Origin of the sequence: Bradyrhizobium sp. SZCCHNS1022 (assembly GCF_032484835.1) — a bacterium.
Lineage (GTDB): Bacteria > Pseudomonadota > Alphaproteobacteria > Rhizobiales > Xanthobacteraceae > Bradyrhizobium.
The window spans coordinates 461,079-573,211 of record NZ_JAUETT010000004.1; the positions used below are offsets into that span (position 1 = coordinate 461,079).

Consider the following 112,133-nt stretch of genomic DNA (forward strand, 5'->3'; position numbering starts at 1 on the left):
TGCAGAACAGGCGCGTCGCCGCACCGAGCAGGCGACCGTGCGCCGATTCATCGTCGATCCCCGCGCTCGCTTTTGCAGCGATGCGCTTCTTTGATGGCTGTTTGCCCGCAACCGATCTGCCCATGCGCGGCAGCTTAAACAGAGCAAGCGCACCTCATCAAGCTGCATCTTCGATGATCAACCCTGCTGCGCTCAATTTGATCGCGGCGTGCAACAGACTGCACCCGGTTTGAGCAGAAGGCCTCGGTCAGTTTCGCGGCATCCTCTCTAAGCGACGAGAAATGCTTCGGCTTTTGTTTTCCAGCTTGCTGGCACGCTTCGTGCAGGAAACAGACCGTTCGGTATCCTCGATCCCAGGGAGAAAAGACGAGATGACCGCTGTTGTTCAGAAGACGGTGCTCACGGGCTGCCTTGCCCCCATCGACAAGAACGGGCTGGAGCAGCTCATTGCCACTGGCAAGGCCAATCCCAAGGTCATCAAGACCCTGAAGTGCAAGACGGTGGCCGAGGGCAAATTCCGCCACGCCAACTACATCCGCAACCTGCCGCCTTATATCGTCGACGAGCCGCCGGGACTGCTCGGCGACGACACCGCTCCCAATCCGTCGGAGGCTTCGCTCGCGGCGCTCGGCTCCTGCCTCGCCGTCGGCCTGCATGCCAACGCCGTGCACCGCGGCTGGATCGTCAACAAGCTCGAGCTGGAGCTCGAAGGCGATCTCAACATCACGGCCGTGTGGGGCACCGGCGACGTCAGCGACAAGCCGGTCGGCTTCACCGACGTCCGCGTCAAGGTCGACATGGAGTGCGAGGGCGTCGCGCCGGAGGAGATTCAGGCGCTGGTCGCACATGTGAAGAAGTGGTCGCCGGTGGCCAATACCTTCACCCGCCCCGTCAATCTCGAAGTCGGCATCTGAGCGGGCCGGTAGCCGCCAGCAACGGAGGGCGTCATGGGTTCACTCGGATCGAATCTCGCGACCGATGACACGGGCGTCGTGCCCGTGCCCTCGATGATCGAGCAGGTCACGGCGATCGTGCGCAAGGAGCTCGCGCCGATCGCCCCTGCCATCGATGCCGGCACGGTGTATCCGGCGGAACTGCTGCGCCATCTCGGTGATGCCGGTGCCTGGGGCAGTCATGTCCCCGAGAATGGTGCCGCCGATCTGAACGCTGCGATCCAGTCGATCGCGGCGATGGGCGAGATCTGTGGCGCCACCGCCTTCATGGCGTGGTGCCAGAATACGCTGGTCTGGTACATCGCCAACTCAGCTAACAAGGCGTTGGTCGATCGTCTGCTCGATGACACCGCGAGCGGACGGTTGCTCGGCGGTACCGGCCTTTCCAACCCGATGAAGAGCTTCTTCGGCATCGAGAAGCTCAAGCTCAAGGGGCGGAAGGTCGAGGGCGGCTATGTCGTGCGCGGCGTGCTGCCCTGGGTTTCCAATCTCGGCCCCGACCACATGTTCGGCACGATCTTCGAGCGAGAGGATGCGCCCGGCGAGATCGTGATGTTCATCGCCGATTGTGCCGATCCGGCGGTGACGCTGCAGCCATGCCAGCCGTTCCTGGCGATGGACGGCACCGGGACCTATGGTGTGCAGTTTCGCGACCTGTTCGTGCCGGATGAACTGATCCTTGCCGACCCGGCTGGGCCTTTCGTCAAGAAGATCCGCGCCGGCTTCATCCTGCTGCAGGCCGGCATGGCGCTCGGCCTGATCAAGGATTGCATCAAGGTGATGCAGGAGGTCGAGGCGCCGCTCGGCCACGTCAACCGCTATCTGCCGCAACAGCCGGTCAATTTTTCCGAGCTTGCCGCCGAGCTCGCGCATGAAACGGCTGCGCTCGCCCGCGATCCCTTCAACCCGGACGAGACCTATTGGCGCCAGGTCGTCGCGCTGCGCCTGCGGGCCGGCGAGGCCAGCGTGGCGGCCGCGCACGCCGCGATGCTCCATTGCGGAGCCCGCGGCTACATCAAAGGCAATCGCGCCGAGCGGCGACTGCGCGAGGCCTATTTCGTCGCGATCGTGACCCCCGCGACCAAGCAACTCCGCAAGATGCTCGCCGACGGCTGACGCCGGCGAGAAGAGGGACCATCGAATTCCATAACAGGAGAGGCCTGCCATGACGGACGTTCTGATTTCTGCCGGCGAACTCGCTGACCTCATCACCAAAGAACCGTGTGTCCTGATCGACACCCGCAATCCCGACGCTTACGGCGCAGGGCACATTCCCAATGCGGTGAATGTGCATGAGATCTTCACCTATCTCGCCACCTCGACTCCCGAAGGCATCGAAGAGCTGAAAACCAAGTTCGCGGACGCCTTCGGCGCCGCCGGCTTGTCCGGCAACGAGACGGCTGTCGTCTACGAGCAGTCGATGAATTCCGGCTTTGGCCAGTCCTGCCGCGGCTATTTCCTGCTCAGCATGCTCGGCTATCCCAAGGTGAAGGTGCTGCATGGCGGCTTTGAGGCCTGGGTCGCAGCCGGCCTGCCTGTCACGACCGACGCACCGTCGCCGGTGAAGGCGTCGTTCTCCATCGTGCCGGAAGCGGGCAGCATCCTGATCGACGCCAAGGCGATGCTGGCAGCGGTCGGCAATCCGTCCATCGCCATTCTCGACGTGCGCGACGTCGATGAGTGGATCGGCGACTCATCCTCGCCCTACGGCAAGGACTTCTGCCCGCGCAAGGGACGCATTCCCGGCGCCGTGTGGCTGGAATGGTATCGCATGATGAAGCCCACGGCCGAAGGCCCGCGCTTCAAGTCGAAGGACGAGATCCTCGCCGAATGCGCCACCGTCGGCATCACCACGGAAACGCCGGTGTATTTGTACTGCTTCAAGGGAGCCCGAGCCTCGAACACCTTCCTCGCGCTGAAGAATGCCGGTGTGAAGGACGTGCGGATGTATTTCGGCTCCTGGAACGAGTGGTCGCGCGATCCGTCGCTGCCGATCGAGGAGGGCTTGCCGCTTCCTCCGGCAATGGCCAGCAAGGCGGCATAGAAGCTGCATGTTTTGCATCATCCGGCGGCTGAAGGTGTCGCCGGATGATCAGTTAGAGGGCGCGCCGCAACGTTGCTGCGCGCGGGTGCGACAAAGGGGCGCAGCACATGTCGATTTTCGATGATCCGTTCGATGCCGATAGCAGCGCGAATGCGGGCTGCGTGTGCGGCCAGCACCGTTCTGCAGCCGAACACGACCACGCCATGCTGGCGCTGCGTTGTGCGCCGGTCGCCGACACCGATGAGAAGCGGTATGAAAACGTGGTCGCCTCGGCAGTGCTGCGCGCCGTGTTTCCGCAGTCCGCAACACGCCGCGCCTTTTTGAAGTCTGTCGGCGCAGCGACCGCGCTCGCCGCGGTCTCGCAGTTCTTCCCGCTGAAGACGGCGACCGAAGCCTTCGCCGAGGCCGGCGCACCCGAGAAGAAGGACCTCAAGGTCGGCTTCATCCCGATCACCTGCGCGACGCCGATCATCATGGCGGCGCCGCTGGGCTTCTATGCCAAGGCGGGGCTGAACGTCGAAGTGGTCAAGACTGCCGGCTGGGCTGTGATCCGCGACAAGACCATCAACAAGGAATATGACGCCGCCCACATGCTGGCGCCGATGCCGATCGCGATTTCGCTGGGGCTCGGCGCACAGCCGATCCCGTTTACCGTGCCTGCGATCGAGAACATCAACGGGCAGGGCATCGTGCTGGCCATGAAGCACAAGGACAAGCGCGATCCCAAGGATTGGAAAGGCATGAAATTCGCCATTCCGTTCGACTATTCAATGCACAACTACCTGCTGCGCTACTATCTCGCCGAGCACGGCATCGATCCCGATACCGACGTGCAGCTCCGCTCGGTGCCGCCGCCGGAAATGGTCGCGAACTTGCGCGCCGACAACATCGACGGCTTCCTGGCGCCCGACAACATCTGCCAGCGCGCGATCTATGACGGCGTCGGCTACCTGCATATTCTGTCCAAGGAGATCTGGGACGGCCATCCCTGCTGCAGCTTCGCCGCCAGCCGCGAGTTCATCACGGCGGCGCCGAACAGCTTTGCGGCGCTGACGCGCGCCATCGTCGACGCGACCGCCTATGCCTCCAAGGCGGAAAATCGCAAGCAGATCGCCGAGGCGATCGCGCCCGCCAACTACATCAACGCGCCGGTCACGGTGCTGGAGCAGGTCTTGACCGGCACCTATGCCGACGGGCTCGGCGGCGTGAAGACCGACCCGAAGCGGGTCGATTTCGATCCGTTCCCGTGGCAATCCTTTGCGGTGTGGATGCTCACCCAGATGAAGCGCTGGGGCCAGATCAAGGGCGACGTCGACTACAAGGCCGTGGCCGAGCAGATCTATCTGGCGACCGACACGCGCAAGGTGATGACCGAGATGGGCCTCGCTCCGCCGAAGGACTCCTACAAGTCGTTTGCGGTGATGGGGAAGACCTTCGATCCGAGCAAGCCTGACGACTACGTCGCGAGCTTCAAGATCAGGAAGGCGTCGTGATGGGGGAGACAAGCGCGACGCCGCCGACCACGCCAATGCTGTCGTCCCGGCGCACGCCGGGACCCATAGGCCGTGACCTTTCTTTGGGCACCTGCGGCGATGACCTTTTCTACCAGCTGAGGACGGTGATTATGGGTCCCGGCGTGCGCCGGGACGACGGCGGGGAGGGGGCATCGGCATGACCGCATCCCTCCGCCTCCGCGCTGCCGTCGTCTCGATCGGATTGCTCGTCGTCTTTCTCGGCGCCTGGCACATCGCCACGCGCAGCGCCGGCCCTGCGGCCAATATGAGCCCGGAATATGCCAAGCTGATGGGGATGACCGCGACCCAGGGCAAGTCGGCCATGCCGGGTCCGCTCGACGTCGGGGCTACGCTGTGGGAGCATCTGAAGCGGCCGTTCTATGACAATGGTCCGAACGACAAGGGGCTCGGCATCCAGCTCGGCTATTCGATCGCGCGCGTGATGCTGGGTTATCTGGTTGCGGTTGCGGTCGCGATCCCGCTCGGCTTCCTGATCGGCATGTCGCCGTTAATGAGCCGTGCGCTCGATCCGTTCATTCAGATCCTGAAGCCGATCTCGCCGCTTGCCTGGATGCCGCTGGCGCTCTACACGATCAAGGACTCCAGCCTGTCGGCGATCTTCGTCATCTTCATCTGCTCGGTGTGGCCGATGCTGATCAACACGGCCTTTGGTGTCGCCAGCGTGCGCAAGGAATGGATCAATGTGGCGCGGACGCTGGAGGTCGGCAATCTCCGCCGCGCCTTCACCGTGATCCTGCCGGCAGCGGCGCCGACCATCCTCACGGGCATGCGGATCTCGATCGGCATTGCCTGGCTCGTGATCGTCGCGGCCGAGATGCTCGTCGGTGGCACCGGCATCGGCTACTTCGTCTGGAACGAGTGGAATAACCTCTCGATCACCAATGTGATCATCGCGATTTTGTTGATCGGCGTCGTCGGCATGCTGCTCGATCAGATCCTGGCGCGCTTTGCGCGGCTCGTGACGTTTCCGGAGTAGGGGCCGCATGATCGGGCAAGCTCTTACAACGGGCGCAACTCTGTTCCCCTCCCACTTGCGGGAAGGCGGCAGGGGTGGGGGTGCCTCAGGCGCGAGTCTTTGTGGGGGACCCCCCTCCCTGACCTCGAGAGCGAGCTTCGCTCGCCTCGGACCCCGCAAGGGGGGAGGGAACGGTGAGGCCTGCCATGACTGACAAATTCATCTCCATCGAGGGCATCGCCAAGCGCTACGATGGCGCGCGCAGCACGACGATCTTCGAGAACCTGTGGCTTGCGGTGGCGCGCGGCGAGTTCGTCTGCGTGATCGGTCATTCCGGCTGCGGCAAGACCACGGTGCTCAACATCCTCGCCGGTCTCGACAGTCCGAGCGAAGGCGCCGTGATCGTCGACGGCCAGGCCATCGAGGGGCCGAGCCTCGATCGCGCCGTGATCTTCCAGAGCCATGCGCTCTTGCCTTGGCGCAGCGTGCTCGGCAACGTTGCCTATGCCGTCAGCTCGAAATGGCGCAAATGGGATCGCGCCAAGGTCAAGGCCCATGCGCAAGGCTTCATCGATCTCGTCGGCCTGTCCGGCTCCGAGCACAAGCGCCCATCAGAGCTGTCGGGCGGCATGAAGCAGCGCGTCGGCATCGCGCGGGCGCTGTCGATCACGCCGAAGATCATGCTGATGGACGAGCCGTTCTCGGCGCTGGATGCGCTGACCCGCGGCACATTGCAGGACGAGGTCCGCCGCATCTGTCTGGAGACCGGACAGACCGTGTTCATGATCACCCATGACGTGGATGAAGCGATCTATCTCGCCGACAAGATCGTGCTGATGACCAACGGTCCGGGGGCGGTGCTGGCGGAGATCGTCGAGAACCCGCTGCCGAAAGAGCGCTTGCGCGGGGATCTGCATCGCCATCCGCTTTACTACGGCGTGCGCAACCACATCATCGATTTCCTGGTGAGCCGCAGCAAGACGTTCACCGCCGATACACCCGACCATGACCCGCGCAAGGTGCCGCTGGTGCGGATCGGCCGCACCGAGCCGACGATCGTGAGTGCGCCAAAGTCAGTCGAGACCGGCTCGGCACAGGCCAGAGCCGGCTAGCCTTCAAGCCAGGGAGACTAAACATGAAACGATCCGACCTCACCGAGAAGCTGCTCGACATCAAGCGCGAGAAGGGATGGAGCTGGAAATATATCTGCGAAAAGATCGGCGGTTATTCCGAGGTGCTGATCGTCGGCGCCATTCTCGGCCAGATGAAGCTGACCAAGCCGCAAGCGGCCAATGCCGGCGAGCTGTTCGGCCTCTCGAAAAGCGAGATCGCGATGCTGAACGAGACGCCGATGCGCGGCGAGGGCGTGCAGATGCCGCCGACCGATCCCTTGATCTATCGCTTCTACGAGCTCGTGATGATCAACGGCCCGGCCTGGAAGGAGCTGATCCAGGAGGAGTTCGGTGACGGCATCATGTCGGCGATCGACTTCGACATGGTGATGGAGCGGCTGCCGAATCCGAAAGGCGATCGCGTCAAGATCTCGATGTCGGGCAAGTTCCTGCCGTACAAATATTACGGCGCCAGCGGCAACGTGCCGGAATACGGTTTCAAGGAAGAGTAGAGTAGTGAATGGCGAGTAGCGAGTAGGACAGAAGGCCGATTTGCCGCTCGCCAGTCACCCGCTTCAGCTATATGTCTAAGCTTTGATATGACATGGCGGGAGCGGGCGTGACAGTCGCGAAGGAAGTATTCCTGTTCTCTTATGGCACGCTGCAACTGGAGAGTGTCCAATTAGCGTCTTTCGGTAGGCTTCTTGTCGGACGCCCCGATACAATGCCGGGCTTCAGTAAGAGCATGGTTGAGATCACAGATCCTGATGTGATCGCCAAGAGTGGTGAGCGATTTCATCCGATCGTTGTTCCGACGGGCAATCCGAACGACGAGGTGGATGGGACCGTGTTCGAAATCACCCCATCCGAATTGCTCGCGGCGGACCAGTACGAGGTCGCCGATTACAAGCGCGTGACGGTGGGGCTGCGCTCAGGTCTTCAAGCCTGGGTGTACATCAAGGCTTAGGCGATCGGTGCGGAGTGAGTGGCAAATAGTGAATTGCCCTGTTCGCCACTCACGATTCGCTATTCGCCCTTCACTGTCCCGCCTTCACCTGCGCGACCGCCTCGGCCAAGAGTTCGCTCATCTTGGCGCGGATGTCGGTCTCGGTCACCGCAGCGCCCTTGGCGGTGAGGTCCCCCAGCACCTTGCGCAGCACGTCGGTATCGCCGGCTTCCTCGAAATCGGCGGCCACGACCTCCTTGGCATAGGCCTCGGCGTCGGCGCCGTTCTTGCCGAGCTTTTCGGCCGCCCATAGCCCGAGCAGCTTGTTGCGGCGGGCCTCAGCCTTGAATTTGAGTTCTTCGTCGTGGGCGAACTGCCTTTCGAAGGCTTCTTCGCGCTTGTCGAATGTGGTCATAGCCGGAAGTTCCAGTGTTGCCGAAAAGGAGCCGGAGCGGCGGTTGCGGGCAGGTGTCCGCGTGCCTAAATAATTGGAACACCTTGCCAACACAATGCCAAGGCGAAGCCATCTCAACCGGCAAGACGCCGCAGGGAAGAATGGTAAAACTCCGTCCCGCCGGCCCGGATCGATTGTGCTCGGGGAGCCAATCAGATAGGTTTCCCCCAGGCCCGGTTCTTGTTCTGTTTCCATCAGGTCCAGGCCTTCGCGGCAGCTCCGTCGTGGTCCTGTCCAAAATCGTCCGGAGCCCACCTGTTCATGGATTTTAACAAAACACGGTACATCCCAATGAGCCGCCGGCGTCGCATTTATGAAGGTAAGGCGAAGGTCCTGTACGAAGGTCCGGAGCCGGGTACCCTGATCCAGCACTTCAAGGACGATGCGACCGCCTTCAATGCCAAGAAACATCAGGTGATCGAGGGGAAGGGCGTCCTCAACAACCGGATTTCGGAGTACCTGTTTCAGCACCTCAACGACATCGGGGTGCCGACCCACTTCATCCGCCGTCTCAACATGCGCGAGCAGCTGATTCGGGAAGTCGAGATCGTGCCGCTCGAAGTCGTCGTGCGCAACGTGGCGGCGGGCTCGCTGTCGCAGCGCCTCGGCATCGAAGAGGGCACCCAGCTGCCGCGCTCGATCATCGAGTTCTATTACAAGAACGACCAGCTCAACGATCCCATGGTCTCCGAGGAGCACATCACGGCGTTCGGCTGGGCGACCCCGCAGGAGATCGACGACATCATGGCGCTCGCCATCAGGGTCAACGATTTCTTAACCGGGCTTTTCCTCGGCATCGGCATTCGGCTGGTCGACTTCAAGATGGAATGCGGCCGCCTGTTCGAGAACGAGATGATGCGCATCATCGTCGCCGACGAGATCTCCCCGGATTCGTGCCGGCTGTGGGACATCAAGTCGAACGAGAAGCTCGACAAGGATCGCTTCCGTCGCGATCTCGGCGGGTTATTGGAGGCCTATACCGAAGTCGCCAAGCGGCTGGGCATCCTGATCGAAAACGAGCGGCCGGCCGGCTCCGGCCCGGTACTGGTGAAGAGCTGAAGGTGAGTGACGTGAAAGCGCGTGTCACGGTGACGTTGAAATCCGGCATCCTCGATCCGCAAGGAAAGGCGATCGAGGGGGCCTTGAAGTCGCTCGGCGTCGATGGCGTTGCCAGCGTCCGGCAGGGCAAGGTGTTCGACATCGAGCTCGCCGGTGCCGACAAGGCCAAGGCAGAAGCTGCGCTGAAGGCCGCGGCCGACAAGCTGCTCGCCAACACGGTGATCGAGAATTACCGGGTGGAGCTGTTGGGGTAGGCGTCCTCCGCCCTCTCCCGAGCGACATTTGGACCACGCTCTCCCACAAGGAGAGAGGCTAAGCACACAGGGCCAGTTGAGGCTATGAAATCCGCCGTCCTCGTCTTCCCCGGCATCAATCGCGAGCGCGACATGGCGCGCACGCTGCGCCTGATCTCCGGCCATGAGCCGGCGATGGTCTGGCACGCGGAGAGTTCGCTGCCGAAGGGCACCGACCTCGTGGTGGTGCCAGGCGGCTTCTCCTATGGCGATTATCTGCGCTGTGGCGCGATCGCGGCCCGCGCGCCTGTCATGGATGCGGTGCGCGACTTCGCCGCCAAGGGCGGGCTCGTGCTCGGCGTCTGCAACGGCTTCCAGATCCTCTGCGAGTCCGGCCTGTTGCCGGGCGTGCTGATGCGCAATGAGAAGCTTAAGTTCATCTGCAAGGACGTGCATCTGCGCGTCGAGCGCTCGGATTCGCCGTTCACGCGCGGCTACAACGCCGGGCAAGTGATCCGTGTCCCGGTCGCTCATGGCGAGGGCAACTACGAAGCGGATGAAGAGACGTTGAAGCGTCTCGAAGGCGATGGCCGCATTCTCTATCGCTACTGCTCGCCGGAAGGCGCGGTCGATGCGGATGCCAACATCAATGGCGCGGCACATTCGATCGCCGGCATCGTCAACGAGAACGGGAATGTGCTCGGCATGATGCCGCATCCCGAGAATCACGTCGAAGACATCATGGGCTGCACCGACGGCCGTGGTCTCTTCGCGGGCCTCGTGGCCCATCTCGACCGCGCGGCGTAACGCGTCCGGCGAAATCGTTCCTTAAATTTTTGCAGCGGTCGCGCGCAACGGCGTGCGGCCCGTGGCGTTGTATGCCCGTTCCACGGGGCAGGGGAACCCCAGGAGGAGGTTCACCCATGACGACGACATCGAAATATTGGCTTGGCACTGCGGCCATCGCGCTGGCGCTGGCGACCGGCTCGGGCGTAGCTCTCGCCCAGAGCCAACCTGACATGAAGCACGAGGGCGCACGCACCGAGCAGCCCTCGACATCTCACGAGGCGAGCCGTCCGGGCAGCGAAGCCAAGGGTTCTGCTGCCGGCGAACGCTCGGGCGCCGCCGAGCGCGCCGGCTCTGAGATGAAGCAGAGCGCGCAGGACCAGCGGCGCGGGGAAGGCGGCGCATCGTCCGGCCGTGAGCAGGCTGAAGAGCGACACTCCCGCGACAGCAAGCAGACCGTCGGCCAAGGCGCGGCGCAGTCCGATAAGGCCGGATCGAATGCGGCGCAGTCTGAAAAGAGCGAGCGTTCGCCATCCTCCAGCGCTCAGCGCGACCAGCACGAAGGCCGCGACGCCAAGGAGGCGACGGAGACCAAGCGGCAGCAGGGCCAGAGGGACGAGCGCAAGGGCGAGAACCGTGCCGCCGAAACCGGCAAATCCAGCCAGCCGAACCAGCCGCAGGACCGTGAGGCCGATCGTCACGACCGCAATGCCACCGGCGCCGCGCAGCAGAGCCAGGAGCAGCGCAAGGCTCCCGATCGCGCCGCGGAGAAGCAGGGCACCGAGCGCAACAACCAGGCGACGACCCAGTCGAATCGCCCGGACAACAACGCCGCCGCGCAGCAGCCAATGCCTCGCGGCAGCTCGACGGCGCAGCAGAATGCGCAGCCTGGACAGGCGACCGGCCAGGCTCAGAACCAAAACCAGAACCAGCCCGACCGCAACGGCTCGCGCATGTCGGCCTCGGTGAATGACCAGCAGCGCACGCAGGTGGTCGACCGGCTGCGCCGCGACCGCGATCTCGACCAGGCGCGGACCGATATCAACATCAACGTCAATGTCGGTGAGCGCCTGCCGGAGCGGGTGCGGCCGCGTCCGCTGCCGGCTGATATCGTGTCCATCGTGCCCGAATATCGCGATTACGAGTACACCGTGGTTCACGACGAGATCGCAATCGTCGATCCGCGCAGCCGCGAGATCGTCGATGTCATTCCGGAGCGCGGCGTCAGCGCCGACAGCGGCTATGGCTACGCGTACAGCGGCGGCCGCTCGCGGATCGTGCTCTCGGACGAGCAGCGCCAGATCCTGCGCCGCGCTTCAGGCGAGTCGACCACGGTGGGCACGGCCTCATCATCGTCCTCCGGGTCGAACTGCTTGACCTTGCGGCGTGTGCCGGACGAGCTCGCCCAAAGCAACCCGGAGCTGGCTTCCTATCAGTACGTCGCGATCGGTGATCAGTTCGTGCTGGTCGACCCGCAAAATCAGAAGGTCGTTCAGGTGATCGATCCGCAGCAGCAACAGCAGTAAGCGGTCGCAGGCTACGACCGGAAGCGCGGCTTGATCGCGCTTCCGGTAGATTCGTGCTCAAGCCCCCCAGACAGGGCGAGGAAGCTCGTCGGTATCTCCGTACTAAGGCGAACTGACCGTCTCCGGCGTCCGGCGCTTGACCCGCTTGATGGTGCCGGAGAACGAGAACAGCGGCCGCGTGCCGGACTTCAGCATGCCGCGCAAAAAGATCAGCGAGGCGCCGGCGCGGGTGACCTCGCCGGTCGCCTCGACCAGCTCGCCCTCGCGGGCGGCATCGAGGAATTCGGAAGCAAATGAGACGGTTACGCCCGGACCTTGCAGGATCGGTGCAGCGAAAGCGAACAGGCAATAGTCCGCGAATGTCATCAAGCAGCCGCCGTGGACGTTGCCGGCGCCGTTGAGGTGCTTCCTCTCGACCCGGAACGCACAGCGAATCGAGCCGTCGTCCTCCATCCGGTGCCAGAACGGCCCGGTATGGCTCTCATAGCTGTCGCGCAGCCAAGTGCGCCAGCCGGCGAATTCGCCTTCGGTGGCGACATGGAGGCCGGGACGGTTGTCGAAGGCGGATCGGGCGAGGTCGTGCACGGGCAAGGGCCTTTAACTGCTGGTTTGCCGTCTTAAATCCGATTGACCGCCGATCTGCAAATCGGTGGACCGGTCGGCGGGGTAAAGCTCTGGACAGGGCGGAATAGGGCCGTAAAAGGCCTTTTCCGGCCCGGCCGATGTTTCTATGAACGCAACTGACGCCCCCGATCCCGGTGGGATGGTCAAGGCGCGGTTTCCGCGAGAATCCGACACGATGCACAGCAACGAACCGCAGATCACCCCCGAGATCGTCGCCGCCCACGGCCTGAAGCAGGACGAATATGAGCGCATCCTGCAGCTGATCGGGCGGGTCCCGACCTTCACCGAGCTCGGCATCTTCTCGGCGATGTGGAACGAGCACTGCTCGTACAAGTCATCGCGCATCCATCTGCGCGGGCTGCCGACCAAGGCGCCCTGGGTGATCCAGGGCCCGGGCGAGAACGCCGGCGTGATCGACATCGGCGACGGCCAGGCGGTCGTGTTCAAGATGGAGAGCCACAACCATCCGAGCTACATCGAGCCCTACCAGGGCGCGACCACCGGGGTCGGCGGCATCCTGCGCGACGTCTTCACGATGGGCGCCCGCCCGATCGCTTGTCTCAATGCGCTGTCTTTCGGCGCGCCGGAGCATCCCAAGACGCGGCACCTCGTGTCCGGTGTGGTCGCGGGCATCGGTGGCTACGGCAATTCCTTCGGCGTGCCGACGGTCGGCGGCCAGATGCGCTTCCACACCCGCTACGACGGCAACATCCTGGTCAACGCGATGGCGGTCGGCCTCGCCGAGGCCGACAAGATCTTCTATGCGGCGGCCTCCGGCGTGAACATGCCGATCGTCTATCTCGGCTCCAAGACCGGCCGCGACGGCATCCACGGCGCCTCGATGGCCTCGGCCGAGTTTGACGATGCCTCGGAAGAGAAGCGGCCGACCGTGCAGGTCGGCGATCCCTTTGCCGAGAAGCTCCTGCTGGAGGCTTGCCTGGAGATCATGGCGGCCGATTGCGTGATCGCGATCCAGGACATGGGCGCGGCGGGCCTGACCTGCTCGGCGGTGGAGATGGGCGCCAAGGGCGATCTCGGCGTCGACCTCGACCTCGATGCGGTGCCGACCCGCGAGATCGGCATGAGCGCCTATGAGATGATGCTCTCGGAAAGCCAGGAGCGCATGCTCATGGTGCTGAAGCCGGAGAAAGAAAAGGAGGCGGAAGCGATCTTCCGCAAATGGGGGCTCGACTTCGCCGTGGTCGGCTATACCACGCCGAGCAAGCGCTTCATCGTCAAGCATGGCGGCGACGTGATGGCCGACCTGCCGATCAAGGAGCTGGGCGACGAGGCGCCGCTCTATGATCGGCCGCATGTCGCTTCGCCGGCGCTGCCGGTGATTCATGCCCGCGACGTCAAGGCGCCGATGGACATCATTCCGGCGCTGGAGAAGCTGCTCGCAACGCCTGACCTGTGCTCCAAGCGCTGGGTGTGGGAGCAGTATGACCACGTCATCCTCGGCAACACGGTGCAGCGGCCGGGCGGCGATGCCGCCGTGGTCCGCGTGCAGGAGGGGCCGAAGGGCTTGGCGCTGACCGTCGACGTCACGCCGCGCTATTGCGAGGCCGACCCGTTCGAGGGCGGCAAGCAGGCGGTGGCGGAAGCCTGGCGCAACATCACCGCGGTCGGCGGCCGGCCGCTCGCCATCACCGACAACCTCAATTTCGGCAATCCGGAACGGCCTGAGATCATGGGGCAGTTCGTCGGCTGCCTGAAGGGCATTTCGGAGGCCTGCCGCACGCTCGACTTCCCGGTCGTGTCCGGCAACGTGTCGCTCTACAACGAGACCAACGGCAGGGCGATCCTGCCGACGCCTTCGATCGGCGGCGTCGGCCTCCTCGACGACTTCACCAAATCGGCGACGCTTGCGTTCAAAACGGAAGGCGAGGCGATCCTGCTGGTGGGCGAGACCCATGGCTGGCTCGGCCAATCGGTCTACTTGCGCGAGCTCTGTGGTCGCGAGGAGGGCGCGCCGCCGCCGGTCGATCTCGACGCCGAGAAACGTAATGGCGATGTGGTTCGCGGCATGATCCATGCGGGCACTGCGACTGCTGTGCATGATCTGTCCGATGGCGGACTTCTCGTTGCGATTGCCGAGATGGCGATGGCATCGGGCATCGGCGCGCGGCTGTTGGCTGCATCCGGCGCGATCGTGCCGCACGCCTATTGGTTCGGCGAGGACCAGGCTCGCTACCTCGTCACGGTGCCGGAGAGTGAGGCGGGCCGGGTGCTTGCGAAGATGCGCGGCTGCGGCATTCCCTGCGTCAGGATCGGCACCACCGGCGGCGACGCCATCGCGATCGCCGGCGAGGCCTCGGTCGCGGTCGAAGCGTTGAAGACGCGGTTCGAGAACTGGTTGCCGGCCTACATGAGCGGCGAGCTGTAGGGGGCATTGCCTGCTCGTCGTCCCGGCCAAGCGAAGCGCGAGCCGGGAGCCAACTCCCAGGCCGGAGTTGGCTTACGCGCTGGTCGAAGATCGCGGGGACGACAGCGGTATTTGTTCGTCGTGCGCAATCTCGCTCTTGTGATTGCGGATCGCTCTACAACACGCTGTTTGCACCGGGAATCTGCCGCAGCGCCCGCGTCGCGCCCCAGCTCAGCAGCAGCGTGCCGACAAAGGCGATCGTAGCCTTGACGATCGCTGGCAGGTGGAAGTCGAACAGCCAGTATTGGATCCACAATACGAACGGATAATGCACCAGGAAGATGCCGTAGGCGTCGGCCTGCATGCGATCGAGCACGGAGAATTCCGAGCGCCGATTGTTCAGGAAGTAGGCGAGAATGCAGAACATCATGCCGGCGCTGAACACCGCAAAGAACAGGCCGTAGCTTGCTTCATACCAGTCGGGCTGGTCCGGAGGATTGCCCAGCACCTCGCGCTTGATCGCGATCAGGCCCCATAGCAGGCAATACGGGATCAGCGTGGCGATGATCCAGCGCGGCAGCCCGTCTTGCGAGAGCTGGCCATCGGCGCCCAGCACGCCGCGCTCGAAATTGGCCGCTCCAATGCCGGCTCCAACGTAGAAATAGGCCGCATAGAGCAGTACACGGCTCGTCTGCACCGAAAAAGGGCCGAATTCGAACCATTCGTTTGGACCGAAATAGACCCGCGAGGGGACATAGACGATTGCGGTGAGGGCGACCAGGAACAGGAAGACGGTGCGCGGCCGGTCGAAGCCGCGCAGCGATAGCCGGTTGATCGGATCGAGCAGGTTCGGCGACAGCTGATGGAGCAAGCAAGCCGAGAGATCGAAGGCGAGCAGCACCCAGACGAACCAGACCGGGCCGCTTGGCCATGGGCCAATCGTGACGGTGGTCCACCAGAAGGCGGAAAAGCTTGTGCCGGGATTGGCGCGCAATTCGATCGCATAATAGGCGAGCGGGATGATGGTCAGGGTGGCGATGGCGAAAGGCAGGCCGAGCCGCAACAGGCGATCGCGCAAGAAGACATGCGGCGCCTTGTGCTTCAGTCCCGGCCACACGAACAGCCCCGACAGGAAGAAGAACATCGCCATGAAGAAACTGTCTGTGGCGAGCACGATGCAGTCGAACCCTATGAACGAGCTCGGGTCCGTGTGTCCGAAATAGGTGTAGGGGATGACACTGTGGTGCAGCACGACCACGATGGTCAGGAACGTGCGCGCGTGGTCGAGCGCGGCATTGCGCGCCCTGGTGTGCGGCAGCGTTTGGAGTTCCACCTTTCCAGCCGCAGCGGATTGCGAAACCGAGATGACCATGCGAGCCCGCCCCCCTGATGCCCTGATTCCGCAACCTGCAAATGAGCTTGCCGAGCGAACTTCGGAATCGAAGCACTCGATCCATGTTGTCGGTTGCACTGCAAATGGCAAGGGCAGCGCACCATGTTGCTCAGTCTGTCTTGCGGAAACACCCCCGTTCCGGCGGCGGCTGGCGCTCGCTCTCCGCGCATTCGCTGGAACTGTCTCCAACCCTCCTCGTTAATCACGTGGACTGCGCCGCTGCGGCGCACAATTCACTACTGGGAGGATTGGACCGTGACACTTCTGAGATGGGCGCTGCTCTTCTTCGTGATCTCGGTGGTCGCCGGCATTCTCGGCTTCACCGGAATCTCGGCGGCTTCCGCCGACATCGCGCGCATTCTGTTCTACATCTTCCTCGTGATCTTCCTGGTGCTCTTGGTCCTCGGACTTACGGTCTTCAGGGTATAGCGTTGTGTGCCGATACCGTTGGCCCTCCGGCGTCCGGTGCCTTCGCGCCAGACGCTGGAGGCTGAACGATGGAGTCAGCCGGCCACTTCCTCGATCCTGACCCTGTCCGGGTAGAACGCCAGATAGCCCGAGATCTCGGCCATGGCCGGGAACGGCGTCTCATACGTCCAGATCGCATTATCCAGCGTCTTGCCGTCTGCGGCGACGCTGAAATAACTGGCGTCGCCCTTGTACGGACAATGCGTTACACGCTCGGTGCGCTGAAGCAGCTCCATCTTGGTGTCCGCGCGTGGCACATACTGGACGGCGGGATAGCTTGCCTCCTTCAAGGTCAGCGCCTTCGTGGTGTCGGCGATCACCACGCCGTCGGCTATGACGCGCACCCGGTTCGGATTCGCGGTAATCGTGATCGGATGATCTGGTCCCGGGAGTTTCATGACGGGTTGGCCTCCAAATCGCCGCAGGCAAGCAAGTCGCCGCAGGCAAAATAAGTCGCTCCGGAGAAAATCCGCCGCAGATCATGCGGTCTGCTCGTCCCCGGCGCTGTGGTGGTTATATAGGCACTTGAGAGGTGACGCTGGAAGCGGTTCGGGCTAAATTTCCGCATCACGGTCGCGCGAGAGGGCCTTGATTCGCGCCGCTCAATCGGCACGAATGAGCGCGACGATCGATTGGCTCAACTGAAGGAGACAAACTGGGATGCCGATGGATGCCCGCGATATCGAAGCGATGATCAAGGCTGCGATCCCTGATGCCGAGGTGACGATCCGCGATCTCGCCGGCGATGGCGACCATTATGCGGCGACCGTCATTTCCGAATCCTTCCGGGGCAAGTCCCGTGTCCAGCAACACCAGGTCGTCTATCAGTCCCTGCGCGGGCAGATGGGCGGTGTTCTGCACGCGCTGGCGCTCCAGACCGGCGTGCCGGAGCGCTGAAACCGGCCGCTTTCTTTACGGCTCCGCGACCAGCGCGTGAACCGAGAACATCTTCGCGTCATCGGTCCAGGTCGTCCTGACTCTCCAGCTCGAGGCGTGGGCGAGGGCGTCAAAGCGCTCGATACTGTATTTGTAGCTGTTTTCGGTGTGGATGCTTTCGCCTGCCCGAAAGTGGAAGCCCGCGCCGAGCAGGCGCACCGTCTGCGGCTTCTTGGCGATCAGGTGCATCTCGACCCGGTGCTGCTCCCGATTGTAGATCGCATCGTGAGCAAAGGCGGATACGTCAAAATTGCCGCCCAGTTCGCGGTTGATCCGGACCAGGAGATTGAGGTTGAAGCGCGCCGTCACGCCGGCTGCATCATTATAGGCCGCGTGCAGGATCCGCTCATCCTTCTCCAGGTCGACGCCGACGATCATCAGCGCGCCCGGGCCGAGGATCTCACGTGCCGAGCGGAGAAAGCGGCAGGCTTCGTGCGGCTCGAAATTGCCGATCGTCGAGCCCGGGAAGAAGCCGACCTTGGGCAGGTCCTCGATGACATCAGGCAATCTGAATGCTGTCGTGAAATCTGCCGTGACCGGATGCACCGCCAATGCTGGAAAATCGTGGCGCAGAGCGTCGGCTTGCGCATTCAGGAATTCCCCGGAAATATCGACGGGTACATAGGCGGCGAAGTTGCAGCTTTTCAGCAGAAGCCGAACCTTGGTCGTAGCGCCGGCGCCGAACTCGACCAGCGCCGCGCCCTCGGGAATGATCGCCGCAATATCTGGCCCGCGATCGCGAAGAATGCCGAGTTCGGTCCGGGTCGGATAGTATTCCGGCAGGCGCGCGATCTGCTCGAACAACTCAGAGCCAGTGCCGTCATAAAAGTATTTGGGTGACAGCTGCTTGCGGCTTTCCGAGAGGCCCGCGACGACATCTTTCGCAAATGCCGAGGTCTGTTCATCGGGCAGATGCGCATTGGCCAAGGCAGACATGTGCATACTCATGAGACTCTCCTCAACACGCAATCCCGCGCGCTGCGATCGAAAACTGGAGACGGGTCGAAGACGGCGGTAGTCAGGCGTAATCGGCGAGCCGCAGCCCCGTGAACTGCCAGCGGTGGTGCGGGTAGAAGAAATTGCGATAGCTGATACGGCTATGACCGGCCGGCGTTGCGAGCGACGAGCCGCGCAGCACGAGTTGATTGACCATGAACTTCCCGTTGTATTCGCCGAGCGCGCCTTCTGTGGCGCGATAGCCGGGATAGGGAGCATAGGCGCTGCGGGTCCATTGCCAGACGATGCCAAAGGCGTCGTGAAGTTCGTTGCTGCGCGCGGCAACCTCCCATTCCATTTCGGTGGGCAGGTGTTTGCCGCTCCAGCGTGCGAAAGCATCTGCCTCGTAATAGCTGACGTGACAGACCGGCGCATCGGGATCGATTGGCCTGAGTCCACCGAGCGTCATGATCTTCCATTCATCACCGACCCTGTACCAATGACCGGGGGCTTGCCAGCCATCCTTGGCGGCGGTTGCGAAGCCGTCCATCAGCCAAAGGGTCGCTGTTTCGTAGCCGCCGTCCTTCATGAAGGCGAGCCACTCGGCGTTGGTGACAAGATTGCGTGCAAGCTTCACCGGGCCGACCAGCGCGCGATGCGCGGGTTTTTCATTGTCGAAATGGAAGCTGGTGCCGGAATGACCGATGGTATGGATGCCTTCCGGCAGCGTCACCCACGCGTCGCCGCCTCGGTTTGACGACGGAAAGCGCCAATTGACGTCGTAGGCTGGAGCGACCGGATTTTGCGCGAAAGCATGCAGGATGTCGGTAAGCATCAATTCCTGATGCTGCTGCTCGTGGTTCAGCCCCACCTCGATCAGTGGGGCGACGGCGGACAACATCGATGCATCCGCCGCACCCAGGAATTCGACCATGGCCGCATCGACATGATGGCGATAGGCGCCGATCTCCTCGACGCCGGGGCGCGTGATGAGACCGCGCGCGCCACGGGTATGGCGCGGGCCGGCGCTGACATAATAGGAGTTGAACAGGAAGGCGTAGTCAGGGTGAAAGGGCTGGTAGCCTTTACAATGGTCCGTCAGCAGAAACTGCTCGAAGAACCATGTCGTGTGCGCGCGGTGCCATTTGGCCGGGCTTGCATCCGGCATCGACTGCACGACCTGGTCCTCGGGGCTCAGGGGGGCCGCGCGGCGCTCGGTTTCGCCGCGCACCGCCAGATAGGCCTCGATCAGATTCCGGGCGAGCGGCTCGGAGCCGAGGGGGGGCGCTGGGGCGATCGGGGACAGCGTGGCCGCGGCGGAGGCTTGACTGGTCACGAGGAGCTCCGTGTGGATGGGGAAAACGTTGCTCAGGGAAACAGGTTCCAGACAGTCCGTCCTAGATAGGGGCTCGGTTGCAGGATAAAACCCTCGACCGGCCATTATATTGTTCCCATCAGCCCATCGATTCCGGCCCGTCCTTTGCATGCCAGCTCTTCGGCATTTTACTTTGGCGAAACAAGCATTTGCGCTACATATAGATTCAGTGAAGGTTTGCCGGGGACCGAGCCGGTCCGACCACCCGGCGGCAGGGGGCTTCAATCGCCCCAGAGGAAGCGAAAATGAGCATCGAGCAATTCATTGAAAATGAAGTGAAGTCGAACGACGTCGTGTTGTTCATGAAGGGCACGCCGCAGTTTCCGCAGTGCGGCTTCTCTGGCCAGGTGGTGCAAATCCTCGATCATGTTGGCATCGGATATAAGGGCCTGAACGTGCTGGAGTCTGCCGAACTCCGCAACGGCATCAAGGTCTATTCGAACTGGCCGACCATCCCCCAGCTCTACGTCAAGGGTGAGTTCGTCGGCGGTTGCGATATCGTGCGCGAGATGTTCCAGAGCGGCGAGCTGCAGCAGTTGTTCGCGGACAAGGGCATCCCGGCCGGCACGGCAGCCTCCGCCTGAGCTCCCCGGCCCGCAAGATCGGCGCGACGGCGTTCGAGGTCGTCATTGCCGACATTGCGGGCGGATGGGCTTCCCGCGATCTCAACCGGCCTCTAGCGCCCTCTGGCCGAACGCGCCGCGCCCATCGCGGTCGGCGTGACGATCGAGGCTACGCGGGAGGAAACCTACCTCAGTCAGATTGTTTTCTGCTGCTTCTCGGACAAAAGCGCGCAATGGCATGAGCAAGCCCTGAGCGACATCATCGCCCAGGGCAGTTGTTGAGGTTCGTCCGTGGCTATTGGGCCGCTTTCCCGGCGTCAGATACTTGGCGGTCTTGCCGCAGCTGCGATCGTAGGGCTCGCGCACGCCGAACCGCCAGCGACGTCCGCCCGTCATTTCAATTCTCAGGCGCTGCAAAGGGTGGACGACTATTTCCGCCACGAGGTCGCCACCGCCAAGATTCCGGGTGCCGTCGTCCTGATCCAGCAGCACGGCCAGCCTGTCTTTCTTAAGAGCTTCGGCATGCGCAATGCGGCCAGCGCCGCGCCGATGACGCTGGACACGATCTTCCGCCTCTATTCGATGTCGAAGCCGATCACATCCGTGGCAGCGATGATGCTGGTCGATGACGGGCGGCTCAGGCTCGACGATCCCGTATCCAAATACATCCCGGCGTTCGCGGATGTGAAAGTCGCGCTGGCGGCACGCGACGGCAAAACTGTGCAATCGCTACAACCCCCGGCACGCTCGATCACAATCGAGGATCTGCTGCGCCACACCTCCGGCATTACCTACGGCTTCTATGGCGAAACCGCTGTGCGCAAGCTCTATGGGAGCTCGGATCTGTTCGAGGGAGACATCGATAACGCCACCTTCGCGAATCGTCTGGCGAAGCTGCCGCTGGCGGAGCAGCCGGGCACCGTGTGGGACTACGGCCATTCCGTGGATGTGCTGGGCCGCGTCATCGAGGTGGTCTCGGGGCAGACGCTCTATCAGTTCGAGAAGGAAAAGCTGCTCGATCCGCTCGGCATGCTCGATACAGCATTCTCGCTCACCGATCCGGAGAAGCGTGGCCGCGTTGTCGAGCCGCTGCCGCAGGATCGTTTCGACGGGCCGATCGCCGGGCTGGACGATCCCGTCCGTCCGAGGAGATGGGAATCCGGCGGCGCCGGGATGACCGGTACGATTGGCGATTATGCGCGGTTCGTGCAAATGCTGTTGAACGGCGGCACGTTCGACGGCCGCCGCTATCTGAAGGCCGAGACGGTGGCCTCGATGACGCGCGACCATCTCGGCCGGGAGATCGCGCACGATGATTTCTATCATCCCGGACCGGACAGCGGCTTCGGGCTTGGCTTTGCGGTGCGGGTATCCGCCGCACCGCCGTTCACGGCCGGCGAATATCGCTGGGACGGTGTCGGCGGCACCTTCTTCTTCGTCGATCCCAAGGACGACATGTTCGCGGTGGTGATGATGCAATCGCCGTTGCAGCGCGGCCGGATCGAGACCGAGGTGCGGCGCCTGATCTATCAGGCGCTCGCGCCGTAAAGCCGCAGTCTTACGCCGCGCGCACGATCTCCCGGACGTGGCCAATGGTTTCTTCAATCATCGCCGATGTCACGTCGAGATGGGTACAGGCGCGGATGCGGCCGTCCATCATGGCGAGCAGCACGCCGCGCTTGCGCAATTCGCCGACCATCTTCGCACCGGAGACGCCGGCTCCGTCAGGGGTGAAGAACACGAGATTAGTCTCGGGCTCCTGCACCGTTACGCCCTCGATCTGCGATAGCCCCCGCGCGAGCGCTCGCGCATTGGCATGATCATCGGCCAGACGCTCCACATGATGATCGAGCGCATAGAGACACGCCGCGGCGCACACACCGGCCTGGCGCATGGCGCCGCCGAGCCGCTGCTTCCAGCGCCAGACCTCGTCGATGAAGGCGGCACTGCCGGCGAGTACGCCGCCGATCGGCGCCCCCAGTCCCTTGGAGAAATCGATCCAGGCAGAATCCCAGCCTGCGGCCATTTCCGCGGGAGCAATGCCTGTCGCCACCGTCGCATTGAGCAGCCGCGCGCCGTCCATATGGGTTGCCATGCCGTTCGCCTTGGCAATGGCGGCGATCTCGTCGAGCGCGGCTTTCGTCCAGATCGTGCCGCCGCCGATATTGGCGGTCTGCTCCACGCTCACCACCGTCTGCGGCGGCTGGTAGCGGCTGCGCGGGTGCAGCGCGGCGCGCAGTGTGTCCGGCGTGAACTGGCCGTTATCACCCTTGAGCGGCATGATCTGGAAGCCGCCGAGTGCCGCGTGCGCGCCGCCCTCGCGGGAGATGATATGCGCGGTCTCGTGCGCCAGGATCTCATCGCCCGGCCGGCAGTGCACGAGGGTTGCCGCGACATTGCACATCGTGCCTGACGGCATGAATACCGCCGCTTCCTTGCCAAGAAGGCTGGCGACGCGCTCGCATAGCAGGTTGACGGTCGGATCATCGCCGATCTGCTCGTCGCCGACCTCCGCGCGGGCCATCGCCTCGCGCATCGCCGCTGTCGGGCGCGTCTGCGTATCCGATAGAAGATTGATCCGCACGGGCGGGGCGTTCGGATCTCGCGGAGGGGGGGTATAGAACATTGGCTGTGGTCCGCTTCAGGTCTTCAGGCTGCAAGCGGCGGATGTAGCCAGATATCCGGCCGGCGGGAAGGGGCCGTTTCGAACGGCACGGCAACCAGGGACGGCGCCTCGGCATAGTCGAACAGCCAAGGGTCCAACCGGCTCTGCCGCGACGGCGACAGGTAGAACGCGCTGTTCAATCCCGGCGGGCGCTGTCGCCGGACATTCCAACCGACATTCAAGGCAGCCCAGCCGATCAGCATGCTCCGCCACTCATCGGCGACCTCGCGCGCATCTTCGAAACAGTGCAAAAGCTCGAGCGCGTGCGGATCGTAAAGAAGCCGGGGGTCCGTAAACGTCAGCCCGCTCTCCAGATGCCGGATGACGTGGGCGGTGGGATCGGATTGAACGTGCCAGTCGGACCGTTCGAGAATGTCAAAGACCGTCGAAGGAAACGTGCCGTCGTTGAACCGGTAGCGAATTCCGGAGGGACGGCCGCGTAACGGGGGCGAGGCCCGCAGCGGCGGCAAGGGGGACGCAGTGACCGCCTCGGTCATCACCGCGCCAAAACCGATACTGCGCCTGTTGAACTCCATGGCGAACGCCCCGCTACTTTACGAACGCAAACATTGAATCACGGGACGGATTCGCTGTCAGCGGGGGGTAAGGCGATTTCGTGGCACCTGTTGCATTCGGGAATCGGTTGCCGATTCACGACAAAAGGCCCCGGCAACGCCGAGGCCTTTGACGACTGCAATTGGTGGCGGGCAAGCCGCCGGTCAAGATCAGCGCGAATAGAACTCGACGATCAGATGCGGCTCCATCTGCACCGCGAACGGCACGTCCGACAGGGCGGGGACGCGCACGAATTTCGCGGTCATCTTGGAGTGGTCGGCCTCGATGTAATCAGGCACGTCACGCTCGGCGAGCTGGGTCGCCTCGAGCACGAAGGCGAGCTGCTTGGAGGCTTCCTTGACCTCGATCACATCGCCCGGCTTGAGCATGTAGCTGGCGATGTTGACCTTGCGGCCGTTCACCTTGATGTGACCGTGATTGATGAACTGGCGCGCGGCGAAGATGGTCGACACGAACTTGGCGCGGAACACCGCCGCATCGAGCCGGCGCTCCAACAGGCCGATCAGGTTCTCGCCGGTGTCACCTTTCAGGCGGCCGGCCTCGACATAGATGCCGTGGAACTGGCGCTCGGAAATGTTGCCGTAATAACCCTTCAGCTTCTGCTTGGCGCGCAGCTGCACGCCGAAGTCGGAGAGCTTGCCCTTGCGGCGCTGGCCATGCTGGCCGGGGCCGTATTCGCGGCGGTTCACGGGGCTCTTCGGGCGGCCCCAGATATTCTGGCCCATGCGGCGATCGATCTTGTACTTCGCCTCACTGCGCTTAGTCATCGCGTCCTCTTTTCAAGTCGGAAGTCGTGGGTTGAGGAAACGCGCCCTCCTGTGTGGCCCGAGAGTGTCAGGCCACCGACAGGTCCGGCCCCAAAGCTTGCAAAGGGACGGACCACGGGTCGCGAAACGCTTCGCGGGCCGAAACGGCCCGCGAGCAGGGCGGGTTCTAGGCGAGAAACCGGTGGTTTGTCAAACCCTTCAGCTCCCATTTTGAGCCAGAATCCGACGAAAACCGGCCGCATCCGCCGGGATCAGAGGCCCAAATGGCTGCTGCCCCGCGCCCCGGCCACCCGCACCGGCTCTCGAAGGGCCTTGAGCTCGACCGCACGCAGCCCACGCAGCTCGGTTGCGATCTCGGTATTGAGCACCTGCTCCAGCTGGCTGAAAACCCGGGCGATCAGGGCCGCATCGGTCACCCGGTGGTCCCAGCGAATCATCACGGCGATGCTGCCGTCCGGCTTGGCCACGTCGAAGCTGAGGATATACGGCCCCGGGCTCAGCGCCTGCAGCTCGCCCCCGCCGTAGGCAGCAACGCCGGTGACGGCGAAAGTGCCGAACCAGTTGCCGCGCTGGCGTGCGAAATTCAGCCCGATCCGCCAGGCCAGCCGCCGCAGCGGCCAGGGCAGGTGCGTCGCCCGCATGATCTTGCGGAACATCGGCACCTCAGCGATCGGCGCCTCCTTGGCATGGCGGATCAGCCGGTCGACCTCGGTGAGCGCAAGCCGGTCCGGTCCACAAACGCACTGCGGCAGAACGCAAGGTTCCCCATCCTCGACGCGGGCGATTGCGACCATCGCCATGCTGCGCGGCAGCTCGTAGAAGCAGGGCCAGGGCCATTTGGCGTAGACGGTGCGCAGCGTCGGTTCGTCACGCGCGACGATCGCGAAGGCCTTGGCGAAAATCGCCGCGAAACCCGGCGGCTGGGCGAGCAGGCCGCGCGCCTCCAGCGGCGCACGGATGTTCAGCGACCGCGCCAGTGACACAAACGGCACGTCGCGTGACGCGTGCATCAGGTCGATGATGAGGCGGCGCGGCGGCGATATTTTCTTGCTCGTTCCGCGCATTCCTGTCCCGGACTCCCGAAAGGCTCGTTATGGTCTGGCCGGCCTCCCGCCAGCGACGTAGGGCTTGGCTAGCTACCGTTTATGGTGCCTGCGTGGCAAGCGGCTTCGTCTTGCAGGACAAATCGCCACGGGTCCTCAATCGCTTACTGTGCTGGGCTGGTCCCATCGGGAACTTCCGCCGCGCTGCAGGTAATCGGGGTAAGACCAAGACCAGCTCATCGGCGCTTGATTCCCTCAAAACTCGCCGCGATGCCGCGCTGAAACAGCGACCAGTCGAAGCCGAGCGCCAGCGCTACATAACCGCGTGCGATCATCGCATTCGCCTGCTCGGCGGTGCGCGCGACCCCGCCGATCGGCACGCCGCTTCGCAAGATGCCTTGCTCGGCGCGGGCCATCAGCTCCTGCACCTGCGGATCGTCGATCAGGCCGCGCTTGTCGATGGAGGTGGCGAGATCGCCGGGGCCGATCACGGCGATGTCGATGCCGGGCGTGGCCATGATCTCGTCGATGCGTTCGACTGCCTCGACATGCTCGATCGTGATCATGCAGATCATGTCGTCGTCGGCGCTCGCCATGTAGTCGGCCATCGAGACGTTCCAGCGGAACGGGGCATGGAACGGCCCCCACAGCCGCTCGCCGCGGGGTGGGTAGCGCAGGCTGCGCACCGCCTTCTCGGCGTCGGCCCGGCTCGAGATCATCGGAAAATTGATGCCGAGCGCACCGATGTCCATCGGCGCCTTCGCCAGATGCGGCTCGTTGGCGGCGACGCGCGCGAGCGGCACGCAAGGCGTGCCCGCCGTCGCCATGATCATGCCGTGGGCGGTCGAGAGGTCGATCGGCCCGTGCTCCAGATCGACGATGATCCAGTCCAGCGCCTGCGCCATGATCCGCACGGTCTGGATGCTCGGGATGGTGGCAATGGCGCCGAAGGTCGGGCGTCCCTCGCGCCAGGCCTGCTTGAGACGATTGAGCGGCGGCGCTGACATCGGCGTCACAACTCCAGGCGATCAGGCCGGCACGCGGCCGCCAAAGAATGGCGTGAAGGCCTCGCTCAGCCGATGTGATCTGTTCGAGGTGAAAACCATGGTGGCCCCGGCCGGGTCGGCCGTCGGGCCGGAAGGCCTCAGCAGATCCGAGACGCGGCGGGCGATCGCCGGCGCCGGGTCGATCCAGACGACCGGCCAGGGCGCGAGCCGCGTGAGACGGTCGAGCAGCAGCGGGAAATGGGTGCAGGCGAGCACGACGGTGTCGGTGCGATCAGCGGCGTCGGCGGCGTTGCCGACGAAGCAGGGCGCGATCTCGGCGGCAATGGCGCTGTCGGCCACGCTGCCCCCGCTCAGTGCGGCCTCGGCAAGCGCGGCAAGCTCCGGCGCGCCGACCAGCGTGACCTCGCAGCCGCCGGCGAAATCGCGGATCAGCGCGCGGGTATATTCGCGCTGTACCGTGGCCTTGGTGCCGAGCACGGAGACGCGCCTGGTCTTCGACTGCGCGCAGGCCGGCTTGATCGCCGGCACCGTGCCGACGAAGGGCACGCTATAGGCGGCGCGCAGCGGCGCCAGCACCTGCACCGAGGCAGTGTTGCAGGCGATCACGATCAGGTCTGGCCGATGCGCGGCGATCAGGTCCCCCATCAGCGGGACCACGCGGGCGATCAGCGCTTCCTGGGTGTGATGGCCGTAAGGGAAGAAGGCATCGTCGGCGACATAGACGTAATGCGCGTCGGGCCGCGCGCGGACTACCTCGCGCAGCACCGAGAGGCCTCCAAGGCCGGAATCGAAGACGAGAATCGTTGGGCGGATTGTCACGGGACGAGTGTAGCTGATTTGGTTCGCGGATTCAGGCGGTAATTGTGCGGGTTTTAGGGCGTCGCCGATGTCCAAGAACTCGCTGTCCTCCCGGCCTTGCGCCGGGACCTATAAGTCCTGGCGCAAGGCGGTTCGACTCGACGTTCGATGAGCGTGCGCCACAAGACTCCGTCCTGGAGCGGATACAATCCCGCGTCGGTGGACAACGGAGAGATGCAGGGCCGCCCTCTCGTTTTGGCGCGCTATCCACGATCTCACCGTCGTCCTGGCGAAAGCCAGGACCCATAATCCCAGGGAAATGTCGTTGTGGTTCGATGTTTCGACCAGCGTGCGGCAACGACTTCATCCTGTGGCTATGGGGCCCGGCTCAAGGCCGGGACGACACCGAATAGGCTGATCAGCCATTCGCGCATGACCTCACCGTCCCGCGGCACGAGGTGCCCGGGTTTTGCTGCGTCTCGCTCACCCCCTGAAACGAAGAGGGTGCAGGGAATGCCGGGTGAAGGCCTCACCCATGGCCCGCCTGCAACAAAGAAAGCAGGCGGCAGTCACCACAGGATCAGCCGGATCATCCGGCATTCCCTGCGCGACGGTTTTAACGGCTGCTTCGCGTTCTCCCCGGTGCGCCGGGCTTTTTGGCCACCGTCGTCCGCGCGAGGCGAAGCCTCGTCGCGAACTTGATACTAGCGTCGGAGTATCAGGACCGCGCGACTTGACCGTGCGCATCGACGCTGTTCGTCGGCGAGATGAACCCGCTGCAGCCTCGACACGCCCACCGCATCCCGCGCTCAACGTCCGTGACGATCGCGATACGTCCCCTCATATCGAGGCGGGATGGAGCGAAGCATACACGATTTCCGAAAAAGCGAAAGATCAAAATTCTGAAATATAGAAATTTGCAGCGCTTGTGGGTCGTGCGCCCGCATCGATCCGGCGCGACAACTAATCGCATTCCAGCGCGCGCTGCGCCGCCGCCACGGCGCGGTCGACGTCGGAGGTGCTGGTCTGCCAGTTGCAGACGGAGACGCGCATGCAGCGTTGGCCGCGCCAGGTGGTGCCGCCGAAGAAGGCTTCGCCTGACGCGGTGATGCGTGCGGTGATCGCGTCGGTGCGGCGATCATGGTCCTCATCGGTTGCGCCTGGCTGCGGATCGAAGAAGCGGACGAGGCCCTGGTTGATCACGGGCTCCCACATCACCTGCGCGCCGGGCAGGCCGCCGATCCGCATCACCAGCGCATGGGCCTGCGCGCAGCAGCGATCGATCAGGTCGGCGACGCCGGTCCGGCCGAGCTGGCGCAGTGCCGCGTAGGTCGGAACGCCGCGGCCGCGCCGCGACCATTCTGGATTCCATTCGATCTGGTCGCGCGCATCGTCGACGAACTGGGTATAGCTGGTCCGGTGCGAGAAGGCGCTGCGATGAGCGTCCGGATCGGCGACGAAAGCATAGCCGCAGTCGAACGGCGTGTTCAGCCATTTGTGGCCGTCATTGGTCCAGGAGTCTGCGTCTTCCACGCCGCGCACGAGGTGGCGATGCTTTGGGCTCGCCGCGGCCCACAGGCCGAACGCGCCGTCGATGTGCACCCAGGCCCCTTGGTGGTGGGCGAGCGGGATCAGTTCGGCAAACGGATCGAAGGCTCCGATGTTGAGGTCGCCGGCGTGCAGCACGACGATGGTCGGTTGCGATGGCGCGGATTCCAGGGCCCGCGCGAGCACATCGGGCTCGAGCTGGCCGCTGGAATTGCAGGGCAGGGCGGTGATCGCGCGCTTGCCCAGGCCCAGCATGCGGATCGCGCGCTCGACCGAACCATGCCGCTCGCTGCTGGTGAGGATACGGAGTTGCGGCGCCCCAGTGAGCCCTTGCTCTTCGACGTCCCAGCCGGCACGCTCGAGCAGCCGATGACGGGCGGCGGCGAGGCAAGTGAGGTGGGCCATCTGGGTGCCGGTGACGAACGCAAAGCTCGCCGTTGGCGGCAGGCCGAACAGGCTCTTCAGCCACATGCCCGCGACCTCCTCGATCACGGCTTCGGCCGGCGCACAGGCATGGATGGCGGCGTTCTGGTCCCAGGTCGACACCAGCCAGTCGGCCGCAAGCGCGGCCGGCAGGGTGCCGCCGATGACCCAGCCGAAGAAGCGTCCGCTGGTGCAGCCGAGCAGGCCGCCTTCGGCATCGCGCACGAGATCGTCGATCACCTCGGCCGCATCGGTGCCGCGCTCCGGCAATGGCCGGGCGAAGCGGGCGCGAAGCTCGGCAAGGCCTGCCGTCGCATTGACGGGGCTCACCTCGGCATTCGAGAGGTGACCGAGCGCGTGCGCGAAGGCGCGCTGCAAAGCCGGACTGAAGGGTTCGCCACTCGACATCGTCATCTCTTGTGCGGTCTCTTGCAAGCTGATGCGGATCGCGCTTGAGATAGCATCGCGGTCCAATCGGGGCTCGCCGGAATCGGACTCCGTCCTGCCGCGATGCTGGAGAGCGATCATGCTCGATGCGAAGGAATGCGAACGCGCGCGGGTGGCGCGGGATCGGCACTACGACGGCCGCTTCTTCATCGGCGTCAGGACCACCAGGATCTATTGCCGTCCGGTTTGCCCGGTGCGGCCGGCGAAAGCCGGCAATGTCAGCTTCTATCCGTCCGCTGCGGCGGCAGAGGCAGCCGGCTTCCGTCCTTGCCTGCGCTGCCGGCCCGAAACCGCACCGTTCTCACCAGCGTGGCAGGGCACGCGGACCACGGTCGCACGCGCGTTGCGCTTGATCGATCGCGGCGCGCTCGACGAAGCGAGTGTCGAGGATCTGGCGGCGCGTCTGGGCATTGGAGCCCGCCATCTCAACCGGCTGTTTCAGCGGCACCTTGATGCAAGCCCGGTGCAGGTCGCGCAGACCGCGCGCGTGCAGCGTGCCAAGCGCCTGCTCGACGAGACCGATTGGCCGATGACGGCCATCGCGTTGCAGGCCGGCTTCGGCAGCCTGCGACGCTTCAACGCGGTGTTCGCCGCGGTCTATCGGCGCCCGCCCGGAGAGATCAGAAGGGCGCACCGGAGCTGATCCGCGTTTCATGATGGCGCGGTTGATAACGCGGAGAGCCGCGCCTCATCAATGAATGATCTTCACCGCCAGCCCCGGCCGCCATCCGCGCACTCCGCCACCCGCCCACCTGAATGCATGCAGGCGCGATAGAGTGATGGCTCGACGAAGCGGCCGGCCCAGATGCCGCGGCCGGCGCGGCGCGCCGCCAACTGGTCGGCGGTGTAGGCGCCGTGCGAATATTGCGGTTCCTCGACGGCGAGCCCGCGCGACACCAGCATCTGGCCGAGATCGATGCGACCGACCATGCAGCGGGCGACGATGCGGCCGTAACGATCGCCGTCCAACGGCGTGCAGCGGACTGTCTTTGCCTTGGTGAAATTGTAGAGCGCAAGCGCGGCCTGCTGGCCGCAACGATAGGGCCGTCGGTCGCGGCCGCGGCAGGTCTGCGTGCTCTCGGGCGCATCGACGCCCCACAGCCGGATGCGATCGTCATGGATGTCGAGCGTGTCGCCATCGACCACGCTGGCTTGGCCGATCAGATCGCGGCCGATCAGGTCGCGCGCGTGGGCCGGCAGCACATGGAGGGCGAGGACGAAGGCGCAAGCGAGGCGCTTCAATTGGTCGTACAAGATGGAGACCTCGGAGTTCGCGCATCACTCGTCGCTCGCGCGACATCAGCAGCAGGAAACAGCGAATCGGATTTTCGATGCTGCCGTTCCGAATGCGGCCGATTTCCCGTTCGACAGCGCAGGCGCGCATGCCGGCAGATCAGCGCTGGAAGCTCAGTTTCTCGAGCCGCGCATGGCGCGCCAGCGCGTGCGCGATCAGGGTGTTCAGCAGCTCGGGTTGGGGCAGGCCGGTGGCCTCCCACATCTTCGGATACATGCTGATATTGGTGAAGCCCGGCAGCGTGTTGACTTCGTTGACGTAGACGTCGCCGCCGCTGACGAAGAAATCGACGCGCGCCAATCCCTCGCAGCACAACACGCCGAACACCTCGACCGCGAGCTTCCGGATGCGTTCGGCCAAAGCGGGGTCCAGCTGCGCCGGAACGTGCAGCGAGGCACCGCCGGCGTCGGTGTACTTCGCCTCATAGGAATAGAAGCCGTGCTGCCCGGCCGGGACGATCTCGCCGAGCTCGGAGGCGCTGACCTTGCCGTCGGCATCTTCCAGCACGGCGCATTCGATTTCGCGCACGGGGGCGATGCAGCGTTCGATCAGGATCTTGCCGTCGTAACGCAACGCGAGCTCGCAACTCGCCGCAAATTCCCCGGCGCTGCGCGCCCGGGAGATGCCGACGGAGGAGCCGAGATTGGCGGGCTTGACGAACAGCTCACGCGCGCCGGTCGCGCGAGCCGCATCTTCGTAAGTGACTGGCGCCGCGGCGGTCATCGTGATGTACGGCACGATTGGCAGACCCCCATCCCGCAGCAGGCGCTTGGCGACGTCCTTGTCCATCGACGCCGCCGATCCCATCACGCGCGCGCCGACATAGGCGACGTCGGCGAGTTCGAGCGCGCCCTGGACGGTGCCGTCCTCGCCATTGGGGCCGTGCAGCACCGGAAACACGACATCGAAGGCGGCAAGCTCGCGCACGCTGGCCGCATCCTTTTCGACCACCAGCGCGCGGCCCCGGCCGCCCGGCAGCAGCACCAGATCGGGCCCATCGGCTGGAATCACCAGGGCCGGGCTCGCCTTGTCATTGGCCGCATCGGCGATGACCCAGCGGCCGTCGCCGGTGATTCCGACCAGCGTGATCTCGTAGCGATCCGGGTCGAGCGAACGGTAGATGTTGGCGGCAGACGCCCGGGAGACATCGTGCTCCGCGGAGCGACCGCCGAACAGGATCGCGACTCTCGTCTTGCGCTGTGCCATCGGTTTCTTCCGGATTGCGGCGGATGTCATGCAAGGGCCTGTTTATAGGGGAACGATTTGCGCCGCAATCGGCGCTGCGTGATCCCTTTGCCCGCGAGATGCGCGGGTGCTAATCTTACTCCATGATGACGACCTCCCATATCGCCTCGGTCTTCTTCCTGAGACGCTGACGTCGGCGCCTGCGCGACGCAGGCGGTGCAGCGGCGCGGGGCCGATCGGCGTGCCTCGCGTCAGACCACATAGACCCGGCCCGCCGGTCGCTGCACAGCGACGGTGCTTGGCTTCGAGCGGTATGAGGATTCTCCATATGAATAGTGATGAGACCACGCGTGCGCTATCGTCTGCGCAGATCATGCAATTTGTTCGCGACGGCTTCATTCGTGTCGAGAACGCTTTTTCCAGCGAGCTCGCGGCTGTTTGCAGGGCGATCCTATGGCGCGATCTGCCTTGCGCGCCGGATGATCCGTCGAGCTGGACGCGTCCGGTGATCCGGCTCGGCTATTATGGCGACGAGCCGTTCGCTTGCGCGGTGAACAGCCCCGTGCTGCATGCGGCGTTCGATCAGCTGGTGGGCGTCGGACGCTGGCGGCCGCGCCACGACCTCGGCACCTTCCCGGTGCGGTTTCCACATGCTGACGATCCCGGCGATGCGGGCTGGCACATCGATGTCAGCTTTCCCGGGCCGAGCAGCAGCTGGGACGAACGGCGTGATTTCTCCGATTGGCGCGCCAACGTGACCTCGAAAGGGCGGGCGCTGTTGATGCTGTTCCTGTTCTCCGACATCGGCGAGGACGATGCCCCGACGAGGATCAAGCCCGGATCGCATCGCGACGTCGCACGATGTCTCGCACCGGCCGGAGACGGGGGGCTGTCGCTCGGCACGCTCGGTCAGTTCTGCGCGGGGCTGCGGCGGACCGAGGTGCTCGCCACCGGCAAAGCGGGCGATGTCTATCTCTGCCATCCGTTCCTGGTGCATGCGGCGCAGATGCATCGGGGCAGGGCGCCCCGCTTTCTGGCGCAGCCGCCGTTGCATCCGGCCGAGCCGCTGCGGCTGGACCGGCCGGATGAGGAGACGTCTCCGGTCGAGCGCGCGATCCGGGAGGCGCTGCGCGAGTCCGAATAGTGCGGTGACGGCTCACCCTGCCGGCACGATCTGGCGTGCCGGCAAGGTCATCGCGATGACGCCGATGAGCACGAAGGCGAGCCCGAGCCACGCCGTCGGCGACAGCTGCTCGCCCAGCGCGACGATGCCGATTGTGACCCCAATCGGCACCCGCAAGTAGGACTGTGCGGTGGCGCCGACCGAGCCGAGCGTCTGCAGGAGGCGGAAATAGATCACCAGCGCGAGCGCGGTTGAAAACACCGACAGGGCGAGCAGCGCGACGATCGACTGCCGCGAAGGCGCGAGCGTCCAGGGATGATCGACGAGGAGGGCGAGCGGGATGAGCACGGCGCTGCCGGATAGCAGCGAGCCGGCAGCGGGCAGCATCGGGTCGAAGCCCTTGAAGCTTTTGCCGACGATCGCGGCACCCGCATAGCAGACGGTGGCGGCGACGATCGCAAGCTGCGCCAGCAGCGCGTGACCGATCTCCGAAAGCGCTTGCACGCCGATGATCAGGCAGATGCCGATCAGCCCCGCCACCACGCCGACGAGCTTGCGCGGGCTCACCGGCTCATGATGCGTCACGCAAGCGGTCAGGAGGAAGGTGAAGATCGGCGAGGTCGAGTTCAGGATGGTGGCAAGGCCGGCGTCGGTCACCTGTTCGGCCCAGGCGATCAGCGTGAACGGCACCACGCTGTTGAGCCCGGCCTGGACCGCGAAGCGCCGCCACGTCGCGGCATCGCGTGGCCAGGCGACGCCGCGGGCGCGGATGAGACCTGCGAGCACAAGGCCCGCGATCAGCGTGCGCGCCGCGATCAACGTGACCGGCGGGATGGTCTCGACCCCGATCCGGATGAAGGTGTAGGACGCGCCCCACAGCGCGGAGAGCGCAAGCAGGAGCGCGAGCTCGCGCGGAAGGGAGGATTGGTCGGACATGGTCGTGGCGATCGTTGGCTGCGGTGGCCGAGCAATAGCCGCCCGTGCTGTCGCAACGCTTCGATGCCGATCGAATATTATCGGTGAGCACGCTTCCGCCTTGGCTCTTCGAGCTTCGGCGGACAAGTCGCTTTGCCCACCCTACCAAACTGTTTGTTCATCGTCATTGCGAGGAGCCGAAGGCGACGAAGCAATCCAGGCTTCCTTCGAAGGGGCTGGATTGCTTCGCTTCGCTCGCAATGACGGGCTGAGAGCGGCCGCCGTGACTTTGCTGAGCGATCAGTCCAACTAACCCGCCGGCATGCTCTTCTCGACCAGCCGCACCCAGTAGGAGGCGCCGTGGGTCAGGACGTCGTCGTTGAAGCGGTAGGCCGGGTGATGCAGTTCGGCGCCCTCGCCGATGCCGAGGAAGACGAATGCGCCGGGGCGCTCCTCCAGCATGAAGGCGAAATCCTCGCCGCCCATCCGCGGCAGGGCCTGGTCGTTGACGCGCTCGGGACCGGCGATGTCACGGGCGACATCGGCCGCGAACGCCGCCTGCCGCGCATGGTTCATCGTCACCGGATACATCCGCGTGTAGATGGTCTCGGCTGAGCCGCCATAGGCCCGCGCGGTGGCATCGGCAACTTCGGCGATGCGCCGCTCGACGAGATCGCGGATCTCCGGATCGAGCGTGCGCACCGTGCCCTTCATCTCCACCGTCTCGGGGATGACGTTGAAGGTGGTGCCGCCGTGGAAGGCGCAGATCGAGATCACGGCTGATTTCAGCGGATCGACGTTGCGCGCCACGATCGACTGCAGCGCGCCGACGATCTGGGCACCGATCAGGATGCTGTCGACCGCCTTGTGCGGGCCGGCGCCGCCATGGCCGCCCTTGCCGGTGACCTTGATCTCGATCGCATCGGCGGAGGCGAGCATCGCGCCCGGTGAGAGCGTGAAATGGCCTGCCGGCAGGCCGGGCATGTTGTGCATGCCATAGACTTCCTGGATGCCCCAGCGCGTCATCAACCCGTCGTCGATCATGGCCTTGCCGCCGGCGCCGCCTTCCTCGGCCGGCTGGAAGATCACGATCACGGTGCCGTCGAAATTGCGGGTCTCGGCGAGATGCTTGGCGGCGCCGAGCAGCATCGTGGTGTGGCCGTCATGGCCGCAGGCATGCATCACGCCGGGCGTTTTCGACGCATAGGGAACGCCGGAGGTCTCCAAGATCGGCAGCGCGTCCATATCGGCACGCAGGCCGATGGTGCGGCCGGAGGCGGTGTTGCGGCCGCGGATCACGCCGACCACGCCGGTGCGGCCGATCCCGGTCACCACCTCGTCGCAGCCGAAGGCGCGCAGCTTGTCGGCGACGATGCTGGCGGTGCGATGCACCTCGTAGAGCAACTCGGGATGTTCATGGAAATCGTGGCGCCAGGCGGCCATGTCGTCGGCGAGCGCGGCGATGCTGTTGATGATGGGCACGAGAGAAACAACTCACTGTCTGGACGGAGAAGCGCGCAAGAGCGCGCGTTCGAATGCGCCGGCCAACTATGACCCGGCGTCCCAGACGATGCAAGTTTCAGACCGCGCGGCTGTGCCGGAAGCGGGGCCTCAGGCGGGTGAAGGCGGCGTCACCCGCGGATATTTGTTCTCGGGCGGAATGATCAGCCGCAGCGCTCGCAGCCGCGGTTCCCGCCAGTCCATGATCAAGGCCCCGCAGACCGCACATTCGGCGCGTTCCGGCGTTGCCGCCGCCGACAGCGATTCCGCGACCTCGTAAGAGGCTCCGCAATTCGGACAGCTCACGCTGAAGATTTTCATCGCCATCGTCTCCGGTTCCGACGTTCGCGCCACCTCGCGGCGTCTGCGTTCTGCGAACTTCGGAATCATAGCGGCACGAACAGATCATTTGATCCTCGTGCGGCATCGAATTCGAAAGTTCCGCTGAAGCGCGGGCTGGCAGCTGATAGGAACCTCAACTTCGCCGCGCGCGCATTGAACTCGATCAATGTGCGGATGAACAATTGGCGATTCAGCCGCAGCAGATGGCAGCGCCGTTGCGGCGGTCAGGACGCCGCGTCGTCCGACCAGGGCGTCGTGGCGTGTTTGAAGCTGCGCCACGCCTTGCGCAGGGGCCCTTCGACCCCGAGCATGGCATGGGCCTGCCAGCCGGTGATCGCGGCGGCGGCGATTGCGCCGTCGGTCGATTCCATGCCGAGCCCGGACAAGAGGCCCGCGGTCACGGCCATGTCGTTGTAGTGGCCGAGTTGCTCCTGCAGGCCGGCGAGCTTCTCGGAATATTTCTTGGTGGCTTTGCGCTCGGCGAAGAAGGGCAGCAGGAAATCGACGCTGTAGCGCAGCTTCTTCAAGGCGAGGCGCACCCTGTGGCGCTGCTCCGGCGGCAGCGATTTGAAATGCCGTCCGCGCTTCAGCAACTTCTGATGCCGCTCCGACAGGATATGGCCGGCGAAGCCGATCGCAGGCTCGGCCAATTGCCCGAGCGTCTCCGGCGAGACGTCGCTGCGCCAGCCGCGGCTCTCGATCCATTCGCCGAGGCCGAGCAGGAAGATCGCGCAGCGCCGCTCGGACAGCGCGTGGCGCAGCCTGCGATAGCCGAGACTGCGCTGCCGCTCGGCGAGCTCGCGCAAGCTGTCGAACCCCGCCACGGTGGGGCAGTTTTCGGCGATGGCGGGCAGGGTGGAGGTCAGGAACACGTCCCAGTCGCGCGCCGCGGAGAGACTTTGCGCGAGCCATCTCGCATCCGCAAGCAGGCCGGCGAGCCTGCCGTTGCCGCCGACCGAATGCATCAGATGCAGCGCCGCGCGCAGCCGGCGCAGCGACACGCGCAGCTGGTGCACGCCTTCCGGATCGCGGCCGTCTTCGGCCGCCGGCACCGCCTGGAGCAGATGGTGGAAGCAGCCGCGCAGGATGATGGCGAAGGTCTCGTCGAGCGACACCGCCGGATCGAAATGCAGCTTGCGCGGCTTCTCCGCGCCCGGTGGTTCGTCCGCGGCAAGGTCATAGCCGCGCGCCGACTTGCTGCGGATCGATGGACGCAGCCGGTCGTGCTCGGCGAGCCGGAGCGCGATCTCGTAGATCGCCGCGGTGCTGCCGCTCTTCAACTCCAGCTCGATCTCGCTGACCGGCAGGCTGCGCTCGCCTGCGATCAGCGCGCCATGATCGAACGCGATCTCGACCGTGCCGGACGGCAGCTCGATGATGCGCTGGTGACGATGGACGTCGGTCACGAACACGGTCTCGAGCGGGGCGGCTTGCAGTTCCTCCCGCAACTCTTCCGGAATGAGCGGCGTCGCCAGCGCGAGGTCCGGCGCGAGCGAGGGCACCGTGGCCTCCCATTCGGCGCGGCGCAGCGGATCGCCGGTGCGCTGCGCCTTCACCGTTTGCACGAAGCGCGCGCCACTCTGGCGCACCCGCAGGCTCAGGCCATTGCGCCACAGCGTGCGCTCCGGCGTGTCGTAATAGACCGATTTCAGATGCTTGCGCGCGCCCCTGTTGCGCGCATGCGCCGCGATGATCGCCGCGTTGTTGAAGCCCGCCAGCTGATCCGCATCGACCAGCAGCTTGAGCTCGATCTCGCTGCCGGGAGCAGCGACATTCGGCCGCACGACATCGGTGGACGTTGGAGATGTTGCCGCATCCGGCGTCGTTGTGTCGGTCGCCGCCGCTGCAGTAGCCGTGTTGTCCTGTTTCACCGCAGCGATATCCGTGTCGGCCGCAGCACCGTTTGGGCGCGGAGGACTATCAGGTCCGGGAGCAGCACGCAGGCTGTCGCGGACCGATGCTGTCGCATCAGAATCCGGCATGCTCAGTCTGTAACAGTTTGATGACAATCGCCCATAGCTATAGTCGATATGCCTGCAAAGTAACAGAAGAAAACCTTGCAGCGGATGACAGCTGCAATGCAGGGTGTATCCTCGCGAGGTGGCGCGCTTTTTGCTAACTGCTTCAGCGCGATAGGCTGGAGCCCGCGGCTCACTTGCGAGCGAATGGCGCGAATGCGTGCAGGCACAATGCACAGCAGGCCCATCAAAATCCTGTGCCGAGCCGGCTCTTCGCCCTTGCTCGGGCCTTGCGCATGCACGGAACCCGACCTCGCCTTCGGAGATTTCATCTCGGAACGCATGCGCCGGATCTCACGTGCATGTCCTCGGATCGCACGGAGTCGGGAATGACGAGTGGAGCGGAGGCGAGCGTCACCGATCGGCCGAATGCGGGCAACTCGTCACCTTCACGCCGGCGCGCTTTTCGGTGCGGCCGACGGCGATCAATGTGTTCGTGCCAGCTCACGCAATCATGATCGGCGGCACGAGGCCAATCATCACAGCGCGCGCCGTCTGCGTGCGCCGGGCCACATCCGCGCCAGCGTCTCGTCCTGCTTGATCAGCGCATGCCAGAGCGTCGCCGCAACATGCAGGGCAACCACGGCATAGACGAAGTAGGCGAGGGTACCGTGCGCGATCTCGCCGGCATGCGCGATCTCTTTGTCGCCGGCGAACAGGCGCGGCCAGCTGAAGGTGCCGAAATATTTCAGCGAGTAGCCGCCGGCGGAGGAGAACATGTAGCCGGTGACCGGCATCGCGAACAGGATGAGATAGAGCGCCCAGTGATTGAGGCGGCTGGCGAGCCGCACCAGCGGCCCGAACGATGTCGGCTCGGGCGGCGCCGTTGTTGCCGCGCGCACCATTACCCTCAGGATGGCAAGGACAAACAGCGTCACGCCGAGCGACTTGTGCAGCTCCAGGAGTTCGCGCCTGGGCGAAGTGCCCGGCGGCTGCAGCCCGCAATAGAGTCCGATCAGCATGGCCGCGATGAACAGCGCCGCGGTGGCCCAATGTATCCAGCGCAGCAACGGATTGTAGGCGGCGGTCTCCGACGTCATGGCATCCTCAACATGAATGAGTCTGCGCGGAGCCATAATGCGCCGGCAGCGACAAGTCGAAGTGTCAGAGGTCGACGAGGCGTCGTCGGACAACCTGTCGCAGGTGTTCTGCCGTCACATTCGGGTGATCACGTCGGGCCGCGAGGTGAGCCGGTCAAGGGACTGCACCATGCGCTTGCCTTGGTCTTCCTTGGAATGTCTGCACCGCCGATCCGCTCAGCCCACTTTGGCGTTCTTCTTCGCTCGATGCCCTTCGCCGGGTTTTCCTTCGGCCGCCGCCGCATGGTATTTCCGGCGGATCTCCGCGATGTCGACGCGCGCCGGCGGCAACTTCAACCCCATCTCGTTGATGGTATCGCTGACGATCTGCGAGATCGCGAGGTTGCGGAACCATTTGTGATTCGATGGAATGACATACCAGGGCGCCTGCTTGGAGCTCGTCGCCGCCATCGCATCTTCATAAGCCTCGATGTATTGCGGCCACAGCTCGCGTTCTGAATAGTCGCTTTCACTGATCTTCCAGTGGCGGGACGGATCGTCGAGCCGCTGCTTGAAGCGGGCCAGTTGCTCCTCCGGGCTGATGTGGAGGTAGAACTTCAGTATGGTGGTGCCGTTCTGGGACAGCATCGACTCGAAGTCGTTGATGAGGTCATAGCGCTTTGACCAGACCGATTCCGGGACCAGCTTATGGACCCGTACGACGAGAACATCCTCGTAGTAGGACCGGTTGAACACCACCACTTCGCCCTTGCCCGGCGTTCGCAGGTGGGCACGCCAGAGGAAGTCGTGAGCGGCCTCGTCTCTGCTCGGCTGCTTGAATCCGAACACGGACGTTCCTTGCGGATTCATTCCGCTGAACAAGTGTCGAATGACACCATCCTTGCCCGCCGCATCCAGCGCCTGCAACACCACCAGCAGGGATTTGTTGCCATCGGCGTAAAGCAGATATTGCAATTTATCCATGCTCTCGACATGGGCCTGGATCTCGGGGAGCGCCTTCTCATGCGACTCGTGTTTCCCGGTGTAGGACGCATCGATTTTCGACAGGCGCGGCTTCTCACCGCGCTCGACTGCAAACTTCTTGCGATAATCCATGTTGCTGCTCCAGATTTACGCGGCCGCGTGCGACCGCAACGGCTGGTTCACAATGCTGGCGCTGCTGACCTGCCGGGAGGTCCGGTAGCTTGCGAAGCGCTCGGTGATCAATCGGACACCGCCCAGCACGAACATCCAGGCGAGGCTGTACGCCCACACCCACCCGATCAGGGACCAGCTGATTGCGGGAACGAGCCAGCCGAAGCGGCACATCAGCATCGCCAGCAATTGGGTCGCCACGATCGCGCCGATCAGCGGCATCGCCGGGAATGGCGGCGTAAAGAACCAGCGCTCGGTGCGGGTCACGAACAGCAGCAAATGGCCGCCCACGACGAGCTGCAGGAACAGGATGGTCTGCAGCTGCCCCGCGGTTGCCACTCCAAAATACGGCTGCAAGTGAGGATGCGAAAGCACCCTGGTGCCGATCAACAGCAGGCCAAACGATTCGATGATGGAAAACAATCCCAGCACCGCCGCTACCCCAAGCAGCCGAGGCATCTGCCAGCGGATCGGCTTTTCGCTCACCGCCGTGTTGTCGTAGGCGATGGTCATGATCGGCACGTCGTCGAGTAGCGACATGATGACGATCATGACGGCGGTCAGCGGCGCGAAGTCGAGAAAGATGGTGGACAGCACGACCAGGAACATGATGTCCATCGTCAACGCGACCCGGTAGATCGTATAGCTCGTGATCCGTCCGAAGATACGTCGCGCCTCGTCGATCGCGTTATTGATCACCGACAGGCCGGGGGCGGTGAGGATCAGGGCGGCGGCGCCGCGCGCCGCGTCGGTCGCGCCGGAGACGGCCGTGCCGCAATCGGCTTGCTTCAGCGCGGGTGCGTCGTTGACGCCGTCTCCTGTCATGGCGACGAGGTGGCCGCGTGCCTGCAGTGCCTTCACGATCGCGTATTTGTGTTCCGGGAAGACGCGCGCGAACCCGTCGGCCCGTTCAATCGCGTCGGCGATGTCCGGCGGCACGTTGTTCGGATCCATATTTTTCGGAAACGCATCGGCCGCCGGGATGATGTGTGTGCCCATGCCGAGCTGCCGTGCGGTCTCGATCGCAATCGCGGTGTCGTCGCCCGTCACCATCTTGACACGCACGCCTTTTGCGTTCGCCAGGTCGATCGTAGCCTTTGAATCGTCGCGTGGCGGATCGAACATCGGCAGAATGCCGAGCAGCGACCAGCTCTTGCCTCCGTCTTCGGAGCGAGCCACGCCGAGGGCCCGCGACCCCTTTGCGGCAAGGTCGTCCACGGTTCTCTTAACTTGCTGCACGATGTCAGCAGAGGGGCTCGCGACCTCGACGATGACCTGCGGCGCTCCCTTTGTTACGACGAGCGTCTTCCCCTGGCCGTCGACGATCGTCGCCTCGGTTCGCTTGGTCACCGGGTCGAACGGAACAAATTTCACCTGCCTGCAGGATTTCAGACGGCGCTGATCCCTCAGGGCGCCGATTACTGCGGTATCGATCGCGTCGGCATCTTCGATCTTCGAGGCCAGTGCTGCGGCTAAAATGCAGTCCTGACCATCGCTGGCGGAAAACAGGATTGGTTCGCCGAGGGTGAGCTGGTTCTTGGTCAGGGTTCCCGTCTTGTCGGAGCACAAGATGTCGACCCCGGCCATTTCCTCGATCGCGGAGAGCTTGGAGACGATTGCCTTTTCCTTCGACAGGGCGAGGGCGCCGAGGGCCATCGTAATGGAGAACACGGCGGGCATGGCGACGGGAATCGAGGCCGCCAGCAAGACCAGCACGAACTGCAAGATCCGAAGCGCGTCGGCCAGCCCCCAATCGTCGGCGATCACGATGTCATGGTAGACCCTGACCGAGATCATGATCAGGGCCAAGGTCACCGCGACCACGATGAGAAAGTTCCCGATTTCAAACATCGCCTTTTGCGCGTGGCTGATTGCGCCCGCTCGAGCGACCAACTGCGCGGTCCGGCCGAAGAAGGTGTTGGCGCCGGTCGCTATAACGACCCCTTGCATCTCCCCCTGCTTGACCACGCTGCCGGAATAGGCCTCGTCTCCGACCTTCTTCGTCACCGGCAGGGATTCTCCGGTCAGCGCCGCCTGATCGATTGACGCATAGTCTCCGCCGATGAGGCGAAGGTCGGCGGGAACGATGATGCCCAGCCGCACATTGACGACATCGCCCGGAACGAGCGTGGCGGCTTGGATCGTCTGCCACTTGCCATCGCGCAGCGCCGTCGCTTTCGGAGCAAGACCTTTCTTGAGGGCGGCCAACGCGTTGGAAGCCTTGTGATCCTGCCAGAACTCCAATCCGGCGTTGAAGATCAACAGGCCGCCAATGATCGTAAAGTCGTCCCAATGACCGATGATGGCCGAGACGATCGCTGCCGCCTCGATCATGTAAGCGATCGGCCCCGTGAAATATTTGAGGACGCGGCGCGCTAGGCTGGGTTCCTTTTCGACGATGGCATTGGGGCCATATTGGGCAAGCCGCTTCTGGGCCTCGGCGCTGCTGAGTCCTCGGCTCGATTGAACCCCGAGCGCCGTCAACACGTTTTCAATCGGCGCTTTTTCGAGATCGTCTGCGGGATTCGCCATAACCACGGACGGTGAGTCAGTCGACTGCAAAGCGAGGGTGGGCATGAACTCCTCCGCCGTTCCAGTGTCAGGCCGCTGCCGGCAATTTCAATCCTATGATCTCAACCCGATTTTTCGTCGCAAAATATCACATCCTGAATGCAACTTCAGGTTTTGAGTACTTGCCTTGACTTGTGTCAAGTCCCTCTGGATGCCGGCTTCCTGTTTTGCATGCCTTATTGCCTGTGCAGATCGACTGCGGAGGGATGATCTTGAGGCAGGAAGTTGCGGCAGCGCAAACAGCAGTTAGTACCGCTGCGTCGGTCCGCTACGTCATCAATTTCGGAGAGCCAATTGCGCCGTGAACGATGACCTGCGCGACGGCGACGCCAAGCTCGATGCGCGCCGGCTCGCACAGGAGGCGCAATGCCGGCGGCCGTTCAAGGTCAGGCAATACAATTGTGAGGACGCAGGCTGGGCCGCGTCTGATTCGTCGTCCAAGCAGGGCGTTGTGCGAGGAAGAGGCCTCACGCTTCCCCGAACACGCGCCTGAAGATCGTGTCGACGTGCTTCAGGTGATAGCCGAGGTCGAACTGCTCGTCGATGTCCGCGTCGGTGAGATATTTCTTCACGTCGGCGTCGTTCTTCAGCAGCGTCTTGAAGTCGCCTTCGCCACGCCAGACCGGCATGGCGTTGCGCTGCACGAGCTTGTAGGCGTCCTCGCGGCTGGCGCCCTTCTGTGTGAGCGCGATCAGCACGCGCTGCGAGTGCACGAGGCCGCCGAGCTTGTCGAGGTTCTTCGCCATGTTGGCGGGGTAGACCAGCAGCTTCTCGATCAGCCCGGCGAGCCGCACCAGCGCAAAATCGAGCGTCACGGTCGCATCGGGGCCGATCATCCTCTCGACCGAGGAGTGCGAAATGTCGCGCTCATGCCAGAGCACGACGTCCTCGAGGGCCGGCGTCACGTAGGCGCGCACCATGCGCGACAGCCCGGTGAGGTTCTCCGACAGCACCGGATTGCGCTTGTGCGGCATTGCGGAGGAGCCCTTCTGCCCTTCGGAGAAGAACTCCTCGGCTTCCAGCACTTCGGTGCGCTGCAGATGCCGGATCTCGGTGGCGAGCCGTTCGACGGAGGAGGCGATCACGCCGAGCGTCGCAAAATACATCGCGTGGCGGTCGCGCGGGATGACTTGCGTCGAGATCGGCTCAGGCGTGAGGCCCATCGCCTTCGCGACGTGCTCTTCCACCCGCGGATCGATCTGCGCGAAGGTGCCGACGGCGCCCGAGATCGCGCAGGTCGCGATCTCCTTGCGCGCGGCGACCAGCCGGTCACGGGCGCGGGAGAATTCGGCATAGGCGTAAGCAAGCTTCAGCCCGAACGTGACCGGCTCGGCGTGGATGCCATGGGAGCGGCCGATGCTCGGCGTCACCTTGTGCTCGAAGGCACGCTTTTTCAACGCGGCCAGCAGGCGGTCGAGGTCGGCGAGCAGGAGGTCGGCGGCACGGGTGAGCTGGACGTTGAGGCAGGTGTCGAGGACGTCCGACGACGTCATGCCCTGGTGCACGAAGCGCGCCTCGGGGCCGACGATCTCGGCGAGATGGGTCAGGAAGGCGATGACGTCATGCTTGGTCTCGCGCTCGATCTCGTCGATCCGCGCGACGTCGAAGGTCGCGTCCTTGGCCTTGGCCCAGATGGTCTTGGCGGCCTCTTTGGGGATCACACCCAATTCCGCCAGCGCGTCCGCCGCATGTGCCTCGATCTCGAACCAGATCTTGAACCGGGTCTGCGGCTCCCAGATCGCGGCCATTTCGGGACGGGTATAGCGGGGGATCATCGCAAGCTCTCCAGAGAGGCCAGCGGGGCCGTTCAGGCACTCCCGCCGGATTGTTTTTACGCCGCGCTTTAGCAGAGCAGGTTTGGCGAGACAAATACGGCGGTCCAAAGAGGAGAGGAAAGACCTCTTCGTATCATAATACCATTATGCCGAAAATCGAGTAACAGATATTGAAATCTGTCAGCGTGAGATGCTATATCAGCTTCCCAAGATGCCGTCATCGGTGTCACCCGCGCCTGCTGGCCATCGACCAGCGGTCAAGGGAGCTGCAAGGACCTCCTCGATGAAGATTGCAAAGCTTTTTCCCAATTCACAATTCGAGCATTGGCTCAATGAGCAGGTGGCCCGTCACCTGGAAGCTCAGGCCGCGACGTTCCGGCCGGCACATCGCCAGGAAATACCGGACTTGAGCCAGGTCGAGGCCTATCCGGCAAAAGAGGACATGGTGCGCGCATGAACGAGGCCGTGGTTCTGACATCCGAGCGAATCCTCGAAGTGACCGAGGATGTGCTGCGCCGCTATGGGCTCGCCAAGGCCACCGTGGTGGACGTGGCGCGGGCGCTCGATGTCAGCCACGGTAGCGTCTACCGGCACTTTCCGAGCAAGGCCTCGCTGCGCGAGGCGGTGGCGAAGCGCTGGCTCGATCGCGTCAGCGTCCCCTTGGCGCAGATCACTGCGGAGCCGGGGCCGGCGCCCCTGAAGCTGGAGCGCTGGCTGCGAGAGCTGGTCGACGCCAAATGCAGGCGGGTGTCTGAAGATCCCGAGATGTTCACGACCTACCTGACCTTGGCGCGCGAGGCGTGCAAAGTCGTGAAGGGGCATAAGGAGCAACTGGTCGCCCAGGTCGAGCAGATCCTGTCCGAGGGGGTCGAGCAGGGCACGTTCCGGATCGACGACGTCAAAGCTACAGCCGGCGCGATCTTCGATGCCACCAGCCGTTTCCATCATCCGGCCCATGCTGACGAATGGAAGGATCCGGCGATCAAGGGCCGGTTGGACGCCGTGCTGACGCTCGTGCTCCGTGGCCTGGAGGCTGCGCCACACTGAATTCAGTTTCACCGGCCGAAGCCACAGCCGCACGGATCAATCCGTGACAATCGGTCCGAAGGCCTCCCATCGATCGCCCGTGAAGCGCATCATCCGGAACTCCTTGACCACACGATAGTCGGTCGGGCTGGTGTTGACGGAGAGCCCCGGGAGCAGCAGATCAAGTTTCACGTTTTTCAGGCTCGTCGCTTGCGCCATGACATTCTCGCGCGAGAGATTGTCGCCGCATTGCTTCAAAACCTGCACGAGCAGCTCGGCGGCGCTATAGCCGTAGACCGTGAAGACGCTTTTCCGGTCGCCTCCCGGATAATAGCCGTCCATGAAGGCGCTCCATCGCTTCATGCCTTCGTCATCACGCCAGGTCGGATCTGTGGCCTCCTTGAACGAGCTCGCGGAGATGATGCCCTCTGCGTTCTCGATGCCCGCGGGGCTTAGGACCGCGTCGATCGAGGACGAGCCGACGCCAAGGAGGTGAACGGGTTTCCAGCCAAGCTCTGCCATCTTTCTGATGACCTGGGCCGCGAATTTCGAGGCGGCCATGTTGATGAGGACGGCGACACCGGCCGCCTTGAGGCGCACGACCTGTGAGTCGACGGTCGGGTCCGTCACATCGTATGAAGCGCTACTGACGATGAGGTCGGCTGCCCTTGCGCCGAGCGCGTCCTTCAACCCGGTCAGATAGTCCTTGCCGCTCTCATCGTTCTGATAGAGCAGGCCGATCCTGGCATTCGGATAGTTATCGAGGATGAATCGCGCGTAGACGCGAATCTCCGTGCGCAGATTGGGAGCAAATCCCATCGTCCAGGGGAAATTGACCGGATCCTCGAAACGGGTCGACCGGCCTGCCACGAAGAGCTGAGGGATCTTGCGGTCATTGAGATATTTCTGAACCGCAATGTTCGAGGCGTTGCCGAGCGTCTCGAATGTGAACAACACCTCGTCGCTCTCTATGAGTTTCCGGACCTGCTCCACGGTCTTGGAAGGCGCCGCCGCATCGTCGTAGGAAATCAACGTGATCTTGCGTCCATTGATTCCGCCGAGATCATTGATCATGCGGAAATAGGCTGCCTGCACCTTGCCGATCACCGAGGCTGCCGAAAGTGGACCGCTATAGGGCATCGTCTGGCCGATCTTGATCTCAGCATCACTTGCGCCTTGACCATGTTGGCGGTCACCTGCGAGCAAAGGGGGCGTGACGAGAAGTCCGATAGCAAGGATTGCCGCTCTGGCAGCATTCGTGTGCAAGCCCTTACGCATCGCCGCAGCTCTCATCGCCGGAACAGCGCCCCTGGATACGGCGCCGTTCCCGAGGTGGATGCTCTTTCGCGAGCTGAGAGCGAACCCATCACGCAGCCAGGCGGAAAAGCTGTTCGGCCGGATTTGAACAGAGAGGATTAACGCAGTCCAACGAACCTCGCCCGCAATGCACCGGGAAATCTTCCTGATGTTCGGCCGGCCTAGGATCTGGACCAACCAGCCGCGTGACGTCGCGCACGGCTTCACACCATAAGAATGCGCCGACCACCTCGAAGCTACAGCTCGGTCAATCCGCTGGCGACGGCGAGCCGGACCAGTTGCGCATCCGTCTGCGCGCCGGTCTTGGCCTTGACCAGATAGTGGTAGTTCTGGACCGTCTTGACGCTGAGATGCAGGTTGGCGGCAATCTGCTCCGTGGTCAGGCCTGAGGCGAACTGGCGCAGAATCTCGATCTCGCGATCACCGAGCCGCTCCAGCGTCGTCTGCACGCCGTCGAGATTGTCGGCCGCGAGCACATGGGCGACGTCGTCGCTCAGCGCTCGTCCGCCGCTGACGACGCTGCGGATCGCCCGGACCAGGGCCGCGGGCTCGCTGCTCTTGGTGACATAGCCGCTGGCGCCCGCGTTGAAAGCCGCTTTCACCAGCGGCGCTTCGCCATGCATGCTGAACACCAGGATGCGGGCATGGCCGTCACGCGCGCGGATGTTACGGATCGCCTCGATGCCGCTCGCGCCCTTCATCGAAATATCCATCACGACCACGTCGGGCGCGTGCGCCTTGAAGGCGGCATAGGCGCCAGCCGCGCTGTCGGCCTCGGCGGTGACCTTGAAGCCGTCCTGACTCTCGAGCACCCGCCGATAGCCCTGGCGGACCACCGGATGGTCGTCCACCAGCAGAATGGAGATGGCCGCGGGCTCCGCCATCGCGCCTGTGCTCCGCCTCAGGCTGCGAGCGGGATGGTCGCGGCCACGCTAAGCCCGCGCGCCGCTGATACGATCGAGAGCGAACCGCCGACCGCCGCGATCCGCTCGCGGATGCCGGTCAGGCCGAAACCGCTGGATTGCGCGAGCGGCGCCGCATCGCCGCCGCCGTCGTCCTCGATGCAGATCAGCAGCGCGCCATCGGGGCCGCTGCGCCGCTCGACCTTGAGCGAGATCTCGCTGGCGGTGGCGTGGCGCAACGCATTGGTCAGGCATTCCTGGGCCACGCGATAGGCGGTGACGGCGACGGGGCCCTGGATGTCGGCGAGATCGCCTTGCAGATCGAGCCGGATGGTCGGCCGCGCCGCGTGCTGACAATTCTCGGTCAACGCGATCAACCCGGCTTCGAGGCCGAGCTCCTCGGCGAGCGGCCGGCGCAACCGGCTCAGCGTGCCGCGCAGGCAGGCCATCAGATGGGTGACGGCCTGCGTGATCATGCGCGCATCCTGCGCGACGCGCTTGTGTTGCGGCGCGCTTTCCGCCTCGATCGTGCTGGCGAAGGCCAGGATCGCGGTGAGGTTCTGTCCGAACTCGTCGTGCAGCTCGCGCGCCAAGGCGCGCCGTTCGTCGTCCCGGATATCGAGCAACCGCTCGGTCAGGGCGGCGCGCTGCTCGGTCGCCTGTGCCAGCCGGTTGCCGAGCTCGGTGACGGCTTGGCCGATCATCGCAAGCTCCATGGAGCGGAAGCGCGGCAGGGCGGGGCGGTGCTCGCCGTCGGCCATGCGCTGCAGCGCCGCGACGATCGCCCGCGCCGGCGCCAGCGCATGCGCAATCGCCAGCGAGGCGAGCAGGCCGATCGCAAGCGCCATGGCGAGCGCGACGCCAAAACTGTCCTGGATCCGCTGCCAGGCGAGCTGGATCGCCGCATCGGGATCGGCGATGGCCGATACCGTCCCGGCCGTCGTGCTGCGCGCGCTGATCGATTGTGCGACTGCGGCATGGTCGCCAAGCAGTGTCTGCACAGTGGCGGCGAACCAGTGCGGCGGCGCCTGGCCCAATCCCTTGCTCTGGCCGCAAAGCGGCTTCTCGAAGGCGGCCTGCGGCTGGAACTGAACGCAGATGCCCGGCGCAATCAGCTTCATGGTCTCGATGGTGCGCCATTCCGGCACGGGCAGCAGATGCTCGCTCCGCCTGCTGCTGCGCAGCAACAGCTCGCGCCAATACAGCGCTTCCAACGCCTGCGACACTCGGTCAGCAGTGGCTGCGGTGGCGCGGTCGACACTGCGATAGGCATCGATCGTGACCCACACCGCCGCGGTGGCTAGGCACAGCACGACGATCAGGGCCAGGCGGGCGATGAGCTGGAGCACGAGGCGCATGCGATCCCTCCACCTTGGTTCTGCCGAGCGTAACACATCGGCGGCACCCGCCAAGCGAAAGCGCCGCAGCAAGGCGAATTTGGGAAATTTGCCCAGCCGCTTCAGGGCATATCTCTTTGGACGGCGTCCGGCCGCTCTGCTTAACTCGCGCCGACGGTTCGCGCGGAAGAATGCGAACGGGACATCGTAGCGGAGGGAGTCCGAGAGCATGAGTGCGGTCAGCAGCGCCGAGATTGCCCCCCCTGTGACCGACAGCGCGGAGCGCGGGCCGCTCCTGTTGTGGATGATCTTCACCGGGCTTTCCATCTTCGCCGCGGTGCTGCTCTGGCGCTATGGCATGATCCATCAGATGCTGTCCTCGGACCGCACCTATATTTCGAGCGTGGTCGTCGTTCTCTACGGCCTCACCTGCGTCCACTGCTTCTGGCGGACCCGCGCGATCGCGCGTGAAGCGGACGCAGCCCGGCGCTGCCGCGCGATCCTCACCACGGGCGATGCCGCCAAGGTGCTCGACGGCAATGCACGCGCGCTTCCCGCGGGCCTGGTGAGCGATCACATCAGAAGCCTCGTCACCAAGGCGGCCACGCAAGCGGGCGGGCGCATCGATCAGACGCTACTGCTCCGCACGCTGGCCGATCGGCTGCGCGGCTCCAACGGCTTCGGCGGCTTCGCTTCCGATACGCTGATGAAGCTCGGCCTGCTCGGCACCATCATCGGATTCATCATCATGCTGGCGCCGATCGCAGGTCTCGACGTCTCCGACAAGCTGGCGATGAAATCGTCGATGGGGCTGATGAGCGACGGCATGGCGATCGCGATGTACACGACGCTCGCGGGGCTGGTCGGCTCGATCCTGGTCCGCATCCAATACTACATGCTGGATGCCGCGACCCAGCGCGTGTTCTCCGACGCCGTGATGCTGACCGAGACCAGGGTCACGCCGCTGCTGGAGCGTCCGTGATGATGGACGATTTCGGACTCTATCCGCGCGACGAGCAGTTCGATCCGTTCAGCGTGATGCTGTTCAAGGCGCTGCAGATCGTCGCGTTCTTTTTCTTCATCGCGGTGCTCGCGATCTCGCCCGACGCCAAGGACGGCAAGATCGACACCAAGGCCGAATTCATCATCACCCTGGACTGGCCCGACAATCATCCCGATGATCTCGACCTGTTCGTGCAGGACCCGCTGGGCAACATCGCCTGGTATCGGCATCGCGAGGCCGGTTTCCTCACCCTCGACCGCGACGATCGCGGTGGCGCCAACGATTTCATCCTGGTCAACGGCATGAAGATCCCGTCGCCGATCCGCGAGGAGATCGTGACGGTGCGCGGCATCGTCGCCGGCGAATACACCGTCAACGTCTCGCACTTCCAGGCGGTGGCGGGAACGCCGGTGGATGCGATGGTGAAGGTGCAGAAGCTCAATCCGAAGGCGCAGGTCATCTTCGACGACAAGGTGACGCTCGACCATACCGGCGACGAGAAGACGGCAGTTCGCTTCCGCCTCGACGCCGAGGGCAAGGTGGTCGATGTGCAGCGCCGACCGAAATCGCTGCTCGAGACTTTTCGCAATGTCCGCGCCAACGGCGCCGACATCGATCCGAAAACGGGCGTGAGGATGTTGCGGTGACGAACCTGCAGAGCGTGATCTTGATCCTGTCGGTGTGCTACGCGCTGATCGGCGCGCTGCTGCTGCTCGTCCTGGTCTATGCCCGCCTGCCGTGGCCGGCCAAGGCCATCGCCGTGGTCGTGACCAGCGCCTTCTATGTCGGCAGCTTCATCGGGGCGCGCGGCTTGCTCGGGTGGGCCAGCATCGACGCGCTGCCGGCGCGCTTCAAGCTGTTGCAGGCGCGGATCGTCGAGCCGCATAGCCTGGATGGCGATCCCGGCTCGATCTATCTCTGGGTCGAGAGGCTCGACGAGGACAACCGGCCGAGCGGGGTGCCGCGGGCCTATCGGCTGCCCTACACCGACGGGCTGGCCGGCAAGGCCCAGCATGCCTCCGACCAGATCGCGAGCGGCCATCCGCAGGGCGGCCGTGCCGCCGATTTCGGCACCGGCGAGGGCGGCATCATCGATGCCGCACGCGAATACATCCTGCCCAAGACCATCATCCAGACCGCGGGCGGCGATCCCTCGACCGGCGAGTTCAAGGCGGCGCAGCAGGCCGGCGACGGCGTCTCGTTCACGCCGCTCTTGCCACCGCGCATGCCGCCGAAGGACGAGCAGTAGGGGGCTGCATTCGTATCCCCTGCGAACCGAGGGGCGAGACGAGCAAAGCTCGCTTAGGCGGATCAGCTTCTTCGCGGTGAAACCTCAAATCCTCATGGTGAGGAGCGTCGCGCTCGCGACGCGTCTCGAACCATGAGGCCACGAAGCGCGTAGCCCGGACGAGCGGAGCGATATCCGGGTCTCGGTCCCGCATATTGCTCCGCTCATGCGGCTACGCCTGCTGCTTCAGGCGAGTTTTACACAGCATTACCGTAATTCCCGGCTATGCGGGCCGGCCGGGTAACCCAGGACTGGTCAGATTGTCGGGGCCTGCCGTCCGGCGGCGATGTTGACGACCGCCCTCGATAACCTGCCGTACATACCGATCTGCCTGCCGGCGAACTTCGTCGCGACGTCGAGGATATCGAGGGGCGAGCGCGTCGCGGCGAGGCTGGCGGCGAAGTTGAGATTGTCCCGCGTGATCTCCATGAACAGCGCTTGGCAGGCCTCGATACCCGCGATTGCTCCCAAGGGTCCATTCAAGGGGCTGTCCACCTTTGGACCGGCCGGCCTCGCTTCGCCTGTGGCGGCGTGTACCGATTCCTTGGCTTCCGCCAGAGCTTCGACAGGAAGGACGACGTCCGGTTTCGGCTCGGCGAGATGAGGGGGGAGCGCCGGCTTGGATTCGAGTTCGGCAGGTGGGACCGGCGGCAGTTTTTCAATCTCCTGGCCTGGGAGTTCCGGCAGCCTCGTTGCGATGTCGGGAGCCGCCCGGAGTTCCTCGCCGTCCGAGCCTGTGAGGTCGGGGGCCGGGACGGCGCGCTTCGGCGTCGATGCGGGCTTGGCGACGCCCTTCGTCCCAGCGTCCGGTTTGCGGGACTTAGTCGATTTGCGCTTGCTCATTCGGGGCACTCCTGTGCGGCGTTGCCGGATCGTGAGGCCAGTCCAACTCGGACCAAGCTCGTCGTCAGGCAATTGGTTCCCAAGCTGCTTTCCTTGTATGCGATAGCCCCGCCCCCAGGAGCCCGCAAGAGGCGAGGGAGCACATTGCACTCTCGATCCGGCTTCCAGCCTCATAGGCTTAAGGAAAGTTGCGGCTCACACCAGCCCGCTGGGAGAGTCGCGCCGTCGGGACGCGACGGCTTCGTCATCATTGGCGTCGGAAATCGCATTCAGGCGGCGGAGCGCATCAACGACTCGCCGATCGCTGTTGCTATAGACTGGGGCGATGAGATCAATGCCCAGACGCCTAAGCTCGCCGGTGATTTCGCCGCCCTCGGCGAACGCGCGCACCTCCTCATCCGGCTTGATCTCCCTACCATCGATCCAGACTTGAAACCCGATGAAGTTCGCGTCTTGCCTGAACGGAATGTTGAAGGGTCTGTAGTAGTAGGCGTCGGCCTGATTCAGATCCGGCAGCGGAAAAGCAACCTCCGTCGTGTTTGATTGTGTGTTTCGCGTGCATCAATGGCGGGGTTTGGCCCAAGCTCGGTCGCTATCAGAGCGTCGCCGACATCAAGAAGCCTCTTCGATCGATTTGACTGAACTTCCCGAGATTTGGATTACCGTGTGAGCGCAGTAAGCCGCTGGCGGTGGATTAATTTCGCAAATCCTTTCAACGCGATCGGCACCATCCAGCCCACCCGCTAAAAAGATCGCTTTCTTTTTTTCAGAAATTGTGATTGTATGCCGCCATCCCGCCTCGTTGAGAGGGGCGTTGCGCGCGATCGTCACGACACGTGAGGCGGGGATGCGATGGACGTTTTGGTGGCGCCAGACGAGCGCGATCAGGCGGACGTGAAGTCGTGTGGTCCTGGCACCCCGATGCTGGTGTCAACTTCGTGATGATGCTTTGCGTCACACGGGGGACGGTGGCCAAAAAGCCCGGTGCACCGAGGAGAGCACGATATAAGCGTTAAAACCGTCGCGCGGGGAATGCCGGATGTTCGGCTGAACCTGTGGTGACTGCCGCCTGCTTTTTTTGCTGCAGGCGGGCCATGGGTTGCGGCCAGCGCCCGGCATTCCCCGCGCCCTCTCGCTTTTCGACAGGGCACAACGATCGCAGAGCTCGGGCGTGATCCGCCGCGAGAAGGCGCGGTCATGTGGCCACCCCAACAGTCCCTCGCAAGCGCAGGGCGATCGCATATGTCCGAAGATGGTTCTCAACGGCAAAAAGGTGCCAATTGGGTTACTCGTCATGCACGGGCTTGTCCCGCGCATCCACGTCTTTCTTCGGGGCTAGCGAAGTCGTGGATGGCCGGGTCAAGCCCGGCCATGACGATCAGGAGGCATTGGTGCCGATCGGCCAAATCTTCATATGCGGTCGCCCCGCCCGCAAGCGGGGGAGGGAGCGCATCGTCGGTGCGGAGGCGGCACATGCGGCCACGGTCTTGGATCGGAACAATGCCTCCGAAAACGCCTTGCTCCGGCTCAACTTATTTGATGTTGCTCAACTCCCGTGCGAAGGGCGCGGTTAGAGTGGAGGAGGAGGAAGCGGGTGCTCTTGGCGTTTTTCTCGGACATCCACGCCAACCGGCAGGCATTCGATGCGTGCCTGAAGGCGGCGCGCGCCCGCGGCGCCGAGCGCTTGATCTGTCTCGGCGACATCGTCGGCTATGGCGCCGATCCCGAATGGTCGGTCGACGCCGTGATGGAGATGGTCGAACAGGGTGGGCTCGCCGTGCGCGGCAATCATGACAATGCGGTGGCCGTCAGCAGCGAAAACATGAACGCCGAGGCGCAAGCGGCGATCGAATGGACGCGCGGCCGGCTCAGCGCCGCGCAGCGCCGCTTTCTCGCCGAACTGCCGCTGATGGCCCAGGACGACGACCGGCTCTACGTGCATTCGGAAGCCTCGAGCCCGTCGCGCTGGCGCTACGTGCAATCGACCTCCGACGCCGCGCGCTGCATGATCGCGACCGACGCCCAGGTGACCTTCTGCGGCCACATCCATCGTCCCGCGCTGTATTCGATGTCGGTGACCGCCAAGATGACGAGTTTCACTCCGACCGCGAACGTGCCGGTGCAGCTCCTGCGCGGCCGGCAGTGGCTGGCGGTGGCCGGCTCGGTCGGCCAGCCGCGCGACGGCGATCCGGCGGCCGCGTTCATGACCTTCGAGACCAGGACGCGCGAGATCACCTATTGCCGCGTGCCTTATGATGTCGAAACAGCGGCGCAGCGCATCCGCGCCAACGGGCTGCCGCCCTGGCTCGCCGAGCGGCTTGCGATCGGACGGTAAGCGCGATGCCGAAATCCGCAGTCCAACCCGGCGCAGTCATCGATGGCTTCACCATCGGCGAATGCGTGCATTCCGGTGGCATGGCGACGCTCTGGAGCGTGAGCCATCCCGGCATCGACCGGCCGCTCCTGATGAAGGTTCCACGCGTCGCGGAGGGTGAAGACCCCGCTGCGATCGTCAGCTTCGAGATGGAGCAGATGATCCTGCCTCGGCTGTCGGGACCGCATGTGCCAGCCTGTTTCGGCACCGGCGATTTCACTGCCCAAGCCTATGTCGTGATCGAGCGCATTCCGGGCGAGACGCTCTACCAGCGGCTGCCGGAACTGCCGTTGCCTTACGAGGAGGCGCGGGTCCTGGTCGCAAAGATCGCGACCGCGCTCGCCGACCTGCACGGCCAGCACGTGATCCATCACGACATCAAGCCGTCGAGCATCATGTTCCGGTCCTCGGGCGAAGCGGTGCTGATCGATTACGGCCTGTCGTGCCACCGGCATCTGCCCGACCTCCTGCAGGAGGAATTCCGGCTGCCTTACGGCACCGCGCCCTACATGCCGCCGGAGCGGCTGATGGGCGTGCGCTCCGATCCGCGCAGCGATCTGTTCTCGCTCGGGGTGCTGCTCTATTTCTTCACCACCGGCGTGCGGCCGTTCGGCGAGACCGAGACCCTTCGCGGCATGCGGCGCAGGCTGTGGCGCGACCCGCACCCGCCGCGGCAGCTCAGAAGTGACTATCCGCCATGGCTGCAGGAAATCGTGCTGCGCTGCCTGGAGATCGAGCCGGTGTGGCGCTATCCGACCGCCTCGCAGCTTGCCTTCGATCTCGGCCATCCCGATCAGGTGAAGCTGACGACACGCTCGGAGAAGACCAGACGCGATCCACTGACCACGGTGTGGCGGCGCAGGTTCAATCAGGGGCTGATGCAACCGGAAGCCAAATCCGACGTCCAGGTGCAACTCGCGACCAGTCCGATCGTTGCGATTGCGATTGACGTCTCCGAAGGCACGGACGAGCTCAATGGCGCGTTGCGGGTCACCACCGAACGCATCCTGGCGACACTGCCATCGGCGCGGCTCGCTTGCGTCAACGTGCTGAAGCTCGGCCGCATCAGCATCGACCGTACCCTCGATGAGCAGGGCAACAACAAACATATCGACCGCATGGTGGCGCTGAAACATTGGGCCTCACCATTCAAGCTCGATGCGAGCCGGCTCACCGTGCATGTGCTGGAGGCGATCGATCCGGCCACCGCGATCCTTGAATTCGCTGAAGTGAACCACGTCGATCATATCATTATCGGCGCGCGGCAGGATTCGGTGCTGCGCGCGCTGCTCGGCAGCGTCTCCGCCAAGGTCGCCGCGGAAGCCAGATGCACGGTCACCGTGGTGCGCCCACCGCGCCTCGCTGGGCGGGGCGAGCCGTCAACTGATCAAACGGTAACCCAGGCCGAAGCCTCCTAGCCGATCGAGGACGAATTTGCCGGTGCAGGGCCGCAAAATGAGGCGCGGCTGCGTTGATTTTCATGAGTTCCCCCGCCAAAGTGCCCGGCTCAGTCGTCGCCAATACCGGCGCGGCGGCGTAGGATAGGAGCTTCTTATGACGGCAACGGATGCGGGGGTAGTCAGGACATCGCGCGGCGGCGGCAGCCTGTTCGGGTCGCTGTTCGTCCAGGTCGTGGTGGCGCTGATCCTGGGCATCCTGATCGGCTTCGTCTCGCCGGAAACGGGCCAGGCGCTGAAATTCTTCAGCGACGCCTTCCTCAAGCTGATCTCGATGGTGGTGGCGCCGATCGTGTTCTGCGTGGTCGTGCACGGTATTGCCAGCGCCGGGGACTTGCGGAAAGTCGGCCGGGTCGGGATCAAGGCGCTGGTTTATTTCGAGGGCATGACCACCGTTGCGCTCGCCTTCGGCCTGATCCTCGCGCTGGTCTTCGGCCCCGGCCATGGCATGAACATCGATGTCGCCAAGCTCGATCCGAAGGCCCTCGCGAGCTTCGCGGACAATGCGCACAAGCTGCAGGGCGGCGGGCTCGGCGGCTTCATCCTCAACATCATCCCCTCGACTGCGTTCGACGCCTTCTCGCGCAATGACGTGCTGCAGGTGCTGTTCTTCGCGGTGATCTTCGGCGTCAGCCTGGCGCTGGTCGGCGAGCCGGCCAAGCCGGTCGTGACCTTCGTCGACGCCACCGCCAAGGTGCTGTTTCGCGCCATGGGCCTGATCGTGCGCGTGGCGCCGCTCGGCGTGCTCGGCGCGATCGGTTTCACGGTCGGCAAATACGGCATCGGCTCGCTGCAGCAGCTGTTGACGCTGGTCCTGCTGTTCTATGTCTCGGTCGCGCTATTCGTCGTCGTCGCGCTCGGCATCGTGATGCGGCTGGCCGGCCTGAGCCTGTTCAAGCTCCTGCGCTATCTGAAGGAAGAGCTGATGATCGTGCTGGCCACGGCCTCGTCCGATGCCGTGCTGCCGCAGATCATGCGCAAGCTCGAGGCGATGGGCGTCAAGGAAGAGGTGGTCGGCCTCGTCATCCCGACCGGCTATTCCTTCAACCTCGATGCGTTCTCGATCTACCTGACGCTTGCAGTCGTGTTCATCGCGCAAGCCACCAACACGCCGCTGTCGGTCAGCGAACTCCTGCTGGTGCTCGGAGTCTCTCTGATCACCTCGAAGGGCGCGCATGGTGTGCCGGGCTCGGCGATCGTGATCCTGGCTGCGACCTTGGGGGCGGTGCCGGCGATCCCGGCGATCGGCCTTGTGCTGGTGCTCTCGGTCGACTGGTTCGTCGGCATCGCCCGCGCCGTCGGCAACCTGATCGGCAATTGCGTCGCCACGGTCGTGGTTGCGGCCTGGGAAAACGATCTCGACCACGCCAAGGCGGTCAAGGTGCTCGATCGCGGCAGCTCGGATGAGGTCGAGTATCAAGCCACGTGAGATACGTGACTTGATCGTTGCGGGACGACCTGCCGCTTACCGGAACGGCCGCAGCGGCATGTGGCGGTTGGCGTCCTTGTAGAGCAGGTAGCGGAAGCGGCCGGGGCCGCCAGCGTAGCAGGCCTGCGGGCAGAAGGCGCGCAGCCACATGAAGTCGCCGGCCTCGACCTCGACCCAGTCGCGGTTCAGCTTGTAGACCGCCTTGCCCTCGAGCACGTAGAGTCCATGCTCCATCACATGCGTCTCCAGGAACGGGATCACTGCGCCCGGCTCGAAGGTGACGATGTTGACATGCATGTCGTAACGCACGTCGAGCGGATCGACGAAGCGCGTCGTCGCCCAGCGCCCCTGTGTTTCCGGCATCGGAGCGGGTGAGATCTCGGCCTCGTTGGTGACGAAAGCGTCGGGTGCGGGAATGCCTGGCACCGCCTGATAGGCCTTGCGGATCCAGTGGAAGGTCGCAGGTCCCGTGCCGGCGTTGCGGAGTGTCCATTGGCACGCCGGGGGCAGGAAGGCGTAGCCGCCGTGGCGCAGCCGGTGCTCGGTGCCGGCCAGCGTCAGCGTGACCTCGCCGCCGACCACGAACAATACGCCTTCGGCTTCAGGATCCGGTTCCGGCTTGTCGCTGCCGCCACCGGGCGCGACCTCCACGATGTATTGCGAGAAGGTCTCGGCGAAGCCGGAGAGGGGACGCGCGATCACCCAGACCCGGGTCTTGTCCCAGAACGGCAGCGCCGAGGTGACGATGTCGCGCATCACGCCCTTGGGGATGACCGCATAGGCCTCGGTGAAGACGGCACGCCCCGTCAGAAGGTCAGTCTGCGGCGGATGCCCGCCGCGGGGAATGAAATAGGGTTCGTCCATCGTCTTGCTCCAAGCCGGCAATAAAGGCCGGCAGTATCAGTCTGCGCGCGCCGTCATGCCGGCGTCAGCGACAGCGGCCGATCCAGCCATACTTCCTCGAGATTGTCAGCACCGAGGCGGTCGGCGACCAGGAAGCGCTCTCCTTCCCCGAGCACCAAAAGTGGATGATGCCAGATATTTCGCGCGTAGTTCACGCCTTGCCGACCGCTCGCGGTAAAGGCGCGATAGCTTGAGGGATCGCGCGGGTCGTCGCAGACCAGTACCAGCCAGGGCCTGTCCTGCAGCGGCATGAACAATTGGCTGCCCAGCGGGTGCCGCTCCATCAGCTTGATTTCGATCGGCAGCGGGCGCGGCCTTGCCTCGAACAGGCTGATATTGACCGAGGCGCCGCCGCTGGTCACGTCGATACCGGCAAGACCATTGAAGCGCCGCGCAAAACCCTGGTTGATTTCGATCGGTTCGGCGCCGTCGATCTCGACGACATCGCCGAAGCGCGCAAAGCCCGCCTTGGTCAAGGGCTGGGGCGTGATCTGCAGCATCGGCGGTCCGAGCTCAGATGGCTTCGCCACGCGCGAGCGCAGCGGCGCTGCGGATGGCGGAGATGTTGCCGCGATAGGATTCCATCGTGCCGCCCTTGAATACGGCAGAGCCCGCGACAAAGGCGTTGGCGCCGGCTGCAGCCAGTTGTCCGGCGACCTCGGGCCCGACGCCGCCATCGACCTCGATATCGATGGGCCGGCCCGCGACCATGGCGCGCAGGTCCTGGATCTTGCCGAGCGCGGAGGGGATGAAGGCCTGGCCGCCGAAGCCCGGATTGACCGACATGATCAACACGAGGTCGATCATGTCGAGCACATATTCGATCGCGTTGAGCGGCGTCGCGGGATTGAGCGAGACGCCGGCCTTCTTGCCGAGCGCGCGGATCGCCTGCAGCGAGCGATGCAAATGCGGGCCGGCCTCGGCATGGATGGTGATGTGGTCGCAGCCGGCCTTGGCGAACGCCTCGAGATAGGGATCGCAGGGCGCGATCATCAGATGGGCATCGAATACCTTCTTGGTGTGCGGGCGCAGCGCCTTGATGACGTCGGGGCCGTAGGAAATGTTCGGAACGAAATGCCCATCCATCACGTCGAGATGGATCCAGTCGGCGCCGGCACTATCGACTGCGCGAACTTCCTCGCCGAGCCTGGAAAAATCGGAAGCCAGGATCGAGGGCGCGATGACGAGTGGACGCGGCGTGAAGGCTTGAGTCATGGCGTTGTCTCCCGGCGGACTGACATTCAGAGCGCCCTAACATGCAGACGCAATTCCGGCAACGTAAGGCCGGCAAAATTGACCTGCTTGCGGCATGAAATGCCTGGGTCATCGCGGGAGCGATCGGAAAAAGCTGGACATATCAGCGCGTTGCGATTGGCACGGTGCTTGCGAGGAGGGCATCGCATAAGGTTTCGCCTCGCTTGCCGGGGCGCTCTTTCGGAGTCCTGCCATGTGGTTTGCGCTTGGGGCCGCCTCGTCGATCCTGGAAGGCCTGCAGTCGCTGGGGTCATCAAGATCCGGCGCGAGCCAATCGAACGGCTCCGGCTCGGGTCTGTTCGATTTTCTCGGCGGGTCAGGCTCGACGAACTCGTCGGCAAACTTCACGCCCTGGCAGCCGAGCACGAGCGGCGGCTCGGCGCAGATCTCCTCGGAGACCATGAGCGCCCTGATCGCGGCGCAGAGCCAGTCGGGGACGAGCGCGTCATCGGGCTCCACCTCGTTCAAGGACCCGCTGCAGGACCTGTTCTCGCAGCTCGACGGCAACGGCAACGGCCAGATCAGCAAGTCGGAATTCGAAAGCGCACTCGGCGCCGGCGGCACCAATGTCGCCAATGCCGACAGCGTGTTCGGCAAGCTCGACAGCAACGGCGACGGCAATGTCAGCTTCGATGAGCTGAAATCCGCGCTGAAGGGCGGGCATTCCGGTCGCCATAATCAGGCCGCCAGCGCCAACGACGGCAGCGGTTCGAACGGGATGAACGCGAGCAGCGATGCCCTGATGCAGGCGCTATCGGGTGCCTCGAGTAGTTCGAGCAACAATAGCGACGGCTCGACCACGACCACCATCACCTATGCGGACGGCTCCAAGGTGACCATGACCTCACCGGCGGCGTCGGCCAGCGCGAGCTCTGCGAGTTCGTCCTACAATTTGATCGAGAAGCTGATCCAGCGCGAGTCGAACGCGCTGTCAAATTCGGCTTCGTCCGCCTCCGCCGTCAGCGCCTAGCTTCCGTACCGGTCCTGCCAGGCCGGCAGCGCGCCGGCAAAGGGCAGGGCCGTCGCGTGATAGACGCCACGCGCGATCGCCCGCGCCAGCACGTTGGCGGCGACCATGCCGAGTTCGCTCAGTTCGACCAGCGGTTCGATCGGCTTCTCGCAGGTGGCGGCCGCGAACACCACATCGCCGTCGAGCGGCAGATGCACCGGATAGATCGCTCGCGCCATGCCGGTCTGCGCGATCATGGCGAGCCGTTTCGCTTGCGCCTTGGTCAGGATCGCGTCCGTTACCACCGCTGAGACCGTGGTGTTTTCTGCCGCCGTTGCCGCCGGACCTCCCTTGATGCGCATCGCGAGCATGTCCGGCGTGAACGAGGCGGGCTGGCCGCGTCCGCCGAACTCGCCGTTCACTTCAAATGGGGCTGCCCAGAACCACGGCCCGTTGCCGATCGTGACGCTGCCGACCGCATTGACCACGGCAAGCGCGGCGACCGTGATTCCGCCTGACGTCATCGCCGAGGCCGAGCCGAGCCCGCCCTGGAAATTGGCGGTGGTGGCTCCCAGGCCTGCTCCGACGCTGCCGAGTTTGAAATCGGTGCCCGCAGCTGCGGCCGCCGCGTAGCCGAGATCACGATAAGGTGCAAAGCGACCCCAGGACTTGTCGCCGCCGTTCAGCAGATCGAAGATGACCGCCCCGGGTACGATCGGGATCAGCGCGTCATGCACCGCAAAGCCGCGGCCCTGTTCCGCGAGCCAGGCTTGTACACCGCCGCCGGCATCCAGGCCGAAGCCTGAGCCGCCGGACAGTGCGATCGCGTCGATCCGGTCGACGGTATTGACGGGATCGAGCAGGGCGTCGTCGCGCAAACCCGGACCGCCGCCGCGAATGTCGATCGCCGCGACCGCCGGGGTGTCGAACAGGATCACGGTCACCCCGGAGGCGAGCTTGGGATCGTCGGCATTGCCGACATGCACACCTTTGACATCGGTGAGGAGGTTCTTCACGTGACGGTCTCTCGGCTGCATCGTGTCAGCCAGCTCGTAGCGCAACACGCGCTGCGCCTCAACGTTCGAGCGCGCCCTGGATCCCCATGCCAGCCCACGCCTGCGATCGGGATATTTTCCCTTCGCCATGTGCCTTCACCGTGAGGTTGAGGACGGCGAGGTAAGCGGGTCTGGATCGATTGAGGTCACATTTTACCGATCGATAATTTGTCATATGTAAGTGCCGATTGATGAGGTAACTGCACCTTTACCGCGGATCCCATACACATACCCATGGTTGTATCTGGGTTCCGTTCCTGGTCTTAGTCGAACCCACAAACGCTGGAGCCGTTCATGCCGCGCATTCTCGTTGTCGACGATCAGAAGGATGTTCGCGCGATGATCTGCATGGTGCTGCGCGTCAATCATTTCGATGTCGCAGAGGCCGCGAGTGCGGCCGCCGGGCTTCAAGCGTTGAAGGATACGCCGTGCGATGCTGCGATCGTCGACGTCTTTCTGGGCGACTCCAACGGTCTCGATTTGGTCGCGGCGATGCGCGAGACGATTCCGGACCTGCCCGTCGTTGCGGTCTCCGGCATGACCGCCTTCGATGGGGTTGCGCCTTCGGACGAGCTGAGACGCGTCGTCTATCTGCAAAAGCCGTTTCGACCGGCCGAGCTGATGCGCGCCGTCGCCGCCGCACGGACGGCGGTGGCCGCCTCGGCCTGACCCGCAAAAGAAAAACGCCCCGGCGGACCGGGGCGTTCGTAGTTCGCTATTCGTGTCGGACTTCGATCAGGACCCCTTCGGGTTGATCTCGGCATAGTTGCCGTTCGCATCCCACTTGTAGACGACGTAGTCGAGCTGCTTGATGTCGCCCTTGGAGTCGTATTCGAGCTTGCCGATCACGGTATCCCACGAGCCCGCCTTGATGGCGTCCATCACCTTCTTGGGGTCGGTGGTGCCGGCCTTCTTCGCCGCTTGCGACCACACCTGCATCGCCGCGTAGGTGTAGAGCGTATAGCCTTCGGGATCGATGTTCTTGGCCTTGAACTTGTCCACGATGGCCGCCGCGGTCGGCTTCTTGCGCGGATCCGGACCGAAGGTGAAGAGGGTGCCTTCCGCGGCCGGCCCGGTGATCGAGGCGTATTCCTTGTCCGCCATCGCGTCGCCCGCCATCAGGATCGTCTTCAGGCCCTGGTCGCGCATCTGACGCAGGATTAGGCCGGCTTCCTGATGGTAGCCGCCGACATAGACGAGATCGATGTTCTCGCGCTTCAGGCGCGAGACGATCGCGTTGAAGTCCTTGTCGCCCTTGTTGTAGGACTCATACAGCTTCTCGGTCACGCCTGCCTTGTTGAGCGCCTTCTTGGTCTCGTCGGCCAGACCCTTGCCGTAGGTGGTCTTGTCGTTGAGGATCGCGATGTTTTTGCCCTTGAAGGTCTTCGCGATGTAGGCGGCGGCGACCGCACCCTGCTGGTCGTCACGGCCGCAGACGCGAGCGACGTTCCACAGCTTGCGCTCGGTGAAGGTCGGGTTGGTCGAGGCTGGCGTGATCTGCAACACATTGCCATCGGCGTAGGCCTCGGACGCCGGGATCGACGACGACGAACAGTAGTGGCCCGCGACGAACGGAATGCCGGCACCGGCAATCTTCTCGGCGACCGAGCGCGCCTGCTTAGGATCGCAAGCATCGTCCTCGACGTCGAGCGTGAGCTTCTTGCCGAGCAGGCCGCCTGCGGCGTTGAGGTCGGCCACCGCCATCTCCGCGCCGTTCTTCATCTGCCGTCCGAAGGCGGATTCGCCGCCGGTCATGGGACCGGCCACCGCAACGGTGAGGTCATCCGCTAGCGCTGCCGTCGAGAGCGCGAGCGTTGCGCCCAGAGCCAAGCCGAAGAGTTTGAGTGGTTTCATGAGAAATCCTCGAATGATCAATACGGACGTCCCGGGACGGCCGGGTGGTAAGACCGGCCGCATTGTGGCTGATTTTATCGCGAAGTCACCGGCAAAATTCGGGCAGATGGTGCTCGGAACGAATCTAAAACCGGCAGCTAGGCGTGGCGCCCGCCCTCGAGATAGGCGGCGCGGATCTCCGGCCGCTGCAGCAACTCAGCGCCCGAGCCGGCCAATGTGATCAGGCCGTTGACCAGCACATAGCCGCGATGCGCGAGTTTGAGCGCATGGTTGGCGTTCTGTTCGACGATCAGCACGGTCAACCCGTCCTGCCGGTTGAGCGTACGGATGGCGTCGAAAATTTGCCGCGCGATGAGGGGGGCGAGGCCAAGCGAGGGCTCATCCAAAAGTAGCAGGCGCGGGCGGCTCATCAGGGCGCGCCCGATCGCCAGCATCTGCTGCTCGCCGCCGGACAGGGTGCCGCCCCGCTGGTCCATCCGCTCCTTCAGCCGGGGGAACAGGGCGAACACGCGATCGAGACTGTTCGCGCGCTCGGCCTCGCTGGTCTCGGTGGCGTCGGCGCCCATCTGAAGGTTTTCCGCCACGCTCATGCGCGGGAAGATGCGCCGCCCTTCCGGCGATTGCGAGATTCTGAGCCGGGCGATCTGATGGGTCGGCACCTGCGTGATGTCGGCTCCGTCAAACAGGATGTGGCCGGAACTCGCGCGGGGCCGGCCGAAGATCGTCATCATCAAGGTCGACTTGCCGGCGCCGTTGGCGCCGATCAGCGCAACGATCTCGCCCGCCTTGATGTCGAGATCGACGCCCTTGAGCGCTTCGATCTTGCCATAGGCCGCGCGGAGATTGCGGATCGCGAGGAGGGGGGCGCTCACGCCTGAGCCTCCATCACGGCAATGGCCTCTTCTTCGTCGCTGCCGAGATAGGCCGCGATCACCTTCGGATCGTTGCGAACCTCGCTTGGCGCGCCCTCCGCGATCTTGACGCCATAGTCCATCACTATGACTCGATCGGAGATTTCCATCACGACGCTCATGTCGTGCTCGATCAGCAGGATCGAGGTGCCGTAATCGGCGCGGATCGAAAGCAGCAATTCGCTCAGTGCGCCGCTCTCGCGGGCGTTCAGGCCGGCCGCCGGCTCGTCCAGGCAGAGCAACGCCGGCTGCGTGCACATGGCGCGCGCGATCTCGAGCCGGCGCTGGTCGCCATAGGCGAGATTGCCGGCGGCGTCATCGGCGCGGTCGAGCAGGTTGACGCGCTTCAGCCAGACGATCGCATTGTCGATCGCTTGCCGCTCGGCGTGGCGATAAGACGGCACGCCGAGCAGACCGAGGAGCGTGAAGCCGGAGGCGCGCATCAAGGCGTTGTGCTGCGCCACCATGAGGTTCTCCAGCAAAGTCATGCCGGGGAACAGGCGGATGTTCTGAAAGGTGCGTGCGACCTTTGCGAGCTTCGAGATCCTGAAGTCGTTCAGCTTCTGCAACTCGAACTGTGCGCCATCGGGATGGGTGAGCCGGATCGTGCCGGAGGTCGGCCTGTAGAAGCCGGTGATGCAGTTGAAGACCGTGGTCTTGCCGGCCCCGTTGGGGCCGATCAGCGCGGTGATCTGCCGCGGCCCGGCCGCGAACGACAAGTCATTGACCGCAACGATGCCGCCAAACCGCATGGTCAGGTTTTCGACGGAGAGGATCGGCGGTACGGCAGCATCGGCCCTCATCCGTGGCCCTCCTTCACGAGGTCGGACGAGATCGCCTGCGCTTTCTGCAGATAGACGGTCGGCGCGCGGTGGCCGATGATGCCGCGGGGCCGCCAGATCATCAGCAGCACCATCGCCATGCCGAACACCAGCATGCGGTAGACCTCGAGGCTGCGGAAAAGCTCGAACCCGCCGATCATCGCGAGTGCCGCGAGTGCGACGCCGAGCTGCGAGCCCATGCCGCCGAGCACTACGATGGCCAGCACCAACGCCGATTCCTGGAAGGAGAAGGATTCGGGGCTGATGAAGCCTTGGCGCGTGGCGAAGAAGGCGCCGGCGAAACCGCCGAACATCGCCCCGGTTGCGAACGCCGTGAGTTTGGTCGTCGTGATGTTGATGCCGAGCGCGCGGCAGGCGATCTCGTCCTCGCGCAACGCTTCCCAGGCCCGTCCGATCGGCAGCCGGCGCAGCCGGATCGTGGCCCAGTTGGTCAGCAGCGCCAGCGCCAGGATCAGGTAGAACAGGAAGCCAAGCCGCTGGCTCGGCGAAAACGGGATCCCGAAGGCGGAGGCGAGGCCGTTCGGACCGGGGGTCAGCGTGTAGCCGAACAGGCTGGGGCGCGGGATTCCCGAGATGCCGTTGGGGCCGCCGGTCAGGTCCTGCCAGTTGATCAGGACCAGCCTGATGATTTCGCCAAAGGCCAGCGTCACGATGGCGAGATAGTCGCCGCGCAGCCGCAGCACGGGGAAACCGAGCAGCACGCCCCAGAATGCGGCGAGGATGCCGGCCAGCGGCAGGCAGATCCAGAACGACAGCCCGAAGCTGGTCGAGAGCAGGCCGTAGGAGTAAGCGCCGACCGCGTAGAACGCGACATAGCCGAGGTCGAGCAGACCCGCCAAGCCGACCACGATGTTCAGCCCCCAGCCCAACATCACATAGGTCAGGACCAGGATCGCCTGGTCGATAATATAGGGCTGCTTGTAGAAGATGACCGGAACCAGGAACGCGATGCCGAGCAGCGCCGGCGCGACGAACCGGCCTGCCGCCGCCATGCCGCGCCCGACCACGGGCGGGATCAGTCCGGCCGCGCCGCCGCGGGGCCCCAGCCAGAGCCGGAACAGTTCGACCGCGATCGATCCGATGAAGACTGCGCCAACGAGTTCGGCGAGTTCGTCGAAACGAGTCCAATAGATGAGCTGCCCGGTCGGGCCGGCTTCGGTCCTGACTCCGATCATCAGCGAGAACAGGCCAAGCGCGACCAGCGCACTCAGGAACGCTTTCTTGAAGATGGCGGCCGCCCCCATCGGTTGGGCGGTCTTCGACGATGCGGGATGTGGTGCGCTCACGCCGGACCCGTTCAGACTTTTTCGACTTCGGGCCGGCCGAGCAGGCCGGTCGGCAGGAAGATCAGCACCACGATCAGGATCGAGAACGCCGCGACGTCCTTGTACTCGACCGAGAAATAAGCCGACCAGAAGGTCTCGATCAGGCCGATCGCAAGGCCGCCAAGCATTGCCCCGGGCAGCGAGCCGATGCCCCCGAGCACCGCGGCCGTGAACGCCTTGATGCCGGCCACGAAGCCCATGAAGAAATCGACCAGGCCGTAATAGAGCAGATACATCATGCCGGCGACCGCAGCGAGCGCCGCGCCGATCACGAAGGTCATGGAGATGGTGCGGTCGACGTCGACGCCGAGCAGCGAGGCCATGGTCTGATCCTGCTCGCAGGCGCGCATGTCACGCCCGAGCCGGGTGCGCGACACCAGCCAGGTGAACAGCGCCAGCAGCACGATTGTCGTGACGACCACGACGATCTGGATGTTGGAGAGCTGCACGACAAAGCCATCGGAACTCTCGTGCAGGGTGTAGCCCCCGGTGACGATCGGCGGCACCGGCTTGACGCGCGCGCCTTGCGCGACCTGCGAATAGTTCGTCAGCACGAACGACATGCCGATCGCCGACAGCATCGGCGCGAGCCGGAACGAGTGTCGCAGCGGCCGGTAGGCGATCCGCTCGACGGTCCAGCCGTAGAGGGCGGTGGTTGCCATCGCAACCAGGAGCACGATCAGAAGGATCACCGGAACCGCGGTCATTCCGATCGAGACCAGGACCAGGAACGAGATCAGCGCGATGAACCCGCCGATCATGAAAATGTCGCCATGGGCGAAGTTGATCATGCCGACGATGCCATAGACCATCGTGTAGCCGATGGCGATCAGGCCATAGATGGAGCCGAGAACGAGGCCGTTGATGAGCTGCTGCGCGAAGTAATCCATTGACTACCGAGAGTGGTTCGCAAACGCGGCGAGGAGCGTGCGCCTCGAAGCGACGCATCTTGAGGTTCTAACAGCAAGGAACTGCGGGCGGCAACAGAGTGCGCTGCCGCAAATGCAGGCTTATCCCGCCTTCTTTGGCGGCGCCGCTACGGTTGTAACGGCCTCGCCGCAGAATTGCCGTGAATAGTCGCGGAGGAACGGATTGTTCCATGCAACGTTAGTTGGAGTTTTGGATTAGATAGCTGCGACGTTCACAAAGGGAGATCCTGCGATGAGCAGTCAGATGAACCAGAACCCCGGTCAACAGAACCCCGGTCAACAGAATCCCGGCCAACAGAGCCAGAATCCCAGCCAGAAACCTAACCAGAAACCCAATCAGAAGCCTGGCCAGCAGCAGCAGGGCGGCGGGCAACAGCCCGGCCAGCAACAGCAGGACCCGGGTCGGCAGCGCTAGTTCGCGTCGATGAATTCACAAGAAGGCCCCGCCCAGCGGTGGGGCCTTCTGCCTTGGCAGAGGGGCGCCTTTACCCTGGGGCGCCTGGCCCGCGGTCTTGAGCATGACTTGAGGATGACTTGTGAGGGGACGCCTTGGGCAGGAGCCTGCGCGCGCCGGGGGGGGGCAGGTACCAAAGCACCGGGCGCCGCAGTTAAGGTAAACGAAGGGTTTAAATTGCCCGCCGTAATTTCAGCGCGTTAACTCCGTCAGATCGGCACCACGGCCTTTCGGGCAGGGGGACGGCGGGAGAACAGTATGTTCAAGAACTGGCGGCTCAGTTCCTTCAGCGGCGCGCTGCTTGCGGCCTACTTCATCCCAGTATGGAGCATCATCGCGTTCCGGATCATGGTCGCGCCCGTTCATGGCCTGTTCGAGCGGCCCAACATCTCGGTTGCGCTGTTCGTCAGCGACTACCTGCATCTGGCCGGTGTCGGCACGGTGCGCGCAGCCTGGCTGCTGGCGCTGGCGCGGCTCACGGTCGCGGGCTTCTTTGCGATCTTCCTGATCCTGATCAGCTTGCCGGCCGCGCGCCGGACCGGAGCCGCCGACGAGACGCTTGGGATTGCGCTCGGCCTCGGCAGCGTCGTCAGCTTCTTCAGCATGATCGTGGCATCCCGGGTCGGGGAGGCCGAGGCGCTGCGGCTGCACGCGACCGAATTGATGCTGCTGCTTGGCACCGCGATCGTGATGCTGGTGGAGCAGCCGACGCAACTCCTGGCACGAACTGCAAGCGACGCGGGTGCGCCGCACGGGGCCGGACACTCGGCTGCGCCTACCGCCTGATCGCGGCTGGTCGGGCTCGCTGCGGCTTCAGATGTCGGTTGTTGCCTCGATGTCATTCAACCGGCCGATCTCCGTCATGACCCGTTCTATGACGGTCTCGACGGCCGCGGCCACTTGCGGCGTCATCGTGCGGCCTGCATCGAAGCAGCGACCCTCCACCGCATAGACGATCGTGGATATCGGGAGGCCGTCCAACTGGCGGGCGAGGGCGATCGCCTCGGCCAGACCGAAGGCATGACTCGAGGCGAGACGTGGGCGGGGCGGCATCTCGTCCTTGGCGGCATCGACACGATGGATGCGCCCGGGTGCTCCCATCGGGGCGGCGGCGTCAACGCAGATCAGCGCGTCGCAACTCGCCCAATCCGCGACAAGGCCGAGGAAATCGCCACGGCAAACGGCGAGCGCCACGCCGGGCGGCAGGCGTCCCGCCAATCGCTCCGCGACACGCACGCCAACGGCGTCATCGCCGCGGTCGATATTGCCGATGCCGAGGACGGCGATCCGCCGTTGTATAGAGGCGTTCACGATCGGTGGACCGTCAGATTCACAAAGTGCGTGGAGCAGGAAATGCAGGGATCGTAGTTGCGGATGGTCTGCTCGCAGCGAGCGCGGATGATCTCGTCCGGCTGGTCGAGCATCGAACCTGCAACGGCGGCGAGATCGGCCTCGATGCTCGGCTGATTCTGCGAGGTCGGCGGGACGATGCGCGCCCGCTCGATGCTTCCGTCCGATGCGAACTCATAGCGATGCCAGCAGATGCCGCGCGGCGCTTCGGTGCAGCCGAATCCGGTGGCCGCGCGGGGGACGAGGGGCACGGCGGCGACCGCCGGCTGCTCATAGGCTGCGATGATGCGAAGCGCTTCCTCACAGGCGAACAGGATTTCGAGCGCCCGCACCACAATGCTCTGATAAGGATTCCGGCACACCGGAGATAGGCCGACCTCCTCGGCGAGCGTCTGGACCGCCGATGGCAGGCGGTCGAAATTCAGCGCGTAGCGGGCGAGCGGGCCGACCAGATAGGCGCCACGTCGCTTCAACAGCGCATGCAGCGCGGTCGAGTGCGGAACGTGCCGCTCCTCGAACTCCGATTCGTAATCGGCGATGTCGATATCGATGTCGCGGCTGGAGACGAGCCGCCCTTCGTTGAAGGGATATTCGTCGGAGTGGCGCAGCGCCACGAATTCGTAGTCCTGCTCGTAATCCGGAAAGGGGAAGGTTGCGACCCAGCGCACCAGCTGAACGGCGATGTCGCGCGCGTTCTCCAGCCGAGCGGCGAGCGGCTGCAACTCGGCGCGGCTCGGCACGCGATGGAAGCCGCCGGGCTTGACATTGACCGGATGGATCTCGCGTCCGCCGAGCACACGCATGATCTCGTTGCCGGCCTTCTTCAGCGTGAGCGCATTGCGGACCACCTCGCCATGCTGCTGCGCCATCCGGATCGCGTCGGGAAAGCCCAGGAAGTCGGGCGCATGCAGCATCACGACATGCAGGGCATGGCTCTCGATCCATTCTCCGCAATAGATCAGCCGGCGCAAGGCGCGGAGCTGGCCCTCGACCTTGGCCCCAAACGCGTTCTCGATCGCATGGACCACGCTCATCTGATAGGCGATCGGGCAGATGCCGCAGATCCGCGCGACGATGTCGGGCGTCTCGGCGTATCCGCGCCCGCGCAGGAACGCCTCGAAGAAGCGCGGCGGCTCGAAGATGCGTAGCTGCGCCGAGGCGACTTTGCCGTCAACGATCGCGATGTCCAGCGCGCCTTCGCCCTCGACCCGGGCGAGATAGTCGACCTTGATTGACTTAGTCGGCATGGGCCTCGCTTTCCTTTCGGAACGGTTCGGCTGCGGCGTTGAAGGTCTGCAGGGCGCGGCTGACATCGCGTGCGCTGGCGCCCAGCGCGCGCCACTCGCGCGCCAAGGCCGCCATGTTGGGTGTCTCCATCGGGCCGTAGCAGCCGTAGCAGCCGCGCCGGTAGGCCGGACAGATCGCGCCACAGCCCGCATGGGTCACCGGTCCGAGGCACGGCTGGCCTTGAACCATCACGCAGACCGTGCCGCGCTGCTTGCACTCGATGCAGACGCTATGGGAGGGGATCGCGGGCTTACGTCCGGCAAGGAAGGCCGAGATCACCTCGATGAGCTGATGCTTGTTGATCGGGCAGCCATGCAGTTCGTAGTCGACGGTGACATGCGCCGAGATCGGCGTCGAAGTGGCGAGCGTGGAGATGTAGTGCGGGGAGGCATAGACCGCGGCGACGAAATCGTTCACGTCGGCGAAATTGCGCAACGCCTGGATGCCGCCGGCCGTAGCACAGGCGCCGATCGTCACCAGATGCCTGGATTGCTGTCTCACCATCATGATGCGTTCCGCGTCGTGCGCGGTGGTGATCGACCCTTCGACCAGCGAGAGATCGTAAGGGCCGTCGAGAACGGCGCTCGAAGCTTCCGGAAAATTGGCGATCTCGACCGCGCCGGCCAGTGTCAGGAGTTCGTCCTCGCAATCCAGCAGCGACAGCTGGCAACCGTCGCAGGAGGCGAATTTCCAGACCGCGAGCCGCGGGCGCCTGTCTCGGTCGATCACCTGCTCCATCTCAAATCTCCCGGACAGCGAAGATGCGTTCGATCCGGTCGAATCGCATCACGGGACCGTCCTTGCAGATGAAGGCCGGTCCGAACTGGCAGTGGCCGCAAAGGCCGATGGCGCACTTCATGTTGCGCTCCATCGACAGATAGATGCGGTCCGACGCGACGCCGGCATCGCGCAGCGCATTGGCGGTGAACCGCATCATGATCTCCGGGCCGCAGACCATCGCGACGGCGTTATGCGGGTCGAACGGAATGCGCGGGATCAGGGCAGGCACTACACCGACATGGCCGCGCCAGGTCTTGTCGGCATGATCGACGGTGACCTCGACGCTGATGTCGAGTTGCCGGCGCCATGACGCGAGCTCGTCTCGGAACAGAATATCCGCAGGGTTTCGGCAGCCGACCAGGATCGCGACGCGGCCATAACGAGCGCGATTGGCGAGCACATGGGTGATGGCCGGACGCAGCGGGGCGAGACCAAGGCCGCCGGCCACGATGAGGATGTCGGAGCCTTCCGCCTCGGTGACCGGCCACGCCGTGCCGAACGGGCCACGAACGCCAAGCGTGGCGCCGACCTCGAGCGCAGCGATCGCCTGGCTCACGGCGCCGACATCCCGCACCGTATGCATGAAGCCTGTGGTGTCCGCGCAGTCGCCGCTGATGCTGATCGCGGCTTCGCCGACGGCAAACGCATAGAGCATGTTGAACTGGCCCGGCGCGTAGCTGGGCCGAGACCCTTGGGACGGTGCGATCTGTAGCGTCACGACGTCCGGCAATTCGCGGCGGAGATGCGTGACGCGATAAAGCTGTGGCACGAAGGGATCGCTCCGGGGTGGTGCGATCGGCACGGTCATCTCAGCGCTTTCCATAGACGTTGAGGATCTGCAGCCGCGTGTCGTGGAGGCGTTGCACCAGGATGGGAGCAAAGCGCTTCATCATTTCATAGCCCAGATGATGGTCGGCATCGCATTTGCCGCGCAGGCATTTTGCGTCGATGCCGATTGCACGCACCAGCTCGACAGCGCGGGCATCGAAGGTCCACCGATAGGGCGGTAGCAGCCACGAAGCGCCGACGATCTCGCCTTCGCCGAGCGTCGACATGACGATCGGCGGCTGGCCGGGTGCAGCAATTTCCAGCGCGACCTTGCCGTGTCGGATCAGGAAGAACTCGTCTGCCGCATCGCCTTCGTGGAACAGATATTGGCCAGGGTCGAAGCGATGATTGCGGGCGCAGCCGGACACCAGCGCGATCTGGTCTGCAGGGCACCCGGCGAAGAAGGCATGTTCCTTCAGGATCTGCTCAAGTCCCACCATGCTGTTCTCCGCTGGTCGGGTTGGCACGGATGGCGGCCGCTTCCTCGGTGATGTCGATGCCGACCGGGCACCAGGTGATGCAGCGTCCGCAGCCGACGCAGCCGGACGTGCCGAACTGGTCGATCCAGCTCGCAAGCTTGTGGGTGATCCATTGCCGATAGCGCGCGCCGCCGCTCCGCCGCACGCTGCCGCCGTGCAGGTAGGAGAAATCCAGCGTGAAGCAGGAATCCCATTTGCGGACGCGCTCGGCCGTGTCGCCGGTGAGGTCGCTGTGGTCTTCGACCGTCGTGCAGAAGCAGGTCGGACAAACCATGGTGCAGTTGCCGCAGGTGAGACATCGCTCGGCGACCGTGTCCCAGCGTGGATGGTTCGGGCTGGCTTGCAGCAGATCCTTGATGCCGTCGGTGTCGAGCGTCCGGCCCATCTGGCTTCGCGTACGCGCCACCACCGCGGCCGCTGCCGCGAGATCTGCGTCATCCGCAGCACCATGGGGGAGGCGCCCGAGCAGCGCGGCCCCCTGGTCGCTGCCGGCCTCGACTAGGAAATCGTGACGCAGTTCGTCGTGCAACTCGGTCAGCGCGAGATCGAAGCCGCTCTCCACCTGCGGTCCCGTGCCCATCGAGGCGCAGAAGCACGTGCCTCCGGCCTCAGCACAATTCACCGCGACGATGAACGCGTCCTGGCGCCGCGACGTATAGCCGACGTCTGCGTAAGGGCTAGTTGAAAACACCTTGTCCTGGATGGCGATGGCGTGAATTTCGCAGGCCCTGACGCCGACGAAGGCGAATTTGCGCGGAGCCGGAGGAGGCGGTTCGATTGCAAATCCATCCTCGCCGCGGTGTGCGGTCCACAGCGTCGCGACCGGCGGATGGAGGAACCGCTTCCAGGATTGCGGCCCGACGGCAAAGCCGAACAGCGCGTCATCGGTCCGCCGCTCCAGGCGATATTTGCCGGCGTCCTGGCGGTCGGTCCACCCGGCGGGAAGTTGTGAGAGCTTGGCGATCTCGTCATAGGCGATCGCGCCATCACGCACGGTCGGCCCCAGCACGCAGTGATCCGAGGCCAGCGCGTCGATCAGCGCCTGCAGGGCATCGCGCGACATGATCGCCTTTGTTCCTTTGGCCAGCGGTGCGGACGTGGCAGACGGATCGGAGCCCGTCGCCGCCGGTTCGGTGACGCTCTGCGAGATCTCTCGATTCCGGCGATCTTCGGACATGCGGCCTCGATGGCCTTCTCAAACGGCCTTGCTCGGGTCGGCGGAGACTTAACAGTCCCGCCCGCTGTGGCCGTTGACCTTGATCAAGCCCGGCGTGCCGTCGTTGGAGGGGCAGGGCTATCGCATATGGTTGGAAATAGCTTCGAGCAGTCTTCTTTGCGGCCATCCTTCGAGACGCCCGCCGGCGGCGGGCTCCTCAGGATGATGACGTTTTCCACGGCGAAGTCGTAGACCCTCATGGTGAGGGCACGGCAAAGCCGCGCGTCTCGAACCATGAGGCCCCGCGCCTGCTTGACGCCATATGCGATAGCCCTGGTTGGAGGGGCGAATCGAAATCGCATGGAGTCAGGGCACGCGCTGGCACCATGATCGGCGGCGAAGCCGCGAGGCTTTCACGTTGGCCGTGCGCGGCTGCGGCAGACGCGACGAAGATCGATCGGCAAAGATCGATCAGCGTTGCGTCAGGAAACCCAGCACCGCGTCATTGAAGGCGAGCGTCGCCTCGATGTTCGAGATGTGCGCCGCGTCGAGGATGGTCATGCTGGCACCTGGGATCTGGCTGCGGATCGCTTCCGCCATCGTGATCGGCGTCGAGCGGTCGTAGCGGCCCGCAATCACCAGCGTCGGGCTCTTGATCTTCGGCAACGCCTCGCGCAGGTCGAGCGTCCGCAGCGCCTCGCAGGAGGCAAGATAGCCCTCGACCGGGGTGGCCAGCAGCATCGCTTTCATCCGCTGGGCGATTTCGGGATTGCGGCCGCGGAACTCCTCCGTCAGCCAGCCCGCGATCACGGTGTCGGCGACCGCGGCCAGCCCGCCTTCCTTGACGGCCTTGATGCGGGTGTCCCAGATGGTCGGGTCCGGATAATGGCAGGCGGTGTTGGCGAGCACGATCTTGCCGAGCCGCTCCGGCGCGTTGGCGCCGAGCCATTGCCCGACCATGCCGCCCATCGACAACCCGCACCAATGCACCTTCTCGATGTTGAGGTCGTCGAGGATCGCGAGCACGTCACGGCCGAATCGCTCGACCGAATAGGGGCTTGGCGGGACGCTAGATCGGCCGTGGCCGCGGCGGTCATAGCGGATCACGCGGAATACCTGCGTGAGGGCGCGCATCTGTGGCTCCCACATTTGTAGGGTACAGCCGAGCGAGTTCGACAGCATCAGGGTCGGCCCACCGTCGCGGCCCTCGACCGTGACGTTGAGGAGGCAACCGTCGGCATCGATCATCGGCATGAGGCAAGGTCCTTGTCCTGGTGTTCCGGCGCCCAAATTCGCCCCTCCCGTTCGGAGCCAATTCAGCGCGCTGCATCGGCGATTCTGCATCGCCCGCGTTCATCCGCCACTCTTTCCTTTGTGACGGCCGTGCATTAGGTGAATACCCTAAACCAAACCATCCGGGGAGCTTCCACATGGCGATGACGATGACAGGCGAGGTTCAACTGCCGGCACCGCGCGAGGCCGTGTGGGCCAAGCTCAACGATCCCGAGGTTCTCAAGGCTTGCATCCCCGGCTGCGAGGAATTGGAGAGGACCGAGGACAACGGCTTCCGCGCCACGGCCAAAATGAAGGTCGGACCGGTCTCGGCGCGCTTCAAGGGCAAGGTGACGTTGAGCGATCTCGACCCGCCCAATGGCTACAAGATCACGGGCGAAGGAGAGGGCGGCGTGGCCGGCTTCGCCAAGGGCGGTGCCACGGTCGGGCTGTCCGATAAGGACGGCGGTACGCTGCTCTCCTACAACGTCGAGGCGCAGATCGGCGGCAAGCTCGCCCAGCTCGGCCAGCGCCTGATCAACGGCGCCGCGAAGAAACTCGCCGACGAGTTTTTCGCCAATTTTGCCAAGGCCGTGCAGGGATAAATTCGACCAATCACGTCAGTTGGGCGAGGGGTCGGCGAGGTTGCCCACCGCCGATCCGGCCCATATGATGGTTTTCGACTGATTTTGCCGGGCTGTGCTGCAGTGCAATGCTGTGGCGCCGATAATAGAGAGTCCTGAATGGCCAAAATTTCCCTGATTGTGAACGGTAACCCCGTCACGGCGAATGTCGACCCGCGGACGCTGCTCGTGCAGTTCCTGCGCGAGAATTTGCGCCTGACCGGGACCCATGTCGGCTGCGACACGTCGCAATGCGGCGCCTGCGTCGTGCATCTCGACGGCAAGGCGGTGAAGTCCTGCACGACCCTCGCCGTGATGGCCGACGGCCATGAGGTCAAGACCATCGAGGGGTTGGCGCCGGATGGTGCGCCGCTGCATCCGATGCAGGAGGCATTCCGCGAAAATCACGGCCTGCAATGCGGTTTCTGCACGCCCGGCATGATCATGACCGCCGTCGACATGGTGCATCGCAAGGGCCACGATCTCAGCGAGGAAACCATCCGGGAGGAGCTGGAAGGCAATCTCTGCCGCTGCACCGGCTATCAGAACATCGTGCAATCGATCGCCGCCGGCGCCAAGGCCATGGCGAAATCCGATCTCGCATAATTCCCGCGCATTCGCGCGTCAGGACATTTCCCATGTACGAATTCAAATATCACCGTCCGGGCACCGTGCGGCAGGCGGCCAATCTTCTGGTCAAGAACGAAGACGCCAAGCTGATCGCCGGCGGCCACACGCTGCTTCCCGTGATGAAGCAGCGGCTGGCGAGTCCGCCGCATCTGGTCGACCTCTCGCATATCGAGGGGCTCAACGAGATCGAGATCAAAGGCCGCGCGCTGGTGATCGGCGCCACCGCCCGTCACGCCGAGGTTGCCAATTCCCCCACCGTCGGTGAGGCGATCCCGGCGCTGGCCCATCTCGCCGGCTTGATCGGCGATCCCGCCGTGCGCCACCGCGGCACCATCGGCGGCTCGCTCGCCAACAACGATCCGACGGCGGATTATCCCGCCGCCTGCCTCGCGCTCGGCGCCACCATCGTCACCAACAAGCGCAAGCTGAAGGCGGAAGAGTACTTCCAGGGCCTGTTCACGACCGCGCTGGAGGGCGACGAGATCATCACCAAGGTCAGCTTCCCGCTGCCGAAGAAGGCGGCCTATGTGAAATTTCGCAATCAGGCCTCGCGCTACGCGCTGGTCGGCGTGTTCGTGGCGCGGCGTCCGTCGGATGTGCGGGTGGCGGTCACCGGCGCCGGAGCCGATGGCGTGTTCCGGGTCACCGCGTTCGAGGAAGCCTTGCAGAAGCGGTTCTCGCCCAAGGTGCTGGAAGGGATTCCGGTGTCGCATGAGGGCCTGAACAGCGACATCCATGGCAGTGCCGAATATCGCGCGCATCTGATCGGCGTGTTGGCGCGGCGTGCGGTGGAAGCCGCCAATGCCGAGGCCAAAGCGTCGGCAGAATCGGAGGCTCCGGCTTCGTGAGACCGGCTGTAGCGAGCAAGAGGCGGGCGGGCGCATGAGTGCAGCGGCATTGCCAGGATCTGTCGACGGGATGCTCGAGCTGCTCTCTTCGCGCGGCTATCTCGCCGAGCGCTCGCTGGCGACGGTGACCTATCTGGCGTTGCGCATGGGGCGGCCGCTGTTTCTGGAGGGCGAGGCCGGGGTCGGCAAGACCGAGATCGCCAAGGTCCTGTCGGCCGCGCTCGGGCGCAAGCTGATTCGCCTGCAATGCTATGAGGGGCTCGACGTGGCCTCGGCCGTCTATGAGTGGAATAGCGCCGCGCAGATGATCGCGATCCGGCTGGCGGAAGCCGGTGGCGATGTCGACCGCGAGCAGCTTTCTTCCGACATTTTCGCCGAGCGCTATCTGATCAAGCGCCCATTGCTGCAGGCGCTGGAGCCTGATGTGGCGGGCGCACCGGTGCTCCTGATCGACGAGCTCGATCGCGCCGACGAAGCGTTCGAGGCGTATCTCCTGGAGATACTGTCCGACTTCCAGGTCACGATCCCGGAGTTCGGCACCGTCAAGGCGCCGCATCCGCCCATCGTGATCATCACCTCGAACCGCACCCGCGAGATCCACGACGCGCTGAAGCGCCGCTGCCTCTATCACTGGGTCGAATATCCCTCGGCCGAGCGCGAGCTCGCGATCGTCAAGACGCGGCTGCCCGGCATCTCGCAGCGGCTGTCGCAGCAGATCGTGCGCTTCGTGCAGGCGCTTCGTAACCAGGATTTCTACAAGTCACCGGGGGTGGCCGAGACGCTCGACTGGGCGACCGCACTGACCGAGCTGGATGCCCGCGGGCTGACGGCCGAGGTGGTCGGCGACACGATCGGGGCGCTGTTGAAGTACCAGGACGATATCGCGCGCATGCAGGGCGATGCGCTGCAAAAGGTGATCAAGGACGCGACGAGCGAGAGTTAGTTCTCCGTCATTCCGGGGCGATGCGTCAGCATCGAACCCGGAATCTCGAGGTTCCGGGTTCGCTCGTTTCACTCGCGCCCCGGAACGACGAAATGGATAGAGCTGTGCCCACGCCAATCAACCATCTCGCCCCTCCCACCGGCGCGATCGCCGACAATATCGCGGGCTTTGCCCGGGCCTTGCGCGGCGCGGGCCTGCCGGTCGGGCCGGGCGCGGTGATCGATGCGATGACGGCGCTGGAGGCGATCGACATCGGCAAGCGCGCCGACGTCTTCACCACGCTGGAATCGATCTTCGTCAAGCGCCACGAGCACGCGCTGATCTTCGCCCAGGCCTTCGAGCTGTTCTTCCGCGCCGCCGAAGAGTGGAAGTCGATGCTGGATTCGGTGCCGCTGCCGGATCACGCCAAGAAGAAGCCGAAGCCGGCGTCGCGTCGTGTCCAGGAGGCGATGGCGCAGCCGCAGATGCACGAGGAGCCGCAGACGCTGGAGCAGGACCTGCGGCTGTCGGTATCCGACCGCGAGGTGCTGCAGAAGAAGGATTTCGCGCAGATGAGCGCGGCCGAGATCGCCGAGGTGACGCGCGCGATCGAAAAGATGCGGCTGCCGCAGGCGGAGCTCAGGACGCGCCGCCACAAGCCGGATCCGAAGGGCGCGCGCATCGACATGCGCAAGACCTTGCGCGAGGCGCTGCGCACCGAGGGCGAGATCATCAACATCCAGCGGCTGGGACGGATCGAGAAGCCGGCGCCGATCGTGGCGCTGCTCGATATTTCCGGCTCCATGAGCGAATATACCCGCCTGTTCCTGCATTTCCTGCACGCCATCACCGACGCCCGCAAGCGCGTCTCGGTGTTCCTGTTCGGCACAAGGCTGACCAATGTGAGTCGCGCGCTGCGGCAGCGCGATCCGGACGAGGCGCTCGCGAGCTGCTCGGCCTCGGTCGAGGATTGGGCTGGCGGCACCCGCATTGCGACCTCGCTGCATACGTTCAACAAGCTGTGGGCGCGGCGGGTGCTCGGGCAGGGCGCCATCGTGCTGCTGATTTCCGACGGGCTGGAGCGCGAGGCCGATGACAAGCTCGCCTTCGAGATGGACCGGCTGCACCGCTCCTGCCGACGCCTGATCTGGCTGAACCCGCTGCTCCGCTACTCAGGCTTCGAGGCCAAGGCGCAGGGCATCAAATTGATGCTGCCCCACGTTGACGAATTCCGGCCCGTGCATAACTTGACCTCGATCGGGACGCTGATCTCGGCGCTATCGTCCCCGCTGTCCGCCCATCACCGCAGCGCGATCCGTCCCGCAGCCTGAATTCCGCAAGGAGGCATCATGCTCAACCGCGACGAGGATATTCTGAAGGCTGCCGAGGACTGGCAGAAGGCCGGCCATGGCGTGGCGCTCGCCACCGTGGTCGAGACCTGGGGCTCGGCGCCGCGTCCGGCCGGCTCCAGCCTGGTCATCAATGATGACGGCACGTTCCTGGGGTCGGTGTCCGGCGGCTGCGTCGAGGGCGCGGTCGTGACCGAAGCAATGGACGTGATCGAAAGCGGCCAGCCCAAGATGCTGGAGTTCGGCGTCGCCGACGAGACCGCCTGGAATGTCGGACTGTCCTGCGGTGGTACCATTCGAGTGTTCGTCGAGAAGGTCGGGTAACGATGAAGCTTGCAACCCTCTCCGAGCTGAACGCGGAGCGCGCCGCGCGGCGCCCGGTGATCCTGGTCACCGATGTCGCCACCGGCGAGCAGCGGCTCGTGAAAGCCAAGGACATTGTCGCCGATCCACTACGCGCCGAGCTCGCCGCGCAGTTGCGGATGGGCAAGAGCGGGATGATCGAGACTGGCGGCAAGAGGTTGTTTCTCAATGTCTACGCGCCGACCGCGCGGCTCGTGATCATCGGTGCCGTCCATATCAGTCAGGCGCTGGCGCCGATCGCGCGCTCGCTCGGTTACGACGTGACGGTCGTCGACCCGCGCACGGCGTTTGCCAGCCCCGAGCGCTTCCCCGACGTGCCGCTGATCGCGGAATGGCCCGACGTGGCGCTGCCGCCGCTCAACATCGATCACTACACTGCGTTCGTCGCGCTGACCCACGATCCCAAGATCGACGATCCGGCGCTGCTGCACGCCTTCTCGCGTGACTGCTTCTATATCGGTGCGCTGGGCTCGCGGAAGACGCATGGCAAGCGCGCCGAGCGGCTCCGTGCGCAGGGGGCCAGCGAGGCCGACATTTCCCGCATTCACGCGCCCATTGGACTGGCCATCGGCGCCGTATCGCCATCGGAGATCGCCGTCTCGATCATGGCCCAGATCACCGCGGCGCTGCGGCTGCCGCCCAAGGAAAAAGAAGAAGCGGCATGAAATTCGGCCCGGCCAGTCCGGCGGAGGCAGTCGGCGGGGTGACGGTGCACACCCTGCGCCAGGGCAGACTGGTGCTGAAGAAGGGCACCACGATCGGTCCGGCCGAGGTGGAGGCCCTGACCAGGGAAGGCGTCAAGGAGATCGTCGTCGTCAGGCTGGAGCCGGGCGACGTTTCCGAGGATGAAGCTGCCGCCGGCATCGCCAAGGCGGTCGCGGGCGAGGGCATTCATGTCGATCGCGCCTTCACCGGCCGCGCCAATTTGTTCGCGGCCCAGGCCGGCGTGCTGGTGATCGATCGCGATGCGGTCGACCGCATCAACGCGGTCGACGAAGCCATCACCTTCGCGACCTTGCCGGCGTTCAAGCCGGTGGTCGAAGGCGAGATGGTCGGCACCGTCAAGCTGATCCCGTTTGGGGTCGAAGGACGCTTGCGCGACGCGGCTGTCGCGGCGGCGGGCAAGGGCGCGCTCCGGATCGCGCCCTATGTCATCAAGCGCGTCGGCGTGGTCTCCACCATCCTGCCCGGCCTCTCCTCGAAGGTCATCGACAAGACCTTGCGCGTCACCGCCGAACGGCTGGCGCCTGCAGGCGCCGCCATCATTGCCGAACGCCGCGTGCCGCATGAAGGCGCGCCGCTGTCGGCCGCCATCCAGGAACTGCTCGGGCTCGGCGCCGAGCTAGTCATCGTGTTCGGGGCCTCGGCCATTGCCGACCGGCGCGACGTGATCCCGGCTGCGATCACCGGCATTGGGGGGACGGTCGAGCATTTCGGCATGCCGGTCGATCCCGGCAATCTCCTGCTGATCGGTAACGCGGCCGGCGTGCCGGTGCTCGGTGCGCCTGGCTGTGCCCGTTCGCCGGTCGAGAACGGTTTCGATTGGGTCCTGATGCGGCTGCTCGCCGGCATCAAGGTGACCCGCGCCGAGCTGATGGCGATGGGCGTCGGCGGCCTTCTGATGGAGATCGTCACCAGGCCGCAGCCCCGCGCCAAGCCGGAAACGGAGGGCGAACGCAAGGTTGCGGCCATCGTGCTCGCCGCCGGCCGCTCGACCCGGATGGGCGGGCCCAACAAGCTCCTGGCCGAACTCGAGGGCAAGAAGCTGGTGCGGATCGTGGTCGAGCAGGCGCTGGCCTCCAAGGCTTGCGAGGTGATCGTCGTCATCGGCCATCAGGCCGACCTGGTCGAGCAGGCGCTGGCAGATCTGCGTGTCCGGTTCGTGCGCAATCCCGATTTCGCTGGCGGGCTTGCGAGTTCCGTGAAGGCCGGCATCGCGGCCGTGTCCGAGAACGCCGATGGCGCGGTAGTCTGCCTCGGCGACATGCCGATGGTCTCGAGCGATATGCTCGATCGGCTGATCGGCACGTTCGAGCCGGATCGCGGCAATTTGATCGTGGTGCCGGTCGCCGACGGCCGCCGCGGCAATCCGGTCTTATGGTCGCGGCGTTTCTTCCAGGAGCTGATGACGCTGGACGGCGACGTCGGTGCGCGGCATCTGATCGCCAAGCATGCGGAGGCCGTCGCCGAAGTGCCGGTCGAGGGAGACGGCGCCTTCCTCGACATCGACACGCCGCAAGCGCTGGACGCCGCACGGCGGGGGTGAAACGGCTTTCCATCATTACGCAGGATTTCTTCACTTCGCTCGCAACGGCGGTTGTCCGTCGACGGCCGGCGTTGCACCAGGCGCTATCTTTCAACCTTCTGTTCACCAAGTTGAAACATCCTTTCCCCTAGATTCCGCCACATTGGGCCTCGGGGGAGGATCTCGGTGATCGTTTCGACCGCCGCGCGACGCTTCGCGCTATTTGCGTTTGGTATGACCGTTCTGGTGGCGGGCGCGCGCCTTGCGACCGATCATTTCATCAGTGTCGCGCACGCAGCCGGTGCCTTCGCCATGGGCCAATGCGCCGCCTATGGCCAGGCCTATGATTACCCGTCCGAGCCTTCGGCTAAAGCGGCCGCGCTCAAGCAGTGCAAGGGCGACTGCACGGCAGTGATCCTGAAGAAGGCGTGTGCGGCCTTCGCGGTCGATTTGACCAATCCCTGCGGTCCGCATGGCTATGCGGTCCGGCCGAAGATATCGACCTCGCTCAACGATGCGACGCGTGAATGCTACAAATATGGCGGCAAGGAATGCGTGATCCGCGCCTGGGTCTGCGACGGCAAGGGTTGATTTCGCAGACAGGGCTTTTCATTGTTCGGGCAGCGGCGAACCCGGACTCCTGCGACGACGACAGCGTCTTGGCGCTGACAGCGTAGAATTGATCGGGTTTCGGTCAATTTATCGGCGTCCCGAGAATGGCGTCGTTTGCCGGAGGAACGATGCAGTTCGACACCAAGATCGCGCTGGTGATCCGTAACGACCTTGAAGCCTGGCAGAAGCTGAACGTGGCAGCCTTTCTCGCGAGCGGCATTGCCGCTGCGTTTCCCGAATGTGTCGGTGTGCCTTATGAGGACGGTGATGGCACGCCGTACCATGCGCTGATCGGCCAGCCGATCTTGATCTACGGTGCAGTCGATCGCGCGGCGTTGTCGCGGGCACTCGAACGGGCCTTGGCTCGCAACGTCAAATGCGCGCTCTATAGCGAAGACATGTTCAAGACCACCCATGACGAGACCAATCGCGCCGCGGTGAAAGCGGTCGCTCGCGCCGACCTCAATCTGGTCGGCCTGGCCTTCCGCGGAGAACGCAAGGTGGTTGACAAGGTCGTGGACGGCTTGAAGTTTCACCACTGAAGATCGCGCGACAAGCCGGCCAGTTGATGTCACGGAGTTGTCATATGCTCCGCGACGAAGCGACGGCCGTCCATTGACTCCGATCAAGCTCGAGCTTGCCGGCCTCTATTAGTTTGCGCCTCGAAATGAGAGGAGCAGACACATGTCGACAATGAAGGCCGCCGTCGTCAAAGCCTTTGGCAAGCCGCTGGTGATCGAGGACGTGCCGATTCCGGAGCCGGGCCCTGGCGAGATCCTGGTCAAGCTGAAGGCCTGCGGCGTCTGTCATACCGACCTGCACGCCGCCTCGGGCGACTGGCCGGTCAAGCCGGTACCGCCTTTCATTCCGGGCCATGAGGCGGCCGGTTTGGTTGCGGCGCTCGGCCCTGGCGTGACCGATTTCAAGGTCGGCGATGCTGTCGGCGTGGCGTGGCTGCATGATGCCTGTCTGCGCTGCGAATATTGCGAGACAGGCTGGGAGACCCTGTGCGAGCACCAGCACAACACCGGCTACAGCGTCAACGGCGGTTTCGCTGAATACGTCATCGCCTCCGCGGCCTTCGCGGCACGCCTGCCGGCTGACGTCGACTTCGCTGCGATTGCCCCGATCCTCTGCGCGGGCGTGACGACCTACAAGGGCCTGAAGGAAACCGAGACCCGGCCGGGCGAGTGGGTGGTCATCTTCGGCGTCGGCGGCCTCGGCCACGTCGCCATCCAATATGCCAAGGCCATGGGGATGAAGGTGATCGGGATCGACATCACCGAGGACAAGTTGAAGCTCGCGCGCGAAGCCGGCGCCGATCACGCGGTCAATGCGCTCGACAAGGACGCGGTGGACCGGGTCGCCAAGATCACCGGCGGCGGCGCCCACGGCGTACTGGTGACGGCCGTGTCGACGCCGGCCTTCGCCCAGGCGCTGCACATGGTCCGTCGCAAGGGGACGGTCAGCCTGGTCGGGCTGCCACCGGGCGAGTTTCCGACACCGATCTTCGACGTCGTGCTGAAGCGCATTACGGTGCGCGGCTCGATCGTCGGCACGCGGCGAGATCTCGACGAGGCCATCGCCTTCGCCGCAGAGGGCAAGGTCAAGGCCGAGATCACCACGGCGCCGCTATCGGAGATCAACACCATCTTCGACAAGATGAAGGCAGGCAAGATCGACGGCCGCATCGTGCTCGATTTCACCTGAATGCCTATCGGCGCACATTCTAAAGAAGGCCGCGGCGTCATGGAAATGCGCCGCGGCCTTTTGATATGGATCAGCGTCTCGGTGGATCGGGCTGGCACGATGCGGCCATGGCAGCGGTTACCAAAATCGTCTTTCTCGGCGCGAGCAGCGCGTCCTTCGGACTCAGCATGTTCCGGGACCTGTTCTCGACGCATGAGCTCGCAGGCAGCACCTTGGTGCTGGTCGGTCGCGACGCCGAGCGGCTCGGCCGCGCCGAGCGCCTGGCGAAGCTCTTGAACGACAAGTCCGGCGCCGGACTGAAGATCGAGGCGACGACGGACTGGCGGGCTGCGCTGGATGGCGCGGGCTTCGTCGTCCATTCCACCGCGATCGACCGCAACCGGCTCTGGCGGCACGATTTCGAGGTGCCGCGCAAATACGGCATCCGCCATACGCTCGGCGAGAATGGCGGGCCCGGCGCGCTGTTCTTCACCTTGCGCACCTTGCCGGTGGTGTTCGACTTCGTCCGCGAGATGGAGGCGCGCTGCCCGCAGGCGCTGTTCGTCAACTTCTCGAATCCGGAGAGCCGCATCATCCTGGCGCTCGGGCAGCATAGCCGGATCAAGCACATTGGCCTCTGCCACGGCATCTTCATCGCACGCAGCCAGGTCGCCGCGATCCTCGGCTTGCCCGAAGCGCGGGTGGACGTGTGGGGCGCCGGTCTCAACCACTTCCAATGCTTGAAAGAGATTCGCGATCGCGAGACCGGGGCCGATCTCTATCCGCTCCTGCGCGAGAAGGAGGCAAGCCACGATCCCGAGGTTTCGCCGCTGACCCGCGCGCTGTTCCGCAGCTTCGGCTATTGGCTAGGCTGTGGTGACGGCCATGTCGGCGAATATTTCGCCTATGGCTGGGAGGCGGGGGAGGCCGGCTACAATTTCGATGGGGACGAGGATGAGCGCGCCAGGGTGAGCCGGCTGATCGATGACGTGCTGGCCGGGCGGGCCGAGATCCCGGACTGGTGGCTGAAGCCGTCGGGCGAGCGTGCCGTCTCCGTGATCTCCTCCGTGCTGCATGACCGCAAGCAGCTGATCGAATCCGGGGTCGTCTATAACGATCACGTCATTCCTAACCTGCCGGCGGACGCGGCGGTGGAAGTGCCCGTCGTCGCCGACCGTATCGGCATTCATCCAGTCTCGCTCGGGCCACTGCCGGAGCCGGTCGCGAAGCTCATGACCGTTCAGGTCCAGGTGCAGCAGCTTTCGGTGCAGGCGGCGATGCAGGCCTCCAAGGAGATCGCGCTGCAGGCGCTCCTGATCGACCCCGTGGTGAACTCGGCGACATCGGCACGGCAGCTCCTGGACGAATTGTGGGAGATCAACCGGCCCTATATTCGTCCTTGTGCGTGAGACGCGCACTACAAATCGATCCATTCGCAGCTGCCGGAAGATCACGGCTTTGGCGCCGTCGAGCAGAAAGGCGAACACGACGGCTACCGCAAGCAGGCCGGCGATGATCGGCAGCCTCAGCGGAGCCATCAGCGATCCGGTGGCGGCGAGCGCCGTGACGATCAGGATGTCCGTAATCGAGGAGACGACGACGGTCCGGCTTGGCCGCGACGACCAGAGGCGGCGGCGTTCGCGCACGACGTAATAGATCGATTGGCCGCTGAAGGTCAGGTTGACCAGGGTCATGGTCCGCAGCGTCTCGAGGTCGAGGCGTAGCAGATCCCTGCCGATCAGCAGCACGCCGACGCAGAATGCGAGATCGACCATACCCATGATCACGCCGGCGAGCGTCAGGTCGCCGATGCGCCACGCATTCGGCTCGGCCGAGGGCCGGACGTTGTCGGTCGCCGCCGACATTGCCAGGAAATCGCCCGTGATCATGGAGATCACGATCAGCGTCGGTGTCAGAATGGCATGTCCGACGATCAGGAAGCCGATGCCGAGATAGGAAACCTGGCGGACCTTGTGCACGATCGAGCGCAGCGCATAGGTGAGGATACGCTGGAATGCGACGCGTCCCTGCGTCACCGCGGTGAGAATGCTGGTGAGGCCGGGCTCGGTGAGCACGAGGCCGGCTGCGGACTTCGCGACGTCGGTCGACGTCGAGACCGCAATGCCAAGCTGCGCCTGACGCAGCGCCGGCGCATCGTTGGCGCCGTCACCGCACATGCCGACGGAATAGCCCGAGCGCTGCAGCGCCTTGACCAAAGCGAATTTGTCTTCCGGCAGCACGCCGGCGAACACCGCGTAATCTGTGGCGTCGATCCTCTCGGGGATCGGTCCGGGCGGAAACACCTTGCCGTCCAGTCCAATCGCTTTGGCCACGGCCGAGGCCGTGGCCGGGGCATCGCCGGTCACCATGACGACGCGCACGCCCATTGCTTGCAATTTCGCGAGGCAATCGGCAGCTTCGGGCCGCGGAGGATCGCTCAGCGCGATCAAGCCGACGATGTGCATCACATCCGAATCCGCGGCGGACACACTGACGCCGAGTACGCGATAACCCTCGGCCTCCAGCCTTGAGGCTTCGGCCCTTGCCTCATTGGGTGCAGTCGACATGGCCAGCACAGCCGCGAACGCGCCTTTCACCACGCGCCGTCGCGTGTCATCTGCGGTGATGACGGTCGCTTCCGCCATCTTGGTGGCGGGATCGAACGGAATGAATGTTTCTCGCCGCAATCCGTCCAATCGGCCATTCCCGGACGCCATCCGCACTGCGCCATCGACCGGATCGAGCCCGCCGTCGGAACTCGACAGACGCGCCCACACCAGGACATCCCGCGCGCTCGCGTTTCCAAATGGAACGGTCGCTGCGACGCGCAGTTCGTTTTGGGTCAGAGTGCCCGTCTTGTCGACGCACAGCACGTTCATGGTGGCGGCCTCGTCGACCGCGGAGAGCCGCGTCGGCAGCACGCCGCGTCGGCCGAGCGCCTGCGCCGCCACGGCAGCGGCGAGCGTGAAGGCTGCCGGAAGCGCGACCGGCACGGAGGCAAGAACAGCAATCAGGCCGAGCGGAACGATTTCCGTCATCGGCAGGTGACGGGAGATCGCATAGGCGATCAGCGCGAGCGCCAATGTCCCATTGATGGTCGCGAGCGCGAGCACCACGCGCAACACCGCCTTCTGCTGCGAACTGGTGACATGTGCCGTCCGAATAAGCTCCGCTGTCCGTCCGAACCGGGTGTGGGCACCAGTTGCGAGCACCTCGGCCATCGCTTCGCCGCGCCGGATCAGGGCTCCGGCGAAGGTCTCGCTGCCGGGACCGACCTCGATCGGTAGCGACTCGCCCGTCAGCATTGATTGGTCGAGCATCACAGCGCCTGAACCGAGCCGCACATCGGCAGGCACCACGGCGCCGAGCGTCAGCTTGATGATGTCTCCGGGCACGAGTTCGGCCGCCGGAATGATGGTCCAGATGCCGTCGCGGAGGACGGCGGCGTTGAGCGCGAGCCGCTGCTTCAAGGCCTGCAGCGTGGCCTTGGCGCGGCCTTCCTGGAACGTGCCAAGCAGGGCGTTGAACACCAGCAGCAGGCCGATGATTCCTGCCTCGAAATATTCGCCGAGCGAGAGTTGCAGCAGGATCGCCGCCTCCAGCAGGCAGGGGACCGGCGCAACAAACTTGCCGAGCAGCACGTGCCAGAGCGGACGCTCGGTGCTCGTCGTCGCATTGGAGCCGAATTCCCGCAGGCGTCGGGCCGCTTCGGCGGCTGTCAGGCCGCGATCCCAAACCGATGCTTGATCGGCCGTTGCGGGCGCCGGCGCGTTCGCCGGTAATGGAGCCGCGGGAATTTCGAAATCATCCATCGCGATTGCCTGATGAGTGCTGCCCGATGATGAGTCCTAGGGCTGCGCAGTGCCCTGCGAATATTCGGCGGAACGGAACTCAGCATGAGCCTGATCAAGGCGCACGCGGATGTGAAATGGTTGCTTGTAGCGCGCATCCTTCCATCAGACGCCGGTCGTCCGAGGCCAGCGCCGTAGCCGGATCGCAATGGTATTGACACTGACTGACCAGTCAGTCATATTTTAAGAATGGTGATGAGAACACGAAAAGTCGCAAGCAGGGTTACTGGCCGGCCGGCCGCATCGCAGGTCGTTCGCGCAGCGGACAAGGCAGGCGAAGCGTCCGCGAGCCGGGCGGAGCGCGCGGCCGAGCGCCGCGCGGCGATCGTCGAGGCGGCGATGGAGGAGTTCGTCGCGCGCGGCTTCACCGCGACGCGGCTCGACGACATTGCCAAGCGGGCCGGCGTCGCCAAGGGCACGATCTATCTGCATTTCAAGGACAAGGAATCGATGTTTGAGGAATTGATCCGCACCGCGATCGTGCCGTTCGTCAGCCGCATGACTGCACCGCCGTCATTCACGGGATCGGTGCGCGATGCGGTCGAAACACTGGGGCGCCTGTTCATCCACGAGGTCGCGACTACGCGCCGCGGCGACATCGTTCGGCTGATCGTGGCCGAGGGCACGCGCTTTCCGGCGATTGCCGATTTCTACTATCGCGAGGTGGTATCTCGCGGACTCGCCGCGCTGCGCGGCCTGATCGAGCTTGCGATCGAGCGGGGAGAGATCCGCGAGCCCAAGCTCGCGCAATTTCCGCAAATCATGATCGCGCCGGTGCTGATTGCTGTGCTGTGGAAGAGCCTGTTCGAGCGGCATGCGCCGCTCGATGCCGAAGCGATGCTGCGGACGCATCTCGACCTGATCTTTGGCGAACGGAGTGCAACATGACGAGCCTCTTGCATTGCCTCGTCGTTCTGGCCACCGCTTTCACGCTGAACGGATGTCACGATAAGCGCGATCCCGGCTATCAGGGCTGGGTCGAGGCCGATATGATCTTCGTCAGCCCCGATGAGGCGGGGCGCGTAACCAAGCTCAACGTCCGCGAAGGCGACGAGGTCAAGGTCGGCGATCTGCTCTATTCGGTCGACGACGATCTGCAGCAGGCCGATCTCAACCAGAACAAGGCGACGCTCGCCAATGCGCAGCAGACCTATGACCGTGCGGCCGCACTGAGCAAGACCGGCGCAGGCACGCAGGCTACGCTTGATTCGGCGATCTCCGCGTTGCGCGTCGCCGAGGCCCGTGTGGTCACGTCGCAGACGCGGCTGGCCCGCCGCAGGGGCTTTGCCCCGGTCGCCGGCACCGTGCAGCAGATCTACTTCCGCGAGGGTGAGATGGTCGCGGCGCAGCGGCCGGTCCTCTCGATCATGCCGCCCGGCAACATGAAGCTGCGCTTTTACGTTTCCGAGACGGAACTGCCGAAGATCGCCATCGGCGATGAGGTCCGCGTCACCTGCGACAATTGTGCGCCCGATCTCTCCGCGCGGATCTATTTCATCGCGACCACGGCCGAATACACCCCGCCAGTGATCTACAGCCTCGATGAGCGCAACAAGCTCGTCTATCTGATCCAGGCGCGGCCTTCGCGGCCCGACGCGCTGCGCGTCGGCCAGCCGGTCAGCGTCTATCTCAATGCCAAGACGCCGGTGGCCGATCGACGATGACGCGCGCGGCGGACGACGGGATCGCGATCGACGTTCATGGACTGACGAAATCGTTCGGCGGCCGCGAGGTCGTGCACGATCTGTCGATGCGGGTGAAGCGCGGCTCGATCTACGGGTTTCTCGGTCCGAACGGCTCCGGCAAGACTACGACCATCCGAATGTTATGCGGGCTGTTGACGCCCGATAGTGGCGAGGGCCGCTGTCTGGGGTTCGATATCCGCCGCGACGCCGACCGCATCAAGCGGCGGGTTGGCTACATGACTCAGCGCTTCAGCCTGTATCAGGATCTGTCGGTGCGCGAGAATCTCGAATTCGTGGCGCGTCTCTATGGCCTGAGCGATCCGCGCGGTGCTGCGCGCGACATGGTCAGGCGGCTTGGGCTGTCGGGCCGGGAGGGACAGCTCGCCGGCGAGCTGTCGGGCGGCTGGAAGCAGCGGCTGGCGCTTGGCGCCTGCACGCTGCCCAATCCGCAGTTGCTGCTGCTCGACGAGCCGACCGCCGGCGTCGATCCCAAGGCGCGGCGCGATTTCTGGAACGAGATCCATGCGCTCGCGGCCGAGGGGCTGACCGTGCTGGTCTCCACCCACTACATGGACGAGGCCGAGCGCTGTCACGAGATCGCTTATATCGCCTATGGCTATCTGCTGGCGCATGGCACTGTCGAGCAGGTGATCAAGCAATCGGCGCTCACCACCTATACTGTCGGTGGCGATCGCCTGCAGGAGGTGGCGAGCGCTCTGGCAGGGCAGCCCGGTGTCGACATGGTGGCGCCGTTCGGCGCCAGCCTGCACGTGTCCGGCCGCGATGGAGCCGCACTGGAATCTTCGATCGCGCCGTGGCGTGACAAGCCCGGCCTGCGTTGGCAGCAGGCGGCGCCCTCGCTGGAGGACGTCTTCATCGATCTGATGAACCGCTCGAAGGACAATTTCCAATGAGCGCTATAGACATCAACGAACGCAGCCCCGCCGAACCGCGCTTCGGCTTCCTGCACCGGACCTACGCGATGCTGGTCAAGGAGTTCATCCAGCTCCGCCGCGACCGGGTCTCGTTCGCCATGATCGTGATGATCCCGGTGATGCAATTGCTGCTGTTCGGCTATGCCATCAACACCACGCCGCATCATCTGCCGGCCGCGGTGCTGCTGCAGGAAGACAGCGATCTCGGGCGCTCGATCCTGAAGGCGCTGGAGAACACGGCCTATTTCCGCTTCACGCGCGAGGTGCACGACGTCAATGAATTCGACGATCTGCTGCTCTCCGGCAAGGTGCTGTTCGGCGTCGAGATTCCGCGTGGCTTCGAGCGCGCAGTCCGCCGCGGCGACCGTCCGGCGCTGCTGGTCGCGGCGGATGCCACCGATCCGGTGGCTGCCTCCTCAGCGCTGTCATCGCTCGGCATGATTGTGCAGACCGCTCTGGCGCACGACCTGTACACCGGTGATCCGGTCTCGCTGCCGTTCGAGATCCGGGCGCATGCCCGCTACAATCCGGCCGCCGAATCGCGGCTCAACATCGTGCCCGGCCTGGTCGGCACCATCCTGACCATGACCATGCTGATCTTCACCGCGCTGTCGGTGACCCGCGAGATCGAGCGCGGCACGATGGAGAGCCTGTTGTCGATGCCGATCAAGCCGGTGGAAGTGATGCTCGGCAAGATCATCCCTTATGTGCTGGTCGGATTCCTGCAGGCATCGATCATCATCGGCATCGGCGTGCTGCTGTTCGGCGTGCCCGTGTTCGGCAGCCTTTCGTTGCTGGCGTTGCTGTCGACGCTGTTCATCGGCGCCAATCTGTCGATCGGCTACACGTTCTCCACCCTGGCGCAGAACCAGCTGCAGGCGATGCAGCTGTCGATGATGTTCTTCCTGCCCAGCATCCTGCTGTCCGGATTCATGTTTCCGTTCCTGGGCATGCCGCAATGGGCGCAATATGTCGGCGAGTGCCTGCCGCTCACGCATTACCTGCGCATCGTCCGCGCGATCATGCTCAAGGGCTCGACCCTGCAGAACCTGCAATATGACGCCATTGCCCTGTTCGCCTTGATGCTGTTTGCGATGACGGTCGCCGTGCTGCGCTTCCGCCGCACCCTCGATTGAGGCAGGATGTGGCCGGGGCAGGCGAGGAGCTTGGGGCGCGCGATGTTGGCACCATGGTCGGACCGAAATGAAGCACTTGGGGCTGCTGCGTCGGCCGAATTCGGCCAAGCCTTTACGCGTCAAGTCCTGAGCACGGAACTGCTTCGGGTCAAGGTGCTGATCGGCACCGCAGCTCTGTTTTTGGCGATCTCTGCCTTCGTCGATATCTTCGAACCGAAGATCATGCTTTGGATTTGGCACGGCGGATCTAGGGCTCTCTACAGCTATGCGATTCTGATCTTTTTCATTCTGTTCGAGGCCTGGATCCATTCTCGGATACTGGCGGACATCGGGCGCGGCCGCGACGTTCCGCTCGTCATGCGCTATATCGGCACCGTGATCGAGACTTCGTTGCCGACATTGGTGCTGGTGATGCAGATCGACAGCATCGGCCCGGAGAAGGCGCTCGCCTTCGGCATGCCGCTGACCTACTTCGTCTTCATCATTCTGTCGACGCTGAGGCTCGACTTCTGGCTGTCGAGCTTCACCGGATTCGTCGCTGCTGCCGAGCTGCTGGTCGTCGCGCTCGTCGACCGGCCGGTCCTCGACGTCAGCCAGAATCCAGAGATCTATTTCCATGCGGAGCGAAGCTTTATCATCCTGCTCTGCGGCATGATCGCAGGCGCGGTCGGCCTGCAGCTGAGGCGCCAGTTCGTGGCCAGCATCCTGGCAGCGACGGCGCGCGACCGACTCACCGACCTGTTCGGCCAGCACGTCTCGCCCCAGGTCGTCGAGCGTCTGATGAAGGAGGGCACCACGGAAGCGAGAGACATCCGGCAGGTCGCCGTGATGTTCGTCGACTTCCGCAGCTTCACCGCGGCCGCGCGGTCGCGCACGCCGCAGGAGGTGGTGGACCGTCTCGACGGTGCGTTCGCGGTGCTGGTCGAAATCCTCGAGCGCCACGGCGGCATCGTGAACAAGTTCCTCGGCGACGGCTTCCTGGCGCTGTTCGGCGCGCCGTTCGAGACGCCGGATGCGGCACAGCACGCGGTGGCGGCGGCGCGCGAGATGGTGGCCGCAATGGAGCAGGTCAACGCCGGCTCGGACTGGCCGCTGCGCATCGGCATCGGCATTCATCTCGGCGAGGTGATCGCCGGCAGCATCGGCTCGCCGCGCCGCAAGGAATACACCGTGATCGGCGATACCGTGAATTTCGCCTCGCGGCTGGAGACGCTGAACAAGGAATTCGATTCCCAGCTCTTGATCTCGTCGGAGGTCCGCGCCGCGATCGGCGCGGATGGCGATGGCGCCTTGCCGCATGGGCAAGTGTCGATCCGCGGCTATGACCGGGCCGTCGAGGTCTGGCAGCTGAGCTAGCGTTCACACTCACACCTGCGGCGCGACCAGGTTCTCCACCTTGACGTGGTCGCGCTCCTCGATGATCTCCGCGATCCAGCGCCGGTGGCAATGGGTGTGATCACGCTCGTAGCAGAGCAGGCAGATGGGGCCTGCAGTCTTCACGAGCGCGGATAATTCATCGAGCTGCTCCTTGGCCTGGGGCGTCTTCAGATGCGCGCTATAGACCTTCTGTAATGTATCGTAATGGCCGCTGCGCGCAGCGTCGCGGCCTTCCTTCGGCGTGCCGAGCCCACGCAGATGCACGTAACCGATGCCGCGCTCGTCGAGACCGGCCGCAAGCTGGGTCTTCGACAACCCGGGACGGCGGGATGCGGCGATGGCGCGGACATCGACCAGGAGCTTCACGCCGGCAGACTGCAATTCGTCGAGCACCGCCTTGGCCGGCGTCTGCTCGTAGCCGATCGTGAACAATGTCTTGGCTTTCGCCATCTGACGTAACCTCAGCTCAGCCGCGCGATCAGCTCCATCGCCCCTGCAGGCGCGCGCACCTTGCCCTCATGGATCACATAGGCGAACACGTCGCGCGGGCTCTTCTTGGCAGGCTCGTCGTCAACGCGCGGCAGATCGTCCGGTTCGCCGCCCTCGGCCCAGGTCTTGAGCCGCCCGGCCCAGGCGTCGAGCTGTTTCGGCGGGTAGCAGGTGGCGATCTCGTCATTGCCCTTCTGCAGCCGTGCATAGACGAAATCGCCGGTGACGTCGGCGATTGCCGGATACTTGCCGTGTTCGGCAAAGACCACCGGGGTTTCGAACTCACGCAGAAGCGCCACGAAGCCGGGTGCGCAGAAGCTGTCGTGCCTGACTTCAACGACATGGCGCAGCGCGCGGCCGTCGATCTCGCGCGGCAGGAGCTCCAGGAACTTGCCGAAATCGGCTTCGTCGAACTTCTTGGTCGGCGCGAACTGCCAGAGCACCGGGCCCAAGCGGTCGCCGAGTTCGAGCACGCCGGTGTCGTAGAATCGCTTGACCGAGTCGCCGGCCTCCGCCAGCACGCGCCGGTTGGTCGCAAAGCGCGGGCCCTTGAGCGAGAACACGAAACCGTCGGGCACCTCGCGCGCCCATTTGCGGAAACTCTCCGGTTTCTGCGAGCCGTAATAGGTGCCGTTGATCTCGATCGATGTCAGCTTTGAGGCGGCGTATTCCAGCTCCTTCGACTGCGGCAGCTTCTCCGGATAGAACACGCCGCGCCAGGGCGCGAAGGTCCAGCCGCCGATTCCGATATAGATGTGACTCTTTTGCTTTGCAGCGCGCGCGGGGGTCTTGCTCACGGAATGGGGTCCGTCGTTCGGAGGAGGAGCGGGCGGGGATTGGATGCAGAGAGTAATCAATACCGGCAGCCTTGACCAGTTCGGCTCTGTGGCGGCGGTGCTCTTTCGGCCGGCCGAGGTTCCATGATATTCATTCTGCGGGGGCGACAGGGAAGCATTCGCATGACATCCGAATCCATTGGTAGCGTTCTTGGCTTCATTGTCGGGGCAATCGTGCTGGCCGCTGCCTTCTATTATGTCCCGGTCGGACCGCGGTCCATGCCGGCCAAGGTTGAGGCGCCGGCCCAGCCGGTTCCGGCGGCACCGGCGGCCCCTGCAGTACGTGGGCCTGTGGTTCGGGAAGTCCCGAACTAGCCCGGTCTTCGGAGGGGTCCTTGCAAAAGGCCTGGGAGATCCCATTTAAGGTATAACGGTGACGTTGAGCCTTGTACGGCTCCTTCATTGGGACGACCACGACAGAGCGGCTGCGCCGGATGTACGCGCGCCCTTTGTTTGTGGTCGTTGGCATTTTGGGGGACGGGATTGAACCGTCACACCCTGCGCTTTTTGCCTCTCCAGGGTGGCGCCGACCTTGGCATGGCAGGATGTGGCGGATATACGCATCCCCGCCATGAACGAAGCCATCCGACCGGCCCCGCCCGTGCCGCTGCAATCCGTCGCCGTTCCGATCGTGACGGTCGTTGTTCCGACCTTTAACGAGCGCGACAATGTCACGACGCTCTACAGGCGGCTGGAGGCGGCCTTCAAGGACGTGCCGTGGGAGGTCGTGTTCGTCGATGACAATTCGCCTGACGGAACCTGGCAGGTGGTGCGTGGGCTGTCTCAGGCCGACAGCCGCGTCCGCTGCATCCGCCGCATCGGCCGTCGTGGCCTTTCCGGCGCTTGCATCGAGGGCATTCTCGCCGCCAGCGCGCCCTATGCCGCGGTGATCGATGCCGATTTGCAGCACGACGAGACCCAGCTGCCGAAGATGCTGTCGCTGCTCGAAAGCGGTGCGGCCGAGCTGGTGGTCGGCAGCCGTTATGTCGAGGGTGGAAGTGCGGCGAGCTTCAACAAGCAGCGGGCAGGGGCCTCCGCTTTTGCCACCGAGATTGCGCGGCGGCTGCTCAAGGTCGAGGTCGCCGATCCGATGAGCGGCTTCTTCATGATCCGCCGTGATCGTTTCGAACAGATCGCACCGAAGCTCTCCACGCAAGGCTTCAAGATCCTGCTCGACATCATCGCCAGCGCCGAAGGCGGCCTTCGCACGGTGGAAATTCCCTACACCTTCGGCTCGCGCCTGCATGGCGAGAGCAAGCTCGATTCGATGGTCGCGCTCGACTTCCTCGGTCTCGTGCTGGCCAAGCTGACCAACGACGCGGTCTCGTTGCGCTTCCTGTTGTTCGCCATGGTCGGGGGTACGGGTCTGTTCGTGCATCTCGGCACGCTCTTCCTCTGCCTTCAGGTATTCGATCTGCCATTCGCCGAATCTCAGGCGATCGGCGCTCTGGTCGCGATGACCTCGAACTTCATTCTCAACAATTTCCTCACCTATCGGGACCAGCGGCTGAAGGGCTTTGCCATCCTGCGCGGCCTTCTCGCGTTCTACCTCGTCTGCTCGGTCGGCCTGCTTGCCAATGTCGGCGTCGCCTTCTCGGTCTATGACCAGGAGCCGATCTGGTGGCTGGCGGGTGCCGCCGGCGCGCTGATGGGCGTGGTCTGGAACTACGCGATCTCCGGACTGTTCGTCTGGCGCAAGCGATGACGCCTGTCGTCGCGGCCGACGACGCTCGGCTCGTCCGCAACACCTGGCTGACCATCGTCGCGCTCGTCGTGCTGCGGCTGGTCGCGGCCGCGATGACGCCGATCACCTTCGACGAAGCCTATTACTGGATGTGGTCGAAGCATCTTGCCTTCGGCTATTACGACCATCCGCCGCTGGTCGCGCTCGTGATCCGGCTCGGCACCATGCTCGCGGGCGACACCGAGCTCGGTGTGCGCATCGTCTCGATCCTGCTCGCATTGCCGATGAGCTACGCGGTCTATCGCACGGCCGAGATCCTGTTCGGCAGCGTGCGGGTGGCCGCTAGCGCCGCGCTGCTGCTCAACGTCACCCTGATGGCCGCGGTCGGCACCATGATCGTGACGCCGGATGCGCCGCTGCTGGTCGCATCGAGCTTCGTGCTGTTCTGCTGCGCCAAGGTGCAGGAGACGGAGCGCGGCGTGTGGTGGCTCGGCGTCGGCGTCGCGGCCGGTCTCGCCCTCGCCGCAAAGTACACCGCGATGTTCTTCGGCGTGGCGATCCTGATCTGGCTCGTTGCCGTGCCAGAGCTCCGGCACTGGCTGCGTTCGCCCTGGCCCTATCTCGGCGGCCTGGTCGCGCTCGCGATCTTCAGCCCCGTCATCATCTGGAACGCCGAGCATCAATGGGTGTCCTTCATCAAGCAGCTCGGGCGCGCCAGGATCGAGGATTTCCGACCCAGCTATATCGCCGAGCTGATCCCGACCCAGTTTGCCTTTGCGACGCCGCTGATCTTCATTCTCGGCGTCATGGGCCTCTATGCGTTGCTGGCACGCAAGGCGGGCGAGGCGAGTTCGCGGGTGCTTGTCAGCGCGATGGTCTGGGTGATCGTCGCCTATTTCATCTGGCATTCGCTGCATGCGCGGGTCGAGGCCAACTGGTTCGCGCCGATCTATCCGGCCTTTGCGGTGGCGGCTGCATTCGCCGCGCATTGCGTGCCATGGAAGCCGCGTGCGCAGCGAACGGTAGAGTTCTGTCGGCGCTTCGCCGCGCCTGTCGGCATCGTGATGTTCGCAGCATTGGTCGTACAGGCCGACACCGGATGGCTGTCGGGCTACCTTCGGGATTCCACGGTGCGCAGCGTCGGCATCGGCTGGCGTGCGCTGGCCGATGAAATCGAGGCGGTGCGGGCCCGGGTTGGCGCGCGTTGCGTGCTTGCGATGGACTACGGGACCACCGCCTGGCTCTCGTTCTACCTGCCGCGCGGCACCTGCGTACTGCAGCCGATCGAGCGCATCCGCTGGGTCAATTTTCCCGAGCCCGATCCGGCAGCGCTCCAGGGGACGCTGTTGTTCGTCGACGAGGCGCAGATCGGTCTTCGCTTCTATCCGAGCTTCACCTTTGCCAAGATCGAGAAGGTGGCGGAAGCCCCGCGCAAGCGCGGCCCGCTGGTGATCGAGACCTACGCGCTCTATGCGGTGAGCCAGCCGAAGCAAGAGGTGATCGACCGCTCCCCGGCGCCGGAATTGCAGCGCTGAGGCGGCGTGGGGATTGCCTCGTTGCACGGACCCCGGCAGCGTCTCGCCGCCGCATGCCGGATCTGCTTGGCGCCTCGACGCGGGCGCGTGCCGCATTTGCGCCCTGTTTCCGCCGCGTTCGTCGGCGACACAGGCCGAAATGGTTAACCCGCCTTTAATCTGCCAAAACTTAATCCGCATTTAACTAAAAGTCGCCTTAATGACGCTTCGTGCCTCTGCGAGATGCACAGCGGTTAGGCGAACCGCGACGCATCGACAGAGAGTTTCGAGTCACCGAAGTCTCCGTTCCGGGCGTCAGTAAATGAGTAACAGTCGAGCTGCGTTGGCTGCACGAAACCGCAGGAAATCCTCCCTGAAGGCCTTGTCTCACAAACTGTTCGGCGGCGCGGCGATCGTCTCCCTGGTGGTGGGGTGCGGCGTCCTGGTCTATGCCAAGATCATCGCGGCCGATGCCTATCCGACGCTCGGCACGGACGGTTATGACGAGCCCGTCGTGCGCATGGCGCCGCGTATCGCCACGCGCAATGCATCGGACGCCGTCAGCGAGGCCTTCGCAGCGCTGCCTGACGCGACGCCCATGATCGCCAAGGGGCCCAGCACGCCCGCGATCACGCCGCAGATGTTCAGCGAACGCTTTGCCGCCGCCGTGCCGCAGGGCGTGCCGTCCAACGCCGCCAATGGCGCGCCACCGCTCCCCAAGTTTGCGGAAGCGGCCGACGTCACCGAGAAGGCCGGCGACAAGCCGGTCGATGCGCCCAAGACGGCAGCAAAGCTCGCGGAAGCTCCCAAGAAGGAGCCGCGGCCGCCGATGCGGCTTGCGCTCGCCAATCCGAAACAGCCGACGCAGCCATCGCCATCGCCGGCTGATGGCAGCGAACCCAAGGGCGGCATGGGCACGCTGCGGGCGATGACCGAGCGTGCCAAGGCCGCGGTGCTGTCGATCACCGGGGAGCGTCATTCGATCCAGGAGAAGCTGTGGGGCAAGCCTGACCAGAACGGCGGCCTGATGGCCTACGCCTCGGCCGACGCCAATTTCACCGCGAGCATCAGCCAGGATCCGACCAAGGGCGGCCAGGCGCCATATGACCGCTCGACGGCGGTCTACGACATCTCGGCCAGGGCCGTGTATCTGCCTGACGGCACCAAGCTCGAGGCGCATTCCGGTCTCGGCGAGAATCTCGACAATCCGCGCTCGGAGAACATCCGGATGCGCGGCGTCACCCCGCCGCACATCTATGAGCTCAAGCCGCGTGAGGCGCTGTTCCACGGCGTGCCGGCGCTGCGCCTCAATCCGATCGGCGGCAGCGAGGCGATCCACGGCCGCGACGGTCTGCTCGCGCACACGTTCATGCTCGGTCCGAACGGCGATTCCAACGGCTGCGTGTCGTTCCGCGACTACTACGCCTTCCTCGATGCCTACAAGAACAAGGGCATTCGCAAGCTCGCCGTGGTCGCACGGATCCAGTGAGGCGCGACGCGTAGATCGCGCGGGTTCGACCTCATTGCGAGGAGCAACGCGACGAAGCGATCCAGACTCCGTCCGCGTCGACAGTTCTGGATTGCGTCGCTTCGCTCGCAATGACGAAGTTGACGGTTGAGCCATTAAACGAGACACAATTTTACGATCTCGCAGCACGTCGTGCCCGAGCTTTGCTGCAGCTTTCGTCCTCCAATCAGAAGAGGACGCGGGGAAGGCCGGGTGCCGTCCGCACCCATGGCCCGCCTGCAGAAGAAAATGCAGGCGGCAGTCACCACAGGTACGAGCCGGATCATCCGGCCTTCCCTGCGCGATGGGTGAACGGCTTATACGTAGTCTCCCCGGTGAACGGGCTTTCTTGCCACCGTCACCCGCCTGATGCCCTCGCATCGCAAAGCGATGTCGAGTTGCATCATCACGAATTTAGCGCCAGCGTCGCGGCGCCAGGACCCTACGATTTCGTCGTCCGCAACGACATCAGTCGTCTTGCGCAAAAGCGCCTGACATCGTCGCGGCCACCGCATCCCGCACTCGACGTTCGTGACGACGCGTACGCCCCTCGGATGAGGCGGGACGACGGCTATATATGCATAATTTCTGAAAAAACGAAAGTTGAATTTTATGCGGGAGCCGGGTGGGTGGCGTGATCCGATTGATCGAGCTGATGGAATTAGTTCTTGCGCGCAGCTCATTTTGGCTACCCGTCGGGCTGTTCGATGCGCGTAAGACGGGTCGGAAGAGACAACTGATTTGCCCGCCAGGCACGGACGAGCTGCGAATGCAGAGTGCGGGCAGGCGATCGCCTTTGCAGCGCGGATCGGCCTCCACTTCGAACGTGATCACGCCGGAGCAAGGCATGGCGCTATTGTTTCATCACCCGATCATGCATCGCGGTGATCCCGTCACCAGGGGGCGCAAATACGTACTGCGCAGCGACGTGATGTATCGCCGCCAGCAGTGAGGGATGGCGCACCATGCGCAAGCACTTCGTGGTTGCGTGTGGTGCCGCCATCGGCCATCCTTGCGGCAGGATGGGCTGGGGAATGTCATGACGAGCTTGGGCGCCGGAGAGATCAGGCCGCTGTGGGAGCCATGGTGGGCGATTGCAGCCATCTTTACCGCAGGCTTCGTGTTGTTGTGCCTGCTGCTGGCCTCGCCGCTGCTGATCCGCACCTTCCTCTTTCAGCCGTTCAACATTCCATCCGCGTCAAACATTCCTACCCTTCTGGTCGGCGACTATCTTCTCGCTTCGAAATACCCCTATGGATGGGGTCGTTATACGTGGCCGTTCACGCCGCCGTTAGCGGGACGTATCTGGGGCCGCGATCCGGCGCGCGGTGACGTCGTGGTTTTCCGTCTCAAGGACGGCAAGACCGATTACATCAAGCGTATCGTCGGGCTGCCCGGCGACCGCATCCAGATGAGGCAGGGCCTGCTCTACATCAACGACCAGCCGGTTCAGCGCGAGCGGCTCGACGATCTGGTCGGTGAAGCCGCCTGCGGCGGTAGTGCGGACGAACGGGTCAAGCGTTGGCGGGAGACCTTGCCGAACGGCGTGAGCTATCAGACGCTGGATTGTGTCGACAACGGCTTCTTCGACAACACCAACGTCTATGTCGTGCCGGCTGGCCATCTGTTCATGCTGGGCGACAACCGCGACAACTCTACCGACAGCCGCGTCCTCAGCGCCGTTGGCTATGTTCCCATCGAGAACGTGATCGGCCGCGCCGCGACGATCTACTTCTCGCTCGCCGGATCCGATACGAGCAGGCCAGGCCGGATCCGCTTCGAGCGGATCGGGACGATGGTGAGGTAGTAGCGAGAGACTGCTGTTGCTGCCGTTTCCGAGCGGGCATCGTGCGCACTCACTCCGTCCCGTGGTTATGGATTCCGGGTTCGCTTGCTTCGCAAGCGCCCCGGAATGACGGGAGGAGAGGGCGGGAGCGGTGATCTGACTATGATAGATACGCTATATAGACCGATCTCCGTTGTGGTCGACGGAAGCTCGCTTCAAGCTCAAGCGTCATTCCGGGGCGCGCGTAGCGCGAGCCCGGAATCCATAACACAGGTTTCAATTGTGGATGCGCGACAGCAGCGATGCATGGCTCAATTGAATTTCCTATCCAAACAAAAAGGGCGCGGTTTGCACCGCGCCCTTCGTATTCGAGAGAGGAACGGACCTTAGAAGTCCATGCCGCCCATGCCGCCGCCCGGAGGCATCGCGGGGCCGCCGGCGTTCTTCTTCGGCAGCTCGGCGACCATCGCTTCGGTCGTGATCAGCAGCGCAGCCACGGAGGCCGCGTTCTGGATCGCGGCGCGAACCACCTTGGTCGGGTCGATGATGCCCTTGGACACCATGTTCACGTACTCGCCGGTCTGGCTGTCGAAGCCATAGGCGTACTGCTCCTTCTCCAGGATCTTGCCGACGATGACCGAGCCGTCCTCGCCCGCGTTGATGGCGATCTGGCGGGCCGGGGCGGAGAGCGCCTTGCGGACGATCTCGATGCCGGTCTTCTGGTCGTCGTTCTTGGTGCGCAGGCCCTTGAGCTGCTCGGAAGCACGGAGCAGGGCGACGCCGCCGCCCGGCAGGATGCCTTCCTCGACAGCAGCGCGGGTCGCATGCATCGCGTCATCCACGCGATCCTTGCGCTCCTTGACCTCGACCTCGGTCGCGCCGCCGACGCGGATCACCGCGACGCCGCCTGCGAGCTTGGCCAGACGCTCCTGCAGCTTCTCACGGTCGTAGTCCGAGGTGGTCTCCTCGATCTGCGCCTTGATCTGCTGCACGCGCGCCTCGATGTCGGCCTTCTTGCCGGCGCCGTTGACGATCGTGGTGTTTTCCTTGTCGATCATCACCTTCTTGGCGCGGCCGAGCATGGAGAGGTTGACGTTCTCGAGCTTGATGCCGAGGTCTTCCGAGATCGCCTGGCCGCCGGTCAGGATCGCGATGTCCTGCAGCATGGCCTTGCGGCGATCGCCGAAGCCCGGAGCCTTGACGGCCGCGACCTTCAAGCCGCCGCGCAGGCGGTTGACGACCAGGGTGGCCAGCGCCTCGCCCTCGACGTCCTCGGCGACGATCACGAGCGGCTTGCCGGTCTGCACGACGGCTTCGAGCAGCGGCAGCAGCTCGTTCAGCGACGACAGCTTCTTCTCGTTGATCAGGATGTAGGCGTCGTCCATCTCGACGCGCATCTTGTCGGCGTTGGTGACGAAGTAGGGGGAGATGTAGCCGCGGTCGAACTGCATGCCCTCGACGACGTCGAGCTCGGTCTCCAGCGACTTGGCTTCCTCGACGGTGATGACACCCTCGTTGCCGACCTTCTTCATGGCGTCGGCGAGGAACTTGCCGATTTCGGCATCGCCGTTGGCGGAGATGGTGCCGACCTGGGCGATCTCGTCGTTCGACGTGACCTTCTTGGAGTTCTTGACGAGGTCCGCAACGACGGCCTCGACCGCGAGGTCGATACCGCGCTTCAGATCCATCGGGTTCATGCCGGCGGCAACGGCCTTGGCGCCTTCGCGCACGATGGCCTGGGCCAGCACGGTCGCGGTGGTGGTGCCGTCGCCGGCCGCGTCAGCGGACTTCGAGGCGACCTCGCGCACCATCTGCGCGCCCATGTTCTCGAACTTGTCGTCGAGCTCGATCTCCTTGGCGACGGTGACGCCGTCCTTGGTGATGCGGGGAGCGCCGAACGACTTGTCGAGGACGACGTTGCGGCCCTTCGGACCGAGCGTGACCTTCACGGCATTGGCGAGAATGTCCACGCCGCGCAGCATGCGGTCGCGAGCATCGACGCCGAACTTCACGTCTTTGGCTGACATATTGGATTTCCCTGAGTTGAAATGTCTGTCTCACCCTTTCGCGGGGCGCCCGCGGGGCGCTCCTCAGGGGTGAGCGTGCGAGCGTGGGGTTAGGCGGCCTTCTTCTTGGCGCCGGCGTCGGTCAGCACACCCATGATGTCGCTTTCCTTCATGATCAGCAGCTCCTGGCCGTCGATCTTGACTTCGGTGCCCGACCACTTGCCGAACAGCACGCGGTCACCGACCTGAACGTCGAGCGGGACCAGCTTGCCGCTCTCGTCGCGGGCGCCGGGGCCCACAGCGATGACTTCGCCCTGCGAGGGCTTTTCCTTGGCCGAGTCGGGGATGATGATGCCGCCAGCGGTCTTCTCTTCGGCGTCGATGCGCTTGACCACGACGCGGTCGTGAAGCGGACGGAAAGCCATACAGTCCTCCTAAGCTATTGAGGCAATTATCAGTTTCTGGAGATTGGCAGTCGATGCCAGCGAGTGCCAGCCCTGCCGCGCAGGACATAGGCGAGAGTTCTGGGGCCGGCAAGGGCTTGTAGCAGAAAAATTAGCAGTCAACCGCGGCGTCTGCCAGAAGGTCCCGGCATCGTTAACCGGGCCGGAACAGATCGGGAAACCCCGTATTAGCACCTGGGCTAAGTCGCTGCTAATGCAGGAAATTTCAACAACCCGTTAAACATTTAGGCTTGTGATGGATTGAGGTCATGCGTCACATTTCTCTCACGTGAGCGCATTTTCACCCGGGTGGCTCGATCCCGGTGGCCACGCCGGAATGCGCTTCCACAGAATGGAGGTTGGCATGGTGTCGAAGGTTGCCGTTTCCGAGGATTTTCGGAAACAGATCTTGGGTTACGGGCTGACGACGGCGCAGATCCTGTATCGGATGCCGGATCATCCCTCGCTGCTCCAGACCTACGTCTGGCAGAATTACGACCTGTTTCCGAAATTCCCCGCGCTGCAGGATTTCCTCAGCTTCTGGCAGAAGAAGCTCGAAGGGCCGCTGTTCTCCGTCACGGTCGCGCATTCCAAGCTGATCAAGCCGGCCGAGCTGCGCGCCGTCGACGGCGTGTTCCGGCTGCACTGAGCGGTAACCACAACCACGGTGTCATTCCGGGGCGTGCGCAGCACGAGCCCGGAATCTATACTCCCGATCGTGGTTATGGATTCCAGGCTCGGCCCTTCGGGCCGCCCCGGAATGACGACCTATCTTGGAGCGCCACTGGGCCCATCCGACGAACGGCTTGAATTGTGCTACCCTTCGCGACGCGAGGAAACAGAAGGGAGAGCACGATGGCCACCAAGAGCCGCGCGAAGAAGCCCGCATCACGCACCGCCGCGAAAGCGGCGACGCGCAAGACATCGTCCCGCAAGAGCGCCAAGACCAAAGCCAAATCCGCTGCGAGCAAACCCGGCGCACGCCGATCGCTTGCAAGCAAAGGCGCTGTTGCGCCGGTTGCGCGGCGGCCGAAGCAGAAGGTCGCCGTCAGCCATCATCGCGAGGAGGACTTCAAGGCCGACGGTCTGCGCGCTTACGCGCATTATCGCGACCTCGGCATTGCGGATGCGACCCATGGGCTCGCCCGCGCCCATGTCATCCGCCTGCTGCCGCCATGTGATCCCCGGGAAGTCGCCAAGCTGCACACGCACGACGTCGAATTCCAGATGGTCTACGTGCTCAAGGGTTGGGTGAAGAGCTATCTCGAAGGCGTCGGCGAAACGCTGATGAAAGCGGGCAGCGCCTGGACCCAGCCGCCGCGCATTCGCCACATGATCCTCGACTACTCCGATGACGTGGAGCTCTTGGAGGTAATCCTGCCGGCCGATTTCAAAACGGTCGAAATTACGGCGTGACAACACGCTGAAACAATAATTAGACATGAATCGCTGCTTCGCTTAGTCCGTGAGTTTTGAAGCGGGGGAAGCGAACGGCTGTTGTCGTGCAACACACGGGCACGCGCAGTTCTGCGTCCTTTCTTCGCGTCGCGAGGAGGGGCGAAGAGGTGACATCGTATCGCGAGGATATCGATTGGCTGCGCGCGATCGCGGTGCTCTCGGTCATCGCCTTTCATTTCGAGGCGCCGGGAATCTTCGGCGGCTTCGTCGGCGTCGATATCTTCTTCGTCATCTCCGGCTACCTGATTACCGGCATCATCCAGGGCGAGATCGCGCAAGGCCGCTTCTCCCTCGCGCGCTTTTACGAGCGGCGGGTCCGCCGGCTGCTGCCGGCGCTCTACGTCATGGTGGCGCTGAGCGCGATTCCGACGTTCCACTTTCTCCTCAGCTCCGAGCGCATGGAATTCTTCCGCTCGGCCGCGGCGGTGGTCAGCTTCACGGCGAACATCTTCTTCTGGTGGCAATCGGGCTATTTCGACCATGCGGCAGTGGAGAAGCCGCTGTTGCATACGTGGTCGCTGGGCGTGGAGGAGCAGTTCTATCTGGTGCTGCCGCTCGTCGTCTGGGGCGTCGTGCGGCTCGCACAAGGCCGCCGCGTGGTGCTGCCGTTCACCTTGGCCGCGTTGGCCGTCGCTTCCTTTGCGTTCAGTCTGGTGTTGATGCGCGACGGCGCGTCCGCGACCGCCTTCTTCATGAGCCCGCCGCGCGCGTGGGAATTCCTGGCCGGCAGCCTCGTCGCCATGCCCGGCATGCCGGCGCCATGGCCGGGGCTCGCGCAGCGAAGCGCTCGAGGATTGTCGCTGCTCTTGATGGCGATCCCGATCCTGTCGCTACGGCCGGGGCCCGGATTCCCGGGCCTCGATGCCCTGTCGCCCTGCATCGGCGCGGCGCTGTTCATCTGGAGCGGCATCGGAGTCGCGAATGGCAAGCGCAGTGCCCTGTCGCCGCTGACGCTCGCGCAGTTCTTCGGCCGCATCTCCTATTCGCTTTATCTCTGGCACTGGCCGTTGTTCGCGTTTGCGCGCTTCGCCAAGCCGGGCCTTGTGCTCGATGGCCGGGAAAAAGCTGCCCTGTTCGCAGTGACGGTCGCAGTGTCGTATCTGTCCTGGCGCTTGGTCGAGCAGCCGTTTCGCAACCGCGCTTTGGCTCCGACACCGCGGGCGGCCTTCAGCATGGCGGCGCTCGCAAGCCTGCTGCTGCTCGTCGGCACCGTTGCGGGATTGGTGTTCGGCAGCACCAGTTCGGAGGCCGATCGCGCCGCGGCGCGGCTCGACGCCTACAACGACTACGACATGAAGCCGGTCTATCGCTATGGCACCTGCTTCACGACCCCGGATGGACGGCTCGGCGAGGCCTGTCTCGCCGCGGTGTCCGGCAAGACCAACCTGCTGTTGTGGGGCGACAGTCTGGCCGCGCACTACTATCACGGGCTGAACGGGAGTCTCGATCGTCAGGCCGTCAATATCATGCAGGCGACGCAGCCGTCCTGCATGCCGACCCTGAGTGCGGAGACGCAAGCTCTCGCCTCCTGCCGCGCCTTCGCCGCGCAGATGCGGGACTACTTCGAAAGCCATAAGCCCGACCTTGTGGTGATGTCGGCGGACTGGCTGGAATATGCCCGGCCGCCGCGCTTTGCCGGAATGGTCGTCGATCTCAAGCACACCATCGCGCGGCTGAACGATGCCGGCATTCCGATCGTCCTGCTCGGCCCCGCCATCCAGTATCGCACGCGCCTGCCGTCCATGCTGGCGCGGGCGGAGCTGCGTGGGCTGGCCGCACGGCCGGCTGATTTCGTCCGCTCCGATATTTTCGAGCTCGACCGGGCCATGCGTGAGGCGCTGCCGACCGGCGAGGCGCTGTCCTACATCTCGATCCTGGAGTCCGTCTGTCCGGACCGGCAATGTCCGCTCACGGTGGACGGCGTGCCGCTGGCCTTCGATCACGCGCATCTGACGGCGGAAGGGTCGGCCTATGTGATGGCGAGAGTGGCGCCGAGCCTCAAGCTCGCGCAGCCCTGAACCGTCATGAGGATCACGTCAGCAGGCCGACGATCGCGCCCATCAGGCAGGTGGTCAGCGTGCCCGAGACGATCGACTTCAGCCCGAGCGCGTTGATCTCCTCGCGCCGTGAGGGGACCATGGTGCCGAGGCCGCCGATCATGATGCCGAGACTGCCGAAATTGGCGAAGCCGCACATCGCATAGAGCATGATCAGGCGGGAGCGGGGGTCGAGCGCGCCGGGCGCGAGCTTCGACAGTTCGACATAGGCGATCAGCTCGTTCAGCACCGTCTTGGTGCCCATCAGGCTGCCTGCGGTCACTGCCTCCTGCCAGGGCAGGCCCATCAGCCAGCACACCGGCGCCATCACGAGGCCGAGCAGCCGCTGCAGCGAGATGTCGGCACCGCCGATCGGCGGCAACAGCGACAAGATCGAATTGGCGAGATGCACCAGCGCCACCAGCACGATCAGCATCGCGATGATAGTTAGCAACAGTTCGAGTCCGGCCGAGGTGCCCTTGACGATCGCGTCCATCGTGCTCGACGCGTCCATCTCGGGATCGGTCAGCGCGCCGCCGGTGAGCTCCTTCGATGTTTCCGGCACCATGATCAGGCTGATCAGGATGGCAGCCGGCGCACCGAGCACGGATGCGATGACGAAATGGGCGGCGGCATCGAGGATCAGCGGCGCCAGCAGCGTTGCGTAGAGCACGAGCACGGTGCCGGCGATGCCGGCCATGCCGCCGGTCATGACCAGGAACAGTTCGGCGCGCGTCATCTGGGCGAGATACGGCCGGATGAACAGCGGCGCCTCGACCATGCCGAGAAAGATGTTGGCGGCGGTCGACAGCCCCACGGCGCCGCCGACGCCCAGCGTGCGCTCCAGGACCCAGGCCATGCCGCGCACGATCGGCGGCAGGATGCGCCAGTAGAACAGCAGCGTGGTCAGCACGCTCATCACCAGCACGATCGGCAAGGCTTGGAAGGCGAGGACGAAGTCCGCGCCGGGGGCCTTGAGATCGAAGGGCAGGGCACCGCCGCCGACATAGCCGAACACGAAGGAGGTGCCGGCGCGGGAGGCGGATGCGACGGCGCCGACCGCATCGTTGATGGCGCCGAAAGCGCGCGCGACCATCGGCATTTTGAGCAGCACGACGGCAGTGATCAGCGTGACAGCGAGGCCGAGCGCGGCCTGCCTCGGCGACACCGCGCGGCGGTTCTCGCTGAGTGCCCAGGCGATCAAGAGCAGCGCGACGACACCGAACGCAGATTGCAGCTGTGGCATTGGTCCCCCGAGTTCGAGCAGTATGAGCCGCCGACGCAGCAAAGCGCAATGCCATGCGCCGATGTCAGAGCTGAAGTTGACAAGCCCTTGGCGGTGCGTCACGCAGACACGTCATGTCCTCCACCATCCCGATCGGCGCGCGCACGCTGCTCAAGCAAGGCTCGTTCCTGTTCTTTCTGGTGTCGCGCAGCCTGTCGCGCTTTTCCAGCCAGATCGCGGCGGTCGCGATCGGCTGGCAGATCTATGATCTCACCGGCCGCGCCTTCGATCTCGGCATGGTCGGGCTGATCCAGTTCCTGCCGACGGCGCTGTTGGTGTTCGTGGCCGGCAGCGCTGCCGATCGCTACCCGCGCAAACGCGTGGTGCAGCTCTGCCAGCTCGCGGAGGCGCTGACCGCCCTCTATCTCTGCTGGGGCGCCTATACGGGCGTGCTGACCGAGCTGCAGCTGTTCGCTGCGACCTTCGTGCTCGGGATTGCCGGCGCGTTCGAGAGCCCGGCGACGGCCGCGCTGCTGCCGCTGATTGCGCCGACCGGGACTTTGCAACGCGCGAGCGCGCTGTCCAGCGGCGCGGCCCAGCTTGCGACGATCGCGGGACCCGCGCTCGGCGGTTTCGCCTATGCGGCGATGCCGGCCCTGGCCTATGCGATCATGGTGCTATTCTGGCTGGCCGGCATGGTCTTCACCGGCGTCATGGAAGTGCCCGACGACGTGCCCGCGCCGAAGGAGCATGCGGCCAACGCCGACCTGTTCGCCGGGGTCCGCTTCATTTGGCAGAACCCGGCGATCCTCGGCACCATCTCGCTCGACCTGTTCGCGGTGCTGCTGGGCGGCGTCACTGCGTTGTTGCCGATCTACGCCCGCGACATCCTGCAGACCGGTCCGCTGGGGCTCGGCGTCCTGCGCGCTGCGCCAGCGGTGGGCGCGCTCGCGATGACCGCAGTGCTGGCGCGGCACACGATCCGTCGCCACGTGGGCTTGCGCATGTTCCAGGCGGTGATCGTGTTCGGCATCGCGACCGCGGTGTTTGCGGTCTCGCATGTCATGTGGCTGTCGATCGTCGCGCTCGCGATCCTGGGGGCGGCCGACACGATCAGTGTCGTGATCCGTTTCTCGCTGGTGCAGCTCGCCACGCCGAACGAGATGCGCGGCCGGGTCGGCGCGGTGAACTTCCTGTTCATCAACGCCTCGAACCAGCTCGGCCAGTTCGAAAGCGGCGTCACGGCTGCGCTGCTCGGCACCATGCCGGCCGCCGTGCTCGGCGGTCTCGGCACGATCGCGATCGCGCTGCTCTGGATGAAGCTGTTTCCGACGCTGCGCGCTGTCGAGCGTCTCGAATAGTCAGCTGGGGGCTGCGACCGAAGCAGGGACAGGCGCGGTCTCGTTCACAGGCATGAACAGCTGCCGCAACAAATACGCCGCGAAGGCCGGTGCGATCAGGCCGGGACCGGGCATCTGAATGTTGCCGAACAACAATTGCAGCGCCGGCAGCCAGAACACGAGCTGCGCCAAGCGGCTGCCGAGCGCATCGAGCTTTCCATCGGCGAACAGCGCCATGGCCGCGCAGGTCAGGGGCAGCACGTCATAGGTGCCCATATAGGGTGAGGCGCAGATCGTGCAGGCCAGCAGCAAAGCCCTGAGCCGTGCCGGATCGGCTTGCTTGCGATAACGGAAGGCCGCGAACACGCCGGCCACCGCGCCCACCGCCGCGACCGCCTGGATCGCGTCCGCTATGCGGTCGCCCAATACGCCGCGGAAGCTCATGAAGAGCGTTGCATGGTAAGGCATGGCCATGCCGCTGGGATCGCGCAGCACCTCGCGCATCAGCGGCACCGCCTTGGTCAGATAGTCCTGCCAGCTCTGCACGCCGCCGATGGCGACGCTGGCGGCAAACAGCGCCACTGCGGCGAGCGTAGCATAGGCGATCACGCGCCAGCGGCCGGAGGCGACGAGCATCACCGGAAGCAGGACGCCAAGCTGCGGCTTGACCGTGAGCAGACCGATCAGCAGGCCGGCGAGCGCCGGCCGGCGGTCCATGAGCGCAAGACTTGCAAACAGCGCCGCCGTGCTCAGGAACGAGCTTTGGCCCGAGATCACGCACATGAGCGCGGCCGGCGAGATGGCGACCACGAGCAGCGCACGGCCGTCGGCAAAGGCGGGCCGGCAGGCCAGATAGAAGGCGAGCAGGCTGACGACAAACCACGACGCCAGCGCGGGGAAGTAGTCCATCAGCCCGAACGGGGCCATCACCACCAGCGCGTTCGGAGGATTGGGCCAGTTCTGCGCGGGATAGCCGGGGCCAAGCAGGGCGGCGAGCGCGTCATTGTAGGTGGCGACGTCGTAGAAGCGGGCGGGATCGGCGCCGAATGCGGCCCGGCCATACATCCACAGATTCAGGAAATCGCGTCCGAGCAGCAGCGTGACCTTGTCGCGCGGGTAGGGCCAGCTCCAATGCGTGGTCCAGAAATAGGTGGCCAGCATCAGGACGAATAGCGCTCCGCCGAGTACGATGAGGCTGCGTAGCATCTCGCGATCGGCGGCATTGGAGGTATCCGGCGTCACGAGGTCGAGCAGCCGGCTGACGCCTCTGGTGCCTGTCGTGTCACTGGGCGTGGAAAGCGGCATGAGCTCGGCTCGTTTGGCGAGGCCAGGGCGCTCGCGGAGATCATCGCGGACAATATCGTGCGTCCTCGCACGAACTACAGGTCACGAATTAAGATACTGTTTAGTGGACGGGTGCGAAGCTACTGAAGGCTGCGACCGGCGTTTCGATCCGTTAACTATCAAGGAGCGCGCAGCGGGAGCTCGTCATGGATGCTGTCGTCGCTGTCGTCATTCCCGCGTTTCGTGCGGCGGATACCGTTCTGCCGGTGATTGCCGCGATCGGGCCCGAGGTTGGGCTGATCGTGGTCGTCGATGATTGCTGCCCCCACGGCACTGCCCTTGTCGTCGCCAACCAATGCTCCGATCCGCGCGTCATCGTGCTGCGGCACGACGCCAACCGCGGCGTCGGCGGCGCCTTCCTGACCGGCATGCAGTTCGCGATCCAGCGCGGCGCGGAGATCATCGTCAAGATCGATGCAGACGGGCAGATGGACCCCGCGCAGGTGCCGGCGCTGATCCATCCGATTCAGAGCGGGAACGCCGACTACGTGAAGGGCAACCGCTTCTTCTTTCTCACCGACACGGCCGCGATGCCGCAGGTCCGCCGGTTCGGCAATCTCGCGCTGTCCTTCATGGCCAAGCTGTCGAGCGGCTACTGGACCATCATGGACCCGACCAACGGCTTCTTCGCGGTCCATGCGCGCTTGGCTGAACTGCTCGACGCCGATCGCGTCGCCAACCGCTTCTTCTTCGAGACGGACCTGTTGTTTCATCTCGGCCTGTTGCGTGCCAAGGTAGTCGAGTTTCCGATGCGCGCCTTCTACGGCGAGGAGGTGTCCAACTTGCGGGTGTCGCATCAGCTGGTGCCGTTCTTCGCCGGTCACCTGCGCAACACGTTTCGCCGCGTGCTCTATCGCTATTTCTTCCGCGACCTGTCGCTCGCCTCGCTGCAACTCGTCGCGGGCCTCGGCCTGTTCGGTTTCGGCCTGGCGTTCGGGCTCTATCATTGGCTGTCGGCGCCGCCGGACCAGCTGGTGCCGACCGGCACGATCATGATCGCGGCGCTGACCTTCCTGATGGGCTTCCAGCTGCTGCTGTCGTTTCTCAACTACGACATCAGCGCCAGCCCGAGGGAGCCGCTGCATCCGTCGCTGCAGAAGAGCCGCAGGGCCGTGCAGCCAGCGGCGGAGCAGGGCGCGGTCCTCGTCGAGAATGAAAAGCC

110 protein-coding genes and 2 pseudogenes (2 of these 112 cut by a window edge) are annotated in these 112,133 nt (G+C 64.4%); 59 read left to right on the forward strand and 53 right to left on the reverse strand.

Annotated features, from left to right (window positions below; all coding sequences use genetic code 11):
• Positions 1–124, reverse strand: partial view of a TetR/AcrR family transcriptional regulator gene (locus QX071_RS24920; protein ID WP_315706065.1) — the beginning only. It extends 557 nt beyond the left edge of the window; 124 of the gene's 681 nt are visible here — the first part of the coding sequence; it begins with the start codon at positions 122–124; the stop codon falls past the left edge of the window.
• A 247-nt stretch (positions 125–371) separates the two neighbouring features.
• Here QX071_RS24920 and QX071_RS24925 point away from each other — a divergent pair, with 247 nt between their 5' ends.
• The 8 genes from QX071_RS24925 (at position 372) to QX071_RS24960 (ending at position 7,566) form a co-directional block, all read left to right on the forward strand.
• Complete coding sequence (locus tag QX071_RS24925; RefSeq protein WP_315706064.1) at positions 372–914, forward strand: OsmC family protein; 543 nt, start codon at positions 372–374, stop codon at positions 912–914.
• 33 nt (positions 915–947) lie between these two features.
• A complete protein-coding gene (locus tag QX071_RS24930; RefSeq protein ID WP_315706063.1) occupies positions 948–2,069 on the forward strand; it encodes an acyl-CoA dehydrogenase family protein in 1,122 nt (373 codons plus the stop codon).
• Between the two features lie 49 nt (positions 2,070–2,118).
• Positions 2,119–2,997 (forward strand): sulfurtransferase, encoded by an 879-nt coding sequence (locus tag QX071_RS24935; protein ID WP_315706062.1) that lies wholly within the window; start codon positions 2,119–2,121, stop codon positions 2,995–2,997.
• A gap of 107 nt (positions 2,998–3,104) precedes the next feature.
• Positions 3,105–4,490 carry a CmpA/NrtA family ABC transporter substrate-binding protein gene (locus QX071_RS24940; RefSeq protein ID WP_315706061.1) on the forward strand — a complete coding sequence of 462 codons (1,386 nt, stop codon included), beginning with the start codon at positions 3,105–3,107 and terminating at the stop codon, positions 4,488–4,490.
• 178 nt (positions 4,491–4,668) lie between these two features.
• Positions 4,669–5,508 carry a nitrate ABC transporter permease gene (gene ntrB, locus QX071_RS24945; RefSeq protein ID WP_315706060.1) on the forward strand — a complete coding sequence of 280 codons (840 nt, stop codon included), beginning with the start codon at positions 4,669–4,671 and terminating at the stop codon, positions 5,506–5,508.
• A gap of 185 nt (positions 5,509–5,693) precedes the next feature.
• Positions 5,694–6,599, forward strand: coding sequence for an ABC transporter ATP-binding protein (locus QX071_RS24950; protein WP_315706059.1), 906 nt, complete (start codon positions 5,694–5,696; stop codon positions 6,597–6,599).
• A 23-nt stretch (positions 6,600–6,622) separates the two neighbouring features.
• Positions 6,623–7,111: a cyanase gene (gene cynS / locus QX071_RS24955; RefSeq protein ID WP_315706058.1), complete on the forward strand. Its 489-nt coding sequence runs from the start codon at positions 6,623–6,625 to the stop codon at positions 7,109–7,111.
• Between the two features lie 92 nt (positions 7,112–7,203).
• Positions 7,204–7,566: a gamma-glutamylcyclotransferase family protein gene (locus tag QX071_RS24960; protein ID WP_315706057.1), complete on the forward strand. Its 363-nt coding sequence runs from the start codon at positions 7,204–7,206 to the stop codon at positions 7,564–7,566.
• Between the two features lie 70 nt (positions 7,567–7,636).
• Here QX071_RS24960 and QX071_RS24965 read toward each other — a convergent pair whose 3' ends face one another.
• Entirely contained in the window at positions 7,637–7,960 is a 324-nt protein-coding gene (locus QX071_RS24965; protein ID WP_315706056.1) for a DUF1476 domain-containing protein, read from the reverse strand.
• A 330-nt stretch (positions 7,961–8,290) separates the two neighbouring features.
• On the opposite strand from QX071_RS24965, the gene purC reads away from it, so the two are divergent.
• From purC to QX071_RS24985, 4 genes are all read left to right on the forward strand, one after another.
• Positions 8,291–9,058, forward strand: a complete 768-nt coding sequence (gene purC, locus QX071_RS24970; RefSeq protein WP_016843454.1) for a phosphoribosylaminoimidazolesuccinocarboxamide synthase — start codon at positions 8,291–8,293, stop codon at positions 9,056–9,058.
• Positions 9,059–9,069: 11 nt separating this feature from the next.
• Entirely contained in the window at positions 9,070–9,312 is a 243-nt protein-coding gene (gene purS / locus QX071_RS24975) for a phosphoribosylformylglycinamidine synthase subunit PurS (RefSeq protein ID WP_315706343.1), read from the forward strand.
• Positions 9,313–9,396: 84 nt separating this feature from the next.
• Entirely contained in the window at positions 9,397–10,098 is a 702-nt protein-coding gene (gene purQ, locus QX071_RS24980; RefSeq protein WP_315706055.1) for a phosphoribosylformylglycinamidine synthase subunit PurQ, read from the forward strand.
• A gap of 116 nt (positions 10,099–10,214) precedes the next feature.
• Positions 10,215–11,603: a DUF1236 domain-containing protein gene (locus QX071_RS24985; RefSeq protein WP_315728574.1), complete on the forward strand. Its 1,389-nt coding sequence runs from the start codon at positions 10,215–10,217 to the stop codon at positions 11,601–11,603.
• A gap of 102 nt (positions 11,604–11,705) precedes the next feature.
• On the opposite strand, the gene QX071_RS24990 is transcribed toward QX071_RS24985, so the two are convergent.
• A complete protein-coding gene (locus tag QX071_RS24990) occupies positions 11,706–12,188 on the reverse strand; it encodes a PaaI family thioesterase (RefSeq protein WP_315706342.1) in 483 nt (160 codons plus the stop codon).
• 214 nt (positions 12,189–12,402) lie between these two features.
• Here QX071_RS24990 and purL point away from each other — a divergent pair, with 214 nt between their 5' ends.
• A complete protein-coding gene (gene purL, locus QX071_RS24995; RefSeq protein WP_315706341.1) occupies positions 12,403–14,613 on the forward strand; it encodes a phosphoribosylformylglycinamidine synthase subunit PurL in 2,211 nt (736 codons plus the stop codon).
• Positions 14,614–14,767: 154 nt separating this feature from the next.
• On the opposite strand, the gene QX071_RS25000 is transcribed toward purL, so the two are convergent.
• Entirely contained in the window at positions 14,768–15,964 is a 1,197-nt protein-coding gene (locus tag QX071_RS25000) for an acyltransferase (RefSeq protein WP_315706053.1), read from the reverse strand.
• A 276-nt stretch (positions 15,965–16,240) separates the two neighbouring features.
• Between QX071_RS25000 and QX071_RS25005 the strand changes: the two genes are divergently transcribed.
• Positions 16,241–16,414: a DUF1328 domain-containing protein gene (locus tag QX071_RS25005; RefSeq protein ID WP_315706052.1), complete on the forward strand. Its 174-nt coding sequence runs from the start codon at positions 16,241–16,243 to the stop codon at positions 16,412–16,414.
• A 74-nt stretch (positions 16,415–16,488) separates the two neighbouring features.
• Here QX071_RS25005 and QX071_RS25010 read toward each other — a convergent pair whose 3' ends face one another.
• Complete coding sequence (locus QX071_RS25010; protein WP_315706051.1) at positions 16,489–16,851, reverse strand: DUF427 domain-containing protein; 363 nt, start codon at positions 16,849–16,851, stop codon at positions 16,489–16,491.
• A gap of 262 nt (positions 16,852–17,113) precedes the next feature.
• Between QX071_RS25010 and QX071_RS25015 the strand changes: the two genes are divergently transcribed.
• A complete protein-coding gene (locus QX071_RS25015; protein WP_315706050.1) occupies positions 17,114–17,350 on the forward strand; it encodes a BolA family transcriptional regulator in 237 nt (78 codons plus the stop codon).
• 15 nt (positions 17,351–17,365) lie between these two features.
• Here the strand turns inward: QX071_RS25015 and egtD are convergent, their stop codons facing one another.
• Both egtD and egtB read right to left on the reverse strand, forming a co-directional pair.
• Positions 17,366–18,337 (reverse strand): L-histidine N(alpha)-methyltransferase, encoded by a 972-nt coding sequence (gene egtD, locus QX071_RS25020; RefSeq protein WP_315706049.1) that lies wholly within the window; start codon positions 18,335–18,337, stop codon positions 17,366–17,368.
• Positions 18,338–18,407: 70 nt separating this feature from the next.
• Positions 18,408–19,661 carry an ergothioneine biosynthesis protein EgtB gene (egtB, locus tag QX071_RS25025; RefSeq protein WP_315728677.1) on the reverse strand — a complete coding sequence of 418 codons (1,254 nt, stop codon included), beginning with the start codon at positions 19,659–19,661 and terminating at the stop codon, positions 18,408–18,410.
• Positions 19,662–19,945: 284 nt separating this feature from the next.
• Between egtB and grxD the strand changes: the two genes are divergently transcribed.
• Positions 19,946–20,284, forward strand: coding sequence for a Grx4 family monothiol glutaredoxin (grxD, locus tag QX071_RS25030; RefSeq protein WP_315728576.1), 339 nt, complete (start codon positions 19,946–19,948; stop codon positions 20,282–20,284).
• 81 nt (positions 20,285–20,365) lie between these two features.
• Here grxD and QX071_RS25035 read toward each other — a convergent pair whose 3' ends face one another.
• On the reverse strand, positions 20,366–20,659 hold the full coding sequence (locus tag QX071_RS25035; RefSeq protein ID WP_315706358.1) for a hypothetical protein: 294 nt from the start codon (positions 20,657–20,659) through the stop codon (positions 20,366–20,368).
• On the opposite strand from QX071_RS25035, the gene QX071_RS25040 reads away from it, so the two are divergent.
• On the forward strand, positions 20,561–21,811 hold the full coding sequence (locus QX071_RS25040; protein WP_409977535.1) for a serine hydrolase domain-containing protein: 1,251 nt from the start codon (positions 20,561–20,563) through the stop codon (positions 21,809–21,811). The two genes, QX071_RS25035 and QX071_RS25040, sit on opposite strands and share 99 nt — an antisense overlap.
• Before the next feature lie 10 nt (positions 21,812–21,821).
• Here the strand turns inward: QX071_RS25040 and QX071_RS25045 are convergent, their stop codons facing one another.
• The 7 genes from QX071_RS25045 to QX071_RS25075 all read right to left on the reverse strand — a co-directional run bounded on the left by QX071_RS25045 (position 21,822) and on the right by QX071_RS25075 (position 29,498).
• Positions 21,822–22,889, reverse strand: a complete 1,068-nt coding sequence (locus QX071_RS25045; protein WP_315706046.1) for a threonine aldolase family protein — start codon at positions 22,887–22,889, stop codon at positions 21,822–21,824.
• A gap of 23 nt (positions 22,890–22,912) precedes the next feature.
• The gene (locus QX071_RS25050; protein WP_315728578.1) at positions 22,913–23,425 is read right to left on the reverse strand and encodes a hypothetical protein; all 513 of its coding nucleotides are present in this window, start codon (positions 23,423–23,425) and stop codon (positions 22,913–22,915) included.
• Between the two features lie 228 nt (positions 23,426–23,653).
• Positions 23,654–24,271 carry a 30S ribosomal protein S4 gene (rpsD, locus tag QX071_RS25055; RefSeq protein WP_315706044.1) on the reverse strand — a complete coding sequence of 206 codons (618 nt, stop codon included), beginning with the start codon at positions 24,269–24,271 and terminating at the stop codon, positions 23,654–23,656.
• A 251-nt stretch (positions 24,272–24,522) separates the two neighbouring features.
• A complete protein-coding gene (locus tag QX071_RS25060; protein WP_315706043.1) occupies positions 24,523–25,335 on the reverse strand; it encodes an acyltransferase in 813 nt (270 codons plus the stop codon).
• Between the two features lie 215 nt (positions 25,336–25,550).
• Positions 25,551–26,321: an HpcH/HpaI aldolase family protein gene (locus QX071_RS25065; RefSeq protein WP_315706042.1), complete on the reverse strand. Its 771-nt coding sequence runs from the start codon at positions 26,319–26,321 to the stop codon at positions 25,551–25,553.
• Between the two features lie 21 nt (positions 26,322–26,342).
• Complete coding sequence (murI, locus tag QX071_RS25070; RefSeq protein ID WP_315706041.1) at positions 26,343–27,140, reverse strand: glutamate racemase; 798 nt, start codon at positions 27,138–27,140, stop codon at positions 26,343–26,345.
• Between the two features lie 942 nt (positions 27,141–28,082).
• Positions 28,083–29,498: a pyridoxal phosphate-dependent decarboxylase family protein gene (locus QX071_RS25075; protein ID WP_315706040.1), complete on the reverse strand. Its 1,416-nt coding sequence runs from the start codon at positions 29,496–29,498 to the stop codon at positions 28,083–28,085.
• Positions 29,499–29,616: 118 nt separating this feature from the next.
• On the opposite strand from QX071_RS25075, the gene QX071_RS25080 reads away from it, so the two are divergent.
• Positions 29,617–30,180, forward strand: a complete 564-nt coding sequence (locus QX071_RS25080; RefSeq protein ID WP_315706039.1) for a bifunctional transcriptional activator/DNA repair enzyme AdaA — start codon at positions 29,617–29,619, stop codon at positions 30,178–30,180.
• A gap of 62 nt (positions 30,181–30,242) precedes the next feature.
• Here the strand turns inward: QX071_RS25080 and QX071_RS25085 are convergent, their stop codons facing one another.
• Complete coding sequence (locus tag QX071_RS25085) at positions 30,243–30,791, reverse strand: thermonuclease family protein (protein WP_315706038.1); 549 nt, start codon at positions 30,789–30,791, stop codon at positions 30,243–30,245.
• Positions 30,792–30,930: 139 nt separating this feature from the next.
• Positions 30,931–32,037: a D-alanine--D-alanine ligase family protein gene (locus tag QX071_RS25090; protein ID WP_315706037.1), complete on the reverse strand. Its 1,107-nt coding sequence runs from the start codon at positions 32,035–32,037 to the stop codon at positions 30,931–30,933.
• Positions 32,038–32,344: 307 nt separating this feature from the next.
• On the opposite strand from QX071_RS25090, the gene QX071_RS25095 reads away from it, so the two are divergent.
• Positions 32,345–33,160 carry a phytanoyl-CoA dioxygenase gene (locus QX071_RS25095; RefSeq protein WP_315706036.1) on the forward strand — a complete coding sequence of 272 codons (816 nt, stop codon included), beginning with the start codon at positions 32,345–32,347 and terminating at the stop codon, positions 33,158–33,160.
• Positions 33,161–33,172: 12 nt separating this feature from the next.
• On the opposite strand, the gene QX071_RS25100 is transcribed toward QX071_RS25095, so the two are convergent.
• The 8 genes from QX071_RS25100 to purB form a co-directional block, all read right to left on the reverse strand.
• A complete protein-coding gene (locus QX071_RS25100) occupies positions 33,173–34,075 on the reverse strand; it encodes a DMT family transporter (RefSeq protein WP_315706035.1) in 903 nt (300 codons plus the stop codon).
• 288 nt (positions 34,076–34,363) lie between these two features.
• On the reverse strand, positions 34,364–35,536 hold the full coding sequence (locus tag QX071_RS25105; RefSeq protein WP_315706034.1) for a M20 aminoacylase family protein: 1,173 nt from the start codon (positions 35,534–35,536) through the stop codon (positions 34,364–34,366).
• A gap of 129 nt (positions 35,537–35,665) precedes the next feature.
• Positions 35,666–35,875 carry an MJ0042-type zinc finger domain-containing protein gene (locus QX071_RS25110; protein WP_315706033.1) on the reverse strand — a complete coding sequence of 70 codons (210 nt, stop codon included), beginning with the start codon at positions 35,873–35,875 and terminating at the stop codon, positions 35,666–35,668.
• A gap of 245 nt (positions 35,876–36,120) precedes the next feature.
• Positions 36,121–37,878 carry a CHAD domain-containing protein gene (locus QX071_RS25115; RefSeq protein ID WP_315706032.1) on the reverse strand — a complete coding sequence of 586 codons (1,758 nt, stop codon included), beginning with the start codon at positions 37,876–37,878 and terminating at the stop codon, positions 36,121–36,123.
• A gap of 515 nt (positions 37,879–38,393) precedes the next feature.
• Positions 38,394–38,954: a cytochrome b gene (locus tag QX071_RS25120; RefSeq protein WP_315706031.1), complete on the reverse strand. Its 561-nt coding sequence runs from the start codon at positions 38,952–38,954 to the stop codon at positions 38,394–38,396.
• Positions 38,955–39,170: 216 nt separating this feature from the next.
• The gene (locus QX071_RS25125; protein WP_315706030.1) at positions 39,171–40,049 is read right to left on the reverse strand and encodes a polyphosphate kinase 2 family protein; all 879 of its coding nucleotides are present in this window, start codon (positions 40,047–40,049) and stop codon (positions 39,171–39,173) included.
• Between the two features lie 15 nt (positions 40,050–40,064).
• Positions 40,065–42,665: a plasma-membrane proton-efflux P-type ATPase gene (locus QX071_RS25130; protein WP_315706029.1), complete on the reverse strand. Its 2,601-nt coding sequence runs from the start codon at positions 42,663–42,665 to the stop codon at positions 40,065–40,067.
• Positions 42,666–43,126: 461 nt separating this feature from the next.
• Positions 43,127–44,434: an adenylosuccinate lyase gene (purB, locus tag QX071_RS25135; protein WP_315706028.1), complete on the reverse strand. Its 1,308-nt coding sequence runs from the start codon at positions 44,432–44,434 to the stop codon at positions 43,127–43,129.
• A gap of 283 nt (positions 44,435–44,717) precedes the next feature.
• Between purB and QX071_RS25140 the strand changes: the two genes are divergently transcribed.
• Entirely contained in the window at positions 44,718–44,891 is a 174-nt protein-coding gene (locus QX071_RS25140; protein WP_315706027.1) for a hypothetical protein, read from the forward strand.
• A complete protein-coding gene (locus QX071_RS25145) occupies positions 44,888–45,481 on the forward strand; it encodes a TetR family transcriptional regulator (protein ID WP_315706026.1) in 594 nt (197 codons plus the stop codon). Before QX071_RS25140 ends, QX071_RS25145 begins: the two co-directional genes overlap by 4 nt.
• Before the next feature lie 36 nt (positions 45,482–45,517).
• On the opposite strand, the gene QX071_RS25150 is transcribed toward QX071_RS25145, so the two are convergent.
• The 3 genes from QX071_RS25150 to QX071_RS25160 all read right to left on the reverse strand — a co-directional run bounded on the left by QX071_RS25150 (position 45,518) and on the right by QX071_RS25160 (position 49,037).
• On the reverse strand, positions 45,518–46,738 hold the full coding sequence (locus QX071_RS25150) for an ABC transporter substrate-binding protein (RefSeq protein ID WP_315706025.1): 1,221 nt from the start codon (positions 46,736–46,738) through the stop codon (positions 45,518–45,520).
• A gap of 275 nt (positions 46,739–47,013) precedes the next feature.
• Positions 47,014–47,661 (reverse strand): response regulator transcription factor, encoded by a 648-nt coding sequence (locus QX071_RS25155; protein ID WP_315706024.1) that lies wholly within the window; start codon positions 47,659–47,661, stop codon positions 47,014–47,016.
• Between the two features lie 17 nt (positions 47,662–47,678).
• Positions 47,679–49,037: a histidine kinase gene (locus QX071_RS25160; RefSeq protein ID WP_315706023.1), complete on the reverse strand. Its 1,359-nt coding sequence runs from the start codon at positions 49,035–49,037 to the stop codon at positions 47,679–47,681.
• 208 nt (positions 49,038–49,245) lie between these two features.
• Between QX071_RS25160 and QX071_RS25165 the strand changes: the two genes are divergently transcribed.
• Genes QX071_RS25165 through QX071_RS25175 form a run of 3 tightly spaced genes read left to right on the forward strand, consistent with a single transcriptional unit; the run spans position 49,246 to position 51,268 of the window.
• On the forward strand, positions 49,246–49,998 hold the full coding sequence (locus tag QX071_RS25165) for a MotA/TolQ/ExbB proton channel family protein (RefSeq protein WP_315706022.1): 753 nt from the start codon (positions 49,246–49,248) through the stop codon (positions 49,996–49,998).
• Entirely contained in the window at positions 49,998–50,666 is a 669-nt protein-coding gene (locus QX071_RS25170; RefSeq protein WP_315706021.1) for a hypothetical protein, read from the forward strand. Before QX071_RS25165 ends, QX071_RS25170 begins: the two co-directional genes overlap by 1 nt.
• The gene (locus QX071_RS25175) at positions 50,663–51,268 is read left to right on the forward strand and encodes a hypothetical protein (RefSeq protein ID WP_315706020.1); all 606 of its coding nucleotides are present in this window, start codon (positions 50,663–50,665) and stop codon (positions 51,266–51,268) included. Before QX071_RS25170 ends, QX071_RS25175 begins: the two co-directional genes overlap by 4 nt.
• A gap of 294 nt (positions 51,269–51,562) precedes the next feature.
• Here the strand turns inward: QX071_RS25175 and QX071_RS25180 are convergent, their stop codons facing one another.
• Both QX071_RS25180 and QX071_RS25185 read right to left on the reverse strand, forming a co-directional pair.
• A complete protein-coding gene (locus QX071_RS25180) occupies positions 51,563–52,150 on the reverse strand; it encodes a hypothetical protein (RefSeq protein WP_315706019.1) in 588 nt (195 codons plus the stop codon).
• Between the two features lie 195 nt (positions 52,151–52,345).
• Positions 52,346–52,687 (reverse strand): annotated as a pseudogene (locus tag QX071_RS25185) (DUF4424 family protein); the annotation flags it as partial.
• A 1,057-nt stretch (positions 52,688–53,744) separates the two neighbouring features.
• Between QX071_RS25185 and QX071_RS25190 the strand changes: the two are divergent.
• From QX071_RS25190 to dctA, 3 genes are all read left to right on the forward strand, one after another.
• The gene (locus QX071_RS25190) at positions 53,745–54,485 is read left to right on the forward strand and encodes a metallophosphoesterase family protein (protein WP_315706018.1); all 741 of its coding nucleotides are present in this window, start codon (positions 53,745–53,747) and stop codon (positions 54,483–54,485) included.
• A 5-nt stretch (positions 54,486–54,490) separates the two neighbouring features.
• Positions 54,491–55,942, forward strand: coding sequence for a bifunctional serine/threonine-protein kinase/universal stress protein (locus QX071_RS25195; RefSeq protein ID WP_315706017.1), 1,452 nt, complete (start codon positions 54,491–54,493; stop codon positions 55,940–55,942).
• Between the two features lie 136 nt (positions 55,943–56,078).
• Positions 56,079–57,410 carry a C4-dicarboxylate transporter DctA gene (dctA, locus tag QX071_RS25200; RefSeq protein WP_315706016.1) on the forward strand — a complete coding sequence of 444 codons (1,332 nt, stop codon included), beginning with the start codon at positions 56,079–56,081 and terminating at the stop codon, positions 57,408–57,410.
• A 36-nt stretch (positions 57,411–57,446) separates the two neighbouring features.
• On the opposite strand, the gene QX071_RS25205 is transcribed toward dctA, so the two are convergent.
• Genes QX071_RS25205 through rpe form a run of 3 tightly spaced genes read right to left on the reverse strand, consistent with a single transcriptional unit; the run spans position 57,447 to position 59,528 of the window.
• A complete protein-coding gene (locus tag QX071_RS25205; protein WP_315706015.1) occupies positions 57,447–58,274 on the reverse strand; it encodes a bifunctional allantoicase/(S)-ureidoglycine aminohydrolase in 828 nt (275 codons plus the stop codon).
• Between the two features lie 53 nt (positions 58,275–58,327).
• On the reverse strand, positions 58,328–58,813 hold the full coding sequence (locus QX071_RS25210; RefSeq protein WP_315706339.1) for an ureidoglycolate lyase: 486 nt from the start codon (positions 58,811–58,813) through the stop codon (positions 58,328–58,330).
• 13 nt (positions 58,814–58,826) lie between these two features.
• Complete coding sequence (gene rpe / locus QX071_RS25215) at positions 58,827–59,528, reverse strand: ribulose-phosphate 3-epimerase (RefSeq protein WP_315706014.1); 702 nt, start codon at positions 59,526–59,528, stop codon at positions 58,827–58,829.
• 232 nt (positions 59,529–59,760) lie between these two features.
• On the opposite strand from rpe, the gene QX071_RS25220 reads away from it, so the two are divergent.
• Positions 59,761–60,537: an EF-hand domain-containing protein gene (locus tag QX071_RS25220; protein WP_315706013.1), complete on the forward strand. Its 777-nt coding sequence runs from the start codon at positions 59,761–59,763 to the stop codon at positions 60,535–60,537.
• Here the strand turns inward: QX071_RS25220 and QX071_RS25225 are convergent.
• Positions 60,534–61,532 (reverse strand): P1 family peptidase, encoded by a 999-nt coding sequence (locus tag QX071_RS25225; protein ID WP_315706338.1) that lies wholly within the window; start codon positions 61,530–61,532, stop codon positions 60,534–60,536. The genes QX071_RS25220 and QX071_RS25225 overlap by 4 nt on opposite strands.
• Positions 61,533–61,865: 333 nt before the next feature.
• Between QX071_RS25225 and QX071_RS25230 the strand changes: the two genes are divergently transcribed.
• On the forward strand, positions 61,866–62,240 hold the full coding sequence (locus QX071_RS25230) for a response regulator (protein WP_315706012.1): 375 nt from the start codon (positions 61,866–61,868) through the stop codon (positions 62,238–62,240).
• Between the two features lie 66 nt (positions 62,241–62,306).
• On the opposite strand, the gene QX071_RS25235 is transcribed toward QX071_RS25230, so the two are convergent.
• The 5 genes from QX071_RS25235 to QX071_RS25255 all read right to left on the reverse strand — a co-directional run bounded on the left by QX071_RS25235 (position 62,307) and on the right by QX071_RS25255 (position 67,393).
• On the reverse strand, positions 62,307–63,425 hold the full coding sequence (locus QX071_RS25235; protein ID WP_315706011.1) for a branched-chain amino acid ABC transporter substrate-binding protein: 1,119 nt from the start codon (positions 63,423–63,425) through the stop codon (positions 62,307–62,309).
• A 137-nt stretch (positions 63,426–63,562) separates the two neighbouring features.
• Positions 63,563–64,297: an ABC transporter ATP-binding protein gene (locus tag QX071_RS25240; RefSeq protein ID WP_315706010.1), complete on the reverse strand. Its 735-nt coding sequence runs from the start codon at positions 64,295–64,297 to the stop codon at positions 63,563–63,565.
• Complete coding sequence (locus QX071_RS25245; RefSeq protein ID WP_315706009.1) at positions 64,294–65,139, reverse strand: ABC transporter ATP-binding protein; 846 nt, start codon at positions 65,137–65,139, stop codon at positions 64,294–64,296. Before QX071_RS25245 ends, QX071_RS25240 begins: the two co-directional genes overlap by 4 nt.
• On the reverse strand, positions 65,136–66,422 hold the full coding sequence (livM, locus tag QX071_RS25250; protein WP_315706337.1) for a high-affinity branched-chain amino acid ABC transporter permease LivM: 1,287 nt from the start codon (positions 66,420–66,422) through the stop codon (positions 65,136–65,138). Before livM ends, QX071_RS25245 begins: the two co-directional genes overlap by 4 nt.
• Before the next feature lie 53 nt (positions 66,423–66,475).
• A complete protein-coding gene (locus tag QX071_RS25255) occupies positions 66,476–67,393 on the reverse strand; it encodes an ABC transporter permease subunit (RefSeq protein WP_315706008.1) in 918 nt (305 codons plus the stop codon).
• Between the two features lie 271 nt (positions 67,394–67,664).
• Here QX071_RS25255 and QX071_RS25260 point away from each other — a divergent pair, with 271 nt between their 5' ends.
• Positions 67,665–67,847 (forward strand): hypothetical protein, encoded by a 183-nt coding sequence (locus QX071_RS25260; protein WP_315706007.1) that lies wholly within the window; start codon positions 67,665–67,667, stop codon positions 67,845–67,847.
• A 297-nt stretch (positions 67,848–68,144) separates the two neighbouring features.
• Complete coding sequence (locus QX071_RS25265) at positions 68,145–68,672, forward strand: hypothetical protein (RefSeq protein WP_315706006.1); 528 nt, start codon at positions 68,145–68,147, stop codon at positions 68,670–68,672.
• A gap of 27 nt (positions 68,673–68,699) precedes the next feature.
• Here the strand turns inward: QX071_RS25265 and QX071_RS25270 are convergent, their stop codons facing one another.
• The 7 genes from QX071_RS25270 to pcaD form a co-directional block, all read right to left on the reverse strand.
• Positions 68,700–69,197, reverse strand: coding sequence for a hydrogenase maturation protease (locus QX071_RS25270; protein WP_315706005.1), 498 nt, complete (start codon positions 69,195–69,197; stop codon positions 68,700–68,702).
• On the reverse strand, positions 69,194–70,483 hold the full coding sequence (locus tag QX071_RS25275) for a Ni/Fe hydrogenase subunit alpha (RefSeq protein WP_315706004.1): 1,290 nt from the start codon (positions 70,481–70,483) through the stop codon (positions 69,194–69,196). Before QX071_RS25275 ends, QX071_RS25270 begins: the two co-directional genes overlap by 4 nt.
• Positions 70,473–71,261: an oxidoreductase gene (locus tag QX071_RS25280; protein ID WP_315706003.1), complete on the reverse strand. Its 789-nt coding sequence runs from the start codon at positions 71,259–71,261 to the stop codon at positions 70,473–70,475. The genes QX071_RS25275 and QX071_RS25280 overlap by 11 nt, the downstream gene beginning before the upstream one ends.
• A 1-nt stretch (position 71,262) precedes the next feature.
• Positions 71,263–72,111: an FAD/NAD(P)-binding protein gene (locus tag QX071_RS25285; protein WP_315706002.1), complete on the reverse strand. Its 849-nt coding sequence runs from the start codon at positions 72,109–72,111 to the stop codon at positions 71,263–71,265.
• Position 72,112: 1 nt separating this feature from the next.
• A complete protein-coding gene (locus tag QX071_RS25290; RefSeq protein ID WP_315706001.1) occupies positions 72,113–72,571 on the reverse strand; it encodes a cyclic nucleotide-binding domain-containing protein in 459 nt (152 codons plus the stop codon).
• Positions 72,558–73,787, reverse strand: a complete 1,230-nt coding sequence (locus QX071_RS25295; RefSeq protein ID WP_315706000.1) for a 4Fe-4S dicluster domain-containing protein — start codon at positions 73,785–73,787, stop codon at positions 72,558–72,560. The genes QX071_RS25290 and QX071_RS25295 overlap by 14 nt, the downstream gene beginning before the upstream one ends.
• A 450-nt stretch (positions 73,788–74,237) precedes the next feature.
• Complete coding sequence (gene pcaD / locus QX071_RS25300) at positions 74,238–75,020, reverse strand: 3-oxoadipate enol-lactonase (protein ID WP_315705999.1); 783 nt, start codon at positions 75,018–75,020, stop codon at positions 74,238–74,240.
• A 176-nt stretch (positions 75,021–75,196) separates the two neighbouring features.
• Here pcaD and QX071_RS25305 point away from each other — a divergent pair, with 176 nt between their 5' ends.
• The 12 genes from QX071_RS25305 (at position 75,197) to QX071_RS25360 (ending at position 85,728) form a co-directional block, all read left to right on the forward strand.
• Entirely contained in the window at positions 75,197–75,643 is a 447-nt protein-coding gene (locus QX071_RS25305) for a carbon monoxide dehydrogenase subunit G (RefSeq protein ID WP_315705998.1), read from the forward strand.
• 138 nt (positions 75,644–75,781) lie between these two features.
• Positions 75,782–76,267: a (2Fe-2S)-binding protein gene (locus QX071_RS25310; RefSeq protein WP_315705997.1), complete on the forward strand. Its 486-nt coding sequence runs from the start codon at positions 75,782–75,784 to the stop codon at positions 76,265–76,267.
• A gap of 32 nt (positions 76,268–76,299) precedes the next feature.
• Positions 76,300–77,139: a xanthine dehydrogenase family protein subunit M gene (locus QX071_RS25315; protein ID WP_315705996.1), complete on the forward strand. Its 840-nt coding sequence runs from the start codon at positions 76,300–76,302 to the stop codon at positions 77,137–77,139.
• Positions 77,140–77,173: 34 nt separating this feature from the next.
• Positions 77,174–78,082, forward strand: coding sequence for a MoxR family ATPase (locus QX071_RS25320; RefSeq protein ID WP_315705995.1), 909 nt, complete (start codon positions 77,174–77,176; stop codon positions 78,080–78,082).
• Positions 78,083–78,174: 92 nt separating this feature from the next.
• A complete protein-coding gene (locus QX071_RS25325; protein WP_315705994.1) occupies positions 78,175–79,392 on the forward strand; it encodes a VWA domain-containing protein in 1,218 nt (405 codons plus the stop codon).
• An 18-nt stretch (positions 79,393–79,410) separates the two neighbouring features.
• Positions 79,411–79,734, forward strand: coding sequence for an XdhC family protein (locus tag QX071_RS25330; RefSeq protein ID WP_315705993.1), 324 nt, complete (start codon positions 79,411–79,413; stop codon positions 79,732–79,734).
• A 2-nt stretch (positions 79,735–79,736) separates the two neighbouring features.
• The gene (locus QX071_RS25335; protein WP_315705992.1) at positions 79,737–80,438 is read left to right on the forward strand and encodes an XdhC family protein; all 702 of its coding nucleotides are present in this window, start codon (positions 79,737–79,739) and stop codon (positions 80,436–80,438) included.
• The gene (locus QX071_RS25340) at positions 80,435–82,039 is read left to right on the forward strand and encodes a molybdopterin-binding/glycosyltransferase family 2 protein (RefSeq protein WP_315705991.1); all 1,605 of its coding nucleotides are present in this window, start codon (positions 80,435–80,437) and stop codon (positions 82,037–82,039) included. The genes QX071_RS25335 and QX071_RS25340 overlap by 4 nt, the downstream gene beginning before the upstream one ends.
• A 213-nt stretch (positions 82,040–82,252) precedes the next feature.
• A complete protein-coding gene (locus QX071_RS25345) occupies positions 82,253–82,609 on the forward strand; it encodes a DUF4189 domain-containing protein (protein WP_315706336.1) in 357 nt (118 codons plus the stop codon).
• A gap of 149 nt (positions 82,610–82,758) precedes the next feature.
• A complete protein-coding gene (locus QX071_RS25350) occupies positions 82,759–83,172 on the forward strand; it encodes a DUF2000 family protein (RefSeq protein WP_315728592.1) in 414 nt (137 codons plus the stop codon).
• Between the two features lie 142 nt (positions 83,173–83,314).
• Positions 83,315–84,340, forward strand: a complete 1,026-nt coding sequence (adhP, locus tag QX071_RS25355) for an alcohol dehydrogenase AdhP (protein WP_315705989.1) — start codon at positions 83,315–83,317, stop codon at positions 84,338–84,340.
• 107 nt (positions 84,341–84,447) lie between these two features.
• Positions 84,448–85,728 carry an alpha-glucosidase/alpha-galactosidase gene (locus tag QX071_RS25360; protein ID WP_315705988.1) on the forward strand — a complete coding sequence of 427 codons (1,281 nt, stop codon included), beginning with the start codon at positions 84,448–84,450 and terminating at the stop codon, positions 85,726–85,728.
• Between the two features lie 507 nt (positions 85,729–86,235).
• Here the strand turns inward: QX071_RS25360 and QX071_RS25365 are convergent.
• A pseudogene (locus QX071_RS25365) lies at positions 86,236–88,131 on the reverse strand (HAD-IC family P-type ATPase); the annotation flags it as partial.
• A gap of 234 nt (positions 88,132–88,365) precedes the next feature.
• Between QX071_RS25365 and QX071_RS25370 the strand changes: the two are divergent.
• Genes QX071_RS25370 through QX071_RS25390 form a run of 5 tightly spaced genes read left to right on the forward strand, consistent with a single transcriptional unit; the run spans position 88,366 to position 93,282 of the window.
• The gene (locus QX071_RS25370; RefSeq protein WP_315705987.1) at positions 88,366–89,058 is read left to right on the forward strand and encodes a TetR/AcrR family transcriptional regulator; all 693 of its coding nucleotides are present in this window, start codon (positions 88,366–88,368) and stop codon (positions 89,056–89,058) included.
• A complete protein-coding gene (locus QX071_RS25375; protein ID WP_315705986.1) occupies positions 89,055–89,834 on the forward strand; it encodes an efflux RND transporter periplasmic adaptor subunit in 780 nt (259 codons plus the stop codon). Before QX071_RS25370 ends, QX071_RS25375 begins: the two co-directional genes overlap by 4 nt.
• Positions 89,831–90,769 (forward strand): ABC transporter ATP-binding protein, encoded by a 939-nt coding sequence (locus QX071_RS25380; protein WP_315705985.1) that lies wholly within the window; start codon positions 89,831–89,833, stop codon positions 90,767–90,769. The genes QX071_RS25375 and QX071_RS25380 overlap by 4 nt, the downstream gene beginning before the upstream one ends.
• Positions 90,766–91,926: an ABC transporter permease gene (locus QX071_RS25385; protein WP_315705984.1), complete on the forward strand. Its 1,161-nt coding sequence runs from the start codon at positions 90,766–90,768 to the stop codon at positions 91,924–91,926. Before QX071_RS25380 ends, QX071_RS25385 begins: the two co-directional genes overlap by 4 nt.
• A gap of 42 nt (positions 91,927–91,968) precedes the next feature.
• The gene (locus QX071_RS25390) at positions 91,969–93,282 is read left to right on the forward strand and encodes an adenylate/guanylate cyclase domain-containing protein (protein WP_315705983.1); all 1,314 of its coding nucleotides are present in this window, start codon (positions 91,969–91,971) and stop codon (positions 93,280–93,282) included.
• A 9-nt stretch (positions 93,283–93,291) separates the two neighbouring features.
• Here the strand turns inward: QX071_RS25390 and QX071_RS25395 are convergent, their stop codons facing one another.
• Both QX071_RS25395 and QX071_RS25400 read right to left on the reverse strand, forming a co-directional pair.
• Complete coding sequence (locus QX071_RS25395; RefSeq protein ID WP_315705982.1) at positions 93,292–93,753, reverse strand: DUF488 domain-containing protein; 462 nt, start codon at positions 93,751–93,753, stop codon at positions 93,292–93,294.
• Positions 93,754–93,764: 11 nt separating this feature from the next.
• A complete protein-coding gene (locus QX071_RS25400) occupies positions 93,765–94,589 on the reverse strand; it encodes a DUF72 domain-containing protein (RefSeq protein ID WP_315705981.1) in 825 nt (274 codons plus the stop codon).
• Positions 94,590–94,751: 162 nt separating this feature from the next.
• Between QX071_RS25400 and QX071_RS25405 the strand changes: the two genes are divergently transcribed.
• The 6 genes from QX071_RS25405 to lepB all read left to right on the forward strand — a co-directional run bounded on the left by QX071_RS25405 (position 94,752) and on the right by lepB (position 101,140).
• Positions 94,752–94,943, forward strand: a complete 192-nt coding sequence (locus tag QX071_RS25405; protein ID WP_315705980.1) for a hypothetical protein — start codon at positions 94,752–94,754, stop codon at positions 94,941–94,943.
• A gap of 256 nt (positions 94,944–95,199) precedes the next feature.
• On the forward strand, positions 95,200–96,333 hold the full coding sequence (locus QX071_RS25410) for a glycosyltransferase family 2 protein (RefSeq protein ID WP_315705979.1): 1,134 nt from the start codon (positions 95,200–95,202) through the stop codon (positions 96,331–96,333).
• A complete protein-coding gene (locus tag QX071_RS25415; protein WP_315705978.1) occupies positions 96,330–97,847 on the forward strand; it encodes a glycosyltransferase family 39 protein in 1,518 nt (505 codons plus the stop codon). Before QX071_RS25410 ends, QX071_RS25415 begins: the two co-directional genes overlap by 4 nt.
• Positions 97,848–98,148: 301 nt before the next feature.
• A complete protein-coding gene (locus QX071_RS25420) occupies positions 98,149–99,315 on the forward strand; it encodes a DUF2778 domain-containing protein (RefSeq protein ID WP_315705977.1) in 1,167 nt (388 codons plus the stop codon).
• Positions 99,316–99,967: 652 nt separating this feature from the next.
• Positions 99,968–100,285, forward strand: a complete 318-nt coding sequence (locus QX071_RS25425; protein WP_315705976.1) for a hypothetical protein — start codon at positions 99,968–99,970, stop codon at positions 100,283–100,285.
• Between the two features lie 87 nt (positions 100,286–100,372).
• On the forward strand, positions 100,373–101,140 hold the full coding sequence (gene lepB, locus QX071_RS25430) for a signal peptidase I (protein WP_315705975.1): 768 nt from the start codon (positions 100,373–100,375) through the stop codon (positions 101,138–101,140).
• A gap of 365 nt (positions 101,141–101,505) precedes the next feature.
• On the opposite strand, the gene groL is transcribed toward lepB, so the two are convergent.
• Both groL and groES read right to left on the reverse strand, forming a co-directional pair.
• Positions 101,506–103,146 (reverse strand): chaperonin GroEL, encoded by a 1,641-nt coding sequence (gene groL, locus QX071_RS25435; RefSeq protein WP_315705974.1) that lies wholly within the window; start codon positions 103,144–103,146, stop codon positions 101,506–101,508.
• An 89-nt stretch (positions 103,147–103,235) separates the two neighbouring features.
• Entirely contained in the window at positions 103,236–103,550 is a 315-nt protein-coding gene (gene groES / locus QX071_RS25440) for a co-chaperone GroES (protein ID WP_011925902.1), read from the reverse strand.
• 382 nt (positions 103,551–103,932) lie between these two features.
• On the opposite strand from groES, the gene QX071_RS25445 reads away from it, so the two are divergent.
• The 3 genes from QX071_RS25445 to QX071_RS25455 all read left to right on the forward strand — a co-directional run bounded on the left by QX071_RS25445 (position 103,933) and on the right by QX071_RS25455 (position 107,044).
• The gene (locus QX071_RS25445) at positions 103,933–104,217 is read left to right on the forward strand and encodes an usg protein (RefSeq protein ID WP_315705973.1); all 285 of its coding nucleotides are present in this window, start codon (positions 103,933–103,935) and stop codon (positions 104,215–104,217) included.
• 206 nt (positions 104,218–104,423) lie between these two features.
• A complete protein-coding gene (locus QX071_RS25450; protein ID WP_315705972.1) occupies positions 104,424–104,984 on the forward strand; it encodes a cupin domain-containing protein in 561 nt (186 codons plus the stop codon).
• Positions 104,985–105,133: 149 nt separating this feature from the next.
• Complete coding sequence (locus QX071_RS25455; RefSeq protein WP_315705971.1) at positions 105,134–107,044, forward strand: acyltransferase family protein; 1,911 nt, start codon at positions 105,134–105,136, stop codon at positions 107,042–107,044.
• A 13-nt stretch (positions 107,045–107,057) separates the two neighbouring features.
• On the opposite strand, the gene QX071_RS25460 is transcribed toward QX071_RS25455, so the two are convergent.
• A complete protein-coding gene (locus QX071_RS25460; RefSeq protein ID WP_315705970.1) occupies positions 107,058–108,308 on the reverse strand; it encodes a NupC/NupG family nucleoside CNT transporter in 1,251 nt (416 codons plus the stop codon).
• Positions 108,309–108,421: 113 nt separating this feature from the next.
• Here QX071_RS25460 and QX071_RS25465 point away from each other — a divergent pair, with 113 nt between their 5' ends.
• Positions 108,422–109,648, forward strand: coding sequence for an MFS transporter (locus QX071_RS25465; RefSeq protein WP_315705969.1), 1,227 nt, complete (start codon positions 108,422–108,424; stop codon positions 109,646–109,648).
• On the opposite strand, the gene QX071_RS25470 is transcribed toward QX071_RS25465, so the two are convergent.
• The gene (locus tag QX071_RS25470; RefSeq protein ID WP_315705968.1) at positions 109,649–110,932 is read right to left on the reverse strand and encodes a glycosyltransferase family 87 protein; all 1,284 of its coding nucleotides are present in this window, start codon (positions 110,930–110,932) and stop codon (positions 109,649–109,651) included.
• A gap of 185 nt (positions 110,933–111,117) precedes the next feature.
• Here QX071_RS25470 and QX071_RS25475 point away from each other — a divergent pair, with 185 nt between their 5' ends.
• A protein-coding gene (locus QX071_RS25475) for a glycosyltransferase family 2 protein (protein ID WP_315705967.1) crosses the window boundary here: on the forward strand, positions 111,118–112,133 show its 5' portion. The gene runs 28 nt beyond the window's last position; 1,016 of the gene's 1,044 nt are visible here — the first part of the coding sequence; the start codon lies at positions 111,118–111,120; the stop codon falls past the right edge of the window.

Excerpts from the sequence above, each read along its gene's own strand:
- QX071_RS24925 (WP_315706064.1), top strand. The coding sequence starts at position 372 with ATGACCGCTGTTGTTCAGAAGACGGTGCTCACGGGCTGCCTTGCCCCC.
- QX071_RS24930 (WP_315706063.1), top strand. The coding sequence starts at position 948 with ATGGGTTCACTCGGATCGAATCTCGCGACCGATGACACGGGCGTCGTG.
- QX071_RS24935 (WP_315706062.1), top strand. The coding sequence starts at position 2,119 with ATGACGGACGTTCTGATTTCTGCCGGCGAACTCGCTGACCTCATCACC.
- QX071_RS24940 (WP_315706061.1), top strand. The coding sequence starts at position 3,105 with ATGTCGATTTTCGATGATCCGTTCGATGCCGATAGCAGCGCGAATGCG.
- ntrB (WP_315706060.1), top strand. The coding sequence starts at position 4,669 with ATGACCGCATCCCTCCGCCTCCGCGCTGCCGTCGTCTCGATCGGATTG.
- QX071_RS24950 (WP_315706059.1), top strand. The coding sequence starts at position 5,694 with ATGACTGACAAATTCATCTCCATCGAGGGCATCGCCAAGCGCTACGAT.
- cynS (WP_315706058.1), top strand. The coding sequence starts at position 6,623 with ATGAAACGATCCGACCTCACCGAGAAGCTGCTCGACATCAAGCGCGAG.
- QX071_RS24960 (WP_315706057.1), top strand. The coding sequence starts at position 7,204 with ATGGCGGGAGCGGGCGTGACAGTCGCGAAGGAAGTATTCCTGTTCTCT.
- QX071_RS24965 (WP_315706056.1), bottom strand. The coding sequence starts at position 7,960 with ATGACCACATTCGACAAGCGCGAAGAAGCCTTCGAAAGGCAGTTCGCC.
- purC (WP_016843454.1), top strand. The coding sequence starts at position 8,291 with ATGAGCCGCCGGCGTCGCATTTATGAAGGTAAGGCGAAGGTCCTGTAC.
- purQ (WP_315706055.1), top strand. The coding sequence starts at position 9,397 with ATGAAATCCGCCGTCCTCGTCTTCCCCGGCATCAATCGCGAGCGCGAC.
- QX071_RS24985 (WP_315728574.1), top strand. The coding sequence starts at position 10,215 with ATGACGACGACATCGAAATATTGGCTTGGCACTGCGGCCATCGCGCTG.
- purL (WP_315706341.1), top strand. The coding sequence starts at position 12,403 with ATGCACAGCAACGAACCGCAGATCACCCCCGAGATCGTCGCCGCCCAC.
- QX071_RS25000 (WP_315706053.1), bottom strand. The coding sequence starts at position 15,964 with ATGGTCATCTCGGTTTCGCAATCCGCTGCGGCTGGAAAGGTGGAACTC.
- QX071_RS25010 (WP_315706051.1), bottom strand. The coding sequence starts at position 16,851 with ATGAAACTCCCGGGACCAGATCATCCGATCACGATTACCGCGAATCCG.
- QX071_RS25015 (WP_315706050.1), top strand. The coding sequence starts at position 17,114 with ATGCCGATGGATGCCCGCGATATCGAAGCGATGATCAAGGCTGCGATC.
- egtD (WP_315706049.1), bottom strand. The coding sequence starts at position 18,337 with ATGAGTATGCACATGTCTGCCTTGGCCAATGCGCATCTGCCCGATGAA.
- grxD (WP_315728576.1), top strand. The coding sequence starts at position 19,946 with ATGAGCATCGAGCAATTCATTGAAAATGAAGTGAAGTCGAACGACGTC.
- QX071_RS25035 (WP_315706358.1), bottom strand. The coding sequence starts at position 20,659 with ATGACGGGCGGACGTCGCTGGCGGTTCGGCGTGCGCGAGCCCTACGAT.
- QX071_RS25045 (WP_315706046.1), bottom strand. The coding sequence starts at position 22,889 with ATGTTCTATACCCCCCCTCCGCGAGATCCGAACGCCCCGCCCGTGCGG.
- QX071_RS25050 (WP_315728578.1), bottom strand. The coding sequence starts at position 23,425 with ATGACCGAGGCGGTCACTGCGTCCCCCTTGCCGCCGCTGCGGGCCTCG.
- rpsD (WP_315706044.1), bottom strand. The coding sequence starts at position 24,271 with ATGACTAAGCGCAGTGAGGCGAAGTACAAGATCGATCGCCGCATGGGC.
- QX071_RS25060 (WP_315706043.1), bottom strand. The coding sequence starts at position 25,335 with ATGCGCGGAACGAGCAAGAAAATATCGCCGCCGCGCCGCCTCATCATC.
- QX071_RS25065 (WP_315706042.1), bottom strand. The coding sequence starts at position 26,321 with ATGTCAGCGCCGCCGCTCAATCGTCTCAAGCAGGCCTGGCGCGAGGGA.
- QX071_RS25075 (WP_315706040.1), bottom strand. The coding sequence starts at position 29,498 with ATGTCGAGTGGCGAACCCTTCAGTCCGGCTTTGCAGCGCGCCTTCGCG.
- QX071_RS25080 (WP_315706039.1), top strand. The coding sequence starts at position 29,617 with ATGCTCGATGCGAAGGAATGCGAACGCGCGCGGGTGGCGCGGGATCGG.
- QX071_RS25090 (WP_315706037.1), bottom strand. The coding sequence starts at position 32,037 with ATGGCACAGCGCAAGACGAGAGTCGCGATCCTGTTCGGCGGTCGCTCC.
- QX071_RS25095 (WP_315706036.1), top strand. The coding sequence starts at position 32,345 with ATGAATAGTGATGAGACCACGCGTGCGCTATCGTCTGCGCAGATCATG.
- QX071_RS25100 (WP_315706035.1), bottom strand. The coding sequence starts at position 34,075 with ATGTCCGACCAATCCTCCCTTCCGCGCGAGCTCGCGCTCCTGCTTGCG.
- QX071_RS25110 (WP_315706033.1), bottom strand. The coding sequence starts at position 35,875 with ATGAAAATCTTCAGCGTGAGCTGTCCGAATTGCGGAGCCTCTTACGAG.
- QX071_RS25115 (WP_315706032.1), bottom strand. The coding sequence starts at position 37,878 with ATGCCGGATTCTGATGCGACAGCATCGGTCCGCGACAGCCTGCGTGCT.
- QX071_RS25120 (WP_315706031.1), bottom strand. The coding sequence starts at position 38,954 with ATGACGTCGGAGACCGCCGCCTACAATCCGTTGCTGCGCTGGATACAT.
- QX071_RS25125 (WP_315706030.1), bottom strand. The coding sequence starts at position 40,049 with ATGGATTATCGCAAGAAGTTTGCAGTCGAGCGCGGTGAGAAGCCGCGC.
- QX071_RS25130 (WP_315706029.1), bottom strand. The coding sequence starts at position 42,665 with ATGCCCACCCTCGCTTTGCAGTCGACTGACTCACCGTCCGTGGTTATG.
- purB (WP_315706028.1), bottom strand. The coding sequence starts at position 44,434 with ATGATCCCCCGCTATACCCGTCCCGAAATGGCCGCGATCTGGGAGCCG.
- QX071_RS25140 (WP_315706027.1), top strand. The coding sequence starts at position 44,718 with ATGAAGATTGCAAAGCTTTTTCCCAATTCACAATTCGAGCATTGGCTC.
- QX071_RS25145 (WP_315706026.1), top strand. The coding sequence starts at position 44,888 with ATGAACGAGGCCGTGGTTCTGACATCCGAGCGAATCCTCGAAGTGACC.
- QX071_RS25150 (WP_315706025.1), bottom strand. The coding sequence starts at position 46,738 with ATGCGTAAGGGCTTGCACACGAATGCTGCCAGAGCGGCAATCCTTGCT.
- QX071_RS25155 (WP_315706024.1), bottom strand. The coding sequence starts at position 47,661 with ATGGCGGAGCCCGCGGCCATCTCCATTCTGCTGGTGGACGACCATCCG.
- QX071_RS25160 (WP_315706023.1), bottom strand. The coding sequence starts at position 49,037 with ATGCGCCTCGTGCTCCAGCTCATCGCCCGCCTGGCCCTGATCGTCGTG.
- QX071_RS25165 (WP_315706022.1), top strand. The coding sequence starts at position 49,246 with ATGAGTGCGGTCAGCAGCGCCGAGATTGCCCCCCCTGTGACCGACAGC.
- QX071_RS25170 (WP_315706021.1), top strand. The coding sequence starts at position 49,998 with ATGATGGACGATTTCGGACTCTATCCGCGCGACGAGCAGTTCGATCCG.
- QX071_RS25180 (WP_315706019.1), bottom strand. The coding sequence starts at position 52,150 with ATGAGCAAGCGCAAATCGACTAAGTCCCGCAAACCGGACGCTGGGACG.
- QX071_RS25195 (WP_315706017.1), top strand. The coding sequence starts at position 54,491 with ATGCCGAAATCCGCAGTCCAACCCGGCGCAGTCATCGATGGCTTCACC.
- dctA (WP_315706016.1), top strand. The coding sequence starts at position 56,079 with ATGACGGCAACGGATGCGGGGGTAGTCAGGACATCGCGCGGCGGCGGC.
- QX071_RS25205 (WP_315706015.1), bottom strand. The coding sequence starts at position 58,274 with ATGGACGAACCCTATTTCATTCCCCGCGGCGGGCATCCGCCGCAGACT.
- QX071_RS25210 (WP_315706339.1), bottom strand. The coding sequence starts at position 58,813 with ATGCTGCAGATCACGCCCCAGCCCTTGACCAAGGCGGGCTTTGCGCGC.
- rpe (WP_315706014.1), bottom strand. The coding sequence starts at position 59,528 with ATGACTCAAGCCTTCACGCCGCGTCCACTCGTCATCGCGCCCTCGATC.
- QX071_RS25220 (WP_315706013.1), top strand. The coding sequence starts at position 59,761 with ATGTGGTTTGCGCTTGGGGCCGCCTCGTCGATCCTGGAAGGCCTGCAG.
- QX071_RS25230 (WP_315706012.1), top strand. The coding sequence starts at position 61,866 with ATGCCGCGCATTCTCGTTGTCGACGATCAGAAGGATGTTCGCGCGATG.
- QX071_RS25235 (WP_315706011.1), bottom strand. The coding sequence starts at position 63,425 with ATGAAACCACTCAAACTCTTCGGCTTGGCTCTGGGCGCAACGCTCGCG.
- QX071_RS25245 (WP_315706009.1), bottom strand. The coding sequence starts at position 65,139 with ATGAGGGCCGATGCTGCCGTACCGCCGATCCTCTCCGTCGAAAACCTG.
- livM (WP_315706337.1), bottom strand. The coding sequence starts at position 66,422 with ATGGGGGCGGCCGCCATCTTCAAGAAAGCGTTCCTGAGTGCGCTGGTC.
- QX071_RS25255 (WP_315706008.1), bottom strand. The coding sequence starts at position 67,393 with ATGGATTACTTCGCGCAGCAGCTCATCAACGGCCTCGTTCTCGGCTCC.
- QX071_RS25260 (WP_315706007.1), top strand. The coding sequence starts at position 67,665 with ATGAGCAGTCAGATGAACCAGAACCCCGGTCAACAGAACCCCGGTCAA.
- QX071_RS25265 (WP_315706006.1), top strand. The coding sequence starts at position 68,145 with ATGTTCAAGAACTGGCGGCTCAGTTCCTTCAGCGGCGCGCTGCTTGCG.
- QX071_RS25275 (WP_315706004.1), bottom strand. The coding sequence starts at position 70,483 with ATGCCGACTAAGTCAATCAAGGTCGACTATCTCGCCCGGGTCGAGGGC.
- QX071_RS25280 (WP_315706003.1), bottom strand. The coding sequence starts at position 71,261 with ATGGAGCAGGTGATCGACCGAGACAGGCGCCCGCGGCTCGCGGTCTGG.
- QX071_RS25285 (WP_315706002.1), bottom strand. The coding sequence starts at position 72,111 with ATGACCGTGCCGATCGCACCACCCCGGAGCGATCCCTTCGTGCCACAG.
- QX071_RS25290 (WP_315706001.1), bottom strand. The coding sequence starts at position 72,571 with ATGGTGGGACTTGAGCAGATCCTGAAGGAACATGCCTTCTTCGCCGGG.
- QX071_RS25295 (WP_315706000.1), bottom strand. The coding sequence starts at position 73,787 with ATGTCCGAAGATCGCCGGAATCGAGAGATCTCGCAGAGCGTCACCGAA.
- pcaD (WP_315705999.1), bottom strand. The coding sequence starts at position 75,020 with ATGCCGATGATCGATGCCGACGGTTGCCTCCTCAACGTCACGGTCGAG.
- QX071_RS25305 (WP_315705998.1), top strand. The coding sequence starts at position 75,197 with ATGGCGATGACGATGACAGGCGAGGTTCAACTGCCGGCACCGCGCGAG.
- QX071_RS25310 (WP_315705997.1), top strand. The coding sequence starts at position 75,782 with ATGGCCAAAATTTCCCTGATTGTGAACGGTAACCCCGTCACGGCGAAT.
- QX071_RS25315 (WP_315705996.1), top strand. The coding sequence starts at position 76,300 with ATGTACGAATTCAAATATCACCGTCCGGGCACCGTGCGGCAGGCGGCC.
- QX071_RS25320 (WP_315705995.1), top strand. The coding sequence starts at position 77,174 with ATGAGTGCAGCGGCATTGCCAGGATCTGTCGACGGGATGCTCGAGCTG.
- QX071_RS25325 (WP_315705994.1), top strand. The coding sequence starts at position 78,175 with ATGGATAGAGCTGTGCCCACGCCAATCAACCATCTCGCCCCTCCCACC.
- QX071_RS25330 (WP_315705993.1), top strand. The coding sequence starts at position 79,411 with ATGCTCAACCGCGACGAGGATATTCTGAAGGCTGCCGAGGACTGGCAG.
- QX071_RS25335 (WP_315705992.1), top strand. The coding sequence starts at position 79,737 with ATGAAGCTTGCAACCCTCTCCGAGCTGAACGCGGAGCGCGCCGCGCGG.
- QX071_RS25340 (WP_315705991.1), top strand. The coding sequence starts at position 80,435 with ATGAAATTCGGCCCGGCCAGTCCGGCGGAGGCAGTCGGCGGGGTGACG.
- QX071_RS25345 (WP_315706336.1), top strand. The coding sequence starts at position 82,253 with ATGACCGTTCTGGTGGCGGGCGCGCGCCTTGCGACCGATCATTTCATC.
- QX071_RS25350 (WP_315728592.1), top strand. The coding sequence starts at position 82,759 with ATGCAGTTCGACACCAAGATCGCGCTGGTGATCCGTAACGACCTTGAA.
- adhP (WP_315705989.1), top strand. The coding sequence starts at position 83,315 with ATGTCGACAATGAAGGCCGCCGTCGTCAAAGCCTTTGGCAAGCCGCTG.
- QX071_RS25360 (WP_315705988.1), top strand. The coding sequence starts at position 84,448 with ATGGCAGCGGTTACCAAAATCGTCTTTCTCGGCGCGAGCAGCGCGTCC.
- QX071_RS25370 (WP_315705987.1), top strand. The coding sequence starts at position 88,366 with ATGAGAACACGAAAAGTCGCAAGCAGGGTTACTGGCCGGCCGGCCGCA.
- QX071_RS25375 (WP_315705986.1), top strand. The coding sequence starts at position 89,055 with ATGACGAGCCTCTTGCATTGCCTCGTCGTTCTGGCCACCGCTTTCACG.
- QX071_RS25380 (WP_315705985.1), top strand. The coding sequence starts at position 89,831 with ATGACGCGCGCGGCGGACGACGGGATCGCGATCGACGTTCATGGACTG.
- QX071_RS25385 (WP_315705984.1), top strand. The coding sequence starts at position 90,766 with ATGAGCGCTATAGACATCAACGAACGCAGCCCCGCCGAACCGCGCTTC.
- QX071_RS25390 (WP_315705983.1), top strand. The coding sequence starts at position 91,969 with ATGTTGGCACCATGGTCGGACCGAAATGAAGCACTTGGGGCTGCTGCG.
- QX071_RS25395 (WP_315705982.1), bottom strand. The coding sequence starts at position 93,753 with ATGGCGAAAGCCAAGACATTGTTCACGATCGGCTACGAGCAGACGCCG.
- QX071_RS25405 (WP_315705980.1), top strand. The coding sequence starts at position 94,752 with ATGACATCCGAATCCATTGGTAGCGTTCTTGGCTTCATTGTCGGGGCA.
- QX071_RS25410 (WP_315705979.1), top strand. The coding sequence starts at position 95,200 with ATGAACGAAGCCATCCGACCGGCCCCGCCCGTGCCGCTGCAATCCGTC.
- QX071_RS25415 (WP_315705978.1), top strand. The coding sequence starts at position 96,330 with ATGACGCCTGTCGTCGCGGCCGACGACGCTCGGCTCGTCCGCAACACC.
- QX071_RS25420 (WP_315705977.1), top strand. The coding sequence starts at position 98,149 with ATGAGTAACAGTCGAGCTGCGTTGGCTGCACGAAACCGCAGGAAATCC.
- lepB (WP_315705975.1), top strand. The coding sequence starts at position 100,373 with ATGACGAGCTTGGGCGCCGGAGAGATCAGGCCGCTGTGGGAGCCATGG.
- groL (WP_315705974.1), bottom strand. The coding sequence starts at position 103,146 with ATGTCAGCCAAAGACGTGAAGTTCGGCGTCGATGCTCGCGACCGCATG.
- groES (WP_011925902.1), bottom strand. The coding sequence starts at position 103,550 with ATGGCTTTCCGTCCGCTTCACGACCGCGTCGTGGTCAAGCGCATCGAC.
- QX071_RS25445 (WP_315705973.1), top strand. The coding sequence starts at position 103,933 with ATGGTGTCGAAGGTTGCCGTTTCCGAGGATTTTCGGAAACAGATCTTG.
- QX071_RS25450 (WP_315705972.1), top strand. The coding sequence starts at position 104,424 with ATGGCCACCAAGAGCCGCGCGAAGAAGCCCGCATCACGCACCGCCGCG.
- QX071_RS25460 (WP_315705970.1), bottom strand. The coding sequence starts at position 108,308 with ATGCCACAGCTGCAATCTGCGTTCGGTGTCGTCGCGCTGCTCTTGATC.
- QX071_RS25465 (WP_315705969.1), top strand. The coding sequence starts at position 108,422 with ATGTCCTCCACCATCCCGATCGGCGCGCGCACGCTGCTCAAGCAAGGC.
- QX071_RS25470 (WP_315705968.1), bottom strand. The coding sequence starts at position 110,932 with ATGCCGCTTTCCACGCCCAGTGACACGACAGGCACCAGAGGCGTCAGC.